The organism is Novosphingobium sp. AAP93 (assembly GCF_001296055.1).
Taxonomy (GTDB): Bacteria; Pseudomonadota; Alphaproteobacteria; order Sphingomonadales; family Sphingomonadaceae; genus Novosphingobium.
In genome coordinates this window covers 56,533-139,215 of the sequence record NZ_LJHZ01000080.1, presented here as the reverse complement: position 1 = coordinate 139,215, position 82,683 = coordinate 56,533, and the positions used below count along the sequence as shown (strand labels likewise).

Below are 82,683 nucleotides of genomic sequence, written 5' to 3'. Positions count from 1 at the left end.
AAGCTTGCGAAGATCGTCAGGCGTATCAACCTGATCAAGAAGCGGCGTATGCGGATTAGACATTAAGGTGTCTTACACCCTTGAATCGGCTCTGTCGAACGTGAGTTGCGCCGAAATGCGCGTTGGACAGCACTCAGGCCGGGTCCGCCTCGGTTCCGCAGGCACCGCATCGCCCGCGGATCTCGACGACCGGACGGACTGCGGCAAAGCCCGCGCGGTGTGCCGCATCGCGCAGCGCACCGGTCAAGGTATCGTCATCGATGTGCGTCGCCTCACCGCAGGCATCGCAGATCAGGAAAATGCAGTCATGGTGGCAGCCGGGATGGCTGTTGGCGACATAGGCATTGGCGCTCTCAACCCGCCGTGCGAGGTTGGTCCGCACAAACAGGTCGAGGATGCGGTAGACGCTGTTCGCCGCAACGCGCTTGCCCCGCCGGGCACCGACGCTTTCCGCGATGTCGTAGGCCGATGCCGGTTTCTCATGCGCCGCCAGCGCCTCGAACACGTCGCTGCGCATCTCGGTCCACTGCTCGCCAGCCGTCTGCAGCGCATCGCGCGCTGCATCGACCAGCAAGGCTCCGGCAAAATCGTGATGGTTATGATGGCCCGCCATGACCGGAGAAATAAACCGCCTTGCCCAGAAGCGCAAATCCGGCGCGGGATCGGTCATCCCCGCGTAAAGTCAGGCTTCCACAGCCCCGGAAATCCACGCTTCAGCGCCGTGACCTTGGGTGCGTCCCACATGCGGATATAGCCGTGATCAGGGTTCTTCAGCGCGAAGTCCTGATGATAGCCCTCTGCCGCGTAGAAGCCGCGATTGGGCTCGACCGCCGTCACGATCGGGCGTTTCCACAGGTTGAGCTTCTTCAGCTGCGCGAGATAGGCGGTGGTCACCCGCGCCTGCTCCGGGTTCTGCGGCACGATCGCGTTGCGGTACTGGGTGCCGGTATCGGGATACTGGCGATTGAGCTGGGTCGGATCGCTCGCCACCGAGAAGAACACCTGCAGCAGCTGATCATAGCGCACGACAGCCGGATCATAGGTGATTCGCACCGCCTCGGCATGGCCGGTCGTGCCGCTGCTGACGATTTCGTAATGCGCGTCGTCCCTGCTGCCGCCTTCGAAACCGGAGACCACGCTGCTCACGCCCTTCACGTGGCTGAACACCGCTTCCATGCCCCAGAAGCAACCGCCCGCGAAAACCGCCGTCTTCAGGCCCTTGGCTTCCCTGGCCTGTACCGTCGATGCCGGGGCTGATACCCCCGCCTCAGCCTGCGCCGGCTGCAGACAGGCCGCCGCCAGCGTGGCGACAATCGCACCAGCCAGCAGGCGCAGTTCCATCCGCGAGCGGCTCAACGCTGCACCTGTGCGGTCGCGGCAGGGGTCGAAGCCTGAGCGGGCGGCACGCCGAACGTGAACGCCATCGCCGCCGAACCGAGCGCGAAGCCCAGCACCAGCGAACGAACCAAATCCTTGCCAAAAAGCGTCATCACAAATTCTTCCAATCTAGCTGCGCGGTGCGCCACGCCGCCTTGGCGTCGGCTCTACCGCCTCATGACTGGCCCGGAGATGAACCGGAGCATACAGTCGATGCGGTGCCGTTCGCTTGTTTCGGCCAGATGGTTACGGGCCCGCCGATTACAAGAGCGCTTCGCCGCTAAATGAAGGACCGGGTCGCTTGAAGCAGAGCGTTCGATTGACCTGCCCTGCAGTGCGCGCAAAGAAGACGGCAAGCCAATTTCATGTGCGGAGAGAACATTCCATGCGTCGTCCGTTGCCCAGCAGCATTGCCCTTGCGGCGGCGGCCCTCGCTGCCGCGCCGCTCCTCGCCAAGGACAAATCGCCTCTGCCCAAGGAGCTGCCGCCGGTGTTCGAAGCCGTGGTCAATTGCCGTGCGCTGACGTCCGACAGCGAACGTCTGGCCTGCTACGACAGGAGCGTGGCGGCGCTTGCCTCGGCCCGTGACAAGGAAGACATCGTCGTCGCCGATCGGGCCACGATCCGTGAGACCAAGAAGGGCCTGTTCGGGTTCAGCCTGCCCAAGCTCAAGCTGTTCGGGGGCACCGAGACGGACGGGGACGAGGTCAAGGAAATCGAGAGCACCATCACGGCGGTGCACTCGACCGCGGACGGACTCGGTATCTTCACGCTGGCCGATGGCGCACGCTGGAAGCAGACCGATGGCGGTGCCACCTTCGCCCGGCCCGGCGTTGCCATCCGCATCAAGCGCGGTACGCTCGGCAGCTACCTCGCATCGATCGACAAGGGCGCCTATGTGCGCGTCGTGCGCCTGTCGCAATAGCGCCCCGGTCGATCAATTCGAAGTGGTGGTCGCCTTGCTGGTCATCGCTTCGAAGGTATCCCGCGCGTTCTGGTTGCCCTGGCGCTCCATTGCGGCCCACTGCGAGATCGTGTGGCAGGTAAAGGTCCTGTGCACGAGCGAGCCGGTTTCCTCGGACTTGCGGCACTTGATGAAGTCCGGATCGTTCACCGAGCGGCCCTTGTTGAAAGCGCGGATTTCCGATTGCGACATCGCGGTCGGATCCTTTTCAAGCACAGGGAGTGCCGAGGCGGAAACCGCTGTGTTCCCTGCGGCGGCAGCAGCAAGAAAAATCAGGAAAGAGGCAGACATGCGGTGTGGTCCTCTGGATTCATCGACACGCAAGCGTAGCCTGCGCGCCGACGGCAGGCAAGGCAACCAGCTAACCCAGCGCTGCATCATTCGCCGCAAAGTATGCGGTAATGGCGGCGCACTCGCGTTCTGAAAGATGGGGATTCCACGCATCGACGATCAGGACCGCACGGCGGGCGTCGCTGTCGTTCCACGCTTCGTGCTCGATTGTGTCGTCGAACGCAAAGGCCTTGCCCTCCACCCATTCCCGCATTTCACCGCCTACGCGGAAGCCGCAGCCCGGCGGCACATCGAGGGCGAGGTGGACGATGGCGCGGGTGTTGGTGACACCGGTATGCGCGGGAATACGGCTGCGCGGCCGCAGAATCGAGAAGAAGGCATTGGGCGCGCGCCCGGGAATCCGGGCCAGCGGCAGGCTTTCCAGCACGCGTGCGGTATGCGGGCAGCGCTTCATCACCGCGGCATTCGGCACGCCATATTCCCATAGGAAGCAGGCAGACCAGTCCGGCGAACCATCGAGCGCGGACCACTTGTTCTCCGGGCTGCCGGGCTCCATCCGCACATAGGGCCGGATGGCTTCACCCGGCTCCGCCAGCAAGGCATCAAGCTCGGCACGGATTGCGCCCGCTTCGGCTTCCAGCGCTGCGAACCACGGAAAATGGCGCCGGTCGAAGAACTCGTCCGCTGGCAGGAAGGGGTAGTGCAGCCCCGCGCACTCATTGACGTAGATGCGGCGCTGGCCTAGCGCTGCTGCGGCAAAAGCATCGATCCGGCGACGTTCGGTTTCGTCACGCGCCTCTGCACCAAGCGACAGCGCTGCAGTGGTCGCTTCCGAAAGGCGCGAGCGCAGCCGCGTGCAGAATGCCTCGCCCGCCGCCAGTTCGGCACGGACCTGATCCGGGAGGCCGGGGAACTGCTGCGCCAGCTGGTGCACGCCGTCCCACGCGATCAGCGCCTTGGTCTCCTCGCCTTCGCGCTGGAGCAGCTGGGCCATGCGCAGCTGGGCGGTGAAATCGAGCCGGTCGAGATCGAGCGCGCGTTCCAGCGCCGTGCGTTCACCCGCTGAATCGCTGCCCAATCGGCAGGCCAGCGCGAGATTGATCCACAGCGAGAGCGCCCCCGGATCCGCCTCCGCCGCCTCGCGCGCGGCGAAGATGGCGGCAGGTGCATCCCCGGCGCGCAATGCGGCCATGGCGCGGGCATTGGCTGCCTGGGCTCGGGCCCGATCGATGTGTTGCGCGGTCATTGCGGCAAGTGTCTACAGCCCCGCGCCCAGCAGGCAAGCGGCGTTGCAGCCGGGAACATGGCGCCTTAAGGCTTGGATCATGGCTTCCGCTCCGTTCAATCCCGCCGATGCCGAATGGCTGGCGCACCGTCTGGTCGAAGGCACGGACGCGGTGCGCTTTGCCCATGTCCCGCGCGATGCGCATGCGGCCATGGCTTTTCTGGTCGATGACGGCTTTGTGGCGCAGTTCGGCGCGATGCCGCCGCAGGTCGATGTCCCGGCCACGCAGCTTCTCGCGCGGTTTGCTGCCAAGCCCCGGCTCGGCCTGCTGTTCCACTCCGCGTTCTGTGGCTCGACCCTGCTCGCGCGCGCTCTCGCGGAGCCCGGTGTGGCGATGGGCCTTTCCGAACCGGTTATCCTCAACGACGTGGTCGGCATGCGCAATCGTGGCGCGGCGCCCGCTGCCGTGGCCCGCAGCGCGGACCTTGCTCTGCGGCTGCTGGCGCGGCCCTTTGCGGCAGGGGAGGGCGTGGTGGTCAAACCCTCCAACTTGCTCAATCCCTTTGCCGAGTTGCTGCTGGCACTCGCTCCGGATGCGCGCGCGCTGTTCCTCCACGCCCCGTTGGAGACTTTTCTCGTGTCGGTGGTGCGCAAGGGGCTCCCCTGCCGCCTGTGGGTGCGCGAACTGCTGGAGGGCTACCTCAGGGCCGGCATCGTGGCGCCGCTGGGCATCACCCCGGAAGACGCTTTTCGCCAGAGCGACTTGCAGGTGGCCGCGACAGGATGGCTCGCGCAGCACCGCCTGTTCGCGGGTCTTGCCGGAAAGGTCGGGCCGGCGCGGCTGCGGAGCGTGACATCGGAGCAGCTGACCGGCGAACCGGCGCGGGTGATTGCGGCGGCGGCGGCGCATTATGGTCTGATGATGGCGCCTGATGTGGTCGAACGGATTGCCGCGGGGCCTGCGTTTACCCGGCATTCCAAATCAGGCGCGGCGTTCACGCCTGATCAGCGGCGCGATGAATATGCCCTGGCCCGCCGCGCACATGCGGACGAGATCGATCTGGTGCTTGGCTGGGCGGCAAAGGTGGCGGAACAGGCGGGTGTTGCGATGGATGCCCCCAACCCGCTGCTTCAGGACGCGTAACCCAGCTTCTCGATCCACGGCGCGAGGATCGGCATGACCGGCTCGAGATACGCAGCATAGGGTTCCCACTGCCGCGTGCCATCGAACAGACCGCGCCGCACCTGCCGCGCGCTGGCGGTCGAGACGCCGCGCTCGCGCGCGGTGCGATCGAAGCGGCGGAGATCCTCGCTCCATGCAAGCCCGGCAAAGGCGCAGACCTCGCGGGTCATGGCGTCGAAGTCCTGCACCATGCGGTGATAGGGCACTTCGAGCACCGCCATCGGCAGCTTGGCCAGCGCCAGTTCGGTAAGCCGCATCAAGGCATCATAGTGAAGCGCGGCCCCTTCGAGCGTCGTGAAGTCCATCGCCGCGTTGCTGAGCGCGAAGCTGGTCCGGAAGCAGCTCCACACCACATCGCGCGGATCGCGGCGGACAAGCAGGATCCGGGCCGCCGGGAAGAGCCGCGCGATCAGCGGCAGGCGGATGGATTTGAGCGGATCCATGTCGACCAGCGCAAGGCCTGCGGGATCGCGGCCCAGCGCCTGGCCCGCGCGCTGCCAGTAGGCAGATCGGTAGGTCGCAAGCGCGGCGTCGTCGAGCTGCGCAAACCGCGCGAGACCAGCAGGCTCTGTGAGGAAGGCGAGGTCCGCCTCGCGCAATGTGGGCATCTCTTCGATCGCGGCGGTGCCGGGGAGCGAGGCCAGAACGTTCTCGAGCAGCGTATTGCCGCTGCGCGGATAGCCGAGCACGAAGATATGCGGCGGCGAAGCGGGCGGCGCGATGCCCGGCCAGGCGGAAACGTCGGTCGCCGCCAAAGCGTCGGCGATGCCGGCGATGAACGCCCGGTGCGGCGGGCGGCCGGCAAATGTCGCGGCGTGGATCGCGGCGAAATCCTGCTTGGCACGGGCATAGGCGGCATGGGCTGCCGCCGGATCGCGCAGGCGATTGCAGGCATCGCCGAGCGCGTGGAGCAGTTCCATCCGTTCGGGTGAAGGCGCTTCCATGCGCGCCAGCGCGGGCTCGACAAGATCGCGCGCAGTCTGCGGCTCACCCGCTTCGAGTTCTATGGTCGCGAGCGCGGCAAGTGCTGCCGTATTGCCCGGATCGCCGGCCAGAGCCGCGCGCGCATGATGTCGTCCGGCCTCGGCCTCGCCATCGCGGGCGGCAATGGCGGCCAATCCCGCGTCTGCCGCCGCGCGGGTCATGGCGGGCGGCGACGAGCAGGCGAGGACCGCTCGGTAACAGCGCTTCGCCTCGTCCATCACGCCGCCCGCCGCCATGACATAGGCGCGCTCCAGCCAGACTTCGGCGTGGTCCGGAGCCACGGCAAGGGCCGCGTCGCATTGGAGCGCCGCATCACGCAGGCGCCCGGCGGAACGGTGCAAACCGGCCAGACCCAGCATCGCCTCGACCTCGCGCGGGTTCATCCGGAGGGCTCGCTCGAACAGCGCGGCAGCTCCGGCCGCATCACCCGACAGCGCGCGGTACCACCCCAGCGTGTTGCAGTCCGCTGCGGTTCCGCGACCGGCGTTCAGCGCAGCCGCGGCAGCGCGTGCGGCGGTTTCCAGATCCAGCGACATCGTGCTGCCATCGACCGCACCCGGCGCAAGGTCAACTCCTGCAGGGCCGGCACAAAAAAAAGGGGCGGGCATTGCTGCCCGCCCCCTGTTTGGCGTCTGGTCCGGAAAGGATCAGAACTTGACGCGAGCGCCGACCGCGAAGCGGCGACCCAGCGCGTCGTACGACGACGGGTAGGTGTTGCCGCTGTTGTACGAGGTCGAACCGATCGTGTTGCCGACGATCGGCGGCTTCGTGTCGAACAGGTTCTGGACCGTGAGGGTGAACGTGAACTGCTCGACGTTGAAGCGGACCGTAGCGTCGAGGTAGTCGAACGCGGCGATCTTGCCGAAATTGACCTTCTGACCGCTGAGCGCACCGCTGCCGTCAGGGATCGTGCCATTGAAGGCTGGACCCGAATCGCCGACGTCAAGCGGTTCCTGCTTGGCGCTGGACTGGTGGCGCCACAGGAACGACAGGTCGATGCCGCCCTTGAAGCTGAACGTGTTCTGGACCGACCAGATGTGACGCGGTTGGATCGAGCCGGTGAACGAGCAGTTCACCGAGTAGTAGCCGACGCACTCACGATCGATGCCATCCGGGGTTGCCTTGAACTTCGAATGGAAGGTGACGTTGCCGACCGCATTCAAGGTCCACTTCACCGAACCGATCGGGTGGCTGTAGTTCAGGATGATGTCGATACCATCGGTGAACAGCTTGCCCTGGTTGGTGAGGCCGCCGAACAGACCCTTGGTCGTCGCCGGGCTGCCGTCGAGACCACCGGTCGCCGGGTCGCGGCGAATGATGGTGCAAGCCGTGCTGGTGGCGCTGGCCGAGGTGATGTTGCCGAAGCAGGCGTTGATCAGGTCGCCCGGAAGCGGCGTACCGATCTGATCGGTGACCTTGATGTTGTAGTAGTCAACCGAGAGCGACAGACCGGGCGCGAACGGCAGGCTCTGGATCACCGCACCGACGGTGAAGGTGCGGGCCTTCTCCGGCTTGAGGTTGATGTTGCCACCCGTGGTGATGTTGGCCTGCGCAGCGGTCGGATCGAGGATCTGACCGATCGAGTTCGCCGGTGCGCCCTGCGCAAGGCAGACTGCACGAAGATCGGCGTTGTTGACCGGAGCCGCACCGGCGCAAGGATCCCTCGCGAGGTTGGTCAGGCCGGTCGTGTTGGGGGTGAACAGTTCCGCAATGTTGGGCGCACGGACGGCGCGCGAGTAGTTCGCCCGGAACTTGAGCTGTTCAGCCGGTTCCCAGCTGCCACCGAACTTGTAAGTCCACGTCTTGTTCTGCTGGGCAGCACCCGGCACCTTGTAGCTCGAGTAGCGCGCACCGCCTTCAGCGGTCAGGCTCTTGAAGAACGGCTTGTCGGAGAGCAGCGGAACCACGAGTTCGCCGTAGCCTTCCCACACGCTGTAGCGGCCGTCGATGTCAGGGGCTGCACCGCCCGCACCGCCAAGCTCGCCGGGGGTCTTCGACAGGGTATCGGAAACCTGCACCGCGCGATACTTGCGGTACTCGGCACCAAGCGCGAAGCCGATCGGCTCGCTGGCCGAAGGAACGGTCCAGCCGAAGTCACCCGAAAGCAGGCCGCGAACCTGCAGCAGCGAGGTATTGTTCGCGGTGGTCGAGGGCGAGAGCGTGTAGGCAGCCTGCTGCGGCGTGATCGAGCCGGCGGGGCCGAAGAGGTTGATCGGAACGCAACCGTCGTTCTGGCTGATGCAGGTGTTCGGGTTGGTCGCAAGCACAGCGTCCTGGACGCGCGACTTGAGCACGTAGCCGGTGATGGTCTGCAGGCGGTCGCTCTCACCGTAGCTGCCGCGAACGTCCCAGTTCACCGTCTTCGTCAGCGCGCCGCGGAAGCCGAGCGAATAATCGAAGATGTTGGTTGTGAACTGCGAGTTGCGGGTGCCGGTTTCGACAAAGCGGCGACGCACGACGGTATTGAACGTGCGGTAGTTCGGATCCGTCGGGTCGGTCGCGGCGCGAGCAGCGACGCACTGCGCATCGGTCAGGCCGTTGGCTTCGCAGAACTGACCGGCAGCGCCCGCAGGCAGGTAGGGGTTGCTGTAGGGGATCGTCAGGCGTTCGGCGAAGAGGCCCGAAGGCGCGATGATCGTCCTGACGGTGTTCTTCGAGAACAGGCCGCGGGTGTAGACTTCAACCGCGTCCGAGAGCTGATAGTTCGCCTGAGCGAAGATGTTGAAGCGCTGGAACGGCGTCTGGAAGATGTTGTACGGGTTGAAGTTGAAGGGGTTGAACCCGCGCTGCAGCAGACCGGTCGTCGGGTTGATCTGGCGGTTGGCGCCGTTGATCGAGAAGCGCGCCGGAGCCGTGGTGCCCGAACCGCCTGCGGTGCCCGAGAAGCTGTCGAGCTGGATGTTCGAGAAGTCGCGCGCGCCCTGATAGACCGGGTTCGAGTTCTGGTAGCCGAGGCTCAGCACGGCATTGCCGCGGCCGTCGTCGAAGTTGACGCCAGTCGTCACGTCGGCACGGAAGTAGTTGCCGTCGCCCTGCTGGGTGATCTGGTTCGACACGGCGAGATCAACGCCCGCGAAGTCCTTCTTGGTGACGAAGTTGACGACGCCGGTGATGGCGTCCGCACCGTAGGTGGTCACGGCCGCGCCGGTGAGGGCGTCGACGCGGCTGATCAGCGCGAGCGGGATGTTGTTGAGGTCGACGCGGCCCTGAAGGTCCGCCGGGACAATGCGCTGGCCATCGAGCAGCACGATGTTGCGGTTCGAGCCGAGGCCGCGGAGGTCGACGTACGACGAGCCGCCGTTGCCGTTGTTGACCGCCGAACCGATGTTCGGGACGATACCCGGCACCTGGCGCAGGACTTCTTCTGCGGTGTTCGACTGCTTGAGAGCAATCTGGTCGGCCGTGGTCACGTTGACCGGGGTGGCCTGAACGAGGTTGGGGTTGCGGATAAGGCTGCCGGTCACGACGATCGCGGTGGGCTCGACGGTCTCCGTCGCGGCATCGGCCTGCGGAGCGGCGGTCTGCGCGAAGGCAGGCGCGGTAGCGAGCGCGAGCGCGAGCGCAAACGGCGCGGCACCCGCCTTCAAGGCGGCGTTGTTGTTGGTCTTCACGTGTCCAGTCCCTTCGATGGGTGGCCCCAACCCCGGACAGGGTCCCCAAGGCCACCGGAAGAAGTTCCCCGACCGATTACGCCTCTCCCCCGGTCTGCGCCGGGCCCGACAGATGGCGTTCGATCTTTGAGGAACGGTGAGGCTTACTGGGAGATTTCGCCCTGTTCATGGAAGGCTCATCTGCAACCAATCTGCAAAACGTCGCCGCTCTGTGGCGTGACTGCAACACACTGTAAGCACTCGGCAACGCGTATGATACCGCATGCCAGAGCTGTTCTCGGCTATAAATTATATCCGGATCGGTGTAAGTGAAACTTTTTATGCGTGGTCCGCGCATGCCGGAAAGAAATGTGCGTGAGACTGCAGTTTCAGCGGGATGGCTCGACAAACAGACGCGGATCGAGACGGCGACCCTTCCAGGTGAGCGCCCAGTGCAAGTGCGGCCCGGTTGCTCGTCCTGACATGCCGACGTGTCCAATCAGCTGTCCTTGCCTGACGGTGTCGCCCTCGTGCACCACCAGATCGGAGCAATGGAGAAACGCCGAGAATAGCCCCATTCCGTGGTCGAGGATCAGCAGGTGGCCCTCAAGCGTGAACGGCGCGTCGCTCGCGGCGAGAGTCACTGTGCCGTCGGCGGGTGCGAGGATCGCGGCGCCTTGCCCGGCCGCGATGTCGATACCCGCATGATAGGCGCCGGGTTCGCCGCGGTAGATCCGCTGCGCGCCGAATTCGCCGGAGATGCGCCCCCCAGCCGGCCAGGCCATCGTCTGCCGCCAGCCGGTCGCACCACTGTCCTTTGCGCGCGCAGCGCCGATCCGGGCAAGCTCCGCCGCGCGGCGCGCCTTGAACTCCGCGTCGGGCATGGCGCCGGGACGTCGGGCAACGTTCACCGATTCGATCCGCCACCCGCGCGGCGCGATCGCCAACTCGGTGGAGAGTGAAAATCCTTCAGCGGCCACGACGGTGAGGGCGAGACTGGCCGGTGCGTCGCGATCGAATGCCGCAAAGAATGTGCCGTCGGATGCCAGCGGAAGGGCGGTTCCACCTAGCGTGACGCTCCGCGTGCCTGTCGGCGCTGTGCCGCGAAGCCAGCCGCCTTGGGTCAACTTGCCGCGATACTGGAGCCCTCCGATGGCGGTCGTGACCTGCTCGGGCGGGGCCGCAGCCTTCAGCGTTTGCGCAGCAACCGGTGCTGGCGAGGGTGGCAGCGCCGGTCCCTGACTTGCGCCGCAGCATGCAAGGACGGCAATGGCACAAAACGCACCGCGCAAGGCAGCGCCAAGCGGCGACATGCCGCCCCCGGTCATTCCCCGCCGAGCAGGCGGCGCGTCGCGATTTCAGCGCTGGCGTAGGCTTCCTGCTTCTCGACGCTCCAGTAGCGCAGCATGTCGAGCCCGATCCGCGCGCCGCTGACCGCGCAGATCACATGATCGCCCGCACTGAGCTGGCGGAAGTGGCTGGGCAGGTAGTGCAGGCGCGCAAGGCGATTGGCGGAGTTCATCAGCATGGGGGCAATCTAGTCGTTCCTGGCGCTCAAAGCAATTTCGGCTGCGCATCACCCGGCGCAGGCGAGCGCGGCTTCGGCGCAGGACGGCTTTGGGCTGGTGCAGTGCCGGGGGCAACCTCGAGCACGCCATCGGCGAACTTGAGCTGCAGCAGGGCCTCTGCCGCTGCCGCATCGCGCGAACGGATCAAGGAACCATCCACTGCCTTGACCAGCACATAGCCGCGCGCCAGCGGGGCTTCGGGATCGAGCGAGCGGCGCAGCCGGTCAAGCGCGCCAACTTGCGTCCGCGCCGCCTCGATCCGCTGGAGCACCACCGCCGGGCGCAATCGCTGCGCCGCCAGCCTTTCACGCGCCTGTTGCAGCCTTGAAGTCAGCGCGGCGGGGCGCAGGCCCGCCGAGCGCTGCGCCAGCAGGGTTGCGGCAAGGCCCGTCCGGTGGACCAGCGCGCGGCGCAGCCGGTCGCCGAGTTCATCGAGCCGCTGCGCCTGCCCTTCGAGCAAGGCTTGCGGCGCAGGCAGGCGCCGCGCGCGCTGCTCAAGCCGCTCGCGGGATAGGCTGAGCAGCCGCACCGTCGCGCGCTGCTTGCGTGCCTGCAGATCGGCAAGGCCCGCCATGAGCTCGCCGCGCACCGGCACCGCCATCTCGGCGGCGGCTGTGGGCGTCGGCGCGCGCACATCGGCGGCGAAGTCGGCCAGCGTCGTATCGGTCTCGTGTCCCACCGCGCTGATCGTCGGGATCGTCGAGGCGGCGATCGCGCGCACGACATCCTCATCGTTGAAGCACCACAAGTCCTCGATCGAGCCGCCCCCGCGCGCGACGATCAAAAGGTCGGGCCGAGGCACAGGCCCACCCGGCTCCAGCGCCGAGAAACCCCTGACCGCCGCCGCGATCTGTGCCGCTGCGCCCGGGCCCTGCACGAGGACCGGCCAGACGACGACATGGGTCGGAAACCGGTCGCGCAGGCGGTGCAGGATATCGCGGATCACCGCACCGGTAGGCGACGTCACGACGCCGATCACGCGCGGCAGATAGGGCAGGGGGCGCTTGCGCTCGCGCGCGAACAGGCCTTCCGCCTCAAGCCGCGCCTTGGTCTTGGCGAGGAGTGCAAGCAGCGCACCTTCGCCGGCAATCTCCATCCGCTCGATCACGATCTGGTAGTTGGAGCGTCCGGGGTAGGTCGTCAGCTTGCCGGTCGCGATGACTTCGACGCCGTCTTCGGGCATGAAGCCGAGCCGCTGCGCCCCGCCGCGCCACATCACCCCATCGAGCCGCGCGTTCTCGTCCTTCAGGCTGAGATAGAGATGCCCGGAAGCCGCGCGCTTCACGCCGGAAAGCTCGCCGCGCACCCGCACGAAGCCGAAGCGGTCTTCCACAGTGCGCTTGAGCAGCTGGGAAATCTCGCTGATCGACAGCGCCGGGGCGTTGTCGCCTGCGGTCTGGGCCGCTAACAGCCCGGCATTCTCTTGATCACGGTAAGGCGGCATTTCTGGCATGAACATCCTGCTCATCGGCGCTGGCGGGCGCGAACATGCGCTGGCGTGGAAGCTGGCGCAATCGCCGCGTTGCACCGCGCTGTGGGCTTCGCCGGGCAACCCCGGCATTGCCGAAGTGATTGCGGCGCACGGACAGGGCGACTGCGTGTCGCTCGTCCTGACCGATCACGCCGCGGTGGAAGTGTTCTGCAAGGCGCAGGACATCGGTCTCGTTGTGGTCGGCCCCGAAGCGCCGCTTGTCGATGGCCTTGGCGATTCGCTGCGCGCCGCCGGGATCGCCGTGTTCGGGCCGGGCAAGGTCGCGGCGCAGCTGGAAGGCTCCAAGGGTTTCACCAAGGACATGTGCGCGCGCGCAGGCATCCCGACGGCGGGTTATGTCCGCGCGAAGAGCGCTGCCGAAGCCCACGCTGCACTGGCCGATTTCTCGCTCCCGGTGGTGATCAAGGCGGATGGCCTTGCAGCGGGCAAGGGCGTGGTCATCCCCCAGACTGCCGAGGAAGCCGCCGCCACGGTCGACGACATGTTCGGCGGGGCGTTTGGCGGCGCGGGCGCGGAAGTGGTGATCGAGGAATTCCTCGAAGGCGAGGAAGTCAGCCTCTTCGCGATCACCGACGGCAACACCATCGTGGCGTTCGGTTCGGCGCAGGACCACAAGCGGGTGGGGGAGGGTGATACCGGCCCGAACACCGGCGGCATGGGCGCCTACAGCCCGGCGCCGGTGCTCACGCCGGAGCTCGAAGCCCGCGCGATGGCCGAGATCATCGCGCCGACCGTGAAGGCCATGGCCGAGGCCAGGATGCCCTATTCGGGCGTACTGTTCGCTGGACTGATGCTCACGCAGGAGGGTCCCAAGCTGATCGAGTACAATTGCCGCTTCGGCGATCCCGAGTGCCAGGTGCTGATGATGCGGCTGGAAAGCGATCTCGTCGATCTGCTGGATGCCTGCGCGCGGGGTGAACTGGCCGGAGCTGCCGCCCCGTCACTGAGCAGCGAGAGCGCGATCACGGTGGTCATGGCGGCCAAGGGCTATCCGGGCACACCGGCCAGCGGCGGCCTGATCGAGAATCTTGCCGCCGCCGAAGCGCAAGGCGCCAAGGTGTTCCATGCGGGCACGGCCTTGTCGGGCGAGGGCGCTCTGGTTGCCAAAGGTGGCCGGGTGCTCAATGTCACCGCCACCGGCCAGACCCTCAGGGAAGCCCGCGAGCGCGCTTATACCGCCGTCGCGGACATCCGCTTCGACGACGGCTTCTGGCGCCGCGATATCGGCTGGCGCGAACTGGCGCGCCAGTCCGATTAGAGGCGCTCTGCCACCAAGGCGGAGAGATCGGCTTCGGGCCGCGCGCCGTAGTGCGAGATGACTTCGGCCGCGCAGATCGCGCCGAGCTTCAGGCATTCGGCGAGGCTCTTGCCGCGCACGTGACCGAACAGGAACCCGGCGGCGAAGAGATCGCCTGCGCCGGTCGTATCGACCACCTTCGCCACAGGCTCGGCGGGAACTGAAACGTGCTCGCCGTGGGCAACGGCATGCGCACCCTGCTCGCTGCGGGTCACGACGAACACCGGCACCTTGGGTGCCAGCTGCGCAATCCCCGCGTGGAAATCGTCCTCGCCGGTCAGCGCGGCCAGTTCGTGCTCGTTGGCGAAGAGGATGTCGATCTCGCCCGCCGCGATGAGCGCGCGGAAATCATCGCCGTGGCGCGCGATCACGAAGCCGTCGGACAAGGTGAACGCCACCTGCCGACCGGCCTCGCGCGCTGCCGCGATGGCACGGCGCATGGCTTGCCGGGGCTCTTCCGGATCCCACAGATAGCCTTCGAGGTAGAGCACTGACGAATCGGCAATCACGCTTTCATCGAGCGCCGCGGCCGGCAGGAACTGCGATGCGCCGAGGTAGGTGTTCATCGTGCGCTGGCCATCGGGCGTCACGAAGATCAGGCAGCGCGCCGTGGCCGGATCTTCGCCGCGCGCCGGAGTGGCGAAGTCGATCCCACCCGCACGGATGTCATGCGCGAAGACTTCGCCGAGCTGATCGTCCGCGACCTGACCGATGAAGGCGCACTTGGCGCCAAGCGCGGCAAGGCCCGCCAGCGTGTTCGCCGCCGATCCGCCCGAAATCTCGCGCGCAGGCCCCATCGCTTCATAAAGTTCATGCGCGCGGGCCGTATCGATCAAGGTCATGCCGCCCTTGGCCAGGCCCAGTCTTGCGATGTCGTCCTCTGTTGCCGGGGCCATGACGTCGACAATCGCGTTGCCGATGGCGATCACATCGAAGCGGGCAGGGGCAAGGCTCATTCAAAACTCCGTTCACGGCGATCGCGCGGGCCGTAGCGGGCAGGGCGACGCGGCGCAACGACAGGCTGCACCGTTTTGCGATGCGTTGACAGCGCGCGGTCCAGCGGCGATTCACCGCCGCCATGAACGCACGTCATCTGTTGGTTCTTCCGGCGCTGCTGGCCATTTCCGGGTGTGGCGGCAGCACCGAAGCGGTGCGCCCCTTGCCGCCACCTCCTGCGCCGAAACTTCTCCGTCCGGCGCCGCCCGCCGCAATCCAGACGCAGCGCCCCCGTCCTCATATCCAGGTCCTGCCCGGCCTCGAAGGCGTGATCGGTGCCGATGCCGAAGCGCTGACCCGCCAGTTCGGCGCGCCCCGGCTCGATGTGCGCGAAGGCGATGCGCGCAAGCTGCAGTGGAGCGGCGTTCCCTGCGTGCTCGATGCCTATCTTTATCCGCCAGATGCGGGTGGCCGTCCGATCGCGACTTTTGTCGATGCACGGCGCGGCGACGGGCGTGACGTCGATCGCGCGGCTTGCGTGGCAGCGCTCAGGAAGACTCGCTGACGGCGCAAGTCGCTGCGGGGGGCAAGGCAGCCCAAGGCGCGAACGCTGCGACGCCCTGCCGTGAGACATCGGCAAGCGTATAGCGGTCGAGCACGCCGAGGAAGGCCTCCAGCGCTTCCGCCAGCACGCCGCTGAGCGCGCAATCGGCCCGCAGCGCGCAAGTCGCGCAGTCCGCCAAGCGCATACCCTTTTCGAGTGTGCGGACCACTTCGCCGACCGCGATGTGCTCCGCGGGTCGCGCCAAGGCGATGCCCCCGCTGCGCCCGCGATGCGACACCGCGAAGCCCGCGGCGACCAGCGCCTGCGCCACCTTTGCCACATGGTGGTAGCTCAGCCCCTGTTGCGCCGAAAACGCGGGCAAGCTCAGCGAACCCTCCTCGCGAGCGAGGACGATCAGCAGGCGCAGGCCAAAGTCGGTGTGCTGGGTAAGCTGCATGGTGGTGCACAGACTCCTTTTCTCGCTTGCTTAAATCAAGCAGATAAAATACCGGTATTTTCAATACCTGATTGGAGAGACCCCATGCGCACCGCTTCCGAACATGCCCGCACCCTGGTCAAGGCCACCGCTCCGGTGATCGAGAAGCACGTGGTCGACATCACCACCGCGATGTACAAGCGCTTGTTCGTGAACGAAGCCGTGAAAGGCATGTTCGATGCTGCCGCGCAGGAAAGCGGCGAGCAGCCGCGCCGCCTCGCGGGCGCCATCCTCGCCTATGCAAAGAACATCGATCATCTCGAGAACCTGGGCGCTGCGGTGACGAAGATGGTCCGTCGCCATGTCGAAACCGGCGTGAAGGCCGAGCACTACCCCTATGTCGCCGAGGCGCTCTTGCCGGCGATTCGCGATGTCGTCGGTGCAGAGGTGGCGACAGACGACGTTCTTGCCGCCTGGGGCGAGGCCTACTGGATGCTCGCCGATATCCTGATTGCCGCTGAAGCCGAGGCTTACGCCGAAGCCGCCTGAACAAGGCCCCCCGTCAGCGGTACGGGCCGCCTGCCGAGCACACCCCTCTGGCGCGGCAGGCGGCTCGCCGAGCCTCACTCGGGCGCGAAGCTGATCTCGGCATGGGCGCGCAGGCGCTCGACCAGCGATTCGCCCAGCAGAGCGCCCGGCGTGGCGATCGCGCCTTGCGCCTCGCAGGAAAGCAGCGCGATCCCTGTTTCCGCCAGCATGCGGCTGGTCGAGCCATAGCCCGGATCGTACCGGCCCTTGACGCCATAGCGGACCTCGCGACCATCGGGCATCTCGCCGATGAACAGCACATCATAGTGGCCGTTGAGCCGCTCTTCCGCGGTCGGGCCTTCGCCCGGCTTGGGATCGTTCGGCCCGCCGATCATCGGCGTCTTCGCCATGTGTTCGGCAATCGCCTGGCCCTGCTCGCCCGGCCCGGTCAGCACCATCTCGTCATAGACGAAGTCCGCGCCATAAGGGTGTCCGCGCAGCAGGTTGGTGCGGTGGACGTTCTTCGTGTTGATCACCGCCATGATGAAGGGCGCCGCCCAGCTGCCGGTCGCCTCGTCGAGGAATGGCTTGTCGCCCGCCGGCTGCTCCGGCCCCTCGAAGCCCGGTGTCAGACCGAACGGGCTCGTCATGATCGGGATCAGCGAGGGGTTGGCACCCAGCGCCTTGAGCGTCGCGCCAAGGCTGGCGGCCGTGCCGCCCGAAAAGCCGCCCACCATCGCCCGCACGCGGCACTTCACGCGCGGGGCCGGAGCGCCGAAGCGCGCCTTGGCTTCCTGCTGCAGCATGTAGACGCCAAGATCGAACGGGATCGAATCGAAGCCCGAGGAGAACGCCACGCGCGCGCCGGTTTCCTTCGCCTGCTCATGCAACGCATCGACCATCTGGCGCATCCACACCGGCTCACCGCAAAGGTCGGCATAGTCCGTCCCCGCCGCGACACAGGCGCGCAGCACCGGCTCGCCATAAAGCTGGTACGGTCCGACTGTCGTCACCACGACGCGGGTCTGCTCCGCCATCGCGGCGAGGCTGGCGGGATCGCTCGAATCGGCCACCACCAGCGGCGTATCCGCCGGCGCGCCGATCAGATCACGCACTTCGGCGAGCTTATCCGCACTGCGCCCGGCCATGGCCCAGCGCGGGCCGTCCTTCCCGTAATGGTGCGCGAGGTATTCGGCCACAAGCCGCCCGGTATAGCCGGTCGCGCCGTAGACGATGATGTCGAAGGGTCGTTCTGACTTGCTCGTTGGCATTGCTCTCTCCCTTGTTGGGCTGTTCTTCAAAGCCTCGGCAGAGTCACTCCGCGCTGGCCCATGTATTTGCCCGCGCGGTCTGCATAGCTCACTTCGCACGGCTCGTTGCCCTGCAGGAACAGGAACTGGCAGGCGCCTTCGTTGGCATAGATTTTGGCGGGCAGCGGCGTGGTGTTGGAAAACTCCAGCGTCACGTGGCCTTCCCAGCCCGGCTCCAACGGCGTCACGTTCACGATGATCCCGCAGCGCGCATACGTCGACTTGCCGAGGCAGATGACGAGCACGTCGCGCGGCACGCGGAAATACTCGACCGTGCGGGCGAGCGCGAAGGAATTGGGCGGGATCACGCAAACGTCGGTCTTGCGGTCGACGAACGAGTTGGAATCGAAGTCCTTGGGATCGACCACCGACGAATCAATATTGGTGAAGATCTTGAACTCGTCCGCCACCCGCGCGTCATAGCCATAGGACGAGAGGCCATAGGAAATGCAGCCCTCGCGCCGCTGGCTTTCCACGAACGGCTCGATCATGCCGTGTTCCAGCGCCTGATCACGAATCCACTTGTCGGAAAGAATGGCCAATGCGGCGCTCCGGTAGGTTGGGTGGTGAGGAAAGGTGTTCAGGCCAGATTGGCCGGTCCGAATGCATGGGGCAAGAGGGCCGAGAGCGGCAAGCGGGTGAGGCCGCCCTCCGCCACGCCGATTACTTCCGGATCGGTGCCGCCGAGCGCGGCAAGTTCGTGCAGCATCTGGCGGCAGCGTCCGCAGGGCATGACCGGTTCCGGTCCAGGCACAGGCTGGCCTTCGGCATCGGGCTTGCCGCCGGCAATCGCCACTGCAACCAGCCCGCCGCGCCGTCCCTCGTTCATCGCCTTGGCCACCGCATTGGCCTCGGCGCAGAGCGAGAGGCCGTAGCTGGCGTTTTCGACATTCGCCGCGCGCACCATGGCGCCATCGGCAAACAGCAGCACCGCGCCGACGTGGAAGCCGGAATAGGGCGCGTAGGCCGCATCGGCAGCCTCGCGCGCAACCATGGCCAGCATCGCGGCGTCGCTGGCAGCAAGCCCGCTCATTGATGCACCGCTACCCAGCGCAGCGGGCCCGTGGCGCCCGCGACGCGCAGCCGGGACGTCGCGGTCCACATCACCCATGGCCTCCCTGCATAAGTGGGTTCGAGAAAATCACCCGCCACCCACAGATTGCGATCGAGCCGCGCCGCCAGATGATAGCGATTCTCGAACGAGCGCGAGAGCATCAGGATCGCGGGCCGTTCGGTATGCTTCTCGATCTGGTTGAGGAATGTCGTCAGCTCGCTCTGCATCGCCGCTTCGCCCGGCGGCTGCGGGCACGAGCGCGAATCGAGATCAAGCACCACGGCAGGCGGCAGCAGGCCGTCATCGCGCGGCACCACGATCACGAAGCTGCCCGCCTGCGCATCGGCGGGCGCACAGAGGTCGTAGACATGGACCGCGCCCACCTGCAGCCCCGCCTTGCGCGCGGCATCGAGACCGGCGGTGAACGTCTTGTCGCGCCGCCCGGCGCCTTCGCTGGCGGTGAGATAGACGAAATCGGCGCCATGCGCCTTGAGCGTGGACCACTCGACCGCACCGTCATGCGCATCGAGCCAGGCGCCCTGCACCGGGAACCGTGCGCGATCCGGCTCCCAGCGCCGCGATTCCCACCAGACAGCGCCAGCAGCCGCTGCCAGCAACAGCACAGCCAGCAGGATCCACACGCGCTGACGCGCCGGTTTTGCGGTGTTGGTCACAGGGGTTTGCTCTGCTGGCCGATCACCCCCTGATATGCAGAACGCAGATCAGGGTGAACAGCCGCCGTGCGGTGGCAAAATCGGTCTCGATCTTGCCCTCCAGCCGCTCGAGCAGCAGGTCTGCCGCTTCGTTGTGAACGCCGCGCCGGGCCATGTCGATCGTCTCGATCTCCTGCGCGGTCGCACGGCGGATAGCCTGGTAATACGAATCGCAGATCGCGAAGTAATCGCGGATCGGGCGGCGGAAGCGGCCAAGGCCCAGAACTATGGTCTCGAGCGGGCTGCCATCCTCCGCCGAAATGGCGAGTGCCAGCCGTCCGTCATCCACCGACAACCGCAGCCGGTAGGGTCCTTCATAGCCTGCGGCTGCTGCGCGCACCGGGCGGAAGGAGTTCTCCTCGATAAGATCGAATATCGCGATGCGGCGTTCCTGCTCGATATCGGCATTGCGCCACACGATCGTCGCTTCGTCGAGCTCGATATGCGAAATGCGCGGGTCGGCCATGGCGGCCAGTGTCTTGCAGACGGATTCGGCGGCGGCAAGCCATTTGCGCAGCTTTTTGTCTGTTACGGCCGAGCCGAAACAGATGCGGCACCAGCCCTCTCCCCCACCCGGCCACCCAACGGAATTGTACGCTATGGGTGGCCGGGTGGGGGAGAGGGCTGGTGCCGCCCGGCGCGTGAGCGGCGCAAAGAGCGCTCCCTCCCCGCTATCCACAGGCACCGTGGCATGTCTGCCGCTTGCCGCCCGCCCCCCGCTCCTCCACAAGGGGGGCATGTCCAATGTCCAGCCGATCCCCCTGCGCGAGCCCGAGTCCACCGGGGCCGCTGCCACCACGCTTCCCTCGAACGTCGAGGCCGAGGCAGCATTCCTCGGCGCAGTGCTGATCGACAACCGGATTCTGGAAGAACTGCCCACACCGCTGCGCGCGGAGCACTTCTACGCGCCGGTCCATGGCCGGGTCTACGAGCGCATCCAGGCGCTGATCGACCGCAAGGCCGTGGTCACCCCGGTCACCTTGAAGCCCTATTTCGAGGCGGATGAAGGCCTCAAGGAGCTTGGCGGCACCGCTTATCTCGCGCGGCTAACCGCCGATGGGCAGGGCCTGCTTGCGCCCAAGGAACTCGCCGAGCAGATCTACGACCTCGCGTTGCTGCGCGAACTCATCACCGTGGGGCGCAATCTCGTCACCGGCGCGATGGATACCAGCGAGACGGTCGCGCCCTTGAAGCAGATCGAGCAGGCCGAAGCAGCGCTCTATGCCGTGGCGGAAGGCGCGCAGACCGGCAACGAGGCGCAGAGCTTCGGCACGGCGACGCGCGTTTCGCTCGAGATGATCGAGAAGGCGCTGCTCTCTGGCGGCCATATCTCGGGCAAGACGACCGGCCTCACTTCGGTCAACGAGAAGATCGGCGGCCTCCACGACAGCGACCTCATCATCCTCGCCGGGCGCCCCGGCATGGGCAAGACATCGCTCGTCACCAATATCGCGTTCAACGCCGCCGACCGGCTGCGGCGCGATCTCGCGGACGGCATTTCGGTAAAGGACTCGGTCGGCGCGGCGGTCGCCTTCTTCAGCCTCGAAATGAGCGCGGACCAGCTCGCCACGCGTATTCTTGCCGAGCAATCGGGCATCAGCTCCGAAGCGCTGCGCATGGGCCGCATCAGCCGCGAGGACTTCCAGCAGCTGTCCTTCGCCAGCCAGCGCCTCGCCGAGCTGCCGCTCTATATCGATGACACGCCCGCGCTCACCATCGGCGCGCTGCGGACCCGCGCGCGCCGCCTGAAGCGCCGCCACGATATCGGCCTGATCGTGGTCGACTACCTGCAACTGCTCCAAGGCTCGGGCCGCGCCAGCGACAACCGCGTCAACGAAATCTCGGAAATCAGCCGCGGCCTCAAGACGCTGGCCAAGGAACTCGGCGTTCCCGTGATCGCGCTCTCGCAGCTCAGCCGCGCGGTCGAACAGCGCGACGACAAGCGCCCGATGCTTTCGGACCTGCGCGAATCGGGCTCGATCGAGCAGGACGCGGACATGGTGTGGTTCGTGTTCCGCGAGGATTACTACGTGGCAGCGCGCGAGCCGAAAGTCCCGCAAGGCTCCGACGACGCCAAGGTGCAGGAAGCCCATGCCGCGTGGCAGGCCGAAATGGAGCGCGTGTTCGGGCTTGCCGAGCTGATCGTCGCCAAGCAGCGCCACGGCTCGACCGGCAAGGTACGCTTGAAGTTCGAAGCCCGCATTACCCGGTTCAGCGACCTCGCGCCCGATCACATGGCCTATGGTTTCGACGATGAATGAGCGGCGCCAGCAAGGCGCACCCCGATTTTCTTGACTTTCTCAGCCCCGCACCCTAGCTGGCGCGCTTTCCCACAGATTTACACGGAGTGCCCCGCATGGCGCGCGTTACCGTCGAAGATTGCGTCGACAAGATCCCCAACCGCTTCGATCTCGTGCTGCTGGCCGCCGAGCGCGCCCGCGCGATCTCGGGCGGTGCGGAACTGACCGTCGATCGCGATCGTGACAAGAACCCCGTCGTCGCCCTGCGTGAGATCGCGGAAGAGACCGTGCGCCCTCATGTCCTGAAGGAAAACCTGATCCAGTCGATGCAGCGCGTGCTGCCGGACGACGACGATCAGGTGGACGAAATCGGCTCGCTTTCGCAGTCGGCCGAAGCGCTGCGCATCACCGCTGCGGCTCCGGTGCGCAACACCTCGCTCGGCGCCGATTACGACGGCTGATTTTTGGGGTCTGAGACAGACCGCCCTCTCTTGCTGGCGAGAGGGGGATAAATCCCCAAAGGCCGCTTGCACCCCGCAGGCGGCCTTGCCACATTCCATGGCATGGCCAGCCCCATGCCTTCGCGCGCTGACCGCACCGCCCCTGCGGTGAAGGCCGTGCTCGGCCCGACCAACACGGGCAAGACACACCTCGCCATTGAACGGCTTTGCGCCCATTCATCGGGCGCCATCGGCTTTCCGCTGCGCCTGCTGGCGCGCGAGGTCTACGACCGCGTCTGCAAGATCAAGGGCGAGGCCAATGTCGCGCTGATCACCGGCGAGGAGCGCATCGAACCGCCGAACGCGCGCTGGCACCTGTGCACTGTCGAAGCGATGCCCAGCCGCCCAAATCTTGCGTTTGTGGCGCTCGATGAAGCCCAACTCGCCGCCGATCCCGAACGCGGCCACGTCTTCACCGACCGCCTGCTCCATACGCGCGGACGCGAAGAGACCATGCTGCTCGGCTCGGCCACCATCGAGCCGATGGTCAAGGCGCTGGTGCCGAACGTCGAAGTCGTCAGCCGCCCGCGCTTTTCCACCTTGAGCCATGTCGGCGCGAAGAAGCTGAGCCGCATTCCGCCCCGCAGCGCGATCGTCGCCTTCTCCGCAGAGCAGGTCTACGCGATGGCCGAAATGCTGCGCCGGTTCCGAGGCGGCGCGGCGGTCGTGATGGGCGCGCTCAGCCCGCAGACGCGCAATGCCCAGGTCGCGATGTATCAGGCAGGCGAGGTCGATTACCTTGTCGCGACCGACGCCATCGGCATGGGTCTGAACCTCGATGTCAGCCATGTCGCCTTCGCAGGACTTTCCAAGTATGACGGCCATCGCCATCGCCGCCTGACCACCGCCGAGATGGCGCAGATCGCCGGCCGCGCCGGGCGGCACCACAAGGACGGCACGTTCGGCACGCTTGCCGGTCTTGGGGCCGGGATGGGCGGCCACGATCCCGAGTTCGCCGACGAAGAAGTCTACGCGATCGAGGAGCACCGTTTCCCACCGCTCACCCGCCTGTTCTGGCGCGAGGCGGAGCCGCGGTTCGACAGTCTCGCGACTCTGATTGCCGATCTCGAAAGCCCCCCGCCGCAACCCGAGCTTTCGGCGGCACCGCAGGCCATCGACCTCGCGGTCCTCAAGCGCCTGGCCGACGAACCCGACGTGGCCAGCACCGTGCGGGGGCGGGCCTCGGTCCAGCGCTTCTGGCAGGTCTGCTCGCTGCCTGACTTCCGCCAGCAGGGTTCCGAAACGCATTCGCGTTTCGTCGCCCGCCTTTGGCAGGATTTGCGCCACGGCTACCTTGGTGCGGATTACGTCGCGCAGGCCATCGCGCAGCAGGACAATCCCTCCGGCGACATCGATACCCTGCAAGGCCGCATCGCCGCAGTCCGCTCGTGGGCCTACATCACCCAGCGGCCTGATTGGGTGCTCGCGCGCGAGGAAATGGCCGCGCGCGCCCGCGCTGTCGAGACGCGTCTCAGCGATGCGCTCCACGCCCGGCTGACCGAGCGCTTCGTCAACCGCCGCACCACCGTGCTGATGCGCAAGGCGGGCGGCGATGCTTCACTGCTACCCGTGCGAATCAGTGAGGCGGGCGCGGTGCTGGTCGACGATGAACCCATCGGGCACCTTGAGGGCTTCCGTTTCGTGGTCGATCCACTGGCGCGCGCTGCGGACCGGAAGCTCCTTCTTGCCGCCGCAGAGCGCCACCTTCCCGGCCTGCTCTCCTCACGCGCCGATGAACTGATTGCGGCGGCGGACAAGCCTGCAGGTCTCACAATCGAAGACGGCACGCTCGCCTGGAATGGTCTGGTCGTCGCGAGGCTGGAACCCGGCAAGTCCGTGCTGGAACCGCGCTTGCGGATCGACTCGACGCTGGGCCTGCTTTCCGCGCGCCAGCGTCCGGTGCTGATCGCTGCGCTCGAATCATGGCTGACGCGCCGAATCGCGGCCGATCTGGGACCTCTGCTGCGCCTTGCCGAGGCTGCGTGCGCGCCCGAATCCGGGCCTGACCTGCGCGCACTTCTGCTCAAGCTGGTAGCCGGGGGCGGCGTGTTGGCGCGCGAGGAGGCCGCCCTCGACCGGCTCGATCCCCGTCAGCGCGATACCCTCAGGCGGCTTGGGGTGCGTGTCGGCGCGCTCGATCTGTTCGTGCCCGGCGTGCTCAAGTCCGGTCCGCTGGCGCTGTGGTGCAAGCTCGCGGCGCTCAAGGGCAGTGCTCCGGAGGCACCGCATGGCAGCCTCCCGCCGGTAGTGACAACGAAGGCGCCGGCCGCCGGATATCGCCGTGCCGGCGGACAGGCGATCCGCGTCGATATGGCCGAGAAGCTGCTGCAGGCCGCGCACCGCTGCCGGATCGGCGCCGCAACCAAGCGCTATCCGCTCGACCCTGCGCTCGCCCGCTCGATGGGCCTCGCCACGGCCGGTTATGCCGCTTTGCTCCGCGCCGCCGGCTTCCGTGTCCATATGGCGCGCGCGCTGGCCGAGGCGGCGCATGGCCCGCCTGCCCCGCCGCTATGGGACTGGCGCCCACCACGCGCCGCGCCCGAACGCGCCCCGGCGAGTCCTCCGCCACCCCCGACCGGCGCCTTTGCCGCGCTTGCGGAGCTGATGCGCTGATGGCCGGCGAAGCCTCCTTGCGCATCGACAAGCTGCTGTGGTTCCTGCGCTTTGCCGGCTCGCGCAGCCTTGCGCAGGACTGGGTCGCCGAAGGTCATATCCGTCTCAATGGTCGCCGCATCGAACGCGCCAGCACCGCGGTGCGCTGCGGTGATGTACTGGTCTTGCCGCTGCGCAGCGGGGTCAAGGTGATCACCGTCGGGCAGCTTCCCCGGCGCCGCGGCCCTGTCGAAGAAGCGAGGGGTTGTTATGAGGTGCTTGACGCGGCGGCCACACCCCCTCTAGCAGGTCAGGAAATCAACCCTGCCCATCCTTAAGCCGAGGGACTGCCACTGCCATGACCTATGTCGTTACCGAAGCCTGCATTCGCTGCAAGTTCATGGATTGCGTCGAGGTTTGCCCGGTGGACTGCTTCTACGAGGGCGAGAACATGCTGGTGATCAACCCCAGCGAATGCATCGATTGCGGCGTGTGCGAGCCTGAGTGCCCGGCCGAGGCGATCCTGCCCGACACCGAGAGCGGCCTCGAGCAGTGGCTTGAACTCAACGCCAAGTACTCGGCCGAGTGGCCGAACATCACCACCAAGAAGGATGCGCCTGCCGACGCCGACGAGCACAAGGGCGAGGACGGGAAGTTCGAAAAGTACTTTTCGGCCGAGCCTGGCGAAGGCGATTGATCGCTTGGTGAAGGGGGCGCCCACCGGCGTCCCCCCGAAAATGCTGCACTTTGGCGCCGATCAGCGCCCTTACCTCTGGCATTTTTGTGACAGAGGTGCTATATACGCCCGCAAGCGCTGGGCGGAACGATCCTCCCGGTAGCCGACAACACGCTAAGGCAGGACAAACGGCAAACGGATCGCAGTGCTTCTAGACCGCGTTAAAGACGGTCGTTTGCCGGACCTATCCCCAAAGGGGCCCGGAATGCTGTCCGGGGGCAATTTCGCCCCGCTTTGCTCTCGTCCCTGCTGCGCCGAAAGGATAAGCAATGGCAACCAAGGCACTTGCCTTCGATGTTGGGGATTACGTCGTCTATCCCAAGCACGGCGTCGGCCGTGTGGTGGAACTGCAAAACGAGGAAATCGCAGGCATGAAGCTGCAGCTCTATGTGCTGCGCTTCGAAAAGGAACGCATGACCCTGCGCGTGCCCGTGAACAAGGTTGAAGCGATCGGCATGCGCAAGCTGTCTTCGGACAAGACGCTGCGCGAGGCGCTCGATACCCTTAAGGGCAAGCCCAAGGTCAAGCGCACGATGTGGTCGCGCCGTGCCCAGGAATACGAAGCGAAGATCAACTCCGGCGATCTCGTCTCGATCGCGGAAGTGACTCGCGACCTGTTCCGCGCCGACGACCAGCCGGAACAGAGCTACTCGGAACGTCAGATCTTCGAAGCGGCCTCCTCGCGCCTCGCGCGTGAACTCGCCGCCATGGAAAAGACGGATGAGCCCGCTGCGCTCAAGAAGATCCTCGCGATCCTCAACGAGCACGCGCCGAAGTACTACGAAACGGTCTGAGGCCACGAGCTTCGACCGCCTGCGCTTTTGGGGAAGCGCTGAAAACAGGGCCGCCGGAGTGATCCGGCGGCCTTTTTTCATGTCCGAACCATCCGGCAAACAACCGATGTGACTCTGCGGATGACTTGGCGGCTCCCGTACCAGTGCGTTATGGTGATAACACACCAGGTTCAGGAGAGCCCCATGATCAAGGATATTGCCCGCACGCTTGGCGGGATCGCCGCTGCCGCTGTCGCGCTTTCGCTCACCGCATGTGATGGCGCCACGCTGGAAGTGAACGGGATGAAAGGTGTGCCGCTCGCCCAGCTCGATCTTTCCCAGGCGGCGCCCGAGGAAATCTCCTTGCTCGGCCCCGACAATGTCCACGTGGTGCAGGGCGACAAGCTCGCGATCACTGTCAGCGGCCATCAGGATGCCAAGGACCGCCTGCGCTTCGTGCTCAAGGATGGCAAGCTGGCGATCGGGCGGGAAGGCTGGAAGATCGGTGGCTCCGATGATCTTGCCACAGTGGAAGTCACCGTTCCCGCTGCCCGCCGCCTGGCGATGGCGGGCTCCGGCACGATGCGCGCCAATGCGCTGCGCGGCGATGCGGTGGCTGTCAGCATCGCGGGTTCGGGCGATATCGAAGTGCCCACGATCGAAACCCAGGAACTCAAGGTCGAGGTTATCGGCTCCGGTGACCTAAAGGCCGGCGGCAAGGCCAAGGCGCTCAAGGTTTCGATCGCAGGCTCGGGTTCCGCCAACATGGCAGAGCTGGCTGCCGAGGAAGCCAAGATCGAGATTGCCGGATCGGGCGATACCCGCTTCGCCTCCGACGGGCAGGTCAAGGCCGATATCATGGGCTCGGGCTCGGTGACGGTGAAGGGCCGCGCGACATGCAAGGTCAATGCAATGGGTTCGGGCACGCTGACCTGCGAGCCGTGAGCGCGGCGCCGGTCATGGCGGGGCAAGGATAATTGGGATAAGCGCCGGGTTCCCCGTTCGAAAGGCCCGGCGCTTGTCCAGCTATCCGCTCTTGCTCACCGCTCTTGCCGCGATCGCTCTGGCAGGTGGCGCCGCGAGGGCGGCGAGCCCATCCGAGGCTGACCGGGCCGCACACAAGCGCGAGCAAATGATTGCCAAGCTCGAGAGGAAGTACGGCCAGCGGCTCGAGGCGTGCAGTCGCGGCCAGACCGCTGCTTGCGCCGAAGCCAATCGGATCAGCGGCGAAATCGCGCTGCTGCGCAAGGAGCGCTAGGCGGCCGCTCGGCGCAGTCGGTCGTTGATGGCAATGCCGATTCCGTCGTCAGGAATGGGCGCCACGGCGATACGCGGTTGGGGTGCTGCCGCCGCCAGGTGCAGACAGGCATAGAGATGCGCTGCCGCCTCGATGAGATCGCCTGATGAGGACAGCGAAACAGCCCCGGCAACTTCGCCGAAGCCGATCAGAAACTCGTCCGGTTCTGCCGTCAGGGCACCAAGCCGCACCGGCTTGCCCGGCGCGTAGTGGCTGGCCAGCTGTCCCGGCGCTTCCATGCGGGCTTCAGCTGAACTCCTGACATCGGCAAACCCGCCGAGAACGGCAGCAATGTCCGCCTCGGTCACCGGGCCAGGCCGTAGCACCTGCCATCCGCCACCCGGACGGAGCGCGACAATGGTCGATTCGAGGCCCTGTGGTGTCACGCCGCCATCGAGAATGAGGTCTGCCCGCGCGCCCAGCGAAGCCGCTACATGCGCGGCGCTGGTCGGGCTTACGCCGCCGCTCCGGTTCGCCGAAGGCGCGGCGAGCGGCAAACCGGCAGCCGCCAGCACAGATCGCATCACCGGATGCGTGGGAACCCTGATTGCTACCGTAGGCAGTCCTGCGGTCACGGCGGCAGCCAGCGGCGCATCTGCCCGGCGTGGGAGCACCATGGTCAACGGCCCCGGCCAGAATGCTGCGGCCAGCGCCTGCGCGCGGCTGTCGAACTCCGCCAGCCTCTCCGCTGCAAATACATCCAGGACATGGACAATCAGCGGGTTGAAATCGGGTCGCCCCTTGGCGCGGTAGATCGCCGCCACCGCCGCATCGCTGTCTGCCCTTGCGGCGAGGCCATAGACGGTCTCGGTGGGCACCGCGACAGTCCCGCCCGCTTCCAGCACGCGCGCAGCCTCCGCAATGCGCTCGGCATCAGCGGCTTGCACATTTGGAGGCGTTTGCGTGGTCATGGCTTGCCGCTATAGCCCTCAGCGAGGACTGCCAAGGAAAACAGCGCATGAGCTTTACCGCACCCACCCAGGACCAGCTTCTCGCGATGCGCATCTGCGCCGGAATCGACGAGCTGGCAGCCCACGAACGCTACGGCGCGGCGACTCCCGACGTGGTCGAGGCGATTGCCGAGGGCATCGGCACGTTTGCTGCGGGCGAATGGGCGCCGCTCAACCGAATCGGCGATACCGAGGGCGCTCACTGCAAGGACGGCGTGGTGTCCTCGCCCACGGGCTATGCCGAGGCCTATTCGGCATTTGTCGAGCAGGGCTGGAATTCCATTGCCGGACCCGCCGAGTTTGGCGGACAAGGCCTGCCTTTCACGCTCGCCACGTGTGTGCTCGAAACGCTGGGCGCGGCCAACATGGGCTTCACGCTGCTGCCGATGCTGACCGTCGGCGCGATCGAGGCGCTCGATCACCACGGCAGCGAGGCGCAGAAGGCGATGTACCTGCCCAAGCTTATCTCGGGTGCGTGGTCGGGCACGATGAACCTGACCGAGCCGCAAGCCGGGTCCGACGTCGGCGCGCTGCGCAGCACTGCGGTGAAGATCGAGGAAGGCCCCCACGCCGGCAAGTACCGCATCGCCGGGACCAAGATCTACATCACCTGGGGCGAGCATGAGCTGGCCGAGAACGTGATCCACCTCGTCCTTGCGCGCACCCCCGGCGCGCCTGCCGGGTCGCGCGGCATCTCGCTGTTCATCGTGCCCAAGTACCACGTGAATGCCGATGGCTCGCTTGGTGAGCGCAATGATCTGCGCGCCGTGTCGATCGAGCACAAGCTGGGCATCAATGTCTCGCCCACTTGTGTCATGTCCTATGGCGACAATGCCGAGTGCATCGGCGAACTCGTCGGCCATGAGAACGAAGGCCTCAAGGCCATGTTCACGATGATGAACTCGGCGCGCATCAACGTCGGCAGCCAGGGCGTGCAGATTGCTGAGCGGGCGTTGCAGCAGGCTCGAGCCTATGCGCGGGACCGCATCCAATCCGCCCGCGCCGGTTCGCCTGACAAGAACCCGGTGGCAATCATCGAGCACCCAGACGTGCGCCGCATGATCCTGCGCATGCGCGCCCTCACTGAAGGCTCGCGCGCGCTGCTCTATTACACCGCGGGACAAGTCGACCGTGGCCTTCTGGGTGATCGCGCCGCACAGCAGCGTGCCGAACTGCTCGTACCGCTGCTCAAGGCCTGGGGCACCGATGTCGGCTGTGAAGTCGCCAGCTTGGGAATCCAGATTCACGGCGGCATGGGGTTCGTCGAGGAAACCGGCGCCGCGCAGCATTACCGCGACGCGCGCATCGCGCCGATCTATGAAGGCACCAACGGCATCCAGGCCGCCGATCTCGTTACCCGCAAGCTCGGCATGGAGCAGGGCGGCGTGCTGCAGGCGCTGATGGCCGACATCTCGGCCGAGATGCAGGACGTCCCCGAAGTCGCCTCGCTCGCCAAGGACGCGGCTGCAATCGGTTCGTGGATGGCCAGCGGCGATGCGACGCTCGACGATAAGCTCGCGGGCAGCGTCCCCTTCCTTACCATGTGTGCGGTTGCGGTGGCTGGCTGGCAGCTGGCGCGGCAGGCACGAGCCACCGGCAGCATGGAGAAGACCGCGGTGACCAAGGTGTTCAACCGCACCATCGTCCCCGAGGCCCGTGGGCTCGGGGCAGCGGCGATGGCCGGTGCGGCCCTCTACTTCGAACTGGAGAGCGAGGCGCTGACCGGATGAGCGAGCCTTTGCTCGAACGGATTGCCGCCGCGCTCGAGCGCCTGGCACCGCCCGCTCCGGCGGCAACGGACTGGCTGGCGCATCCCGCCTATGTCTGGACAGGCACGGGTGCGCGCGCGGTCGATCCGCTCGAGGCGCCTCCGCTGGCGCTGATCAAGGGTGTCGATGCACAAAAGGGGGCAGTAGCCGAGAACGTCCTGCGCCTCGCCTCGGGTGCGGCCTCGCACGACATGCTGCTGTGGGGTTCGCGTGGCATGGGCAAGTCGGCGCTGGTTCGCGCTGCGATCCGCGCGGCACAGGATGTGCATCCGGGCCGGATCGCGCTGATTCAGGCGTCACCTGATGAAAGCCTCGCCCTGCTGCTGGGCGAATTGCGCAAGGCGGACCGCCGCTTCCTGATCCTGCTCGACGATCTGGGTTTCGATGCAGGCGATGCCGGTTCAGCGCGCCGACTGCGCTCCTGGCTCGAAGGCGGTGTCGAGGCCCGTCCAGCGAACGTCCGCCTCGCCGTCACGTCCAATCGCCGCGCCATCGTCGAGCGCCACATGGCCGAGCAGGACGATCCAATCAATCCGCGCGATGTTGTCGACGACCGGCTCGCGCTCGCCGACCGCTTCGGCCTGTCGCTTGGTTTCCATGCCTGCTCGCAGGACGACTACCTCGCGATCATCCACGGTTACGCGGTGCACTACGGCCTCACCTTCGCCGAAGATGATGCACTGACGTGGTCGAAGCAGCGCGGCGGCCGTTCGGGCCGCGTCGCGTGGCAGTATGTTAACGAATTGGCCGGACGGGCTGGCCGCAGTCTTTAATTCTGCGATTTGGTCAGGTCGGAATCCGTCGCCGGCTTGACGATGAACTTCGTGCCCGGCTTGGGGGCAGGCGGCATTGGCGTCGCAGGAATCGCGGCAATCTCAGGCGCCGGCTTCGCGCCCGGCGCTACGACGCGCCAGATCACGCCGCCGGTGTCGTCGCTGACCAGCAGCGCGCCATCCTTCGCGAAGGCGACCCAAGTGGGGCGGCCGTGCGTGGTCTGGTCCTTGGCCAGGAAGCCGGTCAGCACCGGCACCGGCGGCCGTGGCAAGGCATTGCCGTTGTTGTCGAACGCCACGAACACCACGTCATAGCCGGAAAGCGGCTTGCGGTTCCACGAACCGTGCCGCGCGACGAAGGCACCGCTGGCAAACCGTTCACCCATCAGGTTGCCGCCCTTCGCAAAAGCGAGGCCGAGCGGCGCCACGTGCGAACCGAGACCGTATTCCGGCTTGCGCACATAGGAGAACATGTCGTTCGGCATCGGATCGGTGACGCGCCAGTCGATGTTCTTCTTCCAGTAGACCCACGGCCAGCCATACTGCGCGCCAAGCGGAACGTTGGTGAGGTAATCGGGCACGAGGTCCGAGCCCAGCATGTCGCGCTCGTTCACCGTGGTCCACAGCTCGCCGCTGCGCGGATTGAAATCGAGCCCGTTGGGATTGCGCAGGCCCTGAGCATAGGTGCGCGAGCTCTTTCGCTCGAAGTCATACTCGTAGATCGCCGCACGGCCCTTTTCCTTGTCGAGGCCGTTCTCGGCGATGTTCGAGGCAGAACCGACGGTGACGTAGAGCAGCTTGCCATCCGGGCTCAGCGCCAGATTGCGCGCCCAGTGGTTGCCGCCGCCGGGCAGGTCCATCAGCTTCTCGGGCTTGCCGTCGAGCGTGGTCTGGCCGGGCGTGAACGGCCACGAAACCACCGCGTCGTGATTGCCAACATAGAGCCGGCCCTCGTGCAGCACCATCCCGAACGGTGAACTCAGCCCCGGATTGCTCATCACGAAGCGCTGTTCGGCCACGCCGTCGCCATTGCCGTCACGCAGGACGACGAGCTTGTTGGGCGATGCCTCACCCGCACCGGCGGCCGAGAACAGATAGCCCATGACGAGCCCGGTGATCCCGCCCGGGCCGCGCTGCGGCGGACCATTCGTTTCGGCGGCGAGCACATCGCCGTTGGGCAGCACGGTCAGCGTACGCGGGTGATCCAGCTGGTCGGCAAAGCGCGTCACCACAAGACCTTCAGCCGCGACCGGCTTCTCGCCCGCTGCCCAGCCGATGGGCTTGGCGATGCCGATCGTCGGGAACCACTGCGGCGCCGCCTTGGCAAGTTCAGGCTTGGGCCCGGTGGTCTTGTCGAGCGTAAGCTGTGCTGAATCGCCGCGCAGCAACCAGAAAGCAGCGGCAGCAAGCGCGATGAGGACGATGACGAGCCCGGTCAGGGTCTTGCGGAGCGTGAACATGGCCCATGTCTAGAACCCGGGCCGCCTTCCCGCAATGGCCCTCGCGGTGAAGCGCCCGGCCTGCTAAGCGCCCCGCATGTACGATTTCACGCCCGTTCCCGGCCAGCCAAAGCCCGCGCTCTACGCCGATCTCCTCGACGCGGCCCGCGCGATCACCCACGACGAGCCCGATGCCGTGGCGAACATGGCCAATTGCGCCGCGTTGCTCGATGAATTCCTGCCCGATCTCAACTGGGCGGGGTTCTACCGCATGGTCGGCGGCGAACTCGTGCTCGGGCCCTTTGCCGGGCGTCCCGCCTGCATCCGCATCGCGCTGGGCCAAGGTGTGTGCGGCGCGGCAGCAGCTTCCGGCGAGACGCAGCTGGTGCCCGATGTCCATGCCTTCCCCGGACACATCGCGTGCGATGCCGCCAGCCGCTCCGAACTGGTCGTCCCGGTTCTACGTGATGGCGCGGTGATTGCCGTCATCGATCTCGACAGCCCGCTGCTCGCCCGCTTCGATGCCGAGGATGCCGCCGGGATCGAAGCGCTGGCCCGCCTGCTTTCGGACCGCATCTAGCCCGCACCCCTGCCCCGTTTCGGCACAATGCCGCCGCACCCCGTGGCCCAGCGCGGCGCGGGATGCTAAACAGCGTGTTAACCCGGATTCTCGCGCGCCGTGCGTGTCCGGCCGATGCTGACAGGGGAACACAATGGCCAGACTTTTCCGTGCCCTCGCGGTGACCGCGCTGGCCTCCAGCCTCGCCGTTCCAGCACTCGCGCATGAAACGCCGGCGCAGGTGCCTGTGCAGAGCAGCTGGCAGACGACCTATCCCGGTGTCTTCCCGGGCGGCTATCCGGTCTATGGTGGGCCGGTCTACAGCGTGCCGGTCTACTCGGTGCCTATGGCGCCGCCCCAGGGTTATGTACCTCCGCAAGGCTACGTTCCGGCTCCACAAGGCTACGTCCCCCCGCAGGGCTATGTTGCACCGCCCCCGCCAGCAGCGGACAGCGATCCGCGCTACCGTGAGATGATCGACAAGTGCCAGGGCGTGACCAACCGTCATAGCGGGACGACCGGCGCAGTAATCGGCGGCCTCGTCGGCGGTGTCGTCGGAAACCGCGTCGCCTCGGGCGAGCGTACGGTCGGGACAGTGGCGGGCGCCGCTGTCGGTGCGGTGGCGGGCGGCGTCATTGGCAAATCCATCGACAAGAAGCGCGAGCGGGAATGCGAGGAGTTCTTCAGCACCTATTCGCCGCCGCAACCGGCTCCCGGCTACTACGGCTATGCTGCACCCGCCGGCGGCTATGCCTATGGCTACCCGTCCTATGGCTATGTCCCCCCGATGACGGGCGCGCCGATGGGTTATGTCATGGTACCGTCGAATGCACCGCAAGCCGTCGCCTCGGCTCAGGGTGCCTGCACTGAAACACGCACGGTCTCCTACGAGTATGTCCCGGTGAAGAAGCGCTACATCGGCGCCCCGCCGCGCCGCCCGGTGCTGCGCGACAAGCGGGTTCGAGTGCCGATGGGCAGCTGAACCGGCCTATTCGCCGCTTGCGGGGCCCGGGAGGAGGGCTACCACAACGCCGACTTCGTGCATGATCCCGGAAGGGAGCCGCATCAGCACGTGACCGTTGTAATCGACATCGAACCGGGTAGCGTCGGTCTGGAAGGTCCACGCATAGTCGGCAGAGGAGGGCAACGCTTTGCGACCCACAGGGCGGCGCGTGCCGTCATAAGCGTCGATCCGCCCGCTCTTGGTGATATAGTAGTCGCTCGTGTCATCGTAGAGGATGATGCGTGCAACCAGCGCAAGGTCTGACGCCCCTTCGCCCTCGCCATCAGGATCGAAGCGGCTCTGGCGCATCGGTGCGAGCCCGCGATTGTGGCGGGCCTGGGTGAGTTCAGCGCTGACCAGCGCTTCGGCATTCTGCCAGCCATGGACGATCGCCGCGATCCGATCCTTGCGGCCGGGATGCGTCGGTGTCGCCTGCTCGGGCAGGATGCGAGCGGCCGCCGAAGTCGTCTCCGCCAGCGTAGCGCCCAGCCGCGACAACACGAAGCCGGAGAACTCGTCAGCCTCCAGCTCGTCGCGCCACGGTTCGGCTGACTGGCGCAGGGTGTGGCCGGCCAGATGATGGCCCACTTCATGCGCGAGAATGCTCATTGCGCCCCAGTCCGGGCAGATGCGATCCGCCACTTGCGCCATGAAGCGCGGATCGAACAGGATAACACGCCGCCCATTGATAATCTCCGCCGCTGCGGGGGTCGAGGGATCGACGATCATCTCGAAGTTCATCTCGAGACCGCTGACGCGCACCACGCGCTCGACCTGAGTCCGGGCTTCAGCGAGATCGACTTCGCGCGAGGCGTTCTGCTGGCCAATGTAGCCCATCGCACCAACGCTCTGCACATGGCTTTCGCTCGGCCAGTAATCGTGAAGCCGCGCCTGGGACCACTCTCTGCCCAGCTCGCATTGGCCCTTCTCACGAGCACCTGGAGATTGGGTGCTCTGTGGTGAGGCGGATTGGGCCCAGACACACCCCGGCAATGCCGCCCCGAAGCCCAGGGCAGCGACAATTGCAAAGGTCCGACGCTTCATTGAGGATCAACTGACAGAATAGGAGGCGCTGTCCAAAAGCGGCGCAGGAAGAAGTGGTTCGTGGTTACATGGGGTCTCGACGGCGCTCGGGCCGACGCATGTTCCACCTGCACACTCCCACTTCGTATCTTGCCTTAGTTATACAGGCTAGGTGCCTAAGGCAAAATACATATATCTACCGATCTTCAGTCTGTTTTGCCTTGGCCAAGCAACGGAAAACTATGCGAATTCTAATTTACGATCCGAAAAGTGTAGCTGTAGCTGTCGCGGGGAGCATCTCGCACGCCGGTGATCGTAACCGAATAGGTGCGGCCAGGAACGAGTCCATCGACTCGCCATGATAGGCAATTGGGCACGCCATAGCCCTCGTTATCCCAGCGCCGATCTCGAACGGGCAAGGCCTGCCGGCCATCGCTGATGGCAACCTTTGCGTCCGAGAAATCGACGGTGGACATCGCATCCGGATCCTCGCTCACCGAAAACGAGAGACGGGCGTGCGCGGAGAAGAACTGCGCCGGATAGTCGCCTTGTGGCCACGCGACGTATTCTGGAATGCGTGCCTTGCCTCCACGACGCTGCGTATCCCCGGGAAAGTCGAAAACCTTCATGACGACCGAATCCATCCGGACACCGCCTGGCAGAACCGTGAGAACGCGGCCCAGCGCAGTCTGATCCAGCCAGGGATCGAGCATCCAGCGGCGATGGCCGATTTCGTCGCCATCGCCCTCGATCAGCCATTCGGCGAGGATGGCGTTGTCATCCTCATAGGTCAGGTACGGCGATGATACGCCGCCAAGCAGATTGGAGCTTCCTGCAGCGCCCGCACCGGCGGCGGTCCAGCATGTCCACGTCGGCGGAGGATCGTGGCTCAGCGCATTGTTGGTCGCCATGATGAGCGCCGCTTCGGCAGCGGCCCGGTCGGCACCCTCGTTGTAACGCACCGGCGCCAGCCCATGCCGCGCGCGCATGGCGTTGAAAGCTTCGAGGAAGCGGTACTTGGTCTCGGGCCGCAGCACGCCTGGGACGCATCGGCCAGGATCGGGCGGCTGGGTGTAGAGGGTTGCAGTATTGGCCCAGGCCTGCGCGTCGCCTGGCATCACGGCGCTGTGATAAGGGACCGTAGCTGTCGTCGGCGCCCCAACTTCCTCGATGATCACTTCGTCGGGATCAGGATCGTACTGCGCGCTGAGCGGCATGGGACCGCAGAGCAGCAAAAGGGCAAGACAGGCAGCCACAACACGACCATGCGCACGCGGGTTCAGGATGGCTCCTTTCCGCGTGCGCATGGCAGTCGTGTCAGCAGTTCTGGCTGGTCATGAGCAAGGCTCAGAGCTTGCGCCCGATAAGCTCCTTCATGATCTCGTTCGTGCCGCCAAAGATGCGCGTCACGCGTGCGCCTCGCCAGGCGCGGGCGATCGCGTATTCGTTCATGTAGCCGGCGCCGCCGTGGAGCTGGAGGCACTTGTCCATCACTTCCCACTGCAGTTCGGTGTGCCACAGCTTGGCAGCTGCGCCTTCCTCGGCGGTCAGTTCGCGCTTGAGGTGACGGGCAAGTGCCCAGTCGAGGTGCGCCCAGCCGACCTGCAGCTTGGCCTTGAGGTCGGCCAGCGTGAAGCGGGTGTTCTGGAAATCGAGCACCGGCTTGCCGAATGCCTTGCGCTCACGGGTGAAAGCAACGGTGTCGTCGAACGCCTTCTGCGCCGAGGCCTGCGCGCTGACGGCGATCGACAGGCGCTCCTGCGGCAGCTCGCTCATCAGGTAAATGAAGCCCTTGCCTTCTTCGCCGAGGCAATTGGTGATCGGCACGCGCACGTCCTCGAAGAACAGTTCCGAGGTATCGGCTTCATCCTGACCGATCTTGTCGAGGTTGCGCCCGCGCTTGAAGCCTTCGCGCTCGGCTTCGACCAGCACGATCGAGACGCCCTTCCAGGCCGGCTGGACTTCGGTGTCGGTCTTGCAGCAGACGAGGATGAGGTCGGCGTTCTGGCCATTGGTGATGTAGGTCTTCGACCCGTTGATCACGTAGTGGTTGCCGTCCTTCTTGGCCGTCGTGCGCATGCCCTGAAGGTCGGAACCCGTGCCCGGCTCGGTCATCGCGATGGCGGTGACGACTTCGCCCGCCACCATCTTCGGCAGCCACTTGCGCTTCTGCTCTTCGGACCCGTACGAAACGAGGTAGTTCACCACGATATCGGACTGGAGCGAGAACCCGGTCGCGACGCGGCCGTAGTAGGCGCTTTCTTCATCGACGATGGCGTTGTAGCCGAAATCAAGGCCGAGGCCGCCGTATTCCTCAGGAACGGTCGGGCAGAGCATCCCGAGCTCGCCCGCCTTGGGCCAGATCGACTTGGGCACGATCCCGGCCTCGGCCCATTCGTTGGCGTGGGGCGCGATTTCGGTTTCGAGATAACGGCGCACCGTCTGACGGAACGCCTCGTGATCGGGCGTGTAGGCAGAGCGGGGAATCAGATCGAGCGACATGGCAGGCTCTCCGGTTTCAGGTCTGTTATTGCCCAGAAAGATAGGCAAACCAATCCGGACCGGTCAATCGAAATTAATCGACCGGTTAAGGCCCCTGTCCTTCCGGGCAACCGGACCTAGATCGCCCCCCCGGTCAGCCGCTGGCAAATGAGATCGAGCTGATCGAGCGTCTTGTAGCGGATCATGACCGAACCCGTACGCGGGTCGGAATCGGCCTGTATCGTGACCTTGAGGCCGAGAAACTCCTCGAGATGCGACTGTACGGCAGCGATATCGGCCGAACTTGCCGGATCGCGCTCCGCCCGCGCACGCCGGGGCGCCGATTCGGGCCGCATCGCCCGCTTTGCCAGCCGCTCGATATCGCGCACGGAATGGCCCTTGGCGACGGTCTCGCGTGCCAGCGGCACCGGGTCAGGAAGCACCGCCAGCGCGCGGGCGTGGCCCATCGACAGCTCGGCCCGCTCGACCATGTCGAGCACTTCGTTCGGCAGTACGAGCAGCCGCATCAGGTTGGCGACATGGCTGCGTGACTTGTCGACGAAGGTGGCGATTTCCTGCTGGGTCAGTCCATCCTGTTCGGACAGCCGCTGATAGGCGCGTGCCTCCTCGATGGGATTGAGATCCTCGCGCTGGAGATTTTCGATCAGCGCCAGCGCGGTGACCTCGCGATCATCAAGCGGGCGGACAATCGCCGGAATCTCGTGCAGGCGCGCCCGCTGCGCCGCGCGCCAGCGCCGCTCGCCTGCAACCAGTTGATAGCGCCCGCCACCCAGCGGCCGCACCACGACCGGCTGGATAACCCCGCGCGCGGCAATCGAGCGCGCGAGTTCTTCCAGCGCATCCTCATCGAAATGCCGCCGTGGCTGTTCGGGGTGCGGCTCGATCGATGCGACCGAGAGCGAGGCCAGACCGCTCGCCACAGCCTCTCCCGGTGGCGAAACCGAAATGCGCGAGACCGCTTCTTCCCGCCGCGTCTCACCCAACAGCGCGCCAAGGCCTCGACCGAGCGCGGGCCGCTTTGCTGCCTTTACTGCCGCGCCCTCAGCTTCGCTCATGCTGCAATTCTCCGCTCGGGCAGGCGGCCGATCAGCTCGCGCGCCAGCTTCATGTAGGCCTGCGATCCGGCGCAGGCATGGTCGTAGATCAGCGCCGGCAGCCCATGGCTCGGTGCCTCGGAAAGCCGCACATTGCGCGGGATCACCGATTCGAACACGAGACCATGCAGGCACGAGCGCACGTCGTCCGCGACCTGATCGGTCAGGCGGTTGCGCCGGTCATACATCGTCAGCACGATGCCCAGAATGCCAAGATCGGGATTGAACCGCTCCTGCACACGCTCGACGGTCTGGAGCAGCTGGCTCAATCCTTCGAGTGCGAAAAACTCGCACTGCAGCGGCACGAGCAGCGAATTGGCCGCCGTCATCGCGTTGAGTGTCAGCAGGCCGAGCGAGGGCGGGCAGTCGATCAGGCAGATCTCGTGCCCTGCATCTTCGGCCAGCGCCACGCGCAGCTTGTTGGTGCGGTCCTGCTCGCTTACGAGCTCCACCTCCGCACCCGACAGATCGACCGTCGCCGGAATAAGATCCAGCCCCGGGATTCGCGTCGGGATCATGCACGAAGCCACGCTCGCCTGCTCGATCAGCAAGTCATAGGACGATCGCTCGCGCTCACCCGCAGAAACGCCGATGCCGGTTGAAGCATTGCCCTGCGGGTCGAGGTCGATCAGCAGCACCTTCCACCCGGTCGCCGCGAGCGCCGTGGCAATGTTGATCGCCGTGGTGGTCTTCCCCACCCCGCCCTTTTGATTTGCGACGGCTATCGTGATCATCGGCCTGAACCTCGCTTGTGCTTCGTGGTCTTTCCGGTGTGGACGGTATCAGCGCGCCCTTGCAGATTTCCGACGATGATGCCGGCGGCGGGATCGGTCAACGATTGTTCCACGTGAAACAGGCGATTCCATTCCGCGCCGAGCGCATCCAGTTCATGCTGCGCCTTGGCCCCCTTCGGCAACAGCCACAGCGTATCCGGTGTGGAAAAGCGCCAAGCCACATCCAGCAAGCGGTCCAACGGCGCAAAGGCCCGAGCCGAAATTACCGCCCAACGCCGCTCAGCCAGATCCTCAACCCGGGAGAGCACGACCTCGACATTGGTGAGCCCAATCACCGCCGCCGCGCGCGCCAGCCACTCCGTCCGTAGCCGCCGCGAATCGACAAGCGTAACTGGTCGTTCGGGTTGCAGGGCCGCGATAACCAGCCCGGGAAACCCGGCTCCACTGCCGAGATCGAGCCAGGCGCCATCTGGCACTGTTTCACGTGAAACATGCAGAAGCTGCGCGCTGTCCACGATGTGCCGCTGCCAGACCGCATCGAGCGATGGCCGCGAAACGAGGTTCTGCCTCTCGTTTTCCTCACGCAGCGCCCCGACAAGGACTTCAAGACGCGCCATCGCATCGCCATGCCGCTCCGCCAGCCAAGTGCGAACGGCGTCCTCCGTCCCAACCGTCATGCGGCTACCCGCCGCCGCGCGGCAACCAGCAGACTCGCCAGCGCTGCAGGCGTAATCCCCGGCACCCGACCTGCTGCCGCCAGCGTATCCGGCTGCGCGCGTTCGAGCCGCTCGACCATCTCACGCGAAAGCCCGGGTACTTCGGCATAAGGGAAGCGATCGCCGAGCGGCACACCGTCACTCGCCCTAAGCTGCTTCAACTCAGCCTCCTGCCGCGCAAGGTAAGGTGCGTAAGCTGCGTCCTCCGTCATTTCATCGGCGAGGTCAGGATCGATCTCGGCGCCACCTAGCCATGGCGCAAGCGCGGCAAACGTCACTTCCGGAAAGCGTAGCCATTCCAGCAACGGACGGCGAATACCGTCGCCCCGTACAGCGATGCCATGCGCATTAAGCTCACCCGGCAGAATCTGCTTTTCAAGTTGAGACACAATCTTCGCCCGCGCTTGTTCGCGAGCTGCAAACCACTCCGCCCGCTCAGGTCCGATGCACCTCGCGGCAAGCCCCAACGGCGTCAACCGCGTCGTCGCATTGTTCGCCCTTAGCCTCAATCGATACTCTGCACGCGCGGTCAACATCCGGTACGGCTCGGACACCCCGTGCAACGTCAAGTCGTCGACCATGACCGCCATATAGCTCGAAGCACGATCCAGCGCCGGCGGTTCGCACTCAAGCACGGCTGCTGCTGCATGCATGCCGGCGATGAGACCCTGCGCTGCCGCTTCCTCATAGCCTGTCGTGCCATTGATCTGGCCCGCGCAGTAGAGACCAGGAATGTCCTGCAACTCAAGACTCCGCCGAAGTGCGCGGGGGTCGATGTGGTCATACTCGACGGCATAGCCCGGAACGAGGATTTCGACCGCCTCGAGCCCTTCCATCGACCGCATCATCGCCACCTGCACATCGGTCGGCAATGACGTCGAAACGCCATTGGGATAGATCACATGATCGTCGAGCCCTTCGGGTTCGAGGAACACCTGATGTCCATCACGGTCGCCGAAGCGGTGGATCTTGTCCTCGATCGACGGGCAGTATCGCGGACCTTGCGCATCAATGGCTCCACTGAACAGGGGCGAGCGGTCCAGCCCCGCGCGGATGGCGTCATGGGTTCGCTGGTTGGTCCGCGCGATGGCACAGAAGACCTGCGCCTGTGGACGCGCTTTAGTGAGTGGCGACATCGTCCACGGCTCGGAATCACTCGGCTGCGCAGGAAGGCGTGACCAGTCGATAGTCCGGCCATCAAGACGTGGCGGCGTCCCCGTCTTGAGCCGCGACATTGGCAGCCCTGCCCCGCGCAATTGCGCCGCCAGCCTGTGTGCTGCGGACTCGCCGATACGACCGCCTTCCATCCGCTCTTCGCCACGGAACAGGCGCCCACCCAGAAAGGTCCCGGTACACAGCACCACAGCACGCGCAGCGAGTGCGGTTCCATCAGCAAGGTCGACACCGCTCACAGCACCGCCCTCGAAACGCAGCGCCGCCGCCTCGCCGGCGACAACCGTCAGTCCCTGTTGCGCTGCCACCATGCGCTGAATCGCTGCTCGAAACAGCCGCCGATCCGCCTGCACGCGCGGGCCCTGCACGGCGCTGCCCTTGCTGCGATTGAGCATGCGGTAGTGGATGGCCGCCTCATCGGCCGCCCGCGCAATCAGCCCGTCGAAGGCATCGACCTCGCGCACGAGATGACCTTTGCCCAGTCCACCGATGGCCGGGTTACACGACATCGCGCCGATCATTGCAGGATCGAAGCTCACCAGTGCCGTGCGTGCGCCCATGCGCGCAGCGACAGCGGCCGCTTCGACGCCGGCGTGTCCGCCGCCGACCACAATGATGTCGAACTCGTGCATGAGCGTCGCGATATGCGATTCGGGCTTCCGCGTCAAAGCGGAGCCGTCATCGTCACTGTTTCACGTGAAACATCACTTGCCGATGCAAAACCGGCCGAAGAGTGCGTCGAGCATGTCTTCGGTTCCCGCACGGCCGACGAGACGGTCCAGCGCAACCCGCGCCAGTCGCAAATTCTCGGCTGCCAGCAGCGGATCATCGCACTGCCCTGCCTCGGCAACGGCTGCGGCCACTTCCGCTACCAGACCATGCTGCCGCGTATTGAGCGCGACGGCACCGGGCTGAGGCAGCGCAATGCGGGCATGTTCAACAAGCGCTTGCCGCAGTGCACTCAGCCCCTCGCCCGTCACCGCGGAAAGGCGGAACTGCGCCTGCCGCTTCTCTGCCACGTCCATTCGATCGCACTGCGCCGCAATATCCCACAGCGTTCTGTCCTTGGGGCCCTCCCCTTCTGGCCCCAGCCACAGGACGAGATCGGCGCGCTCGGCCTCTGCCCGCGCGCGGGCAATGCCGATCTGCTCGATCGCTCCAGCACCTTCCTCGCGGAGCCCGGCGGTATCCACAAAGGCAAAGGGCACACCGCCAATCGCCACCGCACGGACAAGCACATCGCGCGTCGTACCGGGTTCGGCCGCGGTTATAGCGGCCTCGTCTTCAACCAAAGCATTGAACAAGGTTGATTTTCCGGCGTTGGGAGGTCCGGCCAGCACCACCCGGAAACCTTCCCGTAGCGGTTCAGCCCGCGGACGTGCCAGCCAGACTGACAGTTCCTCCGCCAGCGCCATGCAGCCCTGCGTTATCGCCGGCGGCACCACTGCTCCGTCATCATCGATGTCATCATCCCCAGCGAAGTCGAGCACTGCCTCGATTGCGGCAGAGAGCGTCAGGACGCGCGTGCGCCAGTCCGCCACGAGCCGCGACAGTGCCCCACCTGCCATCGCCAACGCACCGCGCCGTTGCAGTTCGGTCTCGGCCGAGAGCAGGTCTGCCAGCCCCTCGGCCTCGGCAAGGTCGATGCGGCCATTGGCGAAGGCACGGCGGGTGAACTCGCCAGGCTCGGCCCGGCGCAGTCCCGGCAGCACCCCAAGCGCGGCCTCGACAGCCGCCACCACCGCGCGCCCGCCATGAAGATGCAGTTCGGCACTGTCCTCACCTGTCGCCGTACCGGGGCCAGGCAGCCACAGCGCCACGGCACGATCAAGCACCACACCTTCGGCATCGCGCAGCACTGTAAGCACTGCGCGGCGGGGGACAGGGAGCTTGCCGGCAAGCCTCTCGAGCGCGGGACCAGCGGCAGGACCGCTGATGCGGATCACTCCAATCGCAGCCGGGGGCGCGCCGGATGACAGCGCGAAAATCGTATCCGTCACAGCGCGGGACTGCTCAGGTCTTGGGTTTGTCGCTTCCGGATGCGCCCGCCTTGAACCCGGCCATCGCGGCACCCGCGCCCTGCTCCACGAACTGCTGGAACAGCTTGAGGCCCATCTCGCCCATCGGCGCGATCTGCTTGGCAAAGCCTTGCAGCTGGTCGACGCTGTTCATGCCCTGCATCGCCTTGGCGATCGCATCGACATAGACGTCATTGGCGCGCGTCACATCGGGCAAGCCCAGAAAGCGGCGCGCCTCCTCCGGCGTGCATTCCACCTCGACGTTGACCTTCATGGGCACACCTCTCACTTTGCCGCAGCGACACTGTCATGTGCTCTTGGCAAAGTCCATGGACAGCGCCAATCAAACGCTCGACGAACACATTCCATAAAAGGACCAGCACCATGGGCGAGAAGACGACCATCGGCACCCTAGGCGGCGAGAGCGAGATCCCCGTCTATGTTGCCACCCCCGCCGAGCAGACCGACGCGGCGATCATCGTCATTCCGGAAATCTTCGGGGTAAACGCCGGCATCCGCAAGAAGTGCGAGGACTGGGCGGCGCTGGGTTACGTCGCGCTGGCCCCGGATATCTTCTGGCGCTTCGCTCCCGGCGTCGAGCTCGATCCCGATGTGCCGGAGCAGTTCCAGGAGGCGCTCGGGTACTTCGGGCAGTATGATCCGAACCTCGGCGTGCAGGATATCGAGGCCGCGATCCAGTGGCTCCGGCAAGAACAGGGTGTCGACAAAGTCGGTCTCGTCGGCTTCTGCCTCGGCGGACGCATGGCCTACATGGCCGCCGCGCGCACGGATATCGACGCATCGGTCGGCTACTACGGGGTGATGATCGACCAGATGCTGAACGAGGCTCACGCCATCGCCAATCCGCTGATGCTGCATATCCCGACCGCCGACCACTTCGTCGGCCCGGAAGCGCAGGCGGCGATTCATGCCGCGCTCGATTCGCATCCCAAGGTCGTGCTGCACGACTACGTCGGGCTCGATCACGGCTTCGCCGCCGAGATGGGCTCGCGCCGCGACGAAGCCGGCGCGCAGCTGGCGGACGAGCGCACGCGCGACTTCTTCAAGGCGCATTTGCTCTGAGCGGAGCTCAGGCCGCCCCGTCGTAGCCCGCAATGCCTTCGAGCAGCCGGGTTATGGCGGTGCGGTCTTCCTCCGGTACTTCAGGCCGCCAGATCTCGAACAGCAGCACTGTGCGCGTCTCCGGACCCGCATTGCGCGCTTCGTGCTCCATTGAGTCGTCAAAGATAAGCGGCACGCCCGGTTCCCACGTCCGCGTCTCGCTGCCAACCCGCAAGGTGCAGCTGGGTGCAGTACGGATCGGCACGTGGCAGATCAGGCGCGTGTTGAGCATGCCGGTGTGCGGCGCGATGTGGGTGCCGGGCCTGAGCCGCGACCACAGTGCATTCGGCGCGCGGCCGGGAATCATCGGCATCGGCGCATGGGCCAAAGCGGCCATCGTGGCCGGGCAGCGCGCGGCGTTTGCTGCAACCGGAGCGCCGTCCCGCCAGAAGTAGAACGCACCCCACGATGGATCACCCAGCAGCGGATTGTTCGGTGCAGGCCGGTCGGGGGTGGAGGTCACATAGGGCGCGAAGGTATCGGGCGCCTCGTCGGCCGTGATGGCGGTAAACTCGGCCTGCATCTCCGGCACCAGATCGAGCACGGCGTCAATCCAGTCGAACTCCGAAGTATCATAGAACCGCCGCTGCGGCAGGCCCGGATAATAGAACAGCGATGGCCGCTGCAGATCGATCTCGCGCGTGCCGTTGAGAAGCCCGAGCGCTTCCTCCATCGCCGGCGAAAGGCCGACCTCCAGCACCGCATCCAGATGCTGCTGAAAGGCGCCCTGCATCTGGCCGATGAAGGCCTGTGCCGCCGCTGCCATCCCTTCCATGCCACGCGGAATGCCGCTCACGCCCGCCTGTGCCAGTGCAGTTGTGTAGAAGCTCACCGCCGCGCGATCATCCCGCACGCGCTGGCGCAGTTGACCCTTTGCCAGCAGTGCCCCGACATCGCGCGGCGCGAGCGCAAGCTGCCGATCGAGCGCCACTTCGGCGGCTGCGTGATTTCCCAGTGCCAGTTCCGCTTGCGCCAATGCCGGCCACGGCATGCGTTCCGGCGTCATGGAACCGCTGGCCGCACGCAGCAGATCGGCAGCCCGCGCAGGATTGCGGGCACGCAGCGCGGCCAGCCCCTCGCTGATAAGGTTTTCCGGCGGAGCGGTTGTCATACCCCCACGACTAGCGCAAACCTGCGCTGGATCAATGGCAGGCGCGCTCCCGGCGTGCCACAAGGCCACGAGAGAACAAGGAGAGAGACCTCATGCAGACCGGCCTCGCCGCCTGGCACCGCTATATGCAGACCGGTGATACCGCCCTGCTGTCCGAGCTCATCGCGCCCGACGCGGTGTTCCACTCGCCGGTGGTGCACACCCCGCAGCAAGGCCACGCCAAGGTCATGATGTACCTGACCGCCGCCGGACTGGTCTTCGCTGATACCGGCTTCACCTATGTCCGCGAGCTGGTCGATGGGCCGGAAGCCCTGCTCGAATTCACCGCGACGGTAGACGGCATCCACGTCAACGGCATCGACCTGATCCGTTTCGATCTCGATGGAAAAATCATCGATTTCAAAGTGATGGTGCGGCCGCTCAAGGCGATGAACAAGCTGTGGGAGATGATGGCGGCGGCGCTGCAGAACACCTGAGCGCCATTCAATTCAGCTTGGTAAGGCATCAGGGTGCAGGTTGTAATCACCCCGACCTTGTGGATTGGCTGGTACGCCGAGCAATGCCAAAGGGATCTCGCTCAGAGCGATGGCCGGCACTTCTGCGCCGAGCACGAACGGCAAGATGACTGCAACGTTGAGGCCCGCCCAAAGTCCCAAAAATCTCAGAACTGCGCGGCGCAGGCCATAGGAGAAAGCCCACTCCTCGTCGTTCAGCACCTCGATCAGCAGTTCGGAGGCGAGTAGGTGTGCTACCCGCGGTACCCACAAGCCATGCCCGCCGAGCGCCAGCGAATTGACTGAAACTGAAGCGTGCGCCGATCCGCCGATGCAAACCGGAATACCATGGTCTTCCAGCATCGACGCGACGACAAGCGCCTCTGACCGCGACACCAACACTGCGAGGCGAACCATCGCATCCGGTGCCGCGGTTTCCTCCGTCACTGATTCATCGTCGCGAAGAAGTCCTCGTTGGTCTTCGAGTTCTTCATCTTGTCGAGCAGGAACTCCATCGCGTCGATGGTGCCCATCTGCATGAGGATGCGGCGCAGCACCCACATCTTGCTGAGCTGATCCTGCGGCACGAGCAACTCTTCCTTGCGTGTGCCGCTCTTGCCCACGTCCAGTGCCGGGAAGATGCGCTTGTCTGCCACCTTGCGGTCGAGCACGATTTCCGAGTTACCGGTGCCCTTGAACTCTTCGAAGATCACTTCGTCCATGCGGCTGCCGGTATCGATCAGCGCAGTGGCGATGATCGACAGGGAGCCGCCCTCCTCGATATTGCGCGCCGCGCCGAAGAAGCGCTTGGGCCGCTGCAGCGCATTGGCGTCGACACCGCCCGTCAGCACCTTGCCCGACGACGGCACCACGGTGTTGTAGGCGCGGCCAAGGCGCGTGATCGAATCGAGCAGGATGACAACGTCGCGCTTGTGTTCGACGAGACGCTTGGCCTTCTCGATCACCATTTCGGCAACCTGCACGTGGCGGCTGGCCGGCTCGTCGAAGGTCGAGGAAATCACCTCGCCCTTCACGCTGCGCTGCATGTCGGTCACTTCTTCCGGGCGTTCGTCGACCAGCAGCACGAGCAGGAACACTTCCGGATGGTTGTCGGTGATCGCCTTGGCCATGTTCTGCAGCAGCACCGTCTTGCCGGTGCGCGGCGGCGCCACGATCAGCGCGCGCTGGCCCTTGCCTTGCGGGCTGACGAGATCGATCACGCGGGCCGACTTGTCCTTGACCGTGGGGTCGAGCGTATCGAGCCGCAGGCGCTCGTTGGGATAAAGCGGGGTCAGGTTGTCGAAGTTCACCCGGTGGCGCACGGCTTCCGGGTCGTCGAAGTTGACCTTGATCAGCCGCGTGATCGCGAAATAGCGCTCGCCGTCCTTGGGCGCGCGGATCTCGCCTTCCACAGTATCGCCGGTGCGCAGGCCCCATTTGCGGACCTGGTTGGGCGAGACGTAGATATCGTCTGGACCGGCGAGATAGTTCGCCTCGGGACTGCGCAGGAAGCCGAAGCCGTCCGGCAGCACTTCGATGGTGCCGATGCCGAGGATTTCCTCACCATCTTCCGCCACTTCCTTGAGGATGGCGAACATGAGATCCTGGCGCCGCAGCGTGCTTGCGCCCTCGACATCGAGCTCTTCGGCCATCTGGACCAGCTCGGCGGGCGTCTTCTTCTTCAGTTCCTTGAGATGCATCTGTCGTATCCGAATAAGGGCAATTGCGCGGGCCGGTGGGTCGTTGGGCTTGGAGAAAGCGGACCTTTGGGGGCAGGCACAAGAGGCGCTGCCAAACCGGAATGCCTGATTCGCTTAGGCCCGGCGAACGCGCGCGTCAATCTAAGGCATCAATCAGAACGGCTTCACGATCACCAGCACCACGATCACGGCTGCCGTTACGCCGGGAATCTCGTTCAGCAAGCGCAGCTGCCGCCCGGTCAGCTGCCGCTCCCCGCGCGCCAGCTTTTGCGCATAGGTTGCCAGCCAAAGATGGTAGCCGGTGAGCACGAGCACCATCGCGAGCTTGGCGTGGAACCAGCCTTGCGCGAACCACTCGCCGCTCACCGCCAGCGCCAGGCCAAATCCCCAGACGATGAACAGCGAAGGCCACATGATGATCTTCATCAGCTTGCGTTCGCGGTCGATCCAGATCGCATTCTCGGGCGAGCCTTGAGGCGCTTCCTGATGGTAGACGAAAAAGCGCGGCAGCATGAACAGGCCCGCCATCCAGAAGATCACGAAGATGACATGGCCGGCCTTGAGCCAGAGATAGAGCATCGCGAGCACCTGCAACATATTGCCGATATTAGCGTCTTTGCCGCCGGATCGGAACTTGGGAATTGGGGCGGTTCATCGCGAACCGCCTCATCCGTCTCAGTGCGACCAGCCCCGCACCACCTCGAGCAGCCGCTCGACATGCGGGATCGGCGTGAACTGCCCGATGCCGTGGCCGAGGTTGAACACGTGCGGCCGGTCGGCAAACACATCGAGCACGCGCCGCGCGCCGTCATCCAGCGCCTGACCGCCAGCAAGCAGCAGCAGCGGATCGAGATTGCCCTGCACGGGCAGCCCAGCGGGCAGCGCCTTGGCCGCCCAGACCGGATCGATCGTCTCGTCGACGCCAACCGCATCCACGCCTGTTCCTTCGGCATAGGCAGCCAGCTTTTCGCCCGCACCCTTGGGAAAACCGATAATCGGCACATCTGGATGCAGCTTGTGCATTTCCGCGGTGATGCGCGCATTGGGGGCGATGACCCAGCGCTCGAATTCAGCGGGGGCGAGGCTGCCAGCCCAGCTGTCGAACAGTTGCAAGCCTTCGGCTCCGGCCTTCACCTGACCGCTGAGGTATTCCACGGTCACATCGACAATGGCATCGATGATCGCCTGGAATGCGCCGGGGTCCTTGTAGGCCAGGGCGCGGGTATCGTGCTGGTCACGGCTGCCTTCGCCTGCCACCATATAGGTCGCGATGGTCCAGGGGCTGCCCGCAAAGCCCAGCATGGTCGCCTCAGGAGGCAAAGCGGCGCTGACCTGTGCCACGGTCTCATAGATCGGCGAAAGGCGCTCAGGGACGCTCCTGAGCGTCTCCAGACCCGCATCGAGCAGGCGGGGAGAGAGCGCCGGACCTTCGCCGGCAAGGAACTGGAGATCCTGCCCCATTGCATAGGGCACGATCAGGATGTCAGAGAACAGGATTGCCCCATCGAAACCAAACCGCCGCAGGGGCTGGAGGGTGATTTCCGCAGCAGCTGCAGAATCATAGACCAGCGCAAGGAAACCGCCCTTCTCGGCACGCAGTTCGCGATATTCCGGGAGATAGCGGCCAGCCTGACGCATAAGCCAGATCGGACGGCGGGAAAGATTGGCGCCCTTGAGGGTGGCGAGAAGCGGCTTCGTGACAGGGTCAGACATCAGGCAGTCGGTCCAATTCAAATCTATAGATTCTTTTGAATCAGATTGAAGTTGTTTGTTGGCCCTGTGGATAGCGGGGACGACATGCGTGTGCCCGAATTGTCCCGCCGTCTCCACAAGAAAGTGTGTCAGCGACTCTCAACAGTCTCGGGAGCAAGCGAAAGTTCTCCCTGTTGTCCCCGGCCTGTGGGTAACCTTGTCCCGATGTGCGCAAGCGGCGGGCCGGCAGGCTGCTTCCGGGGGCACAATCGCAGTCCAAACTTGTCCGCGGTTTCCTCCCGTGGTTTATCCTGCGGCTATCCACAGCCCTTTCCCGGGGCGGACTCCAAGGGCAACCATGCCGCGCCTGCACTTGCACCTCCTGTCGGACTCGACCGGCGAAACGCTCGAGATGATCGCCAAAGCGGCGCTCGCGCAATTTGATGACGCCGATGTGGTGCGCCACTTCTGGCCAATGGTCCGCTCGCAGCAGCATCTCGACCGGATCATGGGCGAGATCACCGCCAATCCCGGCCTCGTGCTGTTTACGATGGTCAATGCTGAAACGCGCGCTTTGCTGGAAAGCCGCTGTGCCGCGCTCGGTCTGCCCAGCGTCCCTGCGCTTGATGCAGTGACTTTGGCACTTGAAGCGCAGCTTGGGCAGGCAGCAAAGGGTCGACCCGGACGCCAGCATGCGATGGACGACGCCTATTTCCAGCGCGTCGAAGCGATCCAGTTCACGATTGCGCATGATGACGGCATTGCATGGGAAGACTGGGAGATAGCGGACATCGTGCTGGCCGGTGTCTCGCGGTCTTCCAAGACTCCGACGGCGATCTATCTCGCCAATCGCGGCTATCGTGTCGCCAATATTCCCATCGTTGTGGAAAGTCCGCCGCCGCCCGCGCTGTTCAGCTTGCGCCGTCCACTGGTTGTCGGGCTTACGACCAGTCCGGAGCGGCTGATCCAGGTGCGGCGAAACCGGCTGCTGTCGCTCAATCAGGCGCCGGAGACCGCCTATGTCGATAGCGAGCATGTCGCGCGCGAGGTTCAGTACGCCCGCCGCATGTTCGCGGATAATGGCTGGCCGGTGATTGACGTATCGCGGCGATCCATCGAGGAAACCGCCGCCGCGATCATCAATCTCTACAATGAGCGGCGGCCCGATGGCGGCGTGGACGGCTCTGGCCACGCCTTGTGAAGTGACGAAGGTGAGAGAATGCTGATTCTGGCCTCCCAAAGCGCAAGCCGCAAAGCCATGCTCACGGCGGCCGGTGTGCCGTTCGAAGCGCGCAGTTCCGATGTCGATGAAGCGGAAATCAAGCGCGAGCTGATCGGGGTTCCCGGCTGCGAGATCGCGAAGATCCTTGCCGAAGCAAAGGCGCTTTCGGTCTCGGTCGGCGCACCGGGCCGTCTGGTCCTCGGCGGAGATTCACTGGTCGAGGTCTGCGGGCGGACTTTCGACAAGCCGGCCAGCCGTGCCGATGCGGCAAGGCACCTTGCCTTCTTTTCCGGTCAGACGATGCATTTGCACTCAGCCGCCATTCTGGTGCGCGACGGTGTGCCGGTATGGCGTCACTGTGAAACCGCAAAGCTGCGCGTGCGGACGCTCTCGAGCGACTTCATCGAAGGCTATCTGGCGCAGGAATGGCCTGCCGTTGGCGCCTGCGTCGGCGTGTTCCGGATCGAAGCGCTCGGCGTCCAGTTGTTCGACCACATCGAAGGCAGCCATTTCACCGTGCTCGGCATGCCGCTCTTGGCGCTGCTCGGCGCGTTGCGCACGCACGGCGAGCTGCCCGCATGAGCTTGCCCTATGCCGAGGTCATCGGTGATCCCATCGCCCAGTCCAAGTCGCCGGCGATCCATGGATTTTGGTTGCAAGAACTTGATATAAAGGCAAAATATCAATCTACCAGGGTTCTCACCAGTGACCTTGATGAATTTCTGACCACCCGCCGGACTGACCATGCCTGGCGCGGCTGCAACGTCACCATGCCGCACAAGCAAGCGGTCATGCCCTTCCTCGACCGGCTCGATCCGCTCGCTGCTGCCGTCGGTGCAGTCAACACGATCATTCCCGAGGACGGACAGCTGGTCGGCTACAACACCGATGTCCCGGGCTTCCTTGAGCCCCTGCGCTCCGAACTCGCCAAGACGCACTACTTCCGCATGGCCCGCGTCATCGGCACCGGCGGCGCTGCCCGCGCCATTATCAAGGGATTGGCGGACGAGAAGCTGGTCATTGTCCTCGCCGGCCGCAACCCGGACAAGGCGCGAGCCTTGCTCGATGAACTCGATCCCGCTGGTGAACACCACGCCATCGACCTAGCGCATTTCGCCGAGGCAACCGACTTCGCCTTCGATGATCGCGAAGGCTGTTTCGATCTCGTCGTCAACGCCTCATCGCTCGGCATGACCGGCCAACCGCCGCTTGTGTTCGACTTGAGCCACGCGCCGCCGGGTTCGGTGTTCTACGATATCGTGACCAGCCCGCTTGAAACCCCATTCCTCAAGGCCGCCCGTGCTGCGGGTTTCCGCACCATCGATGGCCTTTCGATGCTGATCGGTCAGGCAGATCACGCGTTCCGCCGCTTCTTTGGTGCCCTGCCGCCGCGTGACAAGGACGCCGAACTGCGCAGGGTGCTGGCTGCATGAGCCGCCCCTTTATCCTCGGCCTCACCGGCTCGATCGGGATGGGCAAGTCCGCCGTCGCGCTGATGCTGCGCGAACTTGGCGTGCCGGTGTTCGATGCCGATGCCGCGGTTCACCGCCTGCAAGGGCCGAACGGTACGCTGCTACCCGCGATCGAAGCTGCCTTTCCCGGCACCACTGGCCCTCATGGCGTCGATCGTCCGGCGCTCGGTGCCCAGGTTTTCGGCAATCCCGAAGCGCTGGCGCGGCTTGAAGCGATCGTCCATCCGGCGGTTGCCGACGAACGCGCGACCTTCATGCTCGAGCATGCCGGTGAGGCGATTGTCGTGTTCGATATCCCGCTGCTCTTTGAAAAAGGCCACGCCACCGGTCTCGACGCGGTTGTTGTTGTGTCAGCGCCGGCCGAGATGCAGCGCACCCGTGTTCTGGCCCGCCCAGGCATGACGCCGGAAAAATTCGCCCACATCCTCGCCCTGCAGGTTCCCGATGCCGAAAAGCGCGCGCGCGCCGACCACGTCATCGACACCGGCATGACGCTCGCCGAAACGCGCGAGCAGGTCGCCGCACTGGTCTCGGCCCTACGGCAAAAAAACCCGCGCTGAAGCCTTGTAAGCCCCCTTGCTCGGGTCCAGACTATCGCAAATGCGTGAGATCGTTTTCGATACAGAGACGACCGGCCTCGACCCGCAGAGCGGCGATCGGCTGGTAGAAATTGGCTGCATCGAGATGGTGAACCGTGTGCCCACCGGCGCGGTTTTCCATGCTTATTTCAACCCGGATCGTTCGATGCCCGCCGAGGCAGAGGCTGTGCACGGTCTGTCCAGCGCGTTCCTGGCTGACAAGCCGCGGTTTGCCGAACTGGCGGAGGAGCTCCTCGCCTTCCTGGGCGATGCCCCGCTCGTTGCGCACAATGCCGGGTTCGACTTCGGCTTCCTCAATGCCGAGCTCGCCATGTGCCAGCTCCCCGCTGTAGATCGCGGGCGGATGGTCGATACCGTGGCGATTGCCCGGCGCAAGCATCCCGGCGCCAAGCTGAGCCTTGATGCGCTTTGCTCGCGCTATGGCATCGATCGCAGCCACCGTGTCCGCCACGGCGCGTTGCTCGACGCCGAGCTTCTGGCACAGCTCTATGTCGAACTCATGGGCGGTCGGCAGATCGGCCTCGAACTCGCCGCAGAAGTCGAAGTGACGACAGTAACGGTTACAACTGCGGTCCGTGTGGAGGCGCCACGCATGCATCGGCCGGCCAGACCGCATACCGCCAGCGCGGAGGAACTCGCCCGGCACGCGGCGTTTGTCGAAGGAATCAAGGGCGCCATCTGGCTGCAGTAGGTTTGCCCTTCCCGGTTCGGTCCGGGCAGGGATTTGAGCGAAGGAGAGTGGACTTATGGATATTCGCGTTTCGGGCCATCAGGTCGATACCGGCGCCGCCTTCGAAGCTCATGCCGAAGAGCGCCTTTCCGCGATTGTCGACAAGTACTTCTCGCGTGCGCTGACTTCGCACGTCACTCTTGGCAAGGCGCCACATGGCGGCTTCCGCTGCGATATCGTCACCCACGTGGCGCAGGGCCTCATCCTCAAGGGCAGCGCGGTCGCGCAGGATGCCCACATCGCGCTCGATCAGTCGGCCGAGAAGATCGACAAGCAGCTGCGCCGTTACAAGCGCCGGATCAATGCCAGGCAGGACCAGGCCGATCACGCCCGCCGCGAAGAAGAAGCCGCTTACACCGTCTTCGTTGTCGAGGAGACCGAGACCGAAGAGCCGGCCGATGCGCCGCTCGTCATTGCGGAAACCCGCGTTGACGTGCCGACCGCCAGCGTGTCGGACGCGGTGATGATGCTCGATCTGCGCAATACCAACGCGCTGCTGTTCAAGAACGCCGGAACCGGCGTGCACAACATGGTCTATCGCCGTGGTGACGGTTCGATCGGCTGGGTCGCACCGGCCAAGTAAGTGCGGCTGCATATCTGATGTCCGGCAAGGCTGTCAGTGGGCGCGGGAACGCGATTCGGTGCTTGCACCGCGTCGCGTTCGGGCGCATGGGCCGCACCACACCAGGCGCGCGAGCGCATTTTCCGGCATCACTGTTTCCATGACCGCTCTTTTCTCGATCGATCTTCAGGCTGTGCGCATCGTGCGCGCCGAAACAAAGACGCAGATCCTCGGCGCGCTCGCGGATTGCTTCGGCGAGGTCTACTCGCTTGACCGTGCGACGGTCCTTGAACAGATCGAGGAACGCGAAACACTTGGCAGCACCGGCTTTGGCCGGGGTGTCGCTATCCCTCATGCTCGGCTGGAATCATTGGCGCGGCCGGTCGCGGCCTTTTTCCGCTTGGAGAATCCGGTCGACTTCGCTTCGTCGGATGGAATGCCGGTCGATTGCGTATTCGGCTTGCTTTCGCCCGAACAGGCCGGTGCAACGCACCTGCAGGCCCTCGCGGCGATCTCCCGGCTGATGCGCGATGAACGCATGCACGAGCGCCTGATCGCCGCGCCCGATGCCGATGCGATCTACGCATTGCTCGTCAATGTCATCGACCGCGACGCCGCCTGACCACTTGGTCCCGCGCGTGAAATGAGCGGAAGCCGCCTTCCGGCCGCTCTTGAAGTGACAGCCCTGATTCGCCTTGTCGAAGCCAAAGGCGGCTTCGGCGTTGTCGTGCATCGCGGCGAGCTGGACAGCGGCACGATCTTGATTGTTATTGTCATCAATCAAGGGTTTGGTCAGTCAAGTGCGCAGGTCTATGAGCGCTTGCCAAAGCCGGATGGCACTCTAGGCTGGACCCTTTCGAAAGCCCAAGATCCTCAAGATAAAGCGGAGTTCGATCAGTATCTGAGCCGCCGAGCTGCGCAGGACCGCGACTTGTGGATTGTCGAACTGGCCATCGCGGACGGCGAACAGTTCATCCGGAATCTTGAGGAAATTGAGAACAAACACGGATTCATGGGTTGACTCACTGAGTACATTCCTTAGGGCGCCCGCTCTCGACCACGCGTAGGCAGCGATGAGACGGCAAGAAAGCCTCCACGCCAGCACGCAGACGGGGGGCAGACGCCAGAGCCTTCGAGCGGCATCAGTCTTGCAGCCAAGTCCTGCTTTGACTGAACCGATCGCGCTTTGTGCCGACGTTCACCGCCCAATGACGAAGTTGCATGAGCCGCCAGTTCCGTGTCGCCAGTGCCGTGTGCATTGCTGCAAGTCTTGCCACTATCCTGTTCAGCACCGGCGGTTCCGGTGCGAAAGCACAGGACATCCAGATCCCGGTCGCTGAAGCACCCGGATCCTCGGCCATAACCGTTGAACCCCGCACGAGTGTGTTCCGGCCGGTCGAACAGCCCCTTCCCCAGCCCGAACGGACTGAGCCTGATAGCGCGGACGCCTTGCCGTCTGCCTCTACTCTGGCCGATCTGGTTGAGCGTACGCCGCTCCCCGCATCGCTTTCGCGCGAGATGGAATGCCTTGCCGGCGCTGTCTACTTCGAGGCGCGCAGCGAAACCCTTGCCGGCCAGCTGGCGGTTGGGCGTGTGATCGTCACCCGCGCAGCCTCAGGCCGTTTCCCGAGCTCCTATTGCGGGGTCGTCTACCAGCCCTCGCAGTTCTCGTTCGTCCGCGCCAATGCGATGCCGTGGGTTGATCACGATAGTGCCAAGTGGCAGCAGGCCGTGAAGATCGCCGTAATTGCCGACAGCGGCGCCTGGAAAAGCCCGGTGGAAGGCGCGATGTTCTTCCACGCGGCGCATATCGCGCCGTCCTGGGGCAAGACCCGCATGGCGCGGGTGGATAACCACGTCTTCTATCGCTGATCGCGTCTGATCGGATTCTTGCAGCCCTGGCCTCAGGCCATGGCTGCAAGCGCCGTCCGCAACGTCGAGAAGTGCGATTGGCGCGCAAGCAAGTGGAGCGCGTGAACGTTGGGAAGGCGCTGAGCCATGGACTGCGCCATTTCAGGCGGAGTCCAATTGTCGGCGCTGCCCTGCCAGATTGTGACAGCATGTATCACGTCTGACAGCAGTCCCGCCCACGGCCGGACATAGGCCTCGATTTCCGCCTTGTAGCTTGGAAGTCCTCCAATCAGGCATGATTGCAGCACCTGGCGGTAGGGACCGACAAACTGCGCATCAGCTTTCAGTTCACGATCATCGCCTTGCGCGGTCGCAAACAGAAAGTGGGTAAGCAGGTGCGGCAGTCGCGCTGCGCAAAATGACTGCGCCCCCGCCAAGGCAGCGAACAACCGCGGTCGCTGCATCGCTGCCCGGAAGATCGGCGCGCCAGCCATTTTGCCAAGAAAGTTGCCAATTTCGAGCGGTCCCGCCGGGGAGACCAGCTGCAGAGTCAGATCAGCGGCGGGTATTCGCGCTGCGACTTGAAGCGCGACATGCGCCCCCGCCGAGAAGCCGACGAGGCGCACAGGCCCTACGGCGCCAAGCTCAGAGATGCTCGCAACCAATTGCCCGATGCGGGATTCCGGTTCAAGCGGCAGCGCAGCCCGATCCAGCGCAATCCATGATCGGACGGCTTCACCACCCAAAAGTGCCAGTTCGGCTGGAGCGCCGGGATTGCCGTGAAAATAGATAGTTCTCACGGCAATCTCCATACAGCCGTCAATGCCGGAAGTGACGCATTCCCGTGAAGACCATCGCGAGACCGGCAGCATCGGCCGCTGCGATCACTTCGTCGTCCCTGATCGAGCCGCCAGGTTGGATGACAGCCGTAGCGCCCGCTTCCACGGCAGCCAGCAGACCGTCGGCGAACGGAAAGAAGGCGTCCGACGCGACCGCAGAGCCGACGGTGCGCGGTGCGTCCCAGCCATAAGTCTCCGCGGCTTCCTGCGCCTTCGCGGCGGCGATCCGCGCGCTGTCGCGACGATTCATCTGGCCTGCGCCGATGCCCGCCGTCACCCCATCCCGCGCATAGACGATGGCATTGGATTTGACGTGCTTGGCGACAGTCCAGGCGAAGCGGCAATCGGCAAGCTCCTGCGCGGTCGGCTGGCGCTTGGTCACCACCTGCAGCATGTCGTCGGTCAGCTCGCCATTGTCGCGATCCTGTACAAGCAGACCGCCAGCGATGGGCACGGTGACCAGCCCGGCGCGGCTTGCAGAGGGCATTTCATCAAGGAGCAACAGGCGAAGGTTCTTCTTGCGGGCGAACGCAGCCAGCGCAGCTTCGTCGGCGCCGGGTGCAACCACGACTTCCGTGAAAATCTCGCAGATCGCTTCGGCGGTGGCACCATCAAGCGGGGTGTTGAGCGCGACGATGCCCCCGAATGCGGAGACCGAATCGCAGGCGAGCGCTGCTTTCCACGCCTCAAGCGGGGTCGCCGCGACGGCCACACCGCAGGGATTGGCATGCTTGACGATGACCACGGCGGGCTTGTCCGCTCCGAACTCCGCGATCAGTTCGAGTGCCGCATTGGCGTCATTGTAATTGTTGTAGGACAGTTCCTTGCCCTGCAATTGCCGTGCCTGCGGCAGACCCTTCACAGGGCCGCCCTGCGCTGGCACATAGAGCGCGGCGCTTTGATGCGGGTTCTCGCCGTAGCGCAGCGTCGAGACCAGCTTGCTTGCCGAGAGCAAGGTTTGCGGGAAGTGCTGCTGCTGGTCAGTGACGGCAAACCACTGCGCGATCGCCGCGTCGTAAGCTGCTGTCGCGGCAAAGGCCTTGGCGGCCATCGCCTTGCGGAAATCGAGGCTGGTGGCACCGCCGGTCGCTTCTAGCGCATCTATCAGCACCGCATAGTCGGCGGGATCGGTCACGATGGTCACGTAGTGGTGGTTCTTGGCCGCTGAGCGCACCATCGAGGGGCCGCCGATGTCGATGTTCTCGATCACTTCCTCGCGGCCCGCGCCCTTTGCGACAGTGGCGGCGAAAGGATAGAGGTTGACCACAACGAGGTCGATCGCGCCGATCTCATGCTCGGCCATGGAGGCCGCATGGGCGGGATCGTCGCGAACCGCCAGCAGGCCACCATGAACCTTTGGGTGTAGTGTCTTGACACGCCCGTCCATCATTTCAGGAAAACCGGTGAGATCCGAGATGTCGCGCACCATCAGGCCGGCATCGCGCAGCGCTGCAGCGGTCCCGCCAGTCGACACCAGCTCGACTCCATGGGCCGCAAGGGCGCGGCCGAGGTCGGCAAGGCCGGATTTGTCGGACACTGAAAGCAGCGCCCGCTTGATCGTCACGTCGGTCACAATGGAATGTCCTGTCTAGCGCATCTTCTTGAGCAGCCACGAGAACGACTCGCCGCTGCGCGGAATCTTGGCCGAGATCACCAGCTGCCGTGTGGCGAGCGGCCGTCCCATGCCATCAGACCAGATGCTTTCTTCAAGCGTGACCGGATCGCGGCCGGAACGGAACTGCCAAAGGCTGCCGTCGGGCAAGGCCAGCGTGACGCCAAGACCGTCACGCCCTTGCGCCAGCTCGATATGGGGGCCGAGGTGGAAGCGCAAGGCTACACCGATCATTCCGCGCTTGCCGCGGCGGCCGGTCGGCACCAGCAAGTCTTCGCCGCGCAGTTCGCTACCATCGTCGCGCATGATCATAATGCGGCGATGCGTGAGGCCATAGCGGCTGACATAGCCGTTATGGCTCGCTTCGATCCGCGTGGCCCCAGCACCTTCGCCGGTGAGGATGCGGCGATCTACTTCGACTTCCGAAACGCCGGGCCCAAGCTTGCCGTTGATAAGTACCGCGGTGGAATTGAAATCGTCGATCGCCAGCGTCGAATGTGCGGCCGTAGCGCGCAGGCCCTGCGCCAGCCGCAGCGGGATCTGGCCTCCAGCAAAGGCCGCACCGCCGCAGTTAACGATCAGGCGTTCCTTGCCGTGGCTGAATTCGAACGCCAGCGTCGATGCACAGCCGTCACGCGCATGGCGCGCCACGGGGGGTGGTGCAGCATCGAACTGCAGAACAGACTTGCCCGCTGCGACGCGCTGATAACCCCAATGGCGCGCATCGCGCAGCGGACGTGTACGCACGCCGCTTGCCTTGATCAGCGCGGCAATACGTTCCGGCGATACCGCACCGGCGCCTTGCCACGAGCCAAGCCCACCGTCGCCATGAAGCAAGGTGAGCAGCGGCGGAACCAGCATCTCGAGGATCGCGTCGAGCTGAGGCGGCGGGGTGCTGCGAACGGCCGCATAGCAGGCGCGCAGTTCGATCAGCAGTTCGATCACCTCGATCTGGCCGAGCGGGCTGCGTGAAAGCACCCCGCCATCATCGCACACGAGATTGCCCAGTGCCCTGACCAGCCCGCCTTCGCCGTAGAGCTTGCGCGCACGGCCATCGTCGAGCAGCAAGCCGGCGGCGGTGATGGCGGTCCAACCGGCGACTTCGGCGAGCGTATCCTCGGCCCGTCCAACGTGGCGGTCCAGCCAGCGCGCGGTCTCGTCAAAGGTAGTCAGCACCCGGGCACGCAGCTTGCGATCCTGGCTCGAGAGCAGCAGCGGAGCATGGATCAGCCACGACAGGAGCCGGTGCCCGGCGTTTCCGACGGCCCAGGCAGGACCGGCTCCCGGGCGCGGATTGGCCGCGAGCCATGCCGCAAAAATCCGTTCGGCCACTGGTGCGCACTGTGGCCGCGTGGCGCAGCTTGCCAGATCGCCGAGCCAGCTGAAGCCGTGGACCACACGCTCGAACGGCGGGGAGAGCCGAGGACCGCTGAATTCGGTATCGGCGATAGGGAGTTTGACGCCATGGAGCAGGAAATGCCCTGCACGCAGCGCCGTTCCGGATGCCGGGTCACCGGGCAGCATGCTGGCAACGGTGGCCGTAAGTCGCGGCCGTGCGCGCTTGCGGAAGGGATTGAGCGCCGAGGGCGGCAGGCCCAGCCCATAGGCCAGCCGGATCAGCCGCTCGCCCGCGCTGACCTGCGGCGGTGAGAAATCGGCTACGGTAAGAGCCCGGCCCGATTCGAGAGGCGCAATCTTGCCAACATCGCTGGCGACAGGAGGATTGCTCTCTGCTGCGATCGGCCGCGACTTTGTCGGCGCAATGACCAGCGGCTCCGGGTCGGGACCAAGCGGCAGTGCTGGGCGCCGGGTATCGCTGTCGAGCGCGGTATCTGGCTCCGGTTCGCGCGCAATGCCCTGGTCAGAGGCTTCACGGATTCCGGAGAATAGGCGCGCCATGGCGTCAGTCAGCGCCCTTTAGCGCGGCGATGTTGGCGGCATAGCAGGTGGGACCGCCCTTGAACGTGGCTGTCCCTGCTACCAGCACATCAGCGCCGGCGTCCATGCACTGCCGTGCTGTCATAACATCGATCCCGCCGTCGACTTCAAGGTGGATCGGCTTTCCGGTCTTGTCGATCATCTTGCGCACGGCTTCGATCTTGCGAAGCTGGCTGGCGATGAAGCTCTGGCCGCCAAAGCCGGGATTGACGCTCATGACGAGGACCAGATCGATCTCGCCAATCAGGTAGTCCAGCAACTTGGCCGGTGTGCCCGGATTGAGCGCAATGCCGGCTTTCTTGCCCAGCCCGCGAATGGCCTGAACGGTACGGTGGATATGCGGGCCCGCCTCAGGATGGACGGTGATGATATCCGCACCTGCGGTGGCAAAGGCTTCAAGGTAGAGATCGATCGGCGCGATCATCAGATGGACGTCGAACGGCTTTGCACTGTGGGGGCGCAGAGCCTTCACCACGCCGGGCCCGATAGTGATATTGGGCACGAAATGGCCGTCCATCACATCGACATGGATCCAGTCTGCACCAGCGGAGTCGATCGCCCGCACTTCCTCCCCCAGCCGTGCGAAATCGGCTGAGAGGATCGATGGGGAAATCAGCGGCGCGGCCATCACGAAAACTCGCAAACAGGAACTGGCTATACGCGGCACTTCTGCGCCCGGCGGCCATCACCAAAAGCGATTACCGGTGGCGAATCGGCGGAACAAGCGTGGATACCTCCCTTTTCCACACGGATTATCCCTATTTGCCGCCGATTCGGCGCAAACACGACTGGCGTCTGCCAGGACCGGTTCGGCCCAAGGCAAATGTTTGCGACAATGTTCACCTTGCCGAACCGTGCAAAGCCTGCCTATGGCGCCGCCGGGTCCGCGCTCCCTCGTTCAGAAGCGCTGGTTTTGGGATGATGTCATGACTCTGCCGAAGTGGCGTACTGCCATGGCAACCGTGCTGGGATTGATCACTGCGCCCCTGGGGCTGCATGTGGACACGGCAAAGGCGGCCCCTGCATGCATTGGTCCGGCGAGTGAGACGTGGATCAACATCACAGTTGACCGCGTGCGCAACAGCAAGGGCCTGATCACGGCGACGCTCTACACGAATGAACCCAAGCGCTTCCTCGTCAAGAACGGATCGCTTTACGTCGCGAGCACGCCGGCCACGGTTGGCCAGACCCGGTTCTGCCTGTTTGTGCCGCATCCGGGGACTTACGCTATCGCGATCTATCATGACGAGGATTCGTCCGGGACGATCAATCGCGGCGGTTTGTTTGGCATCCCCAGCGAAGCAGTGGGCTTCTCCAACAACCCGACGATCTTTCTCGGGCCGCCATCGCTGCGCTCGACGCTGGTAACGATCGAACATCCAAATCAGTCGATCACCATCAACGTGAAAAAATTCTGATCGGCCCGATCAACCCGCCGCGAAAGCTGCCGTAAGGTAGCGCGGCGCGAGCTCCTCGGCCAGAGAGAGTGCGCGCGGATCATCGACGTCCATCCACCAGGCGTTGCCGATGTCGCAGGTCGCAGCCCGCCCGCGGTCTGCCAGCCACTGCATACCATCGGACAGGCTGCCGGACTTTCCAACATCAATCGCCGCTGCAATCGCCTCGGCCAGGCGAGGCGTGGCGAGGAATGCGCCGCAGTCAACCGCATCCCACTCGGGGATAGTCTTGCCGATGGCGCTGATGAAGCCGTTTGCATCGGTCTTGACCCAAGTCGCATCGTCCGGATCGATCAGCGGGCTTTCAGTCTGCCGGTCGATCCCGAGCGTGACGTCGCGCGTTTCGCTGCCCACTTTGCTCAGGGCACCGAGAATGGCACTGTCGAACATATGGTCCGCCATCATCAGCAGGTAATCGCCTGCGCATCGCGAAGCGCCTGCCATGACGGAATAGCCGTTTGGCTTGCTCCAGTCGGCCACTCGCACAGGCTCGATCGCAACAGCTACACGCCGGGACAGGTCGGCCAGGAATGCCTCGACATCGTCCGCCTTGTGGCCCGTAACGACCACAACGCGAGTGATCCCCGCCGCGGCCGCCTGCCGGATACCGATCTCGATCAGCGGGACACCACAGACAGGTGTCAGCGGCTTTGATGGCGACAGGGAAGCGAGCCGGCTGCCATAGCCGGCGGCAATGATCACGGCGTCCATCAGGTCGGTCCTCTCTTCCGCGCCGGGGCCAATAACGCAGACGGCGCCGATCCTGCATCAGGACCGGCGCCGCTAGTGTTGTGCGAGCTGGAAGCTTACTCGGCAGCCAGTGCAGTTTCCGAGATGTATTCGTCGACCAGCTGGGCGGCGACATCATCGTTGAATTGCTGCGGCGGGTGCTTGCAGAAATAGGCCGAAGGGCCGATCAGCGCGCCGCCTTCGCCGCGCTCCAGCGCGACCTTGCAGCAACGAATCGCGTCCATGACGCAGGCGGCCGAATTCGGGCTGTCCTCGACCGAGAGGCGCAGCTCAAGATTCATCGGGACGTTGCCCCACTGCGTACCTTCAAGGCGAAGGAAGCACAGCTTGTTGTCGTTCTGCCACGGAACATAGTCCGACGGGCCGACGTGAATGTTCTCGTCGGCGAGGCGCTGAGCGAGCATGGCCTGCACCGCTTCGGTCTTCGATTCCTTCTTCGAACCGAGGCGCTGACGATCGAGCATGTTCATGAAGTCGGTATTGCCACCGGTGTTGAGCTGGTAGGTCTTCTCGACCGTAACGCCGCGGGCGCCGAACAGGCTCGACAGGACGCGGTGGACGATCGTCGCGCCGACCTGGGCCTTGATGTCGTCACCCACGATCGGGATGCGCTTGGCGCGGAACTTCGCCTCCCACTCGGGACGGCTGGCAATGAACACCGGCATGCAGTTGACGACTGCAACGCCCGCTTCGAGCGCGCATTCCATGTAGAATTCGGTTGCCGTTTCCGAACCGACTGGCAGGAAGTTCAGGAGGACTTCCGCGCCGGAATCGCGCAGCGCAGCGACGATCGATTCGTGCGTGGCTTCCGGAGCATCCGCGAGGATGAAGCCGCGCTCGCCCATGCCGGTCATATGATCGGCAACACCGTCGAGGATCTTGCCCATCATCACCTTGGCGCCGGTCGCGGGGACCTGCGGCTGGAAAACGGCGGTGCAGTTGGGGGCGGCGAAGATGGCTTCGGCAATGTCCTTGCCGACCTTGCGGGCATCGACGTCCACGCCCATCACGAACTCGACGTCGCCGGCGCCATAGCCGCCAATCCGCTCATGAATCAGGCCCGCAGCCGAATTGGTGTTGCGGTAGAACTCTACACCCTGCACCAGCGAGCTTGCGCAGTTGCCTACGCCGATCACTGCGACCTTGATTGGCTTCATTTTAACCAGATCCCCTTGGGCAATCGGAATGCCGTTGTAACTAAACTGCCTCACTCCACACAAAAGCTCCAGATTGCAAGGAGATTTCCGCAGCGTCATGCAAGCGGCCGCGAGGTGGTGGCCACCTTGCCACCCGGTCCTTCTTTTGCACTTGCGAAAGTTGAAGCTCGCGCAGCCATTCTGATGTGATCCCGATCTGACCAAGTCATCAGAAAGGCCCAGTTATCTGGTCGAATCGATTGACCGCCATGCGCCTATCGCAATGCAGCAATTGGTGGCTGCGAAATGCACGATTGGGCCGATTCGGCGGGGGCCAAACGTCCGAAACAAGCTGCGCGTTGGTCACGAATCAACGGGATTTGGTCTCGCCGAGCCTGCCCAGCAGCAGCGCTGCCGCGATCAGAGCCATTCCGATCGCGTCAAGCGGACCCATCGTCTCTCCGAAAACCAGCCACCCGATAAGGATCGAGACTGCCGGCTGGGTCAGCAGGACCACGCCGATGATGAGCGCCGAGAAGTGCCGCAGGGCGAAGACGATCAGGCCTTGCCCGACAACCTGACTGCAGAATGCGAGCGCCACCAGTGGCCACCATACGTGCGGCCAAACCGGTTCGCCCAGCCATAGCGCGATGGCCAGCATGACCGGTGCGCTCGCCAGCGTCGAGGTGAACAGCAACTCCCAGCTCTCGAACCGGTCGCGCGCACCCTGCAGCAGCATGATATAGAAGAAGTAGAACACACCGGCGAGAATGCAGAACAGGTCGCCGATAAGGGTGACATGGTCGATCTCCAGCGAACGGCCGAGCAGGATTGCCGCACCGCTGATGGCCGCTACGATCGCCGCCAGCTCGATGGGGCGCGGTAAGCGCCGCGCCGCGATCAGGCCCCAGACCATCAGGATCAGGCTGCCGGAATTTCCGAACAAAGAGGCGTTGCCGAGCCGAGTATAGGCTATGCCAATATGCCAGCTTGCCAGATCGAGCGCGAAGGCCACGCCCGCGATCGCAATCAGCAGCCAAGCGCTCAGCGGCGCGACCGCTCGGACTGGACCGCGTTGGCGCACGGCAAGGATCGCGAGCACCGGCAGTGGCAGGAACAAGCGCCAGAACCCGGCGGAAACCGGGCCTGAGTCCGCCATCCGGACGAACCAAGGCCCCAGCGCGAGGGCGAAGTTCCCGCCAAGCAGGGCGACGAAATGCCAGGGATTGGGGCGCGGCAAGCCGCGCCGGTCGTCAATGCCTTTCATGGTCCGCTGGTCAACTCGAGCTTGTCATGCAGACGCCGGCATCCTAGCTGGGTTTTAAATGGAAACTCTGCCGGGCGCAGCAGGGTCTGGCTATCAGGTTAGGGGGCTGACGCCGATCGGGCGAAGCTTCACTGTGAGCCGGTCCATAAAGCGCCCGCCCTGATTTCCCAAGCCCCACTTCTGCAGGTTCCCCGCGTGCCAGCCCCAGCAGTGTTACCCCGAGAAGGACTTCCGTCGATGCATGAATCGCTTTTCCGGCCGATCCAGCTTGGTGCCATCGCCGCGCCAAACCGCATCCTCATGGCACCGCTGACGCGCGGCCGGGCAGGACCGGATGCCGTCCCGACCGAGATCATGCAGACCTACTATCGCCAGCGCGCAGACGCAGGCCTGATCATCAGCGAAGCGACCGGGATCAGCCGCGAAGGCTCCGGATGGCCCAGTGCGCCGGGCATCTGGAGCGATGCGCAGGTCGAAGCATGGAAGCCGGTCACCGAAGCGGTGCACCAGGCGGGGGGCCGTATCATCCTGCAGCTCTGGCATATGGGCCGCGTCGTTCATCCCTATTTCCTCGGCGGCGAACTGCCGGTGTCCGCATCCGCGACCCGCGCGCCGGGCCACGCGCATACGCCGGAAGGCCGGATGGAGAATGTCGAAGCGCGCCCGCTTCGGCTCGACGAGATGCCGCGCATCGTTGACGACTATGGCCATGCCGCTGAGAACGCGAAGCGCGCCGGGTTCGACGGTGTCCAGCTTCACGGTGCGAACGGCTACCTGATCGACCAGTTCCTGCGCAATTCCTCTAACCTCCGCGATGATGACTACGGCGGCAGCCCGGAAAATCGCGTGCGGCTGATGCGTGAGGTGATGGAGCGCCTTGTTTTGATCTGGGGCGCCGACCGCGTTTCGATCCGCCTTTCGCCCAATGGAGACAGCCAGGGCGTTGACGACAGCGATCCCGCTACGCTCTTCGCCGAAGCGGCGCGGGTGCTCGAAGCGCTCAAGGTCTCGTTCGTCGAGCTGCGTCAGCCCGGGCCGGAAGGCACGTTCGGCGCGACCACCGTGCCGCCGCAGGATCACGTGATCCGCGGGCACTATTCGGGGCCGCTGGTGCTCAACAGCGACTACACGCCCGAGGCTGCCGCCGCCGACGTGGCGTCCGGCCGTGCCGATGCGATCAGCTTTGGTCGGCCCTACATCTCGAACCCGGATCTGGTGGAGCGCATTCGCCTCGGGGCCGAACTCGCGCCGAATGTAGGCGTGCCGCAGACGTGGTATTTCCCAGGTGAAGCAGGGTATATCGACTACCCGACGCTTGCCGAGGAGCGGGCGCGCGCTAAGGCCTGAGCGGAGGTAGTCCAGCAGCCGGTCCTTAGGAGCAAAAGATGCGTACGATCCCGCGGTCCTGGCTGTTCGTTCCCGGAGACAGCGAAAAGAAGCTGCTCAAGACGCCGGAAACCGGCGCTCATGCGCTGATTGTCGATCTTGAGGATGCGGTTGCCCTCTCGGCCAAGCCCGATGCGCGGCGAATGACGCGCGACTGGCTGGAAGCGCACCGGCGCCAGATCACGATGCGCAAACAGGCACGGTGGGTACGGATCAATGCCGTCGAGACCGGCCTGTGGCGCGAGGATCTGGCAGCCGTCATGGTCGGCGCGCCTGAAGGCATCATGCTGCCCAAGGCCGAAGGCCCTGAGCAGATCAGGCAGGTCGCCGCCGAAATCTACGAACTTGAACAGCGGCACGGCATTCCCAACGGCCAGACTCGCCTGCTGCCGCTGGTCAGCGAAACCCCGCGCGCTGCCCTGACCATCACGGCCTACATGGACGCATCGATGCCGCGGCTGGCAGGCCTGACCTGGGGGGCGGAGGACCTCTCCGCAGAGTTGGGCGCGGCGCGCAAGCGCGATGCCGATGGGCAGTGGACCGATGCATTCCGTTTCGTTCGCGCGCAGACCTTGCTGGTTGCTCATGCACGCGGCGTCTGGGCGATCGATACGCTCTATGCTGATTTTCGCGATGTCGAGGGTACCAGACGCGCGGCAGAAGCGGCTCGGGCGGACGGGTTTTCCGGCATGCTGGCGATCCATCCCTCGCAGGTGCCGCTGATCAACGCAGCCTTCACGCCCGGCGAGGAAGAGCTTGCCAATGCCCGCGCGATTGTCGACGCGTTTGCGGCCAATCCGGGCGTCGGAGCACTGCAGTTGCAGGGCCGGATGCTTGATCAGCCGCATCTGCGGCAAGCCAAGGCGCTGCTCGGGATCGACTAGCCGCGGTCTGGGCTCAGGGGTTCGCAGGCTTTGCGCTGGCGGTGACCTTTGGTGAAGCGGGGGCTGCATCATCGGGTCCGGCATCGGCATTGGCTGCTGCATCGCCAGCCGTGTCCGAAGCTTCGACAGCCATGCTCGCATCACCTTTGGCTACGGCGCTGCGCGCAGCGGGTGCTAGCGGGGCTTGTGCCTGCGTCCGATCCGTCTCCAGCATCGCATCGCTGACCGAACCGGGCAGGATCTCACCGCTCGCTGTCGACGCCGCCTGCGGCGCTGAAGATTGTCCGCAGCCACCAAGCAGCAGTACCGGGGCCAGCGAGACAGCCAGCAATCGAGATGGCAACAGACGATTCATGCGGGATCCTTGATGGCAGGATTTGCCGTATCACGGGGTTCAAGCAGGCCCAGAAAGCTTTCGCACCGCGCGAGCAATGCCCTATCCCACTCTTCCGGCGCAACCGAAATGCCCAGTGCAGCCAAGCTGGTAACGCCGAACTCTTCGATCCCGCAGGGCACGATCCCGCCGAAGTGCGTCAGGTCCGGCGCGAGGTTGACCGAAAACCCGTGCATTGTCACCCAGCGCCGGATGCGGATACCGATGGCGCCGATCTTGGCTTCCCCGGCATCGGCACCGCGGGTCCAGATCCCGACTCGTCCTTCGGCACGCCAAGCGTCGACGCCGAAATCGCCCAAAGTATCGATGACCCAGCCTTCGACCGCGTGGACAAACCCGCGCACATCCCGCGCGCGTTTGCCGAGATCGAGGACCAGATAGCCGACGCGCTGGCCCGGCCCGTGATAGGTATAGCGCCCGCCCCGTCCTGCCTCGACCACATCGAAGCGCGGATCGAGCAATTCGTCTGCGGCGGCGCTCGTTCCCGCCGTGTAGACTGGCGGATGTTCGAGCAGCCAGATCAGTTCGCGCGCCTTGCCTTCCTGCACAGCGGCGTTGCGCGCTGTCATGGTATCCAGCGCCTCGCGATAGGGCACAAGATCCTGCCCCTGAAGGATCTCGATTTCACCGGGAACGTTCATGCCGGCAGCGCATGAACCTCCCCGGCCGCGCTGGCAAGACCGGTCAGGGTTGATTGCACCGCACGGGGGGTGCGCATCTGTTCCGGTCCTGCTAGGGCTGCGGCGGAAAGGGACATGAGTGCCGTGACAACCTTGGATAGCAGTGCGGCCTGGGCCAGCGCCACCCGCATGGTCGCCGCCAACCGTGACCTTCTCGTGGCGATTGCCGGTGTCTTCTATGTGCTGCCGGGTCTGGCAGGTGCCGTTTTCGTGCCTTCACCGGCGATGACGCCCGAGATGTCCGAGGCGCAGATGCTGGCGGTGATGCAGGACTATTACGCCAACTCGCTGCCGGTTCTGCTTATCCTGTCCCTGCTCCCAATGGCCGGAATGCTGACGATGCTGGTTGCCATGCTTGATACGGCGAGGCCGACCGTAGGACAGGCGATCCGGCACAGTGTCCGCGCGCTGCCGACCTACTTCGCTGCCCAGTTGCTGATCGCACTCGGCATACTTCCCGTATCGATCGCACTGGCCAGCGTGTTGGCCTTGCTCTTGGGAGATAAACTGGCGGTTCCGATCGCTCTAGGCCTGCTGCTCTATCCGATCATGCGGACCATGCTGGTCGGACCAGTGGTAGCGGGAGAGGGTGTTCGCAATCCGGTCACCGCCATCCGCGAAAGTTTCGAGCGCACCCGGCACAATGCAGGGCGGATCCTGCTATTCATCGGCATGGCCGCCTTCGTGTTTCTGGTCGTCTACGGCCTCGTCATGATGTTCGTTGGTGTGGTGCTGGTCCTCACGTTCAAGGGCGAGCCGCAGCGCCTGCTGGGTGAGGGCGTTGCCGGCGTGCTGCTTGCCGTCGGCTATACCTACTTCGTCGCGATGCTCGCCGCGATCTACCGTCAGCTTGCTGGCGATGCGGCTGGCCCTGCCGAACGGTAACCGCGATGGACGAAGCGAATGTGCAGCTGCCGCGGAGCCGCATGGCGCTGCTGTTCATGGTCATGCTGGTCACGGCGGCAGGCAACACGGCCATGCAGTCGGTCATGCCGTCGATCGGCACGCATCTGCATATCGCCGATGTCTGGGTAAGCCTCGCCTATAGTTGGTCGGCGCTGCTTTGGATGCTGCTGGCGCCGTTCTGGGCGCGCCGGTCCGACAGGCGCGGGCGCAAGGCGATGATGGCGCTGGGGCTTGTCGGGTTCGCTGTCTCGTTCGGCCTGTGTGGGGCAGCGCTCCATTTTGGCCTGAACGGCACCATTGATGGCCTTACCGCCATTCTGCTCTTTGCCGCCGCGCGCTCCCTCTACGGAACGTTCGGTTCAGCCGCCCCGCCGGCGGTGCAGGCTTATGTCGCCAGCCGGACCAGCCGGGCCGAGAGAACGCAGGCGCTTTCGATGGTCTCCTCCAGTTTCGGACTGGGAACTGTGCTTGGCCCCGCGCTCGCGCCACTGCTGATTCTTCCGGGTCTCGGTCTGATCGGGCCCTTTGCTGCGTTCACTCTGGCCGCGGTCGTTGTCCTCGTCCTGCTACGGCTGCGCCTGCCTGATGATGACCCGCGTTTCTCCGGCCGCGGCGAGATTCTGGGCGAGCCGATGAGCGCTTCTTCGAACCCTCGCATGGGCGGCGCGACTCAAGCAGCGGACGATCATCTCCACGGTGCTGTGGAGCTGGACCACCATTCCGTGGACTCGAAGGCCGGGAGGCTGCGCTGGCTCGATCCCCGGCTCAGGGCGTGGCTCGCCGCCGGGACGCTGGGCGGACAGGCACAATCGATCCTGCTCGGAGTCGTCGGCTTTCTCCTGCTCGACCGGCTCGGCCTGCGCCATCAGCCTGATGCGGCGGCCGGGCCGATCGGCCTCGTGCTGATGTGCGGCGCAGTCGCCACACTGCTTGCGCAGTGGGGGCTCATTCCGATGATGAAGCTTGGCCCCCGGACATCCACCCTGTGGGGGATGGGCCTTGTCGCGATCGGGACGCTCGGCATGGCGGCTGGTCGCGATCTGCATGCCATCGCAACCGGATTTGCGATTTGCTCGCTGGGCTTCGGTCTGTTTCGCCCTGGCTTCACGTCTGGCGCGAGCCTTGCGGTCACACCCGCTGAACAGGGACAATCGGCGGGCATTGTCGCGGCGGTAAACGGCTCGGCCTATATCATCTCGCCAGCCATCGGTGTGTGGCTTTACAACCACTCGAACTGGCTGGCCTGGGGCGTTGTCGAGCTGCTTGCCGTGTCGGTCATTCTGATCTGCGTCTTCGGCATGCGCCGTGAGGCGGCTGCCTGACGCGGATCAGGGCAGTTCCAGCCGGGACACGACGCGCCCGGCTGCAGCATCGTGCAGCCGTACCGAGAGCATCAGCAACAGGTTCAGGCCGATTGAAAGATAAAGGAAGTACCACAGGGGACTTCCGGCGATCATCGCAAAGCCAAGCAGGATCGCGCGCGGATTGGGGCCAAGATAGCGCAGCATGACGAGCAGGGGTCGCTGTTCGCGCTGAACTTCCGCTCTGATCTGTGCAAGTCGCACCGGGTCATTGGCCATGGCCTGCGTCACCGCAGCATCGATCCGCAGCGCATTCGGGCTCATACCGGCGGCCAGCCGCAAGTACCCCGCCACGAACGCCCGCAGCAGCCAGCCAACGCCGCCCTTGTCGCGGAACAGCTCGCGGTTGTCGCCGCTCGAATTGTGCAGCCACGGCGTGCCGTAGGTCCAGTGCTGGTAGAACCGCCGCTGCACTTCGACGTGATTGGCCTGGACGACATGGCTGGCACCAGCGGACAGCGTCCAGAACCACGCCCAACCGGCGCCCATTGTGCGGGTCAGCACGAGTGCCAGAAGGACATAGAGAACGATGTGACTAGCATAGTCGCAGATGCCATCGATCAGTTCGCCGAGCGGGCTGGACCGGCCCGTAATGCGTGCAAGGTCACCGTCTGCACCATCGATGACGTGCCAAGACATGTGGAGGAGCATGCCCAGCATGGCCCAGAGCGGCCCCGTCGTGCCCCAGTAGACGACCCCTGCTGCGACGACCATCAAGCCGCCGAGCACCGAGACCATGTTCGGGGTGATCGGTGTGGGCGCTAGCAGGCGTGCAAGCTGCCATGCCAGCGGATGGTAGAGATAGTGATTGAGCGCATCCTGCAATTCCCGCGCCCGGGCAGGACGTTTCACCGATGCTGGCCGGATTGTGGTCGGGGATGTGCTCATGCCGCCTGCCTCGCTTTACTTGCGCGCGCCGAGATCGCCTTGACCGACTGTCCCGCTTGCCATCGTCAGCATGGCATCAAGGCTCTTCTTCGCGCCGAGCCGCAGGGTTTCTTCGATCTCGATCCTTGGCGTGAGGTCCCGCAGCGCGAGGTAGAGCTTTTCGAGCGTGTTGAGCGCCATATAGGGGCAAATGTTGCAGTTGCAGTTTCCGTCCGCACCGGGCGCACCGATGAAAGTCTTTTCCGGGAGCGCCAGCTGCATCTGGTGAATGATATGCGGCTCGGTCGCGACGATCAGCGTGTCGCCGGGGAAGGTGCGCGCGAACTGCAGGATGCCGCTGGTCGAACCGACGTACTCGGCATGATCCACGATATGCGGTGGGCACTCCGGATGCGCCGCGACCGGTGCGGCGGGGTACTGGGCCATCAGCTTCAGCAGCTCGGTTTCCGAAAACGCCTCGTGCACGATGCACACACCGGGCCACAGCAGCATTTCGCGCCTGAACTTGCGGTTGAGATAGCCGCCGAGATGCCGGTCGGGGCCGAAGATGATCTTCTGTTCGGGCGGGATCTGCGCGAGGATCGTCTCCGCACTTGACGACGTGACGATCACGTCGCTGAGCGCTTTCACTTCGGTCGAGCAGTTGATGTAGGTAAGCGCGATGTGGTCCGGATGCGCTTCACGGAAGGCGCGGAACTTCTCGGGCGGGCAGGAATCCTCAAGGCTGCATCCGGCATCTCTGTCCGGCAGCACCACGATCTTTTCGGGGCTCAGAATCTTTGCCGTCTCTGCCATGAACTTCACGCCGCAGAAGGCGATGACCTCGGCTTCGGTTGCCGCAGCCTTCCGCGACAGTTCAAGAGAGTCGCCGACGAAATCGGCCAGATCCTGAATCTCGGGCTTCTGGTAGTAATGCGCAAGGATCACCGCCTTGCGGTCCTTGCGCAGCCGGTCGATCTCGGCACGCAGATCGAGGCCGGAAAGATTGGCGGGCTGGGCTGTCATGGCTCGAAACTCCCGGGTCGGGTGAGGGCCAATGCCCCCCCCATTACCCGGCACTTAGGCACCGCCGCTGGTACGGGCAATAGCCTCTGCGTACGCAGCCACAGTCGGCATCCCGGCAACCACTTGGATAAGGCCATGTACCACCACGATCAGCGCCATTCCGGCGATCGTGGCTGGATGCACGCGGCCCAGAACTTTGACGTCATGACGTGCAACAATACCAAGGAAGCCAACCTGCAATACCGCTTCGAGCAAGCCACCGCCTATCTGGCCCAGCAATGGCATGGGCAGCAGCCTCCCCAGTGCCGGTTCCATGAGGATGACGGTCGCCGCGAGCATCAGCCGCCGATGCCACTGTGTCTGGCGGCGCAGCGCGATCGCCGTCACTACGGTCAGCGCGAAGATGACCACCTCGATATGCGTGAGCGCGAGAAAGTACCCGTCGGTGAAGAAGGGCGGCACCCGATGCATCGCCAGCGCCATGCGGCCGGCGTAGGTACCGAGGAGCACGATTGCGAGCACGAGCCCGAGGCTGGCCCAGCCCAGCTTGCGGTGGAGAGCAAGATTGCCGCTCCCCGCCAAACTGTTCTGAACGACGATGGTGGCAAGCCAGCCCAGCATGGCGACGCCATGAGCGTGAATCCAGATCGGAGTCCTCAGCGGATCGACAAAGCCGCGCAGTGCCCATTGGAGGAAGCCGAATACGATCAGGCCGGCCAGCACCTGCGCCAGCCGCGTGAAAAAGCGTTGGTCGGACAGATACGAGGCGTCCGCTTGCGCCGCTGCAAAGTCCATATTCCCACTCCCGCGCACAGCCCGTGGCTTTTGCCAGTCTGGGCAAGGTCGTCCCGTAACGGCAGGTTATGGCTTTGCAGGCTCTCCATCAATCGAAACCGACACGTTGACGTCGCCAAATCCTGCTACTTGCAACGGGATAGCCAGGTTCTGGCGAATGGCATCCTTTGCCGCAGAGCGCGCCAGACCCAGGAGCACCGAATTGGCGCCCTGCTGCATCGCCAACCGTTCTGCCAGCTTCGTGTTGTCCCGCGTCAGCTTGTCCTGCGCGGCACGCGTGATCCACACCCCTTCGCGCAGGTACTGCGCCCGCGCTTCATCGAGGTTTGGGCGGGTGACTTCAATCGGCGGCAGACGCACCGAAAGTGTCTTGCTCGCCTGGTCCCAGCGCATGCGGTCGCGGCCGACTTTGCCGAGCTCGATGGTGTAGTCGACCCGCGCCGGAATGACCGCGACTTGTCGGGAGGTGACGAGGCCGAACAGCCTGCTGTCATCGCTGGCCACGACCGGGGCAAGCTCTGCGCTGAACACCGTCAAGCGGTCCTGCTTGTCGAAAGCGATCAGGCTGGTCGCAAGTGGATCACCGATGGGGACCGGCTTCCACAGCTGCCAAGCGAGGAAAGTCGCCACTGCAGCCGCGGCAACGAAAAGCAGCCACGGCAGAACTGCTCCACGCGCCCGGACCGGCATGCGGGCTCTCGCCGATCCGGATTGCGGGTTCAGGCGGTCAAGGTCCATTTCGGTTCCGGCACTTGCGGCCCGCGTGCAACGCGGCCCTGCGTCTCGAGATCGATGAGATGCGCGAGTACCGAGCGCCCGGCCGCCCCGTTGAGGCGAGGATCGAGGCCCTTGTACATCTGGGTCACCATCTCGGGGATCGTGGCCGGCGCTTCGCCGATCACACGCAGGATCTGCGCCTCGCGCTGACGCCGATGGCCGATCATTCCCCGGACAAGCTGCTGCGGCTTGGTCACCGCGGGGCCATGCGCCGGATAGTACACCGTATCTTCACGGCCCTGCAGCTTCTGCAGCGAGAGCATATAGGCGCTCATGTCCCCATCTGGCGGAGAGACGACAGTGGTCGACCAGCCCATGACATGGTCGCCGGTAAACAGCGCCCCGCTTTCCTGAAGGGCAAAGCACAAGTGATTGCTGGTGTGGCCAGGGGTCGCCACGGCCTCCAGGGTCCAGCCGTCGCCGGCTACCAGCTCGCCATCGGAGAGAACCCGGTCCGGCTGGTAAGTCGGGTCGAAAGCCGCGTCCGCTCTGGCGCCGCTATCGTCGATCACCAGCGGCGCGCAGCCGATGATCGAGGCGCCGGTAGCGGCTTTCAGCGGCACAGCGGCCGGGCTGTGGTCGCGGTGCGTGTGGGTGCATAGGATTGCCACCAGCCGCTGACCGGCAATGGCCTTGAGGATGGCGTCGACATGGCCGTCGCCGTTCGTATCGGCATGGCCGACCTCGCCGGTACCGATCGGGCCTGGATCGATCACGGCGACGTCGCGGCCACTGCCCACCAGATAGGTCTGCGTTCCCGTAAACGTGAATGGCGAGGGGTTGGGGGCAAGAATCCGGCGCACCTGCGGTTCCAGCTCGACCGCAAGGCCGGTGTTCCATTCGGAACGGTCGGGGATGGAAATGCCCGGCGTTGGATTGGGAGTTACCATGGGCGTGATATGGGGAGTTTCGCGTGGCGGCGCAACGCCGCGTCGGTTCAGCCGGGCATCTTGCGTTCAGAGTGCTGCCGGTATCGCTGCTGACAGCCTTTGCCGGAGACGTTCCACTGCGCTGCCCGCCATTTCGATATCGCCCCGCCACGCTCGCTCAAGGCGCTGGATGCGGGCGTAGAGCCGTTCGCTGTCCTGCACACACCGTTGCGCCTCGGTGGGCAGGGCAAGCGCCTGGACGGGATCGCTGAGCGGAAAGTTGGCGATCAGACGGCCATGGCGGCGCAATTGCAACTCGCTGAGCTCACCGGCGAAGTAAGCACGGTGATTGAGCAGCCAAGCCAGGCAATGCATGATCCGCGTTGTCGTGCGGAGCGCCTCGCAGCTCACTTGAACGTGCGCCAGATCCGCATCCGGATCGTCATTGGCGCCCACCAGCGCGCGCCGGTCGTGCCCCTGCCGCAGCCGGTCGAACACCCCACGCGCTTCCTCCGAGAGGACGAGTGCCTCTGCATAAAGCGCCTCGATGATGCGCGGGTTGAGGTTGGGCATGAGGGCCATGATCAGCGCATAGGCCCATCCCCGGTCCCCACTCAACACATCGCTGATGGGGCGTTCACCACGTTTTGAAAACTGTGCCGGAACGATACGGATACCGGCAATACCATACATCCGTTCAAGGTGAGTCAAGATTCTGTAATCACGCAATAATGTCTGGAATCAGATAGTCCTCGAGCAGTGCGATCTGGTCCTTCAGGCGCAACTTCCGCTTCTTGAGCCGCGCGACTTGCAGTTGGTCATGCGCGCCGGTCCCGGACAGGGCATCGATCGCGGCGTCGAGATCGCGATGCTCGATCCGCAGCATTTCGAGCCGCTTGCGCATTTCGTCTTCGGTCAACCGCGCCACTCCCAGATAATGCCCTGCACCGACGAGATCGCGCATCGGCCTGTGCTGCGTTTGCAGGCCATCACGCGTTAACGCTTCGCTGCAACCGGAATACGCACAATCGCGCGCTTTGGACATACCGACGCAGACGGGCTTGCAAGATACGGCGATTGTGGGAGCATGACAACGCGCCCGCTCGAACGAGTCGAGGCCGACACGTCCATGCCGGCGCAAACCTTCGGCCCATGCGTTCTTGCAGCGATCCTGCTGCCGGAGTGGGACGAAGCTGGTGTCCTTGAGGAGGTTGCCGCATGGAACTGTCGCATATCAGCGCTCTTGAATCCAAACATGCCGGTCTTGAACGGCGCATCGCCGAAGAACGGAACCGTCCGTTGCCCAACGAGGCGTTGATCAAGGAGCTGAAGCGCCGAAAGCTGCGAATCAAGGAAGAGCTTGCGCACGTCCAGCAAGTCCATTGATGCTCTGAGGTTTCCGGGTTGCGGCAGGCCCGCTGGTTCCCATCTGGCCCGCCGCGCCTGGAAAATCGCCCGACCGTAGACCGCGAACCTCATGACAGCGGGGACCCACTTTCTAACGGATACGAATTCATGAACGCCATGGGCGCTGCAGTTTGCAAACGGCACTGTCTGCGCTAGGCCTTCGAACATGATCACTGCCGCCGCCGCTGCCCGTGCGATCCTGACGTCGCTTCACGAGGTCATGGCATCCCGCGCCGGTGCGCAGGCCAAGCTCAACCAGATCGTCGATGTCATTGGCGACAAGCTCAACAGCGAGGTCTGCTCGATCTACCTGTTGCGCGAAGGCATGCTGGAGCTTTTTGCGACGCGCGGCCTGAATCAGGCGGCGGTCCATGTAACGCGGATGGCGGTCGGCGAGGGCCTTGTCGGCACGATCGCAGCCAACATCGAGACGCTGAACCTTGCAGAAGCGGCTGCCCATCCCGACTTCGCGTTTTTCCCGGAAACCGGAGAAGAGCGCTTTCATTCCTTCGCCGGCGTGCCAATCGTCCGCCGCGCGCGGGCCGTAGGTGTGCTCGGCGTCCAGCATGTCGAGCCACGTCGCTACGAGGAAGTGGAAATCGAGGCGCTCCAGACCGTGGCCATGGTGCTATCGGAACTGATCGCCAACGCCGATCTCATCGACGAGGAAGACGCGTTCGGAGCCGATGCGCACCTGACCGGACACGAACGGATTGCAGGCCTCACGCTGGTAAAGGGCCTCGCGAGCGGCGTTGCCGTATTCCACCAGCCCCGCGTCACGATCGAGCATGTCGTCGCGGAAGACACCGAGGCCGAACGGCAGCGGGTCTATCTCGCCTTTGACAAGATGCGCGAGCAGATCGACCGCATGGCCAGCCAGGCCGAGTTCGGAATGGGCGGTGAACATGAGGAAGTCCTCGAGACGTACCGCATGTTTGCCTACGATGAAGGGTGGAGCCGGCGCATCAATGAAGCGATCGACTCGGGCCTGACTGCCGAGGCTGCGATCGAACGGGTACAGCAGCGCACCCGCATGCGCATGCGCAAGATCGACGATCCGCTTCTGGCTGATCGGATGCATGATCTGGAGGACCTTTCAAACCGTCTTCTGCGAATCGTTTCCGGCCAGTTGGGTACCGCAGCCAGCCTTGGTCTCAAGGGCGACGCCATTCTAATCGCGCGCAATCTAGGTCCGGCCGAACTGTTGGAGTATGACCGGCGGCGGCTCAAGGGCGTGATCCTCGAAGAAGGCTCGCTCACTGCGCACGTTGTCATCGTGGCACGCGCGATGGGCATCCCGGTGGTCGGTCGTATCCGCGGCCTTCGTGCCAAGGTGCGCGAAGGAGACCAACTGCTTCTCGATGGCGATCAGGGTGTTGTCGATGTCCGGCCGGCACTAACGCTTGTCGAGGCCTTCGAAGCGCGGTTCGCGCGTAATCGTGAGCGGCAGGCACTTTATGCGGCGATGCGCGATGTCGAACCAGTTTCGGCCGATGGCCAGCGCGTCCGGGTCATGATCAACGCGGGTCTGCGCGATGACATGCCGATGCTCAACCTGACCGGAGCGGACGGGATCGGTCTGTTTCGTACCGAGTTCCAGTTTCTCGTTTCGGCGACCCTGCCCGCGCGCGAACGCCAGACGCGCCTCTATCGCGATGTTCTCGATGCAGCCGGTGATCGGCCCGTCGTGTTCCGCACTGTCGATATCGGAGGAGACAAGGTCCTTCCTTATCTTCGTCACAACGATGGTGAAACCGAAGAGAACCCTGCGATGGGCTGGCGCGCACTGCGCGTCGCGCTTGAGCGTGATGGCCTGCTCAAGGTGCAGGCGCGAGCGCTGCTGGAGGCGGCCGGTGGACGTACTCTCAATGTGATGTTCCCGATGGTGACCGAGCCATGGGAGTTCGATGCCGCACGCGCCGTGTTCGAAAGCCAGCTCGCGTTTCTGAAGCAGCAGAAGAAGCTGCTGCCCGATGCAATTCGCTATGGTGCGATGCTTGAAGTTCCAGCGCTCGCCGAATGCCTCGATGTGCTTGCACCGCGCCTGTCGTTCCTGTCGATCGGGACCAACGACCTGACGCAGTTTCTCTTTGCCGCCGATCGCGCCAATCCGAAGCTTGCCGAACGGTATGACTGGCTCTCGCCCGCCATCTTGCGCTTCCTGCGCCGCGTCGTCCTTGCTGTGGCGCCATCGGGCACGGATGTGACAGTGTGCGGCGAAATGGGTGGTCGCCGGCTGGAAGCACTTGCGCTGCTCGGGATCGGGATCACCCGCCTTTCGATCACTCCGGCCGCTGTCGGCCCGATCAAGGAATTGGTGCGCAAAGTCGAGTTGCCCGCAATTCAGGCCGCGATGGAGGGTTGGCTCGCCCACCCGCCTGCAGATATGCGGGCCGAAATCGCTGCCTGGGCCACGGCACACGGAATTGATTACGACTGAGTTCGTCGCATCGGCGTGTCACATCATGCCATTACGGACTCAAAAACATTGACTTTTCGGTTTGGGACATGATGCCTCCATCGGGGGTCGCAACCAAACAGAGAATGCCCGGGACAACGATGAACGACGGGAGCTACGCCGTGGCCGAGGACGGCGAACGCAATACGGTCAGCCCTGACCGGACTGATACCGGCGGGTCCGGCAGCGGCGCAGAGTCGCCGCGCCCACCAGTCGTTGATGCACACGCAAGCGTATCCGGGCGTCTTGTCGTCGCCCGTGAGGCCCTGGGCCTGAGCGCTGCCGAAATCGCGCGGCGGACACGGGTCACGATCCGGCATATCGAGGCGCTTGAGGCTGGCGACTACAGCGCTCTGCCCGGGCGGCCATATGCCATCGGCTTTGCCAAGGCCTATGCACGGGCAGTCGGACTCGGCGAAACGGAAATCGCGGATGCCGTCCGATTGGAGCTGCAAGGCCGCGCTCCGCGCCCCGAGCCACGCGTGCTTAACCAGTTCGAGGTTGGCGATCCTGCAAAGACCCCATCCAGGTTGGTCGGCTGGCTCGCGCTGCTGCTTGTTGGAGCGCTGCTCGCGATGGGCGGCATCTTCTGGCGGAGCTACTATGCGCCAGCCGTTTCGCTGCCGTCACTGGTGCAGGAGGCGGATCAACCCGCTCCCGTTGCCAAGCCCAACGCGGTCCGCCCGGCGCAGCCCGCAACTGCCCAGCCGCTGGCCAATGGCCCAGTGATGTTCTCCGCGCTTGAGGAGGGCATCTGGGTCAAGTTCTACGATGGTCAGGGCAAGCAGCTGATGCAGAAGCAACTCGCCAAGGGTGAAAGCTACACCGTACCGGCCGATGCTGTCAGTCCCAAGCTCTGGACCGGGCGGCCGGATGCGCTTGCGATCACGATCGGCGGTCAACCCATTCCCCGCCTTGCCGAGGTCGAAAAGGTGATGAAGGATATTCCGGTCGACGCGGCGAGTCTGCGTGCCCGGCCTCCGATTCAGCCGTCTATCGCAAGCCCTGCACCGATTGCCCAGTGACGCGCCTCGAATGGCTGCGTTCTGTGTGAAACCCGGTGTTGAGTCGTGCAAATCGTCCCCAGATGCTTGCGCCCTGACCTAAAGCCAGCGCATGGAAGCAGCGGTGATCCGACGGGAGTGACAATGAACATGATGCTTGGCTCTGGCCGTAGTGGTTCGGCAATGGCCCTCACCCTCGCCGCGCTTTCCGCTAGTTTGATTCCGGTAGGTCCGGTCCCGGCAGCCCATGCGCAAGCAGCGCCGGAAAGCACGGACGTGCGTCTGCGGCGGATCGAGGCAGAGCTGCGCGCGGTTCAGCGCAAGGTGTTTCCCGATGGCGCCGGCAAGACGTTCGGGCCGGAGATTACACGCCCCACTACCGGCCCGACCCCGCCTGCGCCGACGCCGACTGCAGTGACTGACATCCTGACGCGCATGGAGGCGGTCGAATCCCAGTTGCAGCGGCTTACTGCGGCGAGTGAGGAGAACCAGAACCACATCGCCAAGCTCGAAGCCCGCCTGGCAACGTTGGAAGCAGCCGGTGCTGCGCCGGTAAGCACTGCAGCGCCTTCTGCAAGCCCACCAGCGATTGCAGCATTGCCGGCGGCGGAGCAGCCTGCCGCGGTCAAGCCGACGACGAAGCCTGCCGCTGGCAAACCAGATGCCGCAAAGGCAGAGGCTTCGCCTGATCGCGTCGCTGCCGTGATGGCGATCGAGAAGCCTTCGACCACCGACAAGGGCGAGGACGAGTACACCTATGGCTACCGGCTTTGGGAAGCCAAGTTCTTCCCCGAGGCGCAGCAGCAATTGCTGCGTGTGGTCCAGCAGTATCAGCGCCACGCCCGGATCAGCTATGCGCGCAACCTGCTTGGCCGGGCCTATCTCGACGATGGCAAGCCTGGCACAGCGGCGCAGTATTTCCTCCAGAACTATCAGGCCGACCGCAAGGGTGATCGGGCGGCTGACAGTCTGCTCTATCTCGGCGTCGCGATGAGCCGGCTGAAGGAAGAAAAGCGCGCCTGCGTGGCGTTTGCCGAGTTTCGCCAGACCTATCCGTCCGAACTGACCGGGCGCCTGAAATCGCAGTACGAGGCGGCGACAAAGCCGGTAGTCTGCAATTGATAGGGCGCTGGTAGCCCGCTTCGCTGCGGATTGGCTGGCAATCTGGCCGGAGAACGCGCCGGTTGGTCTGGCAGTTTCGGGCGGGCCTGACAGTCTGGGTCTGCTCTTGCTGGCGCGGGCTGCGCTCCCTGCTCCCTTGCATGTTGCAACAGTAGATCACGGCCTGAGACCAGATAGCGCCGCCGAAGCCCGCTACGTCGCTGAACTGTGCTGCAAACTTGGCATGCGGCACGAGACCATCAGTCTGGCGCTGCCAACCGGCCCGGCCTTGCAGGAACGGGCGCGTGATGCGCGCTATGCTGCGCTGGCTAATTGGGCGAGGCGCAGTGGTCTCCGGGCAATCGCCACGGCCCATCATGCTGACGACCAGGCTGAGACGCTGCTGATGAGGCTTTCGCGCGGGGCTGGACTTCGTGGTCTGGCGGCCATGCGTCCGCGAGGGGTGGTGCCGGGCAGCAGTGATTGCCCGTTGCTGCGTCCTCTGCTTGGCTGGCGCCGCAGCGAACTGGCCGAGATTGTTGCTGCTGCCGGACTTGAGCCTGTCCAAGATCCATCCAACGCCGATCTTCGTTTCGAGCGGGTGCGGGTGCGTATGCAGATGAGGCACCTGAGCGACCTCGACCCGATGGCCCTGGCGCTGAGCGCGCGGCATCTGGCCGAGGCCGACGTGGCTATCGAGTGGGCCGTCGCACACTGCATGGAAGCGGTGCGGAACGAGGACGGTATTTCCTACTGGAACCCCGGCAATGTCCCGCGGGTCATTGCCCTGCGTGTCCTTGAGCGGCTGCTCTACGAAAAGGTCGGCGTGCACTCGCGCGGGAATGCTCTTGCCCGCTGGCATGATAGGCTTGCCCGTGGCGAGGTGGCAACGCTGGCCGGCGTGCGCGGCGATGGGCGTAAGGCGGAATGGCGCTTTGCCCTCGCTCCAAAACCTCGGAGTGCAACTGATCCCTGGATGGAACGTCCCTAGGGGCAAGAAAATCGGGCTCAAGGTTATATTGCCATTCCCCAAGGTCGTCCTACATTGGAGGAGTTGAAGCTACCCGGATCGAAAGCCGCGCCATGAATGACGACCAGCCGCAGGGTAACCCCTGGATCAAGAGCCTCCTGATCTGGGGCGGCATCTTTCTGGCGCTGCTCCTCGTCGTGTCCATGTTCAATACGCGCACCGATCCGGCGGGGACGATGATCCCATATTCCGATTTCCGCGCCAGTGTCGCGCAGGACAACGTGCGGGATGTGCAGGTCGGGCCTGACCGGATCACCGGCACGCTCAAGAACGACCAGCAGTTCACCACGGTCCCGGTACCGGGCGACGTCGAGCTGACCAAGCTCCTTCAGGAACATGGTGTGCGCTATGCGGGCAAGGCGCAGGAAGAACCAAACCTGCTGCTCTACATCCTTGCGCAGTCGCTCCCCTTCCTGCTGATTCTCGGAGTCGCCTTCTTTGCATTGCGCCAAGTCCAGAAAGGCGGTGGCTCGGGGGCTATGGGCTTCGGCAAGTCCAAGGCCAAGCTGCTGACCGAGCGCTCCGGCAAGGTCACCTTCGATGACGTGGCGGGCATCGACGAAGCGCGCGAAGAGCTTCAGGAGATCGTCGAGTTCCTTCGCGACCCCAGCCGCTTCTCCAAGCTTGGTGGGCAGATCCCCAAGGGTGCACTGCTGGTCGGGTCGCCCGGTACCGGCAAGACCCTGCTGGCCCGCGCCATCGCGGGTGAGGCTGGCGTGCCCTTCTTCACCATCTCGGGCTCTGATTTCGTCGAAATGTTCGTCGGCGTGGGCGCCAGCCGCGTGCGTGACATGTTTGATC

Annotated in this window: 88 protein-coding genes (1 of these 88 only partly in view); 39 read left to right on the top strand and 49 right to left on the bottom strand. The window is 64.8% G+C overall.

What is annotated here, in order from left to right:
- Positions 1-133: 133 nt before the first annotated feature.
- Genes IP83_RS13265 through IP83_RS20290 form a run of 3 tightly spaced genes read right to left on the bottom strand, consistent with a single transcriptional unit; the run spans position 134 to position 1,490 of the window.
- Entirely contained in the window at positions 134-613 is a 480-nt protein-coding gene (locus tag IP83_RS13265) for a Fur family transcriptional regulator (RefSeq protein ID WP_054122712.1), read from the bottom strand.
- 53 nt (positions 614-666) lie between these two features.
- Positions 667-1,341 carry a peptide-methionine (S)-S-oxide reductase MsrA gene (gene msrA, locus IP83_RS13260; protein WP_054122690.1) on the bottom strand — a complete coding sequence of 225 codons (675 nt, stop codon included), beginning with the start codon at positions 1,339-1,341 and terminating at the stop codon, positions 667-669.
- An 11-nt stretch (positions 1,342-1,352) separates the two neighbouring features.
- Entirely contained in the window at positions 1,353-1,490 is a 138-nt protein-coding gene (locus IP83_RS20290; RefSeq protein ID WP_156309714.1) for a hypothetical protein, read from the bottom strand.
- Positions 1,491-1,774: 284 nt separating this feature from the next.
- On the opposite strand from IP83_RS20290, the gene IP83_RS13255 reads away from it, so the two are divergent.
- On the top strand, positions 1,775-2,302 hold the full coding sequence (locus IP83_RS13255) for a hypothetical protein (protein ID WP_082364685.1): 528 nt from the start codon (positions 1,775-1,777) through the stop codon (positions 2,300-2,302).
- Between the two features lie 12 nt (positions 2,303-2,314).
- On the opposite strand, the gene IP83_RS13250 is transcribed toward IP83_RS13255, so the two are convergent.
- Positions 2,315-2,632 (bottom strand): hypothetical protein, encoded by a 318-nt coding sequence (locus IP83_RS13250; protein WP_054122688.1) that lies wholly within the window; start codon positions 2,630-2,632, stop codon positions 2,315-2,317.
- A 70-nt stretch (positions 2,633-2,702) separates the two neighbouring features.
- Entirely contained in the window at positions 2,703-3,878 is a 1,176-nt protein-coding gene (locus IP83_RS13245) for an aspartyl/asparaginyl beta-hydroxylase domain-containing protein (RefSeq protein WP_054122687.1), read from the bottom strand.
- A gap of 79 nt (positions 3,879-3,957) precedes the next feature.
- Here IP83_RS13245 and IP83_RS13240 point away from each other — a divergent pair, with 79 nt between their 5' ends.
- Positions 3,958-5,001: a hypothetical protein gene (locus IP83_RS13240; RefSeq protein WP_054122686.1), complete on the top strand. Its 1,044-nt coding sequence runs from the start codon at positions 3,958-3,960 to the stop codon at positions 4,999-5,001.
- Here the strand turns inward: IP83_RS13240 and IP83_RS13235 are convergent.
- The 5 genes from IP83_RS13235 to xseA form a co-directional block, all read right to left on the bottom strand.
- Positions 4,989-6,560, bottom strand: coding sequence for a sulfotransferase (locus IP83_RS13235; RefSeq protein ID WP_197274361.1), 1,572 nt, complete (start codon positions 6,558-6,560; stop codon positions 4,989-4,991). The two genes, IP83_RS13240 and IP83_RS13235, sit on opposite strands and share 13 nt — an antisense overlap.
- A 111-nt stretch (positions 6,561-6,671) precedes the next feature.
- The gene (locus IP83_RS13230) at positions 6,672-9,635 is read right to left on the bottom strand and encodes a TonB-dependent receptor domain-containing protein (RefSeq protein ID WP_054122684.1); all 2,964 of its coding nucleotides are present in this window, start codon (positions 9,633-9,635) and stop codon (positions 6,672-6,674) included.
- Between the two features lie 368 nt (positions 9,636-10,003).
- Positions 10,004-10,927, bottom strand: a complete 924-nt coding sequence (locus tag IP83_RS13225; RefSeq protein ID WP_082364691.1) for a M23 family metallopeptidase — start codon at positions 10,925-10,927, stop codon at positions 10,004-10,006.
- 11 nt (positions 10,928-10,938) lie between these two features.
- On the bottom strand, positions 10,939-11,142 hold the full coding sequence (locus IP83_RS13220) for a DUF2093 domain-containing protein (RefSeq protein WP_054122683.1): 204 nt from the start codon (positions 11,140-11,142) through the stop codon (positions 10,939-10,941).
- 26 nt (positions 11,143-11,168) lie between these two features.
- Positions 11,169-12,650: an exodeoxyribonuclease VII large subunit gene (gene xseA, locus IP83_RS13215; RefSeq protein ID WP_231625042.1), complete on the bottom strand. Its 1,482-nt coding sequence runs from the start codon at positions 12,648-12,650 to the stop codon at positions 11,169-11,171.
- Between xseA and purD the strand changes: the two genes are divergently transcribed.
- Positions 12,634-13,932: a phosphoribosylamine--glycine ligase gene (purD, locus tag IP83_RS13210; RefSeq protein WP_054122681.1), complete on the top strand. Its 1,299-nt coding sequence runs from the start codon at positions 12,634-12,636 to the stop codon at positions 13,930-13,932. The genes xseA and purD overlap by 17 nt on opposite strands.
- On the opposite strand, the gene IP83_RS13205 is transcribed toward purD, so the two are convergent.
- Positions 13,929-14,927 carry an adenosine kinase gene (locus IP83_RS13205; RefSeq protein ID WP_054122680.1) on the bottom strand — a complete coding sequence of 333 codons (999 nt, stop codon included), beginning with the start codon at positions 14,925-14,927 and terminating at the stop codon, positions 13,929-13,931. The genes purD and IP83_RS13205 overlap by 4 nt on opposite strands.
- A 122-nt stretch (positions 14,928-15,049) precedes the next feature.
- Here IP83_RS13205 and IP83_RS13200 point away from each other — a divergent pair, with 122 nt between their 5' ends.
- Positions 15,050-15,472, top strand: coding sequence for a hypothetical protein (locus tag IP83_RS13200; protein WP_054122679.1), 423 nt, complete (start codon positions 15,050-15,052; stop codon positions 15,470-15,472).
- Here the strand turns inward: IP83_RS13200 and IP83_RS13195 are convergent.
- A complete protein-coding gene (locus IP83_RS13195; RefSeq protein WP_054122678.1) occupies positions 15,456-15,908 on the bottom strand; it encodes an Rrf2 family transcriptional regulator in 453 nt (150 codons plus the stop codon). The genes IP83_RS13200 and IP83_RS13195 overlap by 17 nt on opposite strands.
- A gap of 84 nt (positions 15,909-15,992) precedes the next feature.
- Here IP83_RS13195 and IP83_RS13190 point away from each other — a divergent pair, with 84 nt between their 5' ends.
- Positions 15,993-16,436: a globin domain-containing protein gene (locus IP83_RS13190; protein ID WP_054122677.1), complete on the top strand. Its 444-nt coding sequence runs from the start codon at positions 15,993-15,995 to the stop codon at positions 16,434-16,436.
- A 74-nt stretch (positions 16,437-16,510) separates the two neighbouring features.
- Here IP83_RS13190 and IP83_RS13185 read toward each other — a convergent pair whose 3' ends face one another.
- Genes IP83_RS13185 through IP83_RS13165 form a run of 5 tightly spaced genes read right to left on the bottom strand, consistent with a single transcriptional unit; the run spans position 16,511 to position 19,958 of the window.
- The gene (locus tag IP83_RS13185; protein ID WP_054122676.1) at positions 16,511-17,686 is read right to left on the bottom strand and encodes a trans-acting enoyl reductase family protein; all 1,176 of its coding nucleotides are present in this window, start codon (positions 17,684-17,686) and stop codon (positions 16,511-16,513) included.
- Positions 17,687-17,712: 26 nt separating this feature from the next.
- Positions 17,713-18,267 (bottom strand): dCTP deaminase, encoded by a 555-nt coding sequence (gene dcd, locus IP83_RS13180; protein WP_054122675.1) that lies wholly within the window; start codon positions 18,265-18,267, stop codon positions 17,713-17,715.
- Between the two features lie 38 nt (positions 18,268-18,305).
- On the bottom strand, positions 18,306-18,758 hold the full coding sequence (locus tag IP83_RS13175) for a cytidine deaminase (protein ID WP_054122674.1): 453 nt from the start codon (positions 18,756-18,758) through the stop codon (positions 18,306-18,308).
- Complete coding sequence (locus tag IP83_RS13170) at positions 18,755-19,453, bottom strand: glycoside hydrolase family 25 protein (protein ID WP_156309713.1); 699 nt, start codon at positions 19,451-19,453, stop codon at positions 18,755-18,757. The genes IP83_RS13175 and IP83_RS13170 overlap by 4 nt, the downstream gene beginning before the upstream one ends.
- 22 nt (positions 19,454-19,475) lie before the next feature.
- Positions 19,476-19,958, bottom strand: coding sequence for a UPF0262 family protein (locus IP83_RS13165; protein ID WP_054122673.1), 483 nt, complete (start codon positions 19,956-19,958; stop codon positions 19,476-19,478).
- Positions 19,959-20,229: 271 nt separating this feature from the next.
- On the opposite strand from IP83_RS13165, the gene IP83_RS13160 reads away from it, so the two are divergent.
- The 8 genes from IP83_RS13160 to IP83_RS20285 all read left to right on the top strand — a co-directional run bounded on the left by IP83_RS13160 (position 20,230) and on the right by IP83_RS20285 (position 27,591).
- Complete coding sequence (locus tag IP83_RS13160) at positions 20,230-21,753, top strand: replicative DNA helicase (RefSeq protein ID WP_054122672.1); 1,524 nt, start codon at positions 20,230-20,232, stop codon at positions 21,751-21,753.
- 95 nt (positions 21,754-21,848) lie between these two features.
- Positions 21,849-22,193 (top strand): DNA-directed RNA polymerase subunit omega, encoded by a 345-nt coding sequence (rpoZ, locus tag IP83_RS13155; protein ID WP_054122671.1) that lies wholly within the window; start codon positions 21,849-21,851, stop codon positions 22,191-22,193.
- Positions 22,194-22,295: 102 nt separating this feature from the next.
- Complete coding sequence (locus tag IP83_RS13150) at positions 22,296-24,845, top strand: helicase-related protein (protein ID WP_054122670.1); 2,550 nt, start codon at positions 22,296-22,298, stop codon at positions 24,843-24,845.
- On the top strand, positions 24,845-25,162 hold the full coding sequence (locus tag IP83_RS13145) for an RNA-binding S4 domain-containing protein (protein ID WP_054122669.1): 318 nt from the start codon (positions 24,845-24,847) through the stop codon (positions 25,160-25,162). Before IP83_RS13150 ends, IP83_RS13145 begins: the two co-directional genes overlap by 1 nt.
- 20 nt (positions 25,163-25,182) lie before the next feature.
- Positions 25,183-25,521: a ferredoxin FdxA gene (gene fdxA / locus IP83_RS13140; RefSeq protein ID WP_054122668.1), complete on the top strand. Its 339-nt coding sequence runs from the start codon at positions 25,183-25,185 to the stop codon at positions 25,519-25,521.
- Between the two features lie 308 nt (positions 25,522-25,829).
- The gene (locus IP83_RS13135) at positions 25,830-26,354 is read left to right on the top strand and encodes a CarD family transcriptional regulator (protein WP_054122667.1); all 525 of its coding nucleotides are present in this window, start codon (positions 25,830-25,832) and stop codon (positions 26,352-26,354) included.
- A 183-nt stretch (positions 26,355-26,537) separates the two neighbouring features.
- Complete coding sequence (locus tag IP83_RS13130; RefSeq protein ID WP_054122666.1) at positions 26,538-27,278, top strand: head GIN domain-containing protein; 741 nt, start codon at positions 26,538-26,540, stop codon at positions 27,276-27,278.
- A gap of 73 nt (positions 27,279-27,351) precedes the next feature.
- On the top strand, positions 27,352-27,591 hold the full coding sequence (locus tag IP83_RS20285) for a hypothetical protein (RefSeq protein ID WP_156309712.1): 240 nt from the start codon (positions 27,352-27,354) through the stop codon (positions 27,589-27,591).
- On the opposite strand, the gene IP83_RS13125 is transcribed toward IP83_RS20285, so the two are convergent.
- Positions 27,588-28,541 (bottom strand): L-threonylcarbamoyladenylate synthase, encoded by a 954-nt coding sequence (locus IP83_RS13125; protein ID WP_054122665.1) that lies wholly within the window; start codon positions 28,539-28,541, stop codon positions 27,588-27,590. The genes IP83_RS20285 and IP83_RS13125 overlap by 4 nt on opposite strands.
- Positions 28,542-28,588: 47 nt before the next feature.
- Here IP83_RS13125 and IP83_RS13120 point away from each other — a divergent pair, with 47 nt between their 5' ends.
- Positions 28,589-30,310 (top strand): acyl-CoA dehydrogenase, encoded by a 1,722-nt coding sequence (locus IP83_RS13120; protein ID WP_054122664.1) that lies wholly within the window; start codon positions 28,589-28,591, stop codon positions 30,308-30,310.
- Positions 30,307-31,122: an ATP-binding protein gene (locus IP83_RS13115; RefSeq protein ID WP_054122663.1), complete on the top strand. Its 816-nt coding sequence runs from the start codon at positions 30,307-30,309 to the stop codon at positions 31,120-31,122. The genes IP83_RS13120 and IP83_RS13115 overlap by 4 nt, the downstream gene beginning before the upstream one ends.
- On the opposite strand, the gene IP83_RS13110 is transcribed toward IP83_RS13115, so the two are convergent.
- Positions 31,119-32,582: a sorbosone dehydrogenase family protein gene (locus IP83_RS13110; protein ID WP_054122662.1), complete on the bottom strand. Its 1,464-nt coding sequence runs from the start codon at positions 32,580-32,582 to the stop codon at positions 31,119-31,121. The two genes, IP83_RS13115 and IP83_RS13110, sit on opposite strands and share 4 nt — an antisense overlap.
- A gap of 76 nt (positions 32,583-32,658) precedes the next feature.
- On the opposite strand from IP83_RS13110, the gene IP83_RS13105 reads away from it, so the two are divergent.
- Positions 32,659-33,141: a GAF domain-containing protein gene (locus tag IP83_RS13105; protein ID WP_054122661.1), complete on the top strand. Its 483-nt coding sequence runs from the start codon at positions 32,659-32,661 to the stop codon at positions 33,139-33,141.
- 133 nt (positions 33,142-33,274) lie between these two features.
- The gene (locus IP83_RS13100) at positions 33,275-34,102 is read left to right on the top strand and encodes a glycine zipper 2TM domain-containing protein (protein WP_054122660.1); all 828 of its coding nucleotides are present in this window, start codon (positions 33,275-33,277) and stop codon (positions 34,100-34,102) included.
- A 6-nt stretch (positions 34,103-34,108) separates the two neighbouring features.
- Here the strand turns inward: IP83_RS13100 and IP83_RS13095 are convergent, their stop codons facing one another.
- The 9 genes from IP83_RS13095 to IP83_RS13055 all read right to left on the bottom strand — a co-directional run bounded on the left by IP83_RS13095 (position 34,109) and on the right by IP83_RS13055 (position 43,657).
- Positions 34,109-34,960, bottom strand: a complete 852-nt coding sequence (locus IP83_RS13095; protein ID WP_054122659.1) for a hypothetical protein — start codon at positions 34,958-34,960, stop codon at positions 34,109-34,111.
- 437 nt (positions 34,961-35,397) lie between these two features.
- Positions 35,398-36,363: a CAP domain-containing protein gene (locus IP83_RS13090; RefSeq protein ID WP_054122658.1), complete on the bottom strand. Its 966-nt coding sequence runs from the start codon at positions 36,361-36,363 to the stop codon at positions 35,398-35,400.
- Between the two features lie 130 nt (positions 36,364-36,493).
- Positions 36,494-37,648 carry an acyl-CoA dehydrogenase family protein gene (locus IP83_RS13085; RefSeq protein ID WP_054122657.1) on the bottom strand — a complete coding sequence of 385 codons (1,155 nt, stop codon included), beginning with the start codon at positions 37,646-37,648 and terminating at the stop codon, positions 36,494-36,496.
- 116 nt (positions 37,649-37,764) lie between these two features.
- Positions 37,765-38,703, bottom strand: a complete 939-nt coding sequence (locus IP83_RS13080; protein WP_054122656.1) for a ParB/RepB/Spo0J family partition protein — start codon at positions 38,701-38,703, stop codon at positions 37,765-37,767.
- A complete protein-coding gene (locus IP83_RS13075) occupies positions 38,700-39,476 on the bottom strand; it encodes a ParA family protein (RefSeq protein ID WP_054122655.1) in 777 nt (258 codons plus the stop codon). The genes IP83_RS13080 and IP83_RS13075 overlap by 4 nt, the downstream gene beginning before the upstream one ends.
- Positions 39,473-40,093 carry a 16S rRNA (guanine(527)-N(7))-methyltransferase RsmG gene (rsmG, locus tag IP83_RS13070; protein WP_369817027.1) on the bottom strand — a complete coding sequence of 207 codons (621 nt, stop codon included), beginning with the start codon at positions 40,091-40,093 and terminating at the stop codon, positions 39,473-39,475. The genes IP83_RS13075 and rsmG overlap by 4 nt, the downstream gene beginning before the upstream one ends.
- Positions 40,094-40,149: 56 nt before the next feature.
- On the bottom strand, positions 40,150-41,997 hold the full coding sequence (gene mnmG, locus IP83_RS13065) for a tRNA uridine-5-carboxymethylaminomethyl(34) synthesis enzyme MnmG (RefSeq protein WP_054122709.1): 1,848 nt from the start codon (positions 41,995-41,997) through the stop codon (positions 40,150-40,152).
- Between the two features lie 72 nt (positions 41,998-42,069).
- Positions 42,070-43,365: a tRNA uridine-5-carboxymethylaminomethyl(34) synthesis GTPase MnmE gene (mnmE, locus tag IP83_RS13060; RefSeq protein WP_054122653.1), complete on the bottom strand. Its 1,296-nt coding sequence runs from the start codon at positions 43,363-43,365 to the stop codon at positions 42,070-42,072.
- A 13-nt stretch (positions 43,366-43,378) separates the two neighbouring features.
- On the bottom strand, positions 43,379-43,657 hold the full coding sequence (locus IP83_RS13055; RefSeq protein WP_054122652.1) for a DUF6489 family protein: 279 nt from the start codon (positions 43,655-43,657) through the stop codon (positions 43,379-43,381).
- A gap of 110 nt (positions 43,658-43,767) precedes the next feature.
- Here IP83_RS13055 and IP83_RS13050 point away from each other — a divergent pair, with 110 nt between their 5' ends.
- The gene (locus IP83_RS13050; protein WP_054122651.1) at positions 43,768-44,466 is read left to right on the top strand and encodes a dienelactone hydrolase family protein; all 699 of its coding nucleotides are present in this window, start codon (positions 43,768-43,770) and stop codon (positions 44,464-44,466) included.
- 7 nt (positions 44,467-44,473) lie between these two features.
- Here IP83_RS13050 and IP83_RS13045 read toward each other — a convergent pair whose 3' ends face one another.
- Positions 44,474-45,616 carry an aspartyl/asparaginyl beta-hydroxylase domain-containing protein gene (locus IP83_RS13045; RefSeq protein WP_156309711.1) on the bottom strand — a complete coding sequence of 381 codons (1,143 nt, stop codon included), beginning with the start codon at positions 45,614-45,616 and terminating at the stop codon, positions 44,474-44,476.
- Between the two features lie 92 nt (positions 45,617-45,708).
- Between IP83_RS13045 and IP83_RS13040 the strand changes: the two genes are divergently transcribed.
- Positions 45,709-46,092, top strand: coding sequence for a nuclear transport factor 2 family protein (locus IP83_RS13040; RefSeq protein WP_054122650.1), 384 nt, complete (start codon positions 45,709-45,711; stop codon positions 46,090-46,092).
- Between the two features lie 12 nt (positions 46,093-46,104).
- Here IP83_RS13040 and IP83_RS20280 read toward each other — a convergent pair whose 3' ends face one another.
- The 4 genes from IP83_RS20280 to hemE form a co-directional block, all read right to left on the bottom strand.
- On the bottom strand, positions 46,105-46,473 hold the full coding sequence (locus tag IP83_RS20280) for a hypothetical protein (RefSeq protein ID WP_156309710.1): 369 nt from the start codon (positions 46,471-46,473) through the stop codon (positions 46,105-46,107).
- A gap of 80 nt (positions 46,474-46,553) precedes the next feature.
- Positions 46,554-47,810: a transcription termination factor Rho gene (gene rho / locus IP83_RS13030; protein ID WP_054122648.1), complete on the bottom strand. Its 1,257-nt coding sequence runs from the start codon at positions 47,808-47,810 to the stop codon at positions 46,554-46,556.
- Positions 47,811-47,963: 153 nt separating this feature from the next.
- Positions 47,964-48,407: a CopD family protein gene (locus IP83_RS13025; RefSeq protein ID WP_054122647.1), complete on the bottom strand. Its 444-nt coding sequence runs from the start codon at positions 48,405-48,407 to the stop codon at positions 47,964-47,966.
- A 78-nt stretch (positions 48,408-48,485) separates the two neighbouring features.
- Entirely contained in the window at positions 48,486-49,523 is a 1,038-nt protein-coding gene (gene hemE / locus IP83_RS13020) for a uroporphyrinogen decarboxylase (RefSeq protein WP_054122646.1), read from the bottom strand.
- 337 nt (positions 49,524-49,860) lie between these two features.
- Here hemE and IP83_RS13015 point away from each other — a divergent pair, with 337 nt between their 5' ends.
- The 9 genes from IP83_RS13015 to IP83_RS12975 all read left to right on the top strand — a co-directional run bounded on the left by IP83_RS13015 (position 49,861) and on the right by IP83_RS12975 (position 55,959).
- Positions 49,861-50,703, top strand: a complete 843-nt coding sequence (locus IP83_RS13015) for a pyruvate, water dikinase regulatory protein (protein WP_054122645.1) — start codon at positions 49,861-49,863, stop codon at positions 50,701-50,703.
- Between the two features lie 18 nt (positions 50,704-50,721).
- On the top strand, positions 50,722-51,306 hold the full coding sequence (locus IP83_RS13010; RefSeq protein WP_054122644.1) for a nucleoside triphosphate pyrophosphatase: 585 nt from the start codon (positions 50,722-50,724) through the stop codon (positions 51,304-51,306).
- Complete coding sequence (gene aroE, locus IP83_RS13005) at positions 51,303-52,157, top strand: shikimate dehydrogenase (protein ID WP_054122643.1); 855 nt, start codon at positions 51,303-51,305, stop codon at positions 52,155-52,157. The genes IP83_RS13010 and aroE overlap by 4 nt, the downstream gene beginning before the upstream one ends.
- Positions 52,154-52,756 carry a dephospho-CoA kinase gene (gene coaE, locus IP83_RS13000; protein ID WP_054122642.1) on the top strand — a complete coding sequence of 201 codons (603 nt, stop codon included), beginning with the start codon at positions 52,154-52,156 and terminating at the stop codon, positions 52,754-52,756. The genes aroE and coaE overlap by 4 nt, the downstream gene beginning before the upstream one ends.
- Before the next feature lie 40 nt (positions 52,757-52,796).
- Positions 52,797-53,486: a DNA polymerase III subunit epsilon gene (gene dnaQ, locus IP83_RS12995; protein WP_054122641.1), complete on the top strand. Its 690-nt coding sequence runs from the start codon at positions 52,797-52,799 to the stop codon at positions 53,484-53,486.
- 55 nt (positions 53,487-53,541) lie between these two features.
- The gene (gene hpf, locus IP83_RS12990) at positions 53,542-54,108 is read left to right on the top strand and encodes a ribosome hibernation-promoting factor, HPF/YfiA family (RefSeq protein ID WP_054122640.1); all 567 of its coding nucleotides are present in this window, start codon (positions 53,542-53,544) and stop codon (positions 54,106-54,108) included.
- 139 nt (positions 54,109-54,247) lie between these two features.
- Positions 54,248-54,709, top strand: coding sequence for a PTS sugar transporter subunit IIA (locus IP83_RS12985; RefSeq protein ID WP_054122639.1), 462 nt, complete (start codon positions 54,248-54,250; stop codon positions 54,707-54,709).
- Between the two features lie 21 nt (positions 54,710-54,730).
- Positions 54,731-55,108: a DUF1491 family protein gene (locus IP83_RS12980; RefSeq protein ID WP_054122638.1), complete on the top strand. Its 378-nt coding sequence runs from the start codon at positions 54,731-54,733 to the stop codon at positions 55,106-55,108.
- Positions 55,109-55,308: 200 nt separating this feature from the next.
- Positions 55,309-55,959 carry a cell wall hydrolase gene (locus tag IP83_RS12975; protein ID WP_054122637.1) on the top strand — a complete coding sequence of 217 codons (651 nt, stop codon included), beginning with the start codon at positions 55,309-55,311 and terminating at the stop codon, positions 55,957-55,959.
- Between the two features lie 32 nt (positions 55,960-55,991).
- On the opposite strand, the gene IP83_RS12970 is transcribed toward IP83_RS12975, so the two are convergent.
- The 4 genes from IP83_RS12970 to rpe are packed head-to-tail and all read right to left on the bottom strand — an operon-like array spanning position 55,992 to position 60,955.
- Complete coding sequence (locus tag IP83_RS12970; RefSeq protein ID WP_054122636.1) at positions 55,992-56,750, bottom strand: alpha/beta hydrolase; 759 nt, start codon at positions 56,748-56,750, stop codon at positions 55,992-55,994.
- 7 nt (positions 56,751-56,757) lie between these two features.
- Complete coding sequence (purH, locus tag IP83_RS12965; RefSeq protein ID WP_054122635.1) at positions 56,758-58,350, bottom strand: bifunctional phosphoribosylaminoimidazolecarboxamide formyltransferase/IMP cyclohydrolase; 1,593 nt, start codon at positions 58,348-58,350, stop codon at positions 56,758-56,760.
- Positions 58,351-58,365: 15 nt separating this feature from the next.
- A complete protein-coding gene (locus IP83_RS12960; protein ID WP_082364683.1) occupies positions 58,366-60,288 on the bottom strand; it encodes a heparinase II/III family protein in 1,923 nt (640 codons plus the stop codon).
- 4 nt (positions 60,289-60,292) lie between these two features.
- Positions 60,293-60,955 (bottom strand): ribulose-phosphate 3-epimerase, encoded by a 663-nt coding sequence (rpe, locus tag IP83_RS12955; protein ID WP_054122634.1) that lies wholly within the window; start codon positions 60,953-60,955, stop codon positions 60,293-60,295.
- 325 nt (positions 60,956-61,280) lie between these two features.
- Here rpe and IP83_RS12950 point away from each other — a divergent pair, with 325 nt between their 5' ends.
- Positions 61,281-61,745 carry a DUF2141 domain-containing protein gene (locus IP83_RS12950; RefSeq protein ID WP_143146760.1) on the top strand — a complete coding sequence of 155 codons (465 nt, stop codon included), beginning with the start codon at positions 61,281-61,283 and terminating at the stop codon, positions 61,743-61,745.
- A gap of 9 nt (positions 61,746-61,754) precedes the next feature.
- Here the strand turns inward: IP83_RS12950 and IP83_RS12945 are convergent, their stop codons facing one another.
- The 3 genes from IP83_RS12945 to IP83_RS12935 form a co-directional block, all read right to left on the bottom strand.
- The gene (locus IP83_RS12945) at positions 61,755-62,495 is read right to left on the bottom strand and encodes an NTP transferase domain-containing protein (RefSeq protein WP_054122632.1); all 741 of its coding nucleotides are present in this window, start codon (positions 62,493-62,495) and stop codon (positions 61,755-61,757) included.
- 95 nt (positions 62,496-62,590) lie between these two features.
- Entirely contained in the window at positions 62,591-63,691 is a 1,101-nt protein-coding gene (locus IP83_RS12940; protein WP_054122631.1) for an inositol-3-phosphate synthase, read from the bottom strand.
- A 349-nt stretch (positions 63,692-64,040) separates the two neighbouring features.
- On the bottom strand, positions 64,041-64,937 hold the full coding sequence (locus IP83_RS12935) for a DMT family transporter (RefSeq protein ID WP_054122630.1): 897 nt from the start codon (positions 64,935-64,937) through the stop codon (positions 64,041-64,043).
- Positions 64,938-65,174: 237 nt separating this feature from the next.
- Here IP83_RS12935 and IP83_RS12930 point away from each other — a divergent pair, with 237 nt between their 5' ends.
- A complete protein-coding gene (locus IP83_RS12930) occupies positions 65,175-66,284 on the top strand; it encodes an alkene reductase (RefSeq protein ID WP_054122629.1) in 1,110 nt (369 codons plus the stop codon).
- A gap of 38 nt (positions 66,285-66,322) precedes the next feature.
- A complete protein-coding gene (locus tag IP83_RS12925; protein WP_054122628.1) occupies positions 66,323-67,207 on the top strand; it encodes a CoA ester lyase in 885 nt (294 codons plus the stop codon).
- A 13-nt stretch (positions 67,208-67,220) separates the two neighbouring features.
- Here the strand turns inward: IP83_RS12925 and IP83_RS12920 are convergent, their stop codons facing one another.
- Positions 67,221-67,562: a hypothetical protein gene (locus tag IP83_RS12920; RefSeq protein WP_156309709.1), complete on the bottom strand. Its 342-nt coding sequence runs from the start codon at positions 67,560-67,562 to the stop codon at positions 67,221-67,223.
- On the bottom strand, positions 67,559-68,242 hold the full coding sequence (lipB, locus tag IP83_RS12915; protein ID WP_054122626.1) for a lipoyl(octanoyl) transferase LipB: 684 nt from the start codon (positions 68,240-68,242) through the stop codon (positions 67,559-67,561). The genes IP83_RS12920 and lipB overlap by 4 nt, the downstream gene beginning before the upstream one ends.
- A 114-nt stretch (positions 68,243-68,356) precedes the next feature.
- Between lipB and IP83_RS12910 the strand changes: the two genes are divergently transcribed.
- Positions 68,357-69,166 (top strand): hypothetical protein, encoded by an 810-nt coding sequence (locus tag IP83_RS12910; RefSeq protein ID WP_143146758.1) that lies wholly within the window; start codon positions 68,357-68,359, stop codon positions 69,164-69,166.
- A gap of 5 nt (positions 69,167-69,171) precedes the next feature.
- A complete protein-coding gene (locus IP83_RS12905; protein WP_231625041.1) occupies positions 69,172-70,509 on the top strand; it encodes an MFS transporter in 1,338 nt (445 codons plus the stop codon).
- A 6-nt stretch (positions 70,510-70,515) separates the two neighbouring features.
- Here IP83_RS12905 and IP83_RS12900 read toward each other — a convergent pair whose 3' ends face one another.
- The 7 genes from IP83_RS12900 to IP83_RS12870 all read right to left on the bottom strand — a co-directional run bounded on the left by IP83_RS12900 (position 70,516) and on the right by IP83_RS12870 (position 75,801).
- Positions 70,516-71,400 carry a CDP-alcohol phosphatidyltransferase family protein gene (locus IP83_RS12900; RefSeq protein WP_231625040.1) on the bottom strand — a complete coding sequence of 295 codons (885 nt, stop codon included), beginning with the start codon at positions 71,398-71,400 and terminating at the stop codon, positions 70,516-70,518.
- Positions 71,401-71,451: 51 nt separating this feature from the next.
- Complete coding sequence (nadA, locus tag IP83_RS12895; protein WP_054122623.1) at positions 71,452-72,441, bottom strand: quinolinate synthase NadA; 990 nt, start codon at positions 72,439-72,441, stop codon at positions 71,452-71,454.
- Positions 72,442-72,495: 54 nt separating this feature from the next.
- Complete coding sequence (locus tag IP83_RS12890; RefSeq protein ID WP_054122622.1) at positions 72,496-73,236, bottom strand: hypothetical protein; 741 nt, start codon at positions 73,234-73,236, stop codon at positions 72,496-72,498.
- A gap of 66 nt (positions 73,237-73,302) precedes the next feature.
- Entirely contained in the window at positions 73,303-73,974 is a 672-nt protein-coding gene (locus tag IP83_RS12885; protein ID WP_054122621.1) for a DUF4230 domain-containing protein, read from the bottom strand.
- Positions 73,956-74,903, bottom strand: coding sequence for an MBL fold metallo-hydrolase (locus tag IP83_RS12880; protein WP_054122620.1), 948 nt, complete (start codon positions 74,901-74,903; stop codon positions 73,956-73,958). The genes IP83_RS12885 and IP83_RS12880 overlap by 19 nt, the downstream gene beginning before the upstream one ends.
- 66 nt (positions 74,904-74,969) lie before the next feature.
- Complete coding sequence (locus IP83_RS12875; protein WP_231625039.1) at positions 74,970-75,593, bottom strand: DUF1465 family protein; 624 nt, start codon at positions 75,591-75,593, stop codon at positions 74,970-74,972.
- A gap of 10 nt (positions 75,594-75,603) precedes the next feature.
- Positions 75,604-75,801 (bottom strand): YdcH family protein, encoded by a 198-nt coding sequence (locus tag IP83_RS12870; protein ID WP_054122704.1) that lies wholly within the window; start codon positions 75,799-75,801, stop codon positions 75,604-75,606.
- Between the two features lie 299 nt (positions 75,802-76,100).
- Here IP83_RS12870 and IP83_RS19620 point away from each other — a divergent pair, with 299 nt between their 5' ends.
- The 6 genes from IP83_RS19620 to ftsH all read left to right on the top strand — a co-directional run.
- Positions 76,101-76,268, top strand: coding sequence for a YdcH family protein (locus IP83_RS19620; RefSeq protein WP_072383114.1), 168 nt, complete (start codon positions 76,101-76,103; stop codon positions 76,266-76,268).
- A gap of 187 nt (positions 76,269-76,455) precedes the next feature.
- Positions 76,456-78,729: a phosphoenolpyruvate--protein phosphotransferase gene (gene ptsP / locus IP83_RS12865; RefSeq protein ID WP_054122619.1), complete on the top strand. Its 2,274-nt coding sequence runs from the start codon at positions 76,456-76,458 to the stop codon at positions 78,727-78,729.
- Positions 78,730-78,833: 104 nt separating this feature from the next.
- Positions 78,834-79,772, top strand: coding sequence for a helix-turn-helix domain-containing protein (locus IP83_RS12860; protein ID WP_197274359.1), 939 nt, complete (start codon positions 78,834-78,836; stop codon positions 79,770-79,772).
- Between the two features lie 123 nt (positions 79,773-79,895).
- Entirely contained in the window at positions 79,896-80,873 is a 978-nt protein-coding gene (locus IP83_RS12855; protein ID WP_231625038.1) for a tol-pal system YbgF family protein, read from the top strand.
- Positions 80,869-81,843 carry a tRNA lysidine(34) synthetase TilS gene (gene tilS / locus IP83_RS12850; protein ID WP_054122617.1) on the top strand — a complete coding sequence of 325 codons (975 nt, stop codon included), beginning with the start codon at positions 80,869-80,871 and terminating at the stop codon, positions 81,841-81,843. Before IP83_RS12855 ends, tilS begins: the two co-directional genes overlap by 5 nt.
- A gap of 92 nt (positions 81,844-81,935) precedes the next feature.
- A protein-coding gene (gene ftsH / locus IP83_RS12845; RefSeq protein ID WP_054122616.1) for an ATP-dependent zinc metalloprotease FtsH crosses the window boundary here: on the top strand, positions 81,936-82,683 show its start. It continues 1,193 nt past the right edge of the window; the window shows 748 of its 1,941 coding nt (coding positions 1-748); the start codon lies at positions 81,936-81,938; its stop codon lies beyond the right edge, outside the window.

Coding starts and splice junctions, on each gene's coding strand:
- IP83_RS13265 (WP_054122712.1), bottom strand. CDS start 613: ATGGCGGGCCATCATAACCATCACGATTTTGCCGGAGCCTTGCTGGTC.
- msrA (WP_054122690.1), bottom strand. CDS start 1,341: ATGGAACTGCGCCTGCTGGCTGGTGCGATTGTCGCCACGCTGGCGGCG.
- IP83_RS20290 (WP_156309714.1), bottom strand. CDS start 1,490: ATGACGCTTTTTGGCAAGGATTTGGTTCGTTCGCTGGTGCTGGGCTTC.
- IP83_RS13250 (WP_054122688.1), bottom strand. CDS start 2,632: ATGTCTGCCTCTTTCCTGATTTTTCTTGCTGCTGCCGCCGCAGGGAAC.
- IP83_RS13245 (WP_054122687.1), bottom strand. CDS start 3,878: ATGACCGCGCAACACATCGATCGGGCCCGAGCCCAGGCAGCCAATGCC.
- IP83_RS13240 (WP_054122686.1), top strand. CDS start 3,958: ATGGCTTCCGCTCCGTTCAATCCCGCCGATGCCGAATGGCTGGCGCAC.
- IP83_RS13235 (WP_197274361.1), bottom strand. CDS start 6,560: ATGTCGCTGGATCTGGAAACCGCCGCACGCGCTGCCGCGGCTGCGCTG.
- IP83_RS13225 (WP_082364691.1), bottom strand. CDS start 10,927: ATGTCGCCGCTTGGCGCTGCCTTGCGCGGTGCGTTTTGTGCCATTGCC.
- IP83_RS13220 (WP_054122683.1), bottom strand. CDS start 11,142: ATGCTGATGAACTCCGCCAATCGCCTTGCGCGCCTGCACTACCTGCCC.
- purD (WP_054122681.1), top strand. CDS start 12,634: ATGAACATCCTGCTCATCGGCGCTGGCGGGCGCGAACATGCGCTGGCG.
- xseA (WP_231625042.1), bottom strand. CDS start 12,650: ATGAGCAGGATGTTCATGCCAGAAATGCCGCCTTACCGTGATCAAGAG.
- IP83_RS13205 (WP_054122680.1), bottom strand. CDS start 14,927: ATGAGCCTTGCCCCTGCCCGCTTCGATGTGATCGCCATCGGCAACGCG.
- IP83_RS13200 (WP_054122679.1), top strand. CDS start 15,050: ATGAACGCACGTCATCTGTTGGTTCTTCCGGCGCTGCTGGCCATTTCC.
- IP83_RS13195 (WP_054122678.1), bottom strand. CDS start 15,908: ATGCAGCTTACCCAGCACACCGACTTTGGCCTGCGCCTGCTGATCGTC.
- IP83_RS13190 (WP_054122677.1), top strand. CDS start 15,993: ATGCGCACCGCTTCCGAACATGCCCGCACCCTGGTCAAGGCCACCGCT.
- IP83_RS13185 (WP_054122676.1), bottom strand. CDS start 17,686: ATGCCAACGAGCAAGTCAGAACGACCCTTCGACATCATCGTCTACGGC.
- IP83_RS13175 (WP_054122674.1), bottom strand. CDS start 18,758: ATGAGCGGGCTTGCTGCCAGCGACGCCGCGATGCTGGCCATGGTTGCG.
- IP83_RS13165 (WP_054122673.1), bottom strand. CDS start 19,958: ATGGCCGACCCGCGCATTTCGCATATCGAGCTCGACGAAGCGACGATC.
- IP83_RS13160 (WP_054122672.1), top strand. CDS start 20,230: ATGTCCAATGTCCAGCCGATCCCCCTGCGCGAGCCCGAGTCCACCGGG.
- rpoZ (WP_054122671.1), top strand. CDS start 21,849: ATGGCGCGCGTTACCGTCGAAGATTGCGTCGACAAGATCCCCAACCGC.
- IP83_RS13150 (WP_054122670.1), top strand. CDS start 22,296: ATGGCCAGCCCCATGCCTTCGCGCGCTGACCGCACCGCCCCTGCGGTG.
- IP83_RS13145 (WP_054122669.1), top strand. CDS start 24,845: ATGGCCGGCGAAGCCTCCTTGCGCATCGACAAGCTGCTGTGGTTCCTG.
- fdxA (WP_054122668.1), top strand. CDS start 25,183: ATGACCTATGTCGTTACCGAAGCCTGCATTCGCTGCAAGTTCATGGAT.
- IP83_RS13135 (WP_054122667.1), top strand. CDS start 25,830: ATGGCAACCAAGGCACTTGCCTTCGATGTTGGGGATTACGTCGTCTAT.
- IP83_RS13130 (WP_054122666.1), top strand. CDS start 26,538: ATGATCAAGGATATTGCCCGCACGCTTGGCGGGATCGCCGCTGCCGCT.
- IP83_RS13125 (WP_054122665.1), bottom strand. CDS start 28,541: ATGACCACGCAAACGCCTCCAAATGTGCAAGCCGCTGATGCCGAGCGC.
- IP83_RS13120 (WP_054122664.1), top strand. CDS start 28,589: ATGAGCTTTACCGCACCCACCCAGGACCAGCTTCTCGCGATGCGCATC.
- IP83_RS13115 (WP_054122663.1), top strand. CDS start 30,307: ATGAGCGAGCCTTTGCTCGAACGGATTGCCGCCGCGCTCGAGCGCCTG.
- IP83_RS13110 (WP_054122662.1), bottom strand. CDS start 32,582: ATGTTCACGCTCCGCAAGACCCTGACCGGGCTCGTCATCGTCCTCATC.
- IP83_RS13105 (WP_054122661.1), top strand. CDS start 32,659: ATGTACGATTTCACGCCCGTTCCCGGCCAGCCAAAGCCCGCGCTCTAC.
- IP83_RS13100 (WP_054122660.1), top strand. CDS start 33,275: ATGGCCAGACTTTTCCGTGCCCTCGCGGTGACCGCGCTGGCCTCCAGC.
- IP83_RS13095 (WP_054122659.1), bottom strand. CDS start 34,960: ATGGGCTACATTGGCCAGCAGAACGCCTCGCGCGAAGTCGATCTCGCT.
- IP83_RS13090 (WP_054122658.1), bottom strand. CDS start 36,363: ATGCCGCTCAGCGCGCAGTACGATCCTGATCCCGACGAAGTGATCATC.
- IP83_RS13085 (WP_054122657.1), bottom strand. CDS start 37,648: ATGTCGCTCGATCTGATTCCCCGCTCTGCCTACACGCCCGATCACGAG.
- IP83_RS13080 (WP_054122656.1), bottom strand. CDS start 38,703: ATGAGCGAAGCTGAGGGCGCGGCAGTAAAGGCAGCAAAGCGGCCCGCG.
- IP83_RS13075 (WP_054122655.1), bottom strand. CDS start 39,476: ATGATCACGATAGCCGTCGCAAATCAAAAGGGCGGGGTGGGGAAGACC.
- rsmG (WP_369817027.1), bottom strand. CDS start 40,093: ATGGCGCGTCTTGAAGTCCTTGTCGGGGCGCTGCGTGAGGAAAACGAG.
- mnmG (WP_054122709.1), bottom strand. CDS start 41,997: ATGCACGAGTTCGACATCATTGTGGTCGGCGGCGGACACGCCGGCGTC.
- IP83_RS13055 (WP_054122652.1), bottom strand. CDS start 43,657: ATGAAGGTCAACGTCGAGGTGGAATGCACGCCGGAGGAGGCGCGCCGC.
- IP83_RS13050 (WP_054122651.1), top strand. CDS start 43,768: ATGGGCGAGAAGACGACCATCGGCACCCTAGGCGGCGAGAGCGAGATC.
- IP83_RS13045 (WP_156309711.1), bottom strand. CDS start 45,616: ATGACAACCGCTCCGCCGGAAAACCTTATCAGCGAGGGGCTGGCCGCG.
- IP83_RS13040 (WP_054122650.1), top strand. CDS start 45,709: ATGCAGACCGGCCTCGCCGCCTGGCACCGCTATATGCAGACCGGTGAT.
- IP83_RS20280 (WP_156309710.1), bottom strand. CDS start 46,473: ATGCTGGAAGACCATGGTATTCCGGTTTGCATCGGCGGATCGGCGCAC.
- rho (WP_054122648.1), bottom strand. CDS start 47,810: ATGCATCTCAAGGAACTGAAGAAGAAGACGCCCGCCGAGCTGGTCCAG.
- IP83_RS13025 (WP_054122647.1), bottom strand. CDS start 48,407: ATGTTGCAGGTGCTCGCGATGCTCTATCTCTGGCTCAAGGCCGGCCAT.
- hemE (WP_054122646.1), bottom strand. CDS start 49,523: ATGTCTGACCCTGTCACGAAGCCGCTTCTCGCCACCCTCAAGGGCGCC.
- IP83_RS13015 (WP_054122645.1), top strand. CDS start 49,861: ATGCCGCGCCTGCACTTGCACCTCCTGTCGGACTCGACCGGCGAAACG.
- IP83_RS13010 (WP_054122644.1), top strand. CDS start 50,722: ATGCTGATTCTGGCCTCCCAAAGCGCAAGCCGCAAAGCCATGCTCACG.
- aroE (WP_054122643.1), top strand. CDS start 51,303: ATGAGCTTGCCCTATGCCGAGGTCATCGGTGATCCCATCGCCCAGTCC.
- coaE (WP_054122642.1), top strand. CDS start 52,154: ATGAGCCGCCCCTTTATCCTCGGCCTCACCGGCTCGATCGGGATGGGC.
- dnaQ (WP_054122641.1), top strand. CDS start 52,797: ATGCGTGAGATCGTTTTCGATACAGAGACGACCGGCCTCGACCCGCAG.
- hpf (WP_054122640.1), top strand. CDS start 53,542: ATGGATATTCGCGTTTCGGGCCATCAGGTCGATACCGGCGCCGCCTTC.
- IP83_RS12985 (WP_054122639.1), top strand. CDS start 54,248: ATGACCGCTCTTTTCTCGATCGATCTTCAGGCTGTGCGCATCGTGCGC.
- IP83_RS12980 (WP_054122638.1), top strand. CDS start 54,731: ATGAGCGGAAGCCGCCTTCCGGCCGCTCTTGAAGTGACAGCCCTGATT.
- IP83_RS12975 (WP_054122637.1), top strand. CDS start 55,309: ATGAGCCGCCAGTTCCGTGTCGCCAGTGCCGTGTGCATTGCTGCAAGT.
- IP83_RS12970 (WP_054122636.1), bottom strand. CDS start 56,750: ATGGAGATTGCCGTGAGAACTATCTATTTTCACGGCAATCCCGGCGCT.
- IP83_RS12960 (WP_082364683.1), bottom strand. CDS start 60,288: ATGGCGCGCCTATTCTCCGGAATCCGTGAAGCCTCTGACCAGGGCATT.
- rpe (WP_054122634.1), bottom strand. CDS start 60,955: ATGGCCGCGCCGCTGATTTCCCCATCGATCCTCTCAGCCGATTTCGCA.
- IP83_RS12950 (WP_143146760.1), top strand. CDS start 61,281: ATGGCAACCGTGCTGGGATTGATCACTGCGCCCCTGGGGCTGCATGTG.
- IP83_RS12945 (WP_054122632.1), bottom strand. CDS start 62,495: ATGGACGCCGTGATCATTGCCGCCGGCTATGGCAGCCGGCTCGCTTCC.
- IP83_RS12940 (WP_054122631.1), bottom strand. CDS start 63,691: ATGAAGCCAATCAAGGTCGCAGTGATCGGCGTAGGCAACTGCGCAAGC.
- IP83_RS12935 (WP_054122630.1), bottom strand. CDS start 64,937: ATGAAAGGCATTGACGACCGGCGCGGCTTGCCGCGCCCCAATCCCTGG.
- IP83_RS12930 (WP_054122629.1), top strand. CDS start 65,175: ATGCATGAATCGCTTTTCCGGCCGATCCAGCTTGGTGCCATCGCCGCG.
- IP83_RS12925 (WP_054122628.1), top strand. CDS start 66,323: ATGCGTACGATCCCGCGGTCCTGGCTGTTCGTTCCCGGAGACAGCGAA.
- IP83_RS12920 (WP_156309709.1), bottom strand. CDS start 67,562: ATGAATCGTCTGTTGCCATCTCGATTGCTGGCTGTCTCGCTGGCCCCG.
- lipB (WP_054122626.1), bottom strand. CDS start 68,242: ATGAACGTTCCCGGTGAAATCGAGATCCTTCAGGGGCAGGATCTTGTG.
- IP83_RS12910 (WP_143146758.1), top strand. CDS start 68,357: ATGAGTGCCGTGACAACCTTGGATAGCAGTGCGGCCTGGGCCAGCGCC.
- IP83_RS12905 (WP_231625041.1), top strand. CDS start 69,172: ATGGACGAAGCGAATGTGCAGCTGCCGCGGAGCCGCATGGCGCTGCTG.
- nadA (WP_054122623.1), bottom strand. CDS start 72,441: ATGACAGCCCAGCCCGCCAATCTTTCCGGCCTCGATCTGCGTGCCGAG.
- IP83_RS12890 (WP_054122622.1), bottom strand. CDS start 73,236: ATGGACTTTGCAGCGGCGCAAGCGGACGCCTCGTATCTGTCCGACCAA.
- IP83_RS12885 (WP_054122621.1), bottom strand. CDS start 73,974: ATGGACCTTGACCGCCTGAACCCGCAATCCGGATCGGCGAGAGCCCGC.
- IP83_RS12880 (WP_054122620.1), bottom strand. CDS start 74,903: ATGGTAACTCCCAATCCAACGCCGGGCATTTCCATCCCCGACCGTTCC.
- IP83_RS19620 (WP_072383114.1), top strand. CDS start 76,101: ATGGAACTGTCGCATATCAGCGCTCTTGAATCCAAACATGCCGGTCTT.
- ptsP (WP_054122619.1), top strand. CDS start 76,456: ATGATCACTGCCGCCGCCGCTGCCCGTGCGATCCTGACGTCGCTTCAC.
- IP83_RS12860 (WP_197274359.1), top strand. CDS start 78,834: ATGCCCGGGACAACGATGAACGACGGGAGCTACGCCGTGGCCGAGGAC.
- IP83_RS12855 (WP_231625038.1), top strand. CDS start 79,896: ATGAACATGATGCTTGGCTCTGGCCGTAGTGGTTCGGCAATGGCCCTC.